The organism is Pseudomonas sp. IAC-BECa141 (genome assembly GCF_020544405.1).
Taxonomy (GTDB): Bacteria; Pseudomonadota; Gammaproteobacteria; order Pseudomonadales; family Pseudomonadaceae; genus Aquipseudomonas.
The window spans coordinates 113269-228611 of the sequence record NZ_CP065410.1; the positions used below are offsets into that span (position 1 = coordinate 113269).

Here is a 115343-nt window from a genome sequence, read left to right on the forward strand (position 1 = left end):
TCGAAGGCGTCTGCCAGAGGAGTCCAGCAGGCGGCGATCAGTACGGAGGGGATGAGCAGATTTGAAAGAAAACGCATGGGACTCGGCAACTGTTGGCGAGTCCCAAGGCTAGCGCAATGCCCGGACTGGAGCCAGCGCCGAAACATCGGGACATGACCGGCGTGTCCCGGAATGTTCCTGTCGCTTAGATCGTCAGAATGGCCTGGGCCAGCTGTGCGTCGGTCGCGTTCAGTTGCGGAGCCTGATGACGGATGTGATCCAGTGCGCTCTCCAGTTTCACGCCACGGATTTCGCCTTCGCTGGCCACGAAGCTGGCAGCGTCGTCACGGGCGGCGAGCACGATCTTGTCGTCACGGAAGGACGAAGTGACGTCGGACGTGGCATCGGAGGAGGACTTGAGCGCGCCAACCACGGCGTCGGTAGTAACGATGAAGCTGCTGGCACTGGCGTTGGCAGCTACGGCCAGCAGGGCGGCGGCGCTGAGCAGACGAAGGCGGGACATGGGAGAACTCCTGTGGGTAAACCGTATTGAGAGGTGGCTCGGTGTCTGAGGGTCAGACGCCATTCGCACAGCATTCGCCACGTTCTGCATGGATCTTAGGCTCACCTTGCGGATTCGCACAGTGGTCAGGGTGCTGGCCTGAACACATTTTTCGCAACTGTAATTATCGTTTGTTTGGTTTTTAAAACTGTACCTATCTGATGTTTCAGGCTTGGGTATCAGGTTTTTCAGGCCTGAAACGACAAGACCCGTCGCGGTTTCCCGCGACGGGTCTTGTGTATTCAATTCGGGTTGCTGGCGGTGGGTCTAGCGACCAGAGCCAGCGACGCTACTTAGCGCCAGAACGGCTTGCTCAGCTCTTCGTAGCGTTGTGCTTCGCTAATCCCGGCGTCAGCCAGCAGACGCGAATCCAGACGAGCCAGTTGGTGGCGGCTGGAGATGCGGCGCTGCCACAGCATCAGGTTGGCGATAACGCGCAGAGGCAGGGAAGCCTGGGTTTTTACAGCTTTGTCTTCGAAGAACAGTTCGGAACTGAGTGTACGTTCCATGATTGACATCCTTCCGCTTGTGGCGGGATTAGGTAGTGGTTTAACTGGTGCCCATGATCCTCTCGTTTGGCCAGACTCTCTAGATACAGTTCACCTGTATTGTGAGTCACCAGTTAACTGTTTATAGGGGGTGTACGGGTCAAAATTGCGCAAACTGTACCTGTCTGCGCCTATTTGGTGCATTTTTGCCCAGTTCGGTGGTTTAAGTAGGGAAAGACTGTAGGAAATGACCGGTACAGCAGTACAGTTTTTGTAGGGATTGGGGATTTTGAGAATCCCGCTGACGAAACTGTGTTTGCGCCAGCGGGAAATCTGTGCGGATTACACGGCCAGCATGCGTCCGGTTTCTTCCAGATTGATATGCCAGCTCAGGGCATCACGCAGGATGTGCGGCGTGTGGCCGCCAATGGCGCAGGCTTTTTCGAAGTAGTCGTTCAGCGCCTGGCGGAAATCCGGGTGTACACAGTTATCGATGATCACCCGGGCGCGTTCCCGGGGCGCCAGGCCTCGCAGGTCGGCCAGGCCAACCTCGGTCACCAGAATGTCGACGTCATGTTCGGTATGGTCGACGTGGCTGACCATCGGCACCACGCTGGAAATCGCGCCGCCCTTGGCGATCGACTTGGTCACGAACACCGCCAGATGCGCGTTGCGTGCGAAGTCGCCCGAACCGCCGATGCCGTTCATCATCCGCGTGCCGCAGACGTGGGTGGAGTTGACGTTGCCATAGATGTCGAACTCAAGGGCCGTATTGATGCCGATGATGCCGAGGCGCCGTACCACTTCCGGGTGGTTGGAGATTTCCTGCGGGCGCAGCACCAGCTTGTCCTTGTACTTCTCCAGGTTGCCGAACACGTCGCTGTTGCGCCGCTCCGACAGGGTGATCGAGCTGCCCGAGGCGAAGCTCAGCTTACCGGCGTCGATCAGGTCGAAGGTCGAGTCCTGCAGCACTTCGGAGTACATGGTCAGGTCTTCGAACGGCGAATCGATCAGCCCGCACATCACTGCGTTGGCAATGTTGCCGATCCCGGCCTGCAGCGGTCCGAGCTTGTTGGTCATGCGCCCGGCATCGACTTCCTGCTTGAGGAAGGCGATCAGATGATCGGCGATGGCCTTGGTGTCGACATCCGGCGACGACACAGTGGATGGCGAGTCCGACTGTTGAGTGATGACGATGGCGACAATCTTCTCCGGCGGGATCGGGATCGCAGTGCTGCCGATGCGGTCGTCGACCTTTACCAGTGGAATTGGCGTACGGGTCGGGCGATAGGTCGGAATATAGATGTCATGCAGGCCTTCGAGGTTGGCGTTGTGCGCCAGGTTGATCTCGACGATCACATGTTTGGCGAAGATCGCGAAGCTCGCCGAGTTGCCCACCGAGGTGGTCGGCACGATGTGGCCCTGTTCGGTGATGGCCACGGCTTCGATCACGGCGATGTCCGGCAGCTTCAGTTGCTGATTGCGCAGTTGTTCGACGGTTTCCGACAGGTGCTGGTCGATGAACATCACTTCGCCGGCGTTGATCGCCTTGCGCAAGGTGCTGTCGACCTGGAACGGCATGCGCCGCGACAGCACGCCGGCTTCGGTCAGTTGTTTGTCGAGGTCGTTGCCCAGGCTGGCACCGGTCATCAGGCTGATCTTCAGCGGCGTGACCTTGGCTCGCTCGGCCAGCGCATGGGGCACGGCCTTGGCTTCGCCGGCACGGGTAAAGCCGCTCATGCCGACGGTCATGCCGTCCTCAATCAGCGCAGCGGCGTCGGCGGCGCTCATCACTTTATCCAACAACGAAGGCAGGCGAATACGGTCACGGTACATGGATTATTTTCTCGGGCAGCGAGTAGCAGGATGCGCAGTCTAGTGAATTTCGCGAGCGCCTGTCCCGCTACCAAGGTCGCAAACGAGGCGTCTATTTAGCGGGTTTCAAGTAAAACACCGTTACTGGATCTGCAACAACGCGGCAAATTGTCCGACGGTTTGCGCTAACAAAAACGCCCCGACAAGTCGGGGCGTTCTGTATTGCCGGCGAGGTTTACTCGACCGCTTTGACCATGTCTTCGATGACTTTCTTCGCGTCGCCGAACACCATCATGGTCTTGTCCAGGTAGAACAGTTCGTTGTCCAGACCGGCATAGCCGCTGGCCATCGAGCGCTTGTTGACGATGATGGTCTTGGCCTTGAACGCTTCGAGGATCGGCATGCCGGCAATCGGCGATTTCGGATCGTTCTTGGCGGCCGGGTTGACCACGTCGTTGGCGCCGAGCACCAGCACCACGTCGGCCTGGCCGAACTCGGAGTTGATGTCTTCCATCTCGAACACCTGGTCGTACGGCACTTCGGCTTCGGCCAGCAGTACGTTCATGTGTCCGGGCATCCGACCGGCCACCGGGTGGATCGCATACTTCACGGTCACGCCATGATGGGTCAGTTTCTCGGTGAGCTCTTTCAGCGCATGCTGCGCACGGGCCACCGCCAGACCGTAGCCAGGCACGATGATCACGGTGTCGGCGTTGGTCAGCAGGAAGGTTGCGTCGTCAGCCGAACCGGATTTCACCGGACGGGCTTCCTTCTCACCGGCAGGACCGGCGTCCGCGGTGTTGCCGAAACCGCCGAGCAGTACATTAAAGAAGGAACGGTTCATCGCCTTGCACATGATGTACGAGAGGATCGCACCGCTCGAACCCACCAGCGAGCCGGCAATGATCAGCATCGAGTTGTTCAGCGAGAAGCCGATACCCGCTGCCGCCCAGCCGGAATAGCTGTTGAGCATCGACACCACCACCGGCATGTCGGCGCCGCCGATCGGGATGATGATCAGCACGCCCATGACGAACGCCAGGGCCAGCATCAGTGCGAACGCGGCGAGGTTGCCGGTCAGCATGAAGGTGACGCCGAGGATCAGCGTCGCCAGGCCCAATACTGCGTTCAGCTTGTGCTGACCGCTGAACTGTACCGGTGCGCCCTGGAACAGACGGAACTTGTACTTGCCCGAGAGCTTGCCGAACGCAATCACCGAACCGGAGAAGGTGATTGCACCGATGGCTGCGCCGAGGAACAGCTCCAGACGGTTACCCGCCGGGATCGAGTCGCCCAGTTGCTTGACGATGCCCAGGGACTGCGGCTCGACCACGGCAGCAATGGCGATGAACACCGCTGCCAGACCGATCATGCTGTGCATGAACGCAACCAGTTCCGGCATCTTGGTCATTTCAACGCGCTTGGCCATGATCGAACCGGCGGTGCCGCCGATCAGCAGACCGACGATCACATAGCCAATGCCGGCGGTGGCCCCGCCTTGTTCTAAAGAGAGCGCGCCGAGCTTATAGATGAGGCCGACAGTGGTCAGGATTGCCAACGCCATGCCGAGCATGCCGAACAGGTTGCCGCGGCGCGACGTGGTCGGGTGCGACAGGCCTTTGAGGGCCTGGATGAAGCAGATCGACGCGATCAGATAGAGCGTCGTGACGAGGTTCATGCTCATTACTTAGGCGCCTCTTCTTTTGCTTTCGGGGCTTTCTTCTTGAACATCTCGAGCATGCGGCGGGTGACCAGGAAGCCACCGAACACGTTGACCGCGGCCAGTGCCACCGCGAGGGTGCCCATGGTCTTGCCCAGCGGGGTGACGGTCAGTGCGGCGGCGAGCATGGCGCCGACGATCACGATCGCCGAAATGGCGTTGGTCACGGCCATCAAAGGCGTGTGCAGCGCGGGTGTAACGTTCCAGACCACGTGGTAACCGACATAAATCGCCAGCACGAAGATGATCAGGTTGTAGATACCGGGGGAGATAAGCTCTTCCATCGTCTGAATCCCTGCTTAGGCGTTTTTGCGGATGACTTGGCCGTCGCGGCACATCAGGCACGCGGCGACGATGTCGTCTTCGAGGTTCACTTCGAACTGGCCTTCTTTGGTGAAGACCAGCTTCAGGAAGTCCAGCAGGTTGCGTGCGTACAGCGCCGAGGCGTCTGCGGCGACTTCACCGGCGAGGTTAGTCGGGCCGACGATGGTCACGCCGTTCTCGATCACGACCTGATCGGCCACGGTCAGCGGGCAGTTGCCCCCCTGGGCTGCAGCGAGGTCGATGACCACCGAGCCGGGTTTCATCTGCGCCACGGTTTCCGCGCTGAGCAGCGTCGGTGCCTTGCGACCCGGAATCAGTGCGGTGGTGATGACGATGTCGGCCTGCTTGGCGCGCTCGTGCACGGCCTGGGCCTGACGCTGCATCCAGCTCGCCGGCATCGGGCGGGCGTAACCGCCGACGCCGACCGCGCATTCGCGTTCTTCATCGGTCTCGTAAGGCACGTCGACGAACTTGGCGCCGAGGGACTCGATCTGTTCCTTTACGGCCGGACGTACGTCGGACGCTTCGATGACGGCACCCAGACGTTTCGCCGTGGCAATCGCCTGCAACCCGGCCACGCCGGCCCCCAGAATCAGCACGCGCGCCGCTTTTACGGTGCCCGCGGCAGTCATCAGCATCGGCATGAAGCGTGGATAGTAGTGAGCAGCCAGAAGCACGGCCTTGTAGCCGGCAATGTTCGCCTGGGACGACAGCACGTCGAGGCTCTGAGCCCGGGAGGTACGTGGCGCCGCTTCCAGGGCGAACGCGGTAATCCCGCACTCGGCCATCTTCGCGATGGTGTCGTTGTTGAACGGGTTGAGCATGCCCACCAGCACTGTGCCGCGCTTGATCAGCGTGAGCTCGGCATCGCTTGGCGCGACCACTTTGAGAATCAGCTCGGCGCCAAACGCGTCATTGGCACTGCCAATGGTTGCGCCTGCCGCTTCATAGGCACTGTCGACAACGCTGGCTTTAACGCCGGCGCCGGATTGCACAGTGACCTTATGACCTTGGCTGATCAGCTTTTTAATGGTTTCCGGGGTTGCAGCAACCCGTGTTTCACCGGTCTGGGTTTCGAGAGGAACACCAATGTGCACGTCAAATCTCCTGCGTGATCTTATTGAGTAAACCCATGCACTACGGATGGTGCGACTGGGGCGGCCGATCAGCACGATCCCGCCAAATCAGGGCGGGGCGCGGCATTTTGCAGGCGAAGTTTATGCCCTTCAAGGGATTATGACGGGTGACGGAAAATTAACTACAAGTCATCCCGTGACCGAATGTCGCAGATGGCCAGTTGAATCCCTTGCAGGCCGTGCCTTTCAAGGAGTCTGGATGAATTTGAAGATTTTTCTCATCGGTGACGTGAATAGGCCGCAATGAGTCGCGAATGAGGGCGCAAAGCCACGTCGGCAGGCGCTTGTGGGACGTCTGTACGACTTTCGGATACAGTCTGTCTATTTGCGACAAATAGTTATATCTGTAGGGCTTTGATTTTCCTGACTACGGGGTTAGTAATCGCTGAAACCCTTTAGCCCTCTAGGTTGTAGCTGTGTGCCTGATTCACCAGCCAATCGCGAAAAGCCTTGAGGGAGGCCGATTCGACCTTTCGCTCCGGAATCATCAGGTAATACGCCTTGATGCTGGAGAGCGCGTTCGGGTTGGCAATCACCAGGCGTTTCTCGGCCAATTCGCGTTGAATCAGGAATGGCGGGATCAGCGCGATGCCCATGTCGTGCATGGCCGCCTGGGCCAGCATGGAGAATAGCTCGTAGCGCGGACCTGTCATGTCTCGGGGGATGTTCAGGTGCTGCGAGTTGAACCACTGTCGCCAGGCATAGGGGCGGGTGGTTTGCTGGAGGAGAGGGAGATCGGCGATTTCATCGGGTGTCAGGTGAGTTTTGTTGCCGAGCAGGGTGGGGCTGCACACCGGCATCGGACTCTCGCCCATCAGTCTGTGGGATTCGGTACCCGACCAATCGGCATCGCCGAAGTAGATGGCAGCATCGAACTCGGTGTCGGCAAACAGGAAAGGGCGGGTACGGTTGGTCAGGTTGACCGTTACTTCCGGATGCTTGATCTGGAAGTCCTTCAATCTTGGCAGCAGCCATTGCGTGCCGAAGGTGGGCACCACGGCGAGCTCGATCACGTTGGTGCCTTGCTGACCCATCACTGACAGCGTGTCGCGCTCGACGGCATCAAGCTGGGTCGCTACTCGACGGCTGTAGGAAAGCCCCGCTTCTGTCAGCTTTACTCCGCGACGGGAGCGTCGGAACAGTTCGACACTGAGGAAGTCCTCGAGACTGGCTATCTGTCGGCAAATGGCGCCTTGGGTGAGGGAAAGTTCTTCGGCGGCCTTGGTAAAGCTCTCGTGACGGGCGGCGGCTTCGAAGCTGATAAGGGCGGTGGTGCTGGGTATCTTGCGGCGCATGTACGTCAACCTCACTAATACATCGCTTAATCGGCATCTCGCGACGTTTCGGAGTGAGAAATTAGCACAACAGGATGCGAAATCCTCGTTTGCCGGGAGGGCGAAGCGGGCCTAGGATCAATGCCACGTTAATTCACCCGATTTGCGAGGACTCACTCATGGGCGGTAAAGCTAGCTTCAACTGGATCGATCCACTGCTACTGGATCAACAGCTCACTGAAGAAGAACGCATGATCCGCGACGCTGCCGAGCAATTCGCCCAGCAGAGCCTCGCGCCGCGCGTTCTGGAAGCCTTCCGACATGAGAAGACTGACCCGGCAATCTTTCGTGAAATGGGTGAAGTCGGCCTGTTGGGGGCGACCATTCCCGAGCAGTATGGTGGCAGCGGCCTCAACTATGTCAGTTACGGTCTGATTGCTCGTGAAGTCGAGCGTGTTGATTCCGGCTACCGTTCGATGATGAGCGTGCAGTCTTCGCTGGTGATGGTGCCGATCAACGAATTCGGTACCGAAGCACAGAAACAGAAGTATCTGCCGAAACTGGCTTCCGGTGAGTGGATCGGCTGTTTCGGTCTGACCGAGCCGAACCACGGTTCCGACCCGGGCGCGATGATTACGCGTGCACGCAAGGTCGAAGGCGGCTACAGCCTGACCGGCGCCAAGATGTGGATCACCAACAGCCCGATCGCCGACGTGTTCGTGGTCTGGGCCAAGGACGACGCCGGCGATATTCGCGGCTTTGTATTGGAGAAGGGCTGGAAAGGCCTGAGCGCCCCGGCGATTCACGGCAAGGTCGGCCTGCGGGCTTCGATCACTGGTGAGATCGTCATGGACAACGTGTTCGTGCCGGAAGAAAACATCTTCCCGGATGTGCGTGGTCTGAAAGGTCCGTTCACCTGCCTCAACTCTGCACGTTATGGCATCTCCTGGGGTGCGCTGGGCGCGGCCGAGTTCTGCTGGCACACCGCTCGCCAGTACACCCTGGATCGTCAACAGTTCGGCCGTCCGCTGGCTGCTACTCAGTTGATCCAGAAAAAACTGGCTGACATGCAGACCGAAATCACTCTGGCACTGCAAGGCTGCCTGCGTCTGGGTCGCATGAAGGACGAAGGCACTGCTGCGGTTGAGATCACTTCGATCATGAAGCGCAACTCTTGCGGCAAGTCTCTCGAAATCGCCCGCATGGCGCGTGACATGCTGGGTGGCAACGGGATCTCCGATGAATTCGGCGTGGCCCGTCACCTGGTTAACCTGGAAGTAGTGAATACCTATGAAGGTACTCACGACGTTCACGCGCTGATCCTCGGTCGTGCGCAGACCGGCCTGCAGGCGTTCTATTAACAGGAGAGCGACCATGGGCGCGCTGTCGCATCTGCGGGTATTGGATTTATCGCGAGTGCTGGCCGGCCCATGGGCTGGTCAGATTCTCGCCGATCTTGGGGCGGAAGTGATCAAGGTTGAGCGCCCGGGCAATGGTGACGATACCCGCGCCTGGGGTCCGCCCTTTCTGAAAGACGCTTATGGCGAGAACACCAGCGAGGCGGCGTATTACCTGTCGGCCAATCGCAACAAGCAATCGGTGACGATCGACTTCACGCGTCCCGAAGGTCAGAAGCTTGTGCGTGAGCTGGCTGCCAAGTCGGACATCCTGATCGAGAACTTCAAGGTTGGTGGTCTGGCGGTTTATGGCTTGGACTATGAGTCATTGAAGGCTGTCAATCCGGATCTGATTTATTGCTCGATCACTGGTTTCGGTCAGACCGGGCCGTATGCGAAGCGTGCGGGTTACGACTTCATGATCCAGGGACTTGGCGGGCTGATGAGCCTCACTGGACGTCCTGAAGGCGATGAAGGCGCCGGCCCGGTGAAGGTGGGTGTGGCGCTGACGGATATTCTGACCGGCCTGTATTCGACTGTGGCGATCCTGGCCGCGCTGGCTAACCGCGATCATGTTGGCGGTGGGCAACATATCGATATGGCGCTGCTGGATGTGCAGGTGGCGTGCCTGGCCAACCAGGCGATGAACTATCTGACGACCGGGACCGCGCCGAAACGGCTGGGGAATGCGCATCCGAATATCGTGCCGTATCAGGATTTTCCTACGGCAGACGGCGACTTCATTCTCACGGTAGGTAATGACGGACAGTTCCGAAAATTTGCCGAAGTGGCCGGGCAGCCGCAGTGGGCGGACGATCCGCGTTTCGCGACTAATAAGTTGCGGGTGGCGAACCGCGCTGTGCTGATTCCGTTGATCCGCCAGGCGACTGTCTTCAAGACGACTGCCGAGTGGGTGGCTCAGCTGGAGCAGGCAGGGGTGCCGTGTGGGCCGATCAATGATCTGTCGCAGGTGTTCGAGGATCCGCAGGTGAAGGCTCGCGGGTTGGCGATTGAGCTGCCTCATGCGCTGGCGGGGACGGTGCCGCAGGTGGCTAGCCCGATCCGGTTGTCGCGGACGCCTGTCGAGTATCGCCATGCGCCTCCTTTGCTGGGCGAGCATACATTCGACGTTTTGCAGCGGGTACTGGGTCTTGGGGCGGGAGCAGTCGCTGCGATGAAAGAGGATGGGGTGCTCTGATGGCTCTTTCTATATAGAAGGGGGGATGCTGAATCCTTCTTCTATATAGAGGGACTTGAAGAGGGACTTGAGTGTTTTTTGGCTTTTTCGCAAGTTATTGAAAGAAAAGCGAAATTAAGGGTTGACGGCAGATTCTGAGTCTCTATAATTCGCCCCACTTCCGGCGCAGTCGAAACGGAAAACTCATTGAGATTCAATGAGTTAAGCAGGTTTCGAAGGCGGGTCGCTTCAGTTCATCGAAGCCTGGAAGGCGTTGGAAATGCCGGTGTGTTGGGGCGCTTTCAACGGTTCGATCTTCTCGGTCGAAAGCGAAGAAAAAGAGGTGTTGACAGCAGCGTGTAACGCTGTAGAATTCGCCTCCCGCTAACGAGAGATCGGAAGCGCAAGTGGTTGAAGTTGTTGAAGAAATCTTCAAAAACTTCTGAAAATAATCACTTGACAGTAAATGAGGCTGCTGTAGAATGCGCGCCTCGGTTGAGACGAAAGATCTTAACCAACCGCTCTTTAACAACTGAATCAAGCAATTCGTGTGGGTGCTTGTGGAGTCAGACTGATAGTCAACAAGATTATCAGCATCACAAGTTACTCCGCGAGAAATCAAAGATGTAACCAACGATTGCTGAGCCAAGTTTAGGGTTTCTTAAAAACCCAAAGATGTTTGAACTGAAGAGTTTGATCATGGCTCAGATTGAACGCTGGCGGCAGGCCTAACACATGCAAGTCGAGCGGATGAAGGGAGCTTGCTCCTTGATTCAGCGGCGGACGGGTGAGTAATGCCTAGGAATCTGCCTGGTAGTGGGGGACAACGTTTCGAAAGGAACGCTAATACCGCATACGTCCTACGGGAGAAAGCAGGGGACCTTCGGGCCTTGCGCTATCAGATGAGCCTAGGTCGGATTAGCTAGTTGGTGAGGTAATGGCTCACCAAGGCGACGATCCGTAACTGGTCTGAGAGGATGATCAGTCACACTGGAACTGAGACACGGTCCAGACTCCTACGGGAGGCAGCAGTGGGGAATATTGGACAATGGGCGAAAGCCTGATCCAGCCATGCCGCGTGTGTGAAGAAGGTCTTCGGATTGTAAAGCACTTTAAGTTGGGAGGAAGGGTTGTAGATTAATACTCTGCAATTTTGACGTTACCGACAGAATAAGCACCGGCTAACTCTGTGCCAGCAGCCGCGGTAATACAGAGGGTGCAAGCGTTAATCGGAATTACTGGGCGTAAAGCGCGCGTAGGTGGTTCGTTAAGTTGGATGTGAAATCCCCGGGCTCAACCTGGGAACTGCATCCAAAACTGGCGAGCTAGAGTATGGTAGAGGGTGGTGGAATTTCCTGTGTAGCGGTGAAATGCGTAGATATAGGAAGGAACACCAGTGGCGAAGGCGACCACCTGGACTGATACTGACACTGAGGTGCGAAAGCGTGGGGAGCAAACAGGATTAGATACCCTGGTAGTCCACGCCGTAAACGATGTCAACTAGCCGTTGGGAGCCTTGAGCTCTTAGTGGCGCAGCTAACGCATTAAGTTGACCGCCTGGGGAGTACGGCCGCAAGGTTAAAACTCAAATGAATTGACGGGGGCCCGCACAAGCGGTGGAGCATGTGGTTTAATTCGAAGCAACGCGAAGAACCTTACCAGGCCTTGACATCCAATGAACTTTCCAGAGATGGATTGGTGCCTTCGGGAACATTGAGACAGGTGCTGCATGGCTGTCGTCAGCTCGTGTCGTGAGATGTTGGGTTAAGTCCCGTAACGAGCGCAACCCTTGTCCTTAGTTACCAGCACGTTATGGTGGGCACTCTAAGGAGACTGCCGGTGACAAACCGGAGGAAGGTGGGGATGACGTCAAGTCATCATGGCCCTTACGGCCTGGGCTACACACGTGCTACAATGGTCGGTACAAAGGGTTGCCAAGCCGCGAGGTGGAGCTAATCCCATAAAACCGATCGTAGTCCGGATCGCAGTCTGCAACTCGACTGCGTGAAGTCGGAATCGCTAGTAATCGCGAATCAGAATGTCGCGGTGAATACGTTCCCGGGCCTTGTACACACCGCCCGTCACACCATGGGAGTGGGTTGCACCAGAAGTAGCTAGTCTAACCTTCGGGAGGACGGTTACCACGGTGTGATTCATGACTGGGGTGAAGTCGTAACAAGGTAGCCGTAGGGGAACCTGCGGCTGGATCACCTCCTTAATCGACGACATCAGCTGCTTCATAAGCTCCCACACGAATTGCTTGATTCATTGAAGAAGACGAAAGAAGCAGCCCGAAATTGGGTCTGTAGCTCAGTTGGTTAGAGCGCACCCCTGATAAGGGTGAGGTCGGCAGTTCGAATCTGCCCAGACCCACCAATTTTGTGTGGGAAACGCCTGTAGAAATACGGGGCCATAGCTCAGCTGGGAGAGCGCCTGCCTTGCACGCAGGAGGTCAGCGGTTCGATCCCGCTTGGCTCCACCACTACTGCTTCTGAAGTAAGAGCTTAGAAATGAGCATTCCATCGGGCTGATGGTGAATGTTGATTTCTAGTCTTTGACTAGTTCGTTCTTTAAAAACTTGGGTATGTGATAGAAAGATAGACTGAAAGCCACTTTCACTGGTGGTGATCAGGCTAAGGTAAAATTTGTGAGTTCTCTTAGTTGAGAAATTCGAATTTTCGGCGAATGTCGTCTTCACAGTATAACCAGATTGCTTGGGGTTATATGGTCAAGTGAAGAAGCGCATACGGTGGATGCCTTGGCAGTCAGAGGCGATGAAAGACGTGGTAGCCTGCGAAAAGCTTCGGGGAGTCGGCAAACAGACTTTGATCCGGAGATGTCTGAATGGGGGAACCCAGCCATCATAAGATGGTTATCTTGTACTGAATACATAGGTGCAAGAGGCGAACCAGGGGAACTGAAACATCTAAGTACCCTGAGGAAAAGAAATCAACCGAGATTCCCTTAGTAGTGGCGAGCGAACGGGGACTAGCCCTTAAGTGGCTTTGAGATTAGCGGAACGCTCTGGAAAGTGCGGCCATAGTGGGTGATAGCCCTGTACGCGAAAGTCTCTTAGTCATGAAATCGAGTAGGACGGAGCACGAGAAACTTTGTCTGAATATGGGGGGACCATCCTCCAAGGCTAAATACTACTGACTGACCGATAGTGAACTAGTACCGTGAGGGAAAGGCGAAAAGAACCCCGGAGAGGGGAGTGAAATAGATCCTGAAACCGTATGCGTACAAGCAGTGGGAGCAGACATTGTTCTGTGACTGCGTACCTTTTGTATAATGGGTCAGCGACTTATTTTCAGTGGCGAGCTTAACCGAATAGGGGAGGCGTAGCGAAAGCGAGTCTTAATAGGGCGTCTAGTCGCTGGGAATAGACCCGAAACCGGGCGATCTATCCATGGGCAGGTTGAAGGTTAGGTAACACTGACTGGAGGACCGAACCGACTACCGTTGAAAAGTTAGCGGATGACCTGTGGATCGGAGTGAAAGGCTAATCAAGCTCGGAGATAGCTGGTTCTCCTCGAAAGCTATTTAGGTAGCGCCTCATGTATCACTGTAGGGGGTAGAGCACTGTTTCGGCTAGGGGGTCATCCCGACTTACCAAACCGATGCAAACTCCGAATACCTACAAGTGCCGAGCATGGGAGACACACGGCGGGTGCTAACGTCCGTCGTGAAAAGGGAAACAACCCAGACCGTCAGCTAAGGTCCCAAAGTTATGGTTAAGTGGGAAACGATGTGGGAAGGCTTAGACAGCTAGGAGGTTGGCTTAGAAGCAGCCACCCTTTAAAGAAAGCGTAATAGCTCACTAGTCGAGTCGGCCTGCGCGGAAGATGTAACGGGGCTCAAACCATACACCGAAGCTACGGGTATCACGCAAGTGATGCGGTAGAGGAGCGTTCTGTAAGCCTGTGAAGGTGAGTTGAGAAGCTTGCTGGAGGTATCAGAAGTGCGAATGCTGACATGAGTAACGACAATGGGTGTGAAAAACACCCACGCCGAAAGACCAAGGTTTCCTGCGCAACGTTAATCGACGCAGGGTTAGTCGGTCCCTAAGGCGAGGCTGAAAAGCGTAGTCGATGGAAAACAGGTTAATATTCCTGTACTTCTGGTTATTGCGATGGAGGGACGGAGAAGGCTAGGCCAGCTTGGCGTTGGTTGTCCAAGTTTAAGGTGGTAGGCTGAAATCTTAGGTAAATCCGGGGTTTCAAGGCCGAGAGCTGATGACGAGTTGCCTTTAGGCGACGAAGTGGTTGATGCCATGCTTCCAAGAAAAGCTTCTAAGCTTCAGATAACCAGGAACCGTACCCCAAACCGACACAGGTGGTTGGGTAGAGAATACCAAGGCGCTTGAGAGAACTCGGGTGAAGGAACTAGGCAAAATGGCACCGTAACTTCGGGAGAAGGTGCGCCGGTGAGGGTGAAGCACTTGCTGCGTAAGCCCACGCCGGTCGAAGATACCAGGCCGCTGCGACTGTTTATTAAAAACACAGCACTCTGCAAACACGAAAGTGGACGTATAGGGTGTGACGCCTGCCCGGTGCCGGAAGGTTAATTGATGGGGTTAGCTAACGCGAAGCTCTTGATCGAAGCCCCGGTAAACGGCGGCCGTAACTATAACGGTCCTAAGGTAGCGAAATTCCTTGTCGGGTAAGTTCCGACCTGCACGAATGGCGTAACGATGGCGGCGCTGTCTCCACCCGAGACTCAGTGAAATTGAAATCGCTGTGAAGATGCAGTGTATCCGCGGCTAGACGGAAAGACCCCGTGAACCTTTACTATAGCTTTGCACTGGACTTTGAATTTGCTTGTGTAGGATAGGTGGGAGGCTTTGAAGCGTGGACGCCAGTTCGCGTGGAGCCATCCTTGAAATACCACCCTGGCAACTTTGAGGTTCTAACTCAGGTCCGTTATCCGGATCGAGGACAGTGTATGGTGGGTAGTTTGACTGGGGCGGTCTCCTCCTAAAGAGTAACGGAGGAGTACGAAGGTGCGCTCAGACCGGTCGGAAATCGGTCGTAGAGTATAAAGGCAAAAGCGCGCTTGACTGCGAGACAGACACGTCGAGCAGGTACGAAAGTAGGTCTTAGTGATCCGGTGGTTCTGTATGGAAGGGCCATCGCTCAACGGATAAAAGGTACTCCGGGGATAACAGGCTGATACCGCCCAAGAGTTCATATCGACGGCGGTGTTTGGCACCTCGATGTCGGCTCATCACATCCTGGGGCTGAAGCCGGTCCCAAGGGTATGGCTGTTCGCCATTTAAAGTGGTACGCGAGCTGGGTTTAGAACGTCGTGAGACAGTTCGGTCCCTATCTGCCGTGGACGTTTGAGATTTGAGAGGGGCTGCTCCTAGTACGAGAGGACCGGAGTGGACGAACCTCTGGTGTTCCGGTTGTCACGCCAGTGGCATTGCCGGGTAGCTATGTTCGGGAAAGATAACCGCTGAAAGCATCTAAGCGGGAAACTTGCCTCAAGATGAGATCTCACTGGAACCTTGAGTTCCCTGAAGGGCCGTCGAAGACTACGACGTTGATAGGTTGGGTGTGTAAGCGCTGTGAGGCGTTGAGCTAACCAATACTAATTGCCCGTGAGGCTTGACCATATAACACCCAAGCAATCTGCAGACTCGAAAGAGACCAGATTGCGGTGTGTGAAGACGCAATGAACCGAAAGTTCGACGCTCACAAAACACCGAAAGCTGTCACATACCCAATTTGCTGAAGCGAGGCCATCTGGTCACGAGTCAGTACCCGAATTTCTTGACGACCATAGAGCGTTGGAACCACCTGATCCCATCCCGAACTCAGAAGTGAAACGATGCATCGCCGATGGTAGTGTGGGGTTTCCCCATGTGAGAGTAGGTCATCGTCAAGATTAAATTCCGAAACCCCAATTGCGAAAGCAGTTGGGGTTTTGTTTTAGTAGAAGTCACCGATTTTTGCCGGAACGTTACTGCGGTAACGGGCTGGTCACAGAATTTCTTGACGACCATAGAGCATTGGAACCACCTGATCCCATCCCGAACTCAGAAGTGAAACGATGCATCGCCGATGGTAGTGTGGGGTTTCCCCATGTGAGAGTAGGTCATCGTCAAGATTGAATTCCGAAACCCCTGTCTGCGAATGCAGACAGGGGTTTTGTCGTTTCAGAGTCCATAAAAGTCTGATCTTCAAACCGCTCTGCGTGCCTTGCCGCTCCGACGAGCCTGCCATTTGCGCCACCAGATATAGACGCCAGTTCCCGACAACCCCGCAATCAGAACACCCAATACCGCGATCATCACTTGTCCGCTGAAGCCTATTATCCGTCCCCCATGTATCGGCAACTGCAATCGATAAAACCGCTCTCCCAACGTCCCTTCTCCTGCGATCTCTTGTCCCAATAATCGTCCGTCAGTACCGTGGAAGAACAACCAGGATTTACCGTGGGCCTCAGTGTCATGCTGTCCGAACCCCGCACCGTAGAAGTTGTACTCAAAGCTGTAATACAACTCGCCGATCGCGGCTGTCAGCCCCAATCTTTTTCCCTCCTCCTGCGCCCGTTCGTATGCCTGTTGATAACTCAATCGGGTGATCCCCAACTCTTCGGCAGGCATTCGCCCTCGAGTCTCATAGACGCTCGGTTCAATCGGAGAAAACAACGACACCACCGGTTTGAAGGCCTGGCTCGGCAGGTTCATCGCCACGCTGCTGACGGCTATCGGCAGCAATAACAACCATAGCCACAAGCCCCCCGCCCGATGCAGATCGAAGTTGAGTCGATAAGCATGGCCGCCCTTGATCTTCCAGGCGCTCGACCATTTCTTCCAGAAAAGTTTACCCCTCGGTAATGTCAGCCAGAGGGCGACGAAGCAATCGATTACCCAAGCGATGGCCACCAACCCCATCAACAGCAAACCCCAGTTACCGGGCAGTGTCAGGTTGTAGTGAAACTCAAGAATGAACGGAACGAAGTTCTCGCGCTGGAAACAGCACTCGCCCCAATAACGCTGACCTTTCTGTTCGCCACTGACCGGGTCGAGGTAGAACACTTCATTGCGTTCTTTAAACGGTTTGCCCGTCGCCGGATCATTCCGCGGAACCGCCGCCAGCAATGCCGTGTGGCCTGTCTCATTCGGGTACTCCATGTACCAGACTTGCAACTTCGGATGTACCGATTGCACCGCATCAACCAGCTCACCTGGCGGTAGACGTTCCCCCTCGGCCGACGCTGCGTAAAACTCCGGATTCAACCACTCATCCAACTCATGGTTGAACGCCAGAAGGCTCCCCGTGATCCCGGCCAGCAGTAGAAAAACCGCCGTGGCCAACCCGATATACCGGTGCAATAAAACCAGAAACGAACGCATGAACATTCCCCCACAGATACGACAAAGCCAGCTCCTGAAATCAGGGGCTGGCTTCTTTATGCTCAAGACAAAGGCTCAGAACTGATAACTGACCGTCGCGGCGACGTTGCGCTCTTCGCCCATGTAGCAGAAGTCCAGACTGGCGCAGGAGGCTACGTAGGATTCGTTGGTCAGATTGTTTGCATTCAGGCGAACGTCGACACCCTTCAGACCTACCTTGCCGAGGTCATAGCCAATCGATGCGTCGAACAATGTGTAGGACGGCACCCTCATCGTGTTCTCTGCATCCGCCCAGCTATAGCCGACATAACGCACACCACCACCCAGGCGCAGCCCATCGAGTGCAGTGCTGTCAAACTTGTAGTCGGCCCACAGCGATGTCATGTGCCGCGGCGCCTGGGTCGGCGAGTTGCCTTTGTTCTCGATCACATTGGTCGGTGTGCTCAAAGTGCTGATCATCGATTTCGAGTATTCAATGTCGGTAAATGTGTAACTGCCGAGGACTTTCAAGTTGTCGGTCAACTGCATGTGCGCTTCCAGTTCCAGACCTTGAGAGCGGACAGCGCCTACAGCGCGATAGAAGTTTTCCTGCGGAAGTTTGGTCGCCAGGTTCTCCTGATCGATGCGGAACAGCGAAGCGGTGAACAGGTTGTCGGTGCCCGGCGGCTGATACTTCAGGCCCATTTCCCACTGAGTTCCATCGGTCGGTGCGAGCGGATTGCCGGCGCTGTCCGCGTAGGAATTCGGGTTGAACGATTCGGAATAGCTGACGTACGGCGCGAGGCCGTTATCGAACAGATACAGCGCGCCGGCACGGCCGGTGAGCTTGGTGCGTCGATCATTGATCTCGGTGCCGACCGGACGGCCCGCTTCGGCGATGCGGTTTTCGTCGGAGGTTTCCACCCAGTCCTGACGCAGTCCCAGCGAGAAGCGCCACTTGTCCATTTCGATCAGGTCTTGCAGGTAAACGCCGGTCTGCTCCAGGCGCCGCAGGTAGCTGGTATTGCCGTACGGCGTAATAGCGGAATTGCCGTACACCGGGTTGAACGCGTTGATCGGCGCCAGGCCGCCACTGGTCCAGTCGACCACGGTTTTGCGTCGCTGGTAATCCGCCCCCATCAGCACCGTGTGCTTGGTCGCACCGGTGAAAAATTCGGCCTGCAGCATGTTGTCGACGATGAACGCGTGCAGACGCTCGTCGCCGCCGGTGTAGTAGCGATTCAGTTCGTTGCTGGTCGGCGACGTCCAGCCATAGGCGTATACCTGATCCATGTTCACTTTGGAGTCGAGGTAGCGGAAATTCTGCCGCGCGGTGAAGACGTCGTTGAAGCGGTGTTCGAACTGGTAACCGAACGACTGCTGATCACGGGAGTAACTATCGATGCCTGGCTCGCCTTCGAAGAAATGCGGCGAGATGCGATGGCCGTTGCGCTGATGAATCGTGCCGTCAGCCGGCACACCGCCGTGGTAACCGCCATCCGGGTCATGTTGCAGATACGCTTGCAGCGTCAGCGACGTGTCTTCGCTGAAATCGATGCTGACCGTCGGCGCGAGGGCGAAGCGCTTTTCCTTGTTGTGGTCGAATTGCGTGTCGGACTGATCCGTCAATCCGGTCAGACGATAGGCGATACGCTTGTTGTCATCGACCGGTCCGCTGAAGTCAAAACCGACACCGCGCTGGCCCTGTGTGCCGATCGTGGCCTGTACCTGGTGATAGGCTTCGTACAGCGGCTTCTTGCTGGTCAGCGCGACCAGACCGCCTGGCGAGCTACGACCGTAGAGCACTGACGACGGGCCTTTCAGAATATCGACGCGCTCAAGGAAATACGGATCGACCTGCATCGTGCTGTAGGTGCCGCTGTCGCCCATCGACTTGAGGCCGTCGAGGTAAATGTTATCCACCGAACCGTCGTTGAAACCGCGCATTGCCACGTAGTCGTAACGGTGCGTGGCGCCGTAAGGGTTGGTCAGCACGCCGGGGGTGTAACGCATGGCCTGGGACACGGTTTGGGATCCCTGGTCATCCATTTGCTCGCGAGTGACGACGGACACGCTTTGCGAAGTTTCCAGCAGCGCAGTACTGGTTTTGGTGGCGATCTGGCTGTGCGTCGCGTTGTAGCCGTCCATGCTGCCCAACGCGTTGCCGAGGGCGAAGCCTTTGATGTCGGTGGTCGGCAGGGCCAGCGCTTCGGTTTCTGCGACGGAGCGCAATACATAACTGCTGCCGTCCTGGCTGATCGCTTCCAGACCCGAACCACCGAGCAGATGACTCAGCGCCTGATCGGTCGAATACTCGCCCTGCACGCCGGGTGATTGTCGGCCCTGGGTCTGCTGAGGCGTCATCGACAAAGTGATGTTTGCCTGACGCGCGAACTGATTGAGGGCATCGCCCAATAGTCCGGCGGCGATGTTATAGCGGTGGTTGCTGAGCTCGCTGGCATTGGCCGCCATGCTCAGGCTCGGCAACACGCCAACACCCAGTGCGGTAGAAAACAGCGCCGCCCGGACGGCATGACGCAACAGGCCGGATTCGGAAGAGAAATTCAGAGGGTTCTTACAGGTAACGCGCGCAGTCATTGTAGGTTTCCGTAGGCAGTCGCGAAGGCTGAGTTGAAGTGCTTACTGACTAAGCCGGACTTGCCACGAAAACCCGCCAAAATAATTTCAGGCCACAGACTCCAGTGTCACCCACCAGCGGGTGCGATAACGCAATTGCACCGGCAGGGTCTGCGGCAGGACCGCCAGCAGCTTGTCGGTGTCCGCAAGGCGGAATACGCCGGACAGGCGTAGATCCGCAATGTCCGACGCGCAGCTCAGAAACCCCTGACGATAACGGCCGACCTCGCTGACGAAGTCACCCAGCCGCATGTTGCGAGTCACGATCAACCCGTCGACCCAGGCACCAGCGTCCATGTCCGAGGGTGGCGCGGGGCGAATTTGATGGTGATCGATCAGATAGCTCTGACCGGCGATGACCTCTGCCGAATTGCCAGCGGAGTGAATCGCAACCCGGCCACTGGTGACGCTCAGGCGCGTGCAACCCTCTTCCTCGCGCAGAATGAATCGCGCCTTGAACGGCTCGTAAGTGCCATGACGGCTCTGCACCCGCAGCGGTCGGTCAAACGGCGCACCTTCATCGGCACCGCCGCAGGTGACGACGATTTCGCCTCGGGTCAGTTTGATCAGCCGTTGTTGCGCGGTGTAGTCGAGATCCACGCTGCTGGCAGTGTTGAGTTCGATCCGCGTGCCGTCCGGCAACTGGTAGCCACGGCGCTCGCCGGTGGCGGTGGCGTAGTCGGCGCTCCACTGTTGCCAGACGGAAGTGTCTCTGGCCAGCCATCCCGCCGAGCCCACCAGCAAAGCGCCGGACAATAGCTTCAACGCCTGACGTCGTCCCAACCCCTGCGCACTGTTTTCCAGCGTGTTGAACGCCACCTGCGCACCGGGCACGGCGCGCAAATTGTGGTTCAGTTCAGCTTGCAGAGACTGCACCCGTTGCCAGGCCAGTTCATGATCATGGTGTTCGGCGCGCCATTGTTCGCACTGGCGATTCAGGCGCAGGTTGCCATGGTTGTTGCGCAGGCGCAGGAGCCAGTGAATGGCCTGTCGGACCACCTGCTGCGGTGGCTCGGCACGACGGCCAAGCGAGGGGTTATCCACCGGCATCAGCTTTCATACCGCAGCACATAGCAGTGAAACAGGGCATCGGCGACGTAGCGTTCTACGGAGCGCAGGGACAGGCCCATCCGCTCGGCAATCTGCCTGTGGGTCAAACCTTCGCACTGCGCCAGCAGAAATGCCTGACGCACTTTCGGCTTCAAGCCTTCAAGCATGCGTGCGATGCCTTCGAGCAATTCGATCACCAAGGCGCGGGCTTCGGCACTCGGTGTTTCGGCTTCAGGCAAGTGGGTGATGGTTTCCAGATAGGCGCGTTCAATTTCTTCACGGCGCCAATGATCGATCACCAGACCCCGGGCAACCGTACGCAAAAATGCGCGGGGTGCCTTGAGCTCCAGACGCTCGGTGCGTTGCAGCAGGCGAACGAAGGTGTCCTGAGCCAGATCCGCCGCATCGGCGGCATTGCCCAGCCGCGCGCGCAACCAGCCGTTGAGCCAGCCGTGATGACTACTGTAAAGCGCCTGTACTGCAAACTCAGGTGAGGACATGAACGCGACAGCCCGAACGTCACAAATGATAATTAGTCGCATTGTCATCAAGGGTTACAGAATTTGCAACCGGCGCTGCAAAACCGTCATCAAAAAATGACAGGCGAACGCTCTGGCACGCCGTTCGGCGGGAACTGGCAGAAATGCCGTCCATTTCCTACAAAACGCTAAGTTTTCTCCGAATCGTGCCGACAGACTGGTGAGACATGCGTGCACCAAAGTAGAGCAGCCATCAGAACGCTGCCTGCGCTGTACATGGAATGTTGCATACGGAACGCATCCCCACTTTTCGCATAAGAAGTCCCATGAAATGAATCTCAAGTTCAGCCATAAAATCCTGCTGGCCGCCTCGGGCGTCGTGGTCCTGGCGTTCGCGCTGTTTACTTTGTACAACGACTATCTGCAGCGAAATACCATTCGCCAAAACCTCCAGTCCTCGGTCCAGCAGGCCGGTGACCTGACCGCCAGCAGTGTGCAGAACTGGATGAGCGGGCGGATTCTGGTACTGGAAAACCTCGCGCAGAACGTCGCTCATCAAGGCAAGAATGCCGACTTCCCTGGGCTGGTCGATCAACCGGCCTTCACCTCGAACTTTCAGTTCACCTACGTCGGTCAGGCCAACGGTGTGTTCACCCAGCGCCCTGACGCGAAGATGCCGGACGGCTACGATCCGCGTCAGCGTCCTTGGTACAAGCAGGCCGTGGCCGCTGACCAGACCATGCTGACCCCGCCATACATGGCTGCCGTTGGCGGTCTGGTGGTGACCATCGCCATGCCCGTGAAAAAGAACGGTGAACTGCTCGGCGTAGTGGGCGGTGACCTGAGCCTGGAAACCCTGGTGAAGATCATCAACTCGGTGGACTTCGGCGGCCTGGGCCACGCGTTCCTGGTCAGCGGTGACGGTCAGGTGATTGTCAGCCCGGACAAAGATCAGGTGATGAAGAACCTCAAGGACATCTACCCGAACGCCGGTGTGCGCATCGAGAAGGGCAATCAGAACGTGGTGCTCAACGGCCAGGAACGCATCCTGTCGTTCACCCCGGTGACCGGTCTGCCGAATGCCGAGTGGTACATCGGCCTGTCGATCGACCGCGACAAGGCCTACGCCGCACTCAGCCAGTTCCGTACCTCGGCGGTGATTGCGATGTTCGTCGCCGTGGGCGCGATTGCGGTGTTCCTGAGCCTGTTGATCACCGTCCTGATGCGTCCGCTGATCACCATGGGCCGCGCGATGCAGGACATCGCCCAGGGTGAAGGTGACCTGACCCGCCGTCTGGTGGTGGAAAGCAAGGACGAGTTCGGTGAGCTGGGCAGTTCGTTCAATCAGTTCGTGGAGCGGATTCACGCCTCCATTTCCGAAGTGTCTTCCGCGACCCGTCACGTACACGACCTGTCGCAACGGGTGATGGCATCGTCCAACGCCTCGATCATCGGTTCGGACGAGCAAAGCGCGCGCACCAACAGCGTCGCTGCTGCGATCAATCAGCTGGGTGCCGCCACCCAGGAAATCGCCCGCAACGCCGCCGATGCTTCGCAACACGCCAGCGGCGCGAGCGAACAGGCTGAGGATGGTCGTCAGGTGGTCGAGCAGACGATTCAGGCCATGACCGAGCTGTCGCAGAAGATCAGTCTGTCGTGCACCCAGATCGAAACCCTGAACGCGAGCACCGACAACATCGGCCACATTCTCGATGTGATCAAAGGCATCTCCCAACAGACCAACCTGCTGGCGCTCAATGCGGCTATCGAAGCGGCCCGTGCCGGTGAAGCCGGACGCGGGTTTGCGGTGGTGGCGGACGAAGTGCGCAACCTCGCTCACCGCACCCAGGAATCGGCGGAAGAAATCCACAAGATGATCACCTCGCTGCAGGTCGGCTCCCGTGAAGCGGTGAGCACCATGAACGCCAGTCAGGCGTCCAGCGAAGAGAGCGTTGAAGTGGCGAACCAGGCCGGTCTGCGGCTGGTCAGCGTGACCCAGCGCATCGGTGAAATCGACGGCATGAACCAGTCGGTGGCAGCGGCTACCGAAGAGCAGACCGCCGTGGTGGAAACCCTCAACGTCGACGTCAACCAGATCAACCTGCTGAACCAGCAGAGCGTGGCCAACCTCAATGAAACGTTGAAGGATTGCGATGCGTTGTCGCAGCAGGCCAATCGTTTGAAACAGCTGGTCGACAGCTTCAAGATCTGACATCACGTCAGACCGCGTTATCGTTCATCGCGGGCAAGCCCGCTCCCACAGGATTTCTGGCGCACGCAACATTTGTGACCGACCTGGAACCCGTGGGAGCTGGCTTGCCAGCGATAGCGGTGGCTCAATCACCGTAGAGCTGAAGCCTAAATAAACAGCTTCAGCACATTCCCCATCGCATCATCGGCAAACCCCTGCACGAAATCCTTGAACCCCGGCAGTGCCTCGGGGCCGCCGCTGGCCGGCTCGGCGATGATCGTCCAGGTCGCCCGCGACTTGCCCGCGCCCAGCGACTCCACATTCATCGCCGCCCACAGATTGGCCACGCCCAGCGTGTTGTAGATCGTGGTCCAGGTCATGCTCAACGCCTGGTCGTCCCGGGAGTTGAGTTGCTCGACCACCACGTTGCCATCCTTGAAGAACTTTTTGCGCAGCGAAGACACGCCTTCGCCGGTCATTTCGATGTGCGACAGCGCCGGAATGAAACGGTCGAAACCGTCGAATTTACCGACCACTGCCCACACTTGCCTGGCGTCCACCGGCACTTCCACCGAAGATACGACGTGGCAGCCGTGAGGGTTTTTGATCAGGGTGTCGGGTTGAAGATTGCTCATGGTGTTGCTCCTTGGTTGATGAGTCAGATGAAGTTGATTTCTTTCAGGTAGTCGCAGCCGCGACGCAGCAGCGCCGGGGATTTTTCCGGGTAATGCGCGCCCATCTGCTGCACGCCGGCCTGGGCGTTGGCGTGGCCGATCAGAGAGATGTCGCCGATGTCTTCCTCGAAGCCGTTGAGGTAGAAACCGAGTACGCCGAACAGCGCGTTGTCGGCATCGACCCGCTCCAGTTGCTGCTGCCAGTCGGCGACGCTGACCAGCGAAAACTCGCTGCCGGTTTCGCGGAACGACGCGACATAGGCATCCCAGCTCAGAGGCTCCGGGTTGTGCAGGTTGAACACCGCCCGTTCGGCCGAATAACGGCTGGCGTGGAAGGCGATGAAACGGGCGAGAAAATCCACTGGCATCAGGTCGAAATTCAGCGCGAAGGCGGGTACCTGACCGAGCTGGATCGAGCCCTTGAGCATCAGCATCAAACGGTTCTTGTGCGGCTGGCAGACACCGCTGAGGCTGTTGAAACTGATGTTGCCGGGCCGATACAGATTGACCCGAACCCCACGCTCCCGCGCCCGTTCCAGGATGCGTTCGCCGACCCATTTCGACAGGTTGTAGCCGTTGCGGATGTAGATCGGCGGCGTCGGTGCGGCGGGCAATTCCAGCACCCGGCCTGCGTCGTCGACGGTGCTGGAGGCGGACAGTGTCGAGACGAAATTGAACACCTTCTTGCTGCGCCCTTCGCACAGCCGCAGCAGTTCGAAAATCGGCTCGACGTTGTCCGCCGCCAACGACTCGTAATCGAGCACGTGATTGACGTTGGCCGCGTTGTGCACCAGCGCGCCGAACTCGCGATCCAGTCGCTCGAAATCCCCATCGGCCAGGCCCAGTTGCGGCCGGGTGATGTCCGCCGAATAGACCCGCACCCGACTCAGGTCCAGATGCTCCAGCCGGTTCTCTCGCAGGGCTTGGGCAAAGCGCTGCGCCGCCGTTTGCCCGCCGCCATCGCGCACCAGACACGCCACTTCGCTGGCGCCCCATCCCAGTAGCGCCTCGACGATGTGCACACCGACAAAACTGTTGGCGCCGGTGACAATCACCTTGTGAACATCGCCCATGCGACTGATCGGCAACGGCTCGATGTCCAGGGCTCGCTCGGCGTCGGCCATCGCCTGGGCGCTGAGCACCGCGCTGTCATCGGTGCCCTGCACCAGCGTGGCGAGCTTGGCAATGGTCGGCAATTCGATGAAGCGGTTGATCGAAATACTGCGACCGAACTCCTCCCGCAGACGCAGGAGCATGCGTGACAGCAGAATCGAGTGACCGCCGAGATTGAAGAAGCTTTCGTCGGTGGAAATGTCGCTGGTCGGCAGCTCCAGCAACTCGCCCCAGATTTCCAGCAGCAATGCTTCGTCGGCATTGGCCGGCAGGCATTTCGGGCCGCTGTCCTGCACGCTGACCGGCAGTTCCAGCAAGGCCTTGCGATCGACTTTGCCGTTGGCGGCGAACGGCATGTTCGCCAGTTCCGTCCACGCCACCGGCTGCATGTAGTCGGGCAAAAACTGCTGCGCATGTGCTTTCAACGCGTCGCGCGCGGCATCCGATTGCGGCTGGGCGAGGAATGCCAGAATCCGCCGCTGACTGTCGATCACCACCGCGATTTGCCGATACAACTGACTCTCGCGCAGGCAGCGCTCGATCTCCTCCGGCTCGACCCGGAAGCCGCGGATCTTCACCTGATTGTCGCGGCGCCCGCACAGCTCTATGCCGTCTTCGCCCCACTTGGCCATATCGCCGCTGCGGTAGGCACGCAGGCGCTGGCCGTCCGGCAATTCCAGGTCCAGATAGCGCTCCGCCGTCTGCTGCGGATTGTTCAGGTAACCCAGGCACACGCCGGGGCCGATGATGAACAGTTCGCCCACGGTTTGCTCCGACACCGGTTGCAGATCGTCATCGAGGATCAGCACCTGACTGTTGGCGATCGGCCCGCCGAGGATGCGATTGCTGTCGCCCGGTTGCAGTTGCCGCGCGGTGATCAACACTGTGGCTTCGGTAGGGCCGTAGAGGTTGTGCAGCTTGCCCTGGCGCGTCAGTTGCTCGATCACGAACGGCTCGCAGACATCGCCGCCGGTCATGATTTGCCCGATGCTTTGCAGTTGCTCCAGCGGCAGGATGCTCAGCAGTGCTGGCGGCAGGAACGCGTGGGTCAGCTGTCGGCGACGGATCAACGCCACCAGTTGCAGCGGATCGCGGCGCTGGTTGTCGTCGGGCACTACCAGTTCCGCGCCTTTGAGCAGGGTCGGGAAGATGTCGATCAGCGACGAGTCAAAACTCAGCGACGAGAACTGCAACACCCGGCTCTCTTCATGCAATTGCACATAGTCGGCGTACCACGCGGTGAAGTGCGCGAGGTTCGCCTGACTCAGCAGCACACCCTTCGGATGCCCGGTGGTGCCCGAGGTGTAGAGCGCCATGCATGGTGCATCGAGCTGGGGTCGACGACGCATCAGCGGTAGCGACAGATCGACGTCAGTGCGTTCGATGCGACAGACATCCAGCCCCGGCATCGAACCGCTCAGTGGATGTTCGCCGTCGTGCAGCAACAACACCGCCCCGGCGTTTTCCAGAATGTACTGCTGGCGCTGAAGTGGGTGGCTCGGTTCCAGCGGCAGATACACCGCGCCGCTGCCGAGAATCGCCAGAATCGAGGCAAACAGCGCATCGCATTTCGGCAGGCAAATCCCCACCACCCACGGCTGCGGCTGGGTCTCCAGGATTGCCAGCAACCGTTGCTGAATCGCCCGGCTGTGATCATGCAACTGGCGATAGCTGACCGACTGCTCGGCAAGGTGCAGCGCCGGGCGCTCCGCGTGCTCGATCAGGCTTTGTTGCAGCCGCTCGATCACCGGGATCTGCGCCTGTTGCAGCAAGGTCGGATGGTCCGTGGCATTGAAGCGATGGACGTAGGCCAGGCTATCGAGAAACAGCAGGTTTTCCACCTGCTCGAAGTCCGGCGCACGGGCTGTCGTCGCATGCTGGAAATACTCGGCATCACGGGAAAAGCGGCTGACCAGTAGCGCCACTTCGTCCACCACCTGCGCCAGTGTTCGCTGGCGCAGGGCCTGACCGTTGCCGGACGGTTCGTCGGCGATCGGCACGCGGCTCAGCAGTGTCGAGTGGCACAGGCACAGCAGATCAAGCACCGGCAAACCGCCGGCGCCCGTTGCACCGATACCCAGACATAAAGTCAGGAGAGGTGTCACGCCGTAATCCTGCGGCGCAAGACTGCCGTCATCGATCACCAGGTCCATCGACGGAGCGGTTTCTGTCAGCAATGAATGACCGTGTTGTTCGAGCTCATGCGCCAGGTCGGTCAAGGCCTGGCTGCGGCCCCTCAGCAAAATGTCGAGACGTCTCATGTCAGCCTCCTTGTCAAACCAGGTAGTCGCGCAGGGCGTGCTGCACGCACGGTGTGTCGAGCAGCGAGCTGTTGTGGAAGAACCGCACGATGTTGCCCACCAGCGGGTGGTGACGATTGATCGGGAAGGCCAACCCGGCCATCTCGTCTTTCAGTGCGCGACGGGTTGCCTCGCTGACTGGCAGGGCGTCGATCAGGCGCAGGTCGAAGGACTTCTGAATGTCGTTGGTCAGGTAATGGCCGATGAACACCGGCAGGATCTGCGCGATGCATTGACGATCCGCATCGCTCGCGGTGTGCCAGTAGATGCGCACCATCCGCGCCCAGAAACTCGAGTGTCGACCCTCGTCGAGCAAGTGATCGGCCATCAGACCCTTGATCGATGGCTTGACCGTGTCGTCCCGGGCGAACGCCGCGACATCGCCGGTCACGGTGTTCTCGGCGATGGCTACGCAAATCAGTTCCACGGCGCTGCGCAGGTGTTCCGGAGCCAGTTCGACGGCGGCGGGAATTGCCCGGCTCAGTTCGATTTCATTCGGTAGCTCGATCGGCTCGATGCCGGTCATGGCCACGGTCTGCTGCATGAAATCCATCGCCACCAGCGCGTGGTAATCCTCGTCCACCACCACGGTCATGGCGTCGTAGCGACAGGCGAACGGGAAGGGCACGGCGAAGCGGTTCTTGGCGATGCTGCGGGCGGTCTTGTCGACGATCTCGGTTTCGAAAATCACCACGTCGTTGATGAATTTGTACAGCGTCTGCACCAGAGCGAAATCACGCTGTTCGGGGCATTCGCGCAGGAAGGTTTCGCTGAGCACCAACGGCTGGCGGCTGAGCGGATAGATCAGCCGCGCGTCATCCTCCAGCACGCGGCGCGGCCGGGTGCGAATGGTCGCGCGGCTTTCCCAGGCATCGGCGAAAGACTGGTAGTCGGCGGCGTTCATTGGGCCACCTCCACCAGCGGTTCGCGCATGCTCAGGCGCAGGCCGTCCCAAAGGGCGATGCGGCTTTCCACGGCGGCGATGGCGCTGGCGTAAACCTCGGCTTCGCGCTGCGGATCGCCATCCACCAGTCGATCCAGCAGTTGTTCGGCGGCCGGGCCGTGGTCTTCCGAGTCGACCTCGATGTGCCGTTCGAGGTAGTAACGGAAGGTCGGCGCCTGTTCGACGCCGATGCCCCAGGCATCGAGCATGCGCTGGAACATGGTCGGGATCACGCTCTCGCGACCGTGCAGGAAGGCAGCGGCAACGCTGTGACCGGGTGCATGCAGCGCGGTGTGCAAGGTGTCACAGACGAACCGCGCCGCCGCCGGATCTACTTCGACGCTTTGCAGGGCGACGTCGTAACTGACGCCCTCCTGTTGCAGCGTCACGAAGCGCTCCACCGCTGTCGTGTCCGCACCGACTTCGCGCATGGCATCGAGGTACAGTTCGAAGTGACTGTAATGCCCGTGTGACAGCCGATCGTCAGATTCTTCCCCGAGCACGATTTCGTTGATCAGTCTTGCTGCGTGCGGATCGCGCGGCGGCAACCACGGCAGGCGAGTGCAAGTCAGTTCCTGCTGCAGACGCTTGGTCAGCGACATGAAGTCCCAGACGGCAAATACATGGGATTCCATGAACCGGCGTAATGTCTTCAAAGAATCTATTTCGGTGAAGATCGGATGAACGCTGAGTTCGGCTTTCTTTAGTGTAAGTTGCTCTTTTGTTGGCATGGTTGCGAGACTCTGGCTAATAGGGAATAGGGATTGCTCAATCAATTGCTAATGGCGTTGAACAAGTTTCTCCAGGCGAACGACAGCCTCATTCGGTTTCGATGAAAGCAGGCAATGTCTGAAGGGCCCAAGACAGCAGCGGACGGTCAAACCGTCGCAACCGAGGCCGTAGTGCAAGGTTGTGCCGGGTTTTTCATTTCGGATCCAAACTCGGCGAAGAAAAACTAATACATCGCAAAACAACTTAACAAGTTTATTTTCAATTATTTTTAGTTGGCTGTTTTTGAAGTATGAGTGGGTCTGATAAAACTTATAAGTTAAGTTTTATTTGGGCGTAGTTACTCCTTTCGGCGTTTAATGGCCAAAATTGAACGACAAGAGTGAATGCCTCACTCGAAGCAACTTTCCAATTGAGTAATTGAATGAATATGAGGGGATGAAGTCGGACTGTAACGGCGCCGTTCTTCCTGATCCCGTGACAAGGCTCCTTCCGTAGGTTCCTGGTGCGGGGACTGCTGCCGGGGCGGCGCGTCCCCGTTCTATATTGGGTTGGCGATTCAAGGGTGCGCGTAAATCGGCGCCGCGGCTATCGTCGAAAATGACTTCCTTTGCGGTGCAAATTCCGGGCTGTTCAAAGCAGGAGGGAGGTTAGAGCGCAGGCGCCGAAGTGCCACAGCAATTGAGCGTGACCGGCGTGGGGATTTGTAAGCGGGTTATACGCCGGGTAAGCGAGGGCTCACCCGGGCGGATTTTCAGCGTGCCGCCTGGCGACCATTGGAGGCGGTGCTCGCCAGGTATCGAGTGATCACCTCGACACCGCGATTGAGGTGCTGCTCCAGCAGTGTGACGGCACGCGGGGTGTCACGATCTATCACGGCCTGCAACAACGCACGGTGATCGTCCTGGGAGAGTTTGCCCAGGCCCATGGCCTCGAGGTTGAAACGCAGGAAGCGTTCCTCTTCATTCAAGCCGTCTTCCACCAGCCGCAACAGCCGGCCATTGGGCGCCTTGCTGTAGAGCGCCATGTGAAACAGACGGTTGAGCCGACCGATTTCGGTGTAGTCGTGTTCGACTTCCAACTCTTCGATGTAGCCGGCCGCGCGTTCGTGATCGGCCGGGGTCAACAAGGGGATCGACTGACGCAGCGCTTCAGACTCCAGCAGGATGCGCAGCTCGTAGGTTTGCGTTGCATCGCCCTGGATCAATGGCGCCACCACGGCGCCCTTGTGGGCAATCACGCTGAGCAGGCCCTGGGCCTCGAGTTGACGCAAGGCTTCGCGTACCGGCATGCGGCTGACGCCGAACAGGTCGGCCAGATCCTGCTGGCGCACGGCGGTGCCGCAGGGCAGGCGACCGTCGAGAATGGCGGCGCGCAGGGTTTCTTCGATGACCGAGCGCGCCAGATGCGCGGGAATCGGGCCGTCGACTTTGATGCTGTGGAGTGGCTTGGGCTTCTGGGTCACAACTGCACACCCTATGACTGCGATATTTGGATCCAAAGGACACTAGTGATTGCTCTACAGGTTGTCAAACCGCGTAGAGGAACCCTGTTACACCTGAAGTTTAGCGCGCCAGCGATGATCTCAGGGTGCCATTGTTTTTTGCTGGACTAACCTTCACCATCAAGCGCTTTCTTCTCTGCCCTGGATGCCTTGCATTGGCGGTACGTTTCGCAATCCCACGGATTGCGCGCTGGCTTGCCTGCGCGCTGCTGCTGGCCGGCATCATGCTGGGCGGCCTGCATGCCGATTGGGATTTTTCCGCGATCAGCCGCAAGGCCACGGCGCTGTACGGACCGCTGGGCGCCGGGCAACAGCGGATCGATGCCTGGCAGAATCTGCTGGCCACGCAGAAGCAGGTCAGCGAGATGGAAAAGCTCAAAGTGGTGAACCTGTTTTTCAACAAACAGATGCGCTACGTCGAAGACATCGATCTGTGGCACGAGGTCGATTATTGGGAAACTCCCATCGAAGCCTTGTGGAAAGGCGCCGGCGACTGCGAAGACTATGCGATCGCCAAGTATTTCAGCCTGCGCCACCTCGGTGTGGCCAGTGACAAGTTGCGCATCACCTACGTCAAGGCCCTGCGCCAGAACCGCGCGCACATGGTCCTGACTTACTATTCCAGCCCTGACGCCATGCCGCTGGTGCTCGACAGCCTGATCGACCCGATCAAGCCGGCCGCCGAGCGAACCGATTTGCTGCCGGTCTACTCTTTCAATGCCGAGGGTTTGTACCTGCCGGGAGCGAAGGGCAACAAGAAGGTCGGTGACACCAAACGCCTGTCACGCTGGCAGGATGTGTTGAAGAAAATGCAGGCCGAAGGATTCCCGGTCGAGACGACTAACTAGGAGCACGCGCTCAGATGTCTTTGTTCAAACAGCTGTTGATCGCAATCTGTCTGTTCCTGGTGGTCGCCTTCACCGGCAGCTTCATGGTCAGTCTGGAGAGCTCGCGCACCCAGTACGTCAACCAGTTGCGCTCCCACGCCCAGGATGCGGCCACGGCGCTGGCGCTGTCGTTGACGCCGAACATCGACGACCCGGCGATGGTCGAGCTGTTGGTCAGTTCGATCTTCGACAGCGGTTATTACTCGAGCATCCGCGTGGTCGACCTGAAGACCGACCAGACCATCGTCGAGCGCAATGGCATTCCGGCGGTCACCAACGTGCCGGACTGGTTCGTCAAACTGATTGGCCTTGAACCGGCCGGTGGCGATGCGCTGGTCAGCCGTGGCTGGGAGCAGGCGGCGCGGGTCGAGGTGGTCAGCCACCCGATGTTCGCCGTGGCCAAGCTTTGGCAGAGCGCACTCGGCAGCCTCGGCTGGTTGCTGGTCTGTGGTGCGGTGAGTGCGGTGCTGGGCGCGCTGTTGCTGCGTCGGCAACTCAAGCCGCTGGATTACATGGTCAAGCAATCCCACGCCATTGCCCGCCGCGAATTCCTCAGCCTGCCGGACCTGCCGCGCACGCCTGAATTGCGCCGCGTGGTGCTGGCGATGAACCAGATGGTCGAGAAGCTCAAGGCGCTGTTTCAGGAGCAGGCCGAGCGCAGTGAAAAACTGCGCACCGAGTCCTATCAGGACAACCTCACGGGGCTGGCCAACCGGCGTTATTTCGAGATGCAGCTGAATGCGCGGGTGAGCAACCCGGAGCAGGCCAGTTCCGGTTACCTGCTGCTGTTGCGGGTCAAGGATCTGGCCGGGCTGAACCAGCGCCTTGGCGGTCAGCGCACCGATGAATTGTTGAAAGCGGTCGGCGAGCAACTGTCCCGCGAGTGCGCCAAATACCCGGAAACCCAGAATCTCGTCACCCGGATTCGTGGTGGTGAATTCGCCGTGCTGGCGCCGGGGCTGACCCGCGAAGAAGCGCTGCAACTGGCGCAAAGCCTCGACAGCGCGCTGAGCAGCCTGCACGCAACGGGCGCCACCGACGTGGCCGCCGTGGCCTCTATCGGCCTGGCGCCGTTCGCTCATGGCGATTCACCGCAAGCGGTGCTCAGCCTCGGCGATCAGGCATTGGCCCAGGCCGAAGGGCAGGGCGAGCAGAACTGGGCGTGCCTCGATCAGAGCCTGGTGGCGGATGTCGGTGACGATCACCACGCCTGGCATCGCTTGCTCGATCAGGCGCTGAACCAGCGGCGCTTCGAGCTGTTCTTCCAACCGGTGGTGGCGGCACAGGACACGCAACTGGTGCTGCATTACAAAGTGCTGTCACGCTTGCTCGACGAGCAGGGCCAGACCATCCCCGCCGGGCGTTTCCTGCCCTGGCTCGAGCGCTTCGGCTGGACCGCGCGGCTGGACCGTCTGATGCTCGAGCGGGTGCTGGAGCAGATGGCCGACCATGAAGAATCCCTGGCCCTGAACCTGTCTTCGGCGACCCTGGCCGATCCGCAGGCGCTGAACAAAGTCTTCGAGATTCTGCGCTCGCATTCCAATCTGGGGCCGCGCCTGACCCTGGAAATCGGCGAGGAACAACTGCCGGAACAAGCGGTGCTCGAACAGCTGACCCGCCGCCTGCGCGAACTTGGTTTCTCCCTGAGCCTGCAGCGCTTCGGCGGGCGCTTCAGCATGATCGGTAACCTGGCGCGGCTGGGCCTGGCGTACCTGAAGATCGATGGCAGCTACATTCGGGCGATCGATCAGGAAAGCGACAAGCGCCTGTTCATCGAAGCGATCCAGCGTGCGGCGCACAGCATTGATCTGCCGCTGATTGCCGAGCGGGTCGAGACGGAAGGGGAATTGTCGGTGATTCGCGAGATGGGGTTGTATGGGGTTCAGGGGCAATTGTTCGGTGAGCCAAAACCCTGGCGTTAAGGCTGTAGAATTGCGTCGCCGCTAAGGCTGCCTTCGCGAGCAAGCTCACTCCCACATTGGGTATACATACCTCCTGTGGGAGCGAGCTTGCTCGCGAAGGGGCCCGTCCAGTCACCGAAGATCCTGGATCAGATCAACCCGCCCTCATCCTCATCGATCAACTGACTCAACCCACCCAGCGCTTCCCGCGCCTGAGTCCGGTCCATCAACTTGGCCTGGGCCGCCGGCGGCAGGTCGGTGACGCGGATCACGCCTTTCTGGGTCAGTACCTGAATCAGGTCGTCGAGTACCCGGATCATTTCCAGGTCGCTCTGCTTGAGCTGCTTGAGGCTGTTCTCCACGGCTTCGTTGGCGTACCAGGCCTGGATTTCGTGGTGGTCGGCCGGCAGCGTTTCCGTGGCCTCGGCGTAGGCCGCAGCTTCCACGCGAATCAACTGACCCTGCGCATCGCGTTGCACGTAAAACATTGAGCATCCCTCGGAAATGGACCAGCGTCATGCTGTCAGCAGCATAGCCAACTGCACGCGAGTATGCGGTGCGGCGACGCAATCGTCACCGGGAAGAAAGACGCAAACGTGACGGCCGCCCCATTGGGGCGGCCGTTTTGTTCACGCATCAGCTGTTGTTGTGGTCGACCTTGATGGTCGGATCACTACCGGCAATCAGGTTGTGAATGTTGGCAGTGGACCAGTTGTTGCCTTCCAGTTTGATCGTCACGTCCGGTGTGGCGGCAGCCGCATCGGCGGAGTTGAACTTGCCCGCCGAACTGACTTGCAGCGACGACACGCCGTCGACCGTGGTGATCTTCAGGAAGTTGTCGATGGTGCTGCCGGACTCGCCCTGCAGCAGGTCGCGCAGGTCGATACGGTCACCTTCGCTGGCGTTGAAGTCCTTGATCACATCGTTGCCGGTGTCACCTGCTTTCCAGACGAAGGTGTCGGCGCCCGAACCACCGATCAGGATGTCGTTGCCCTGACCACCGATCAGCGTGTCGTTGCCGGTACCGCCGAGCAGGATGTCGTTGCCCTTGCCACCGTCGAGCAGGTCGTTGCCGCCCGAGCCGAACAGGATGTCATTACCCGCGCCGCCCAGCAGCGTGTCGTTGCCGTCGTGGGCGCCCGATACATCGAACGCCTGATAGTGCTCGGTGATGTACTGGTGCACGTTACTGGTGGTGACTTTGCTGACGTCGACCCCGGTTTCCTTGGCCACGAAGGCCTGCATCGCCTGATAACCTTCGCCGGCAATGCCGTTGAAGCTCACCAGGTCGCCGAACAGGATGTCGTTGCCGTCGCCACCGCTGACGGTGTCGTTGCCCGGCATCGTCGCTTCGGTATGGCCGATGATCGAGTTGGCCAGGTCCTTCGGATCGATGTTGGTTTGCGGGTTGTGATCGGTGTCGTACGGTTTCAGGTCGTTGAGGCTTACACCGCTGTTGATCCCGATGGCTTCCACATTGGACAGGTTGCCCAGCAGTGCGAAGGCGCTGTTGGCGTTGTCGGTGGTGGCCTGGCTGGTGCTGCTGCCGGAGCCTGCCAGGCTCGACAGCTCGTAGGTGCCGTCGCCCTGGGCGTGGATGGTGCCCACGTTGCTCCAGTTCCAGCTGCCGTTCTTGTACGTCTGCAGGACCACGGCACCCGCCGTGCTGATGGTCAGGTAGTGCGTGCTGTCGATGTAGGTGCTGAAGCTGTCGCCCAGCTTGTAGTTGCTGGTCTTCACCACGTCGTCGAGCTTCACGTTGCCGTACAGCGTCGGGTTGGTCTGTTCGCCGCTCTGGTAGTAGGTCGGCTGACCGTCGGTGATGAAGTACGTGAGGTTCTTCGCCCCGGTGTTAGCCACGGCTTCGGCGCTCTGGAAGAAGTTGGCCGTAGCCTTGAACACGTCTTCGTAGTTGGTGCCGCCGCCGGAGGTCATCGAGTCCAGCACAGCCTTGAGCTTGGTCAGCGCGTTCGGGTCGTTGAGGTTCACCGACACCGACTTGTTGACCTGGGTATCGAAGTCCACCAGGAAGATGTTCACCGTACCCGAGTTGTTGCCCATGCTCTGCTTGAGGGTGTTGAACACCGACGTCAGCGAGTCCTTGGCCGCGTTGATCGACGAGGTGCTCATGCTGCCCGAGCTGTCGACCATGAACGCGATGTTGTAGTTGGTGCCCGGCACTACGGTCAGGCCGCCGATGTCGGCGACGATGATGTCGTTGCCGTCGGTGCCGGTGACGTTGTCGTCGGCCGAGGTGGCGACTACCGCGTTGTAGACTGCCGGCACCACGGTGACCGGAATGGTCGCGGTGGTGCTGGCCGAGCCGCCGACCTGTTCGGTGGAGGTCGAGGTCACGGTCAGGTTGAACTGGCCGTTGTAGTAGGTCGGCGGGGTCACGGTCAGGCTGCCGAGGTTCCAGCCGGTGACGTTGGCGTCGCCGCTGGTGGCGGTCACGGTGAAGCTGTGGCCTGCGCCGTCGCTGAGCACCGAGCCGACCGGTGCGCCGCTGATCTTGATGCTCAGGGTTTCCGAGCCGTCGGTGTCGGTCAGTGCGGTGCTGATCGTCGACAGTTTCACGGTGGTGCCTTCGGCGCCGGTGTTGAGCTTGTAGCCGTCGTAATAGCCTTCGCCGTTGCTGCCGTGCAGATCGGAGACGGTCACGCCGGCATTCACCAGATCCTGCACGCCGGTGTAGATCGGTACGCCGGCGCTGCTCAGGTCGATCGGCGTGCTGCCGTTGACCGACAGGTTGACGTCGTAGCTGCCCGGGCCGCTCTGGTTGTGGTGGTAGATGTCCAGGGTGTAGTAGCCGCTGGTGGTCGGGGTGAACGAACCGTTGAGGTTGCCACCCGCGCCCCACGTTGTGGACGCCACACTCTTGCCGCCGATGGTCACCAGCAGGCTGTCATCACCGGTGCCGCTGAAGGTGTAGGTCTTGCCGGCTTCCAGATAGATCAGGCCCGAGGTTTTCGACGCGGTGCCGGCGGTCACGCTGCCATCGGACTGCACGTTGTTCACGGTGCCGCTGGTGTTCGGTTTGCCGGCACCGTCGATCACGTTTTTCAGAGTGTTCGGGTTCGCGCCGCTGCCGTCGGTGCCCAGGCCCGACAGACCGGTCCAGACTTCCTTGATCAGGCCGGTGGACTTCACGCTGTTGTCGGCGACCGACAGGGTCGGTGCATCCGCCACTGGGGTGATGTCGATCTTCACGGTGCCGGTATTGCCCAGCAACTGGCCGTCGGTTGGCTGGAACTTGATCTGTGCGTAGTCAGCCTGGTTGTTGCCCAGGCCGGTGCCGCCGTAGCCGTTCACGCCCGACTCGTTGGCATCCGGCAGGAAACGCAGCTTGCCGGCATCGATGTCGGCCTTGCTGAAGGTCTGGTTGGTGGCGACGTCTTTCCAGGTCGAACCGTCCAGGTACTGCAGTTTGCCTTCGCCCGGCAGCTGGGTGATTTTCACGCCCAGGCTGCTGGCCGGGCTGTCGACGTCGCTGACGCCGAAGGTCGACCAGCCGAGGACCAGCGGGGTGTCTTCGGTGCCGGTGACGTTGACCGGTGCAGCGACCGGCGCATCGTTGACCGCCACCACATTGACCGTGGTGGTCGCGACGTTGGAGTAGTTGCCGCCATCGGTCACGGTCACGGTGATGATCCGTGGCACGGTGCTCGGGTCTTCACTGCTGTTGGTGAAGCTGATGTTCTTGATGGCCTGCATGTAGTCGGCCAGCGTCGCATTGCCCGACAGGGTCAGCGTGATCGTGCCATTGGTGCTGTTGGCATTGATGGTGATGCCGTTGACGCTGTTGCCCAGGTTCAGCGCATCGCCGTCCTGACGGTTGGTCAGCACGACGGTGGCGCCAGTCAGCATGGTGCTGTCCGGGTCGGTGATCTTGATATCGGTGTCGGCGATCGACACACCTGCGCCCGGGGTGTTCTCGGTGAAGGTCACCTTGTAGTCGGCACCCGTTGCACCGCTGGAGTTGTTGGCGTCGAGGTCGATGACCGGCGGTGCATCGTTGTCGATGATCGAGGTGCTGACGCTGCCATTGGTGCTGCTGACCGCCAGGTTTTCGAAGTTGCCACCGGTGGCCGAGTCGATCTTGACCACGAAGTTCTCGGTGCCTTCGGTGATCTTGTCATCGATGGTGGCGACGTTGAACTGCGCACTGCTGGCGCCTGCCGGGATCTTCACGGTGTACACGCCGGTGAAGTCCGAACCGTCGGCGGCGGTGCCGCTGTAGACGATTTTCAGGGTCACTTCGGTCTGCGCCGGGTGGGTCAGGCTGACGGTGTAGCTGGCGGTCTGGCCTTCGGTCACCGAAGTGCTGCCGGTGATGCTGACAGTGGTGGTGTCGATGGTGTCGGTGACATTGGTCACCGCTGGTGTATTGCTGGTCACCAGGTTTTCGAAGTTGCCACCGGTGGCATTGGTGATCGTTGCCTGCACGGTGCCGGCGTCTTTGTAAACGTCATCGGCTGGCGCCGGAACGGTCACGGTGCCGGTGGTTTTGCCGGCGTCGATGGTGATTACCGAGCCGTTGCTCAGGGTCACGGTCACCGGGGTGCCGGCGGCGTTGGTCAGGGTTGCGGTGTAGGTGATCGAACCACCTTCGGCCACGGTGCCGGTCGCGCTGAGCGACAGGTTGGTGGTGTCGATGGTGTCGGTCACCGTGGTGCTGACCGGCGTCTTGTCGGCGACGAGGTTTTCGTAGTTGCCGCCGCTGACGTTGGTGATCGAGTTGGTCAGCGGTGCATGACCATTCAACACGTCGTTCGGCGCGGTGGTGGTGACGGTCCCGGTGGTCTTGCCGATGTCGATGGTGATGGTCTGGCCGTTGGACAGGGTCACGGTCACTGGCGAACCGGTCACCGGCGCGCCGACAGTCGCGGTGTAGACAACATTGCCGCCCTCGGCCGCTGTTGCGGTCGCCGTCAGCTTCACGGTGGTGGTGTCGATGGTGTCGGTGACGCTGGTCACCGCTGGCGTGGTGCTGGTCACCAGGTTTTCGAAGTTGCCGCCGGTAGCCGATTTGATCGTGGCCTGAACGGTGCCGGCGTCTTTGTAAACGTCATCGGCTGGCGCAGGAACAGTCACGGTACCGGTGGTTTTGCCGGCGTCGATGGTGATCACTGCGCCGTTCGACAAGGTCACGGTGACTGGCGAGCCAGCGGCGTTGGTCAGGGTCGCGGTGTAGGTGATCTGGCCACCTTCAGCCACGGTGCCGGTCGCGGTCAGCGACAGGTTGGTGGTGTCGATGGTGTCAGTGACCGTGGTCGAAACCGGGGTTTTGTCGGCAACGAGGTTCTCGTAATTACCGCCGGTTACGCCGGTGATCGCATTGGTCAGCGGCGCGTGGCCAGTCAGCGCATCGTTCGGCGCGGTGGTGGTCACGGTGCCTGTGGTCTTGCCGACTTCGATGGTGATGGTCTGGCCGTTGGACAGGGTCACGGTCACTGGCGAACCGGTCACCGGCGCGCCGACAGTCGCGGTGTAGACAACATTGCCACCCTCGGCCGCTGTTGCGGTCGCCGTCAGCTTCACGGTGGTGGTGTCGATGGTGTCGGTGACGCTGGTCACCGCTGGTGTGGTGCTGGTCACCAGGTTTTCGAAGTTGCCACCAGTGGCGGACTTGATCGTGGCCTGTACGTTGCCGGCGTCCTTGTAGACGTCATCGGCCGGTGCAGGAACGGTCACGGTGCCGGTGGTTTTGCCCGCGTCGATGGTGATGACGGCACCGTTCGACAAGGTCACGGTGACTGGCGAGCCAGCGGCGTTGGTCAGGGTTGCGGTGTAGGTGATCTGGCCACCTTCAGCCACGGTGCCGGTCGCGGTCAGCGACAGGTTGGTGGTGTCGATGGTGTCAGTGACCGTGGTCGAAACCGGAGTCTTATCGGCGACCAGATTTTCGTAGTTGCCACCGCTCACGTTGGTGATGGCGTTGGTCAGCGGTGCATGGCCAGTCAGCACGTCGTTTGGCGCCGTCGTGGTTACGGTGCCGGTGGTCTTGCCGACTTCGATGGTGATCGACTGACCGTTCGACAGAGTCACGGTCACTGGCGAGCCGGTGACAGGTGCACCCACGGTCGCGGTGTACGTAACGTTCCCGCCTTCCGCCGCCGACTCGGTCGCGGTGAGTTTCACCGTGGTGGTGTCGATGGTGTCGGTCACGGTGGTGCTGACCGGAGTTTTATCAGCAACCAGATTCTCGTAGTTGCCACCGCTCACGTTGGTGATCGCGTTGGTCAATGGCGCGTGGCCGTTCAGCACATCGTTCGGTGCCGTGGTGGTCACGGTGCCGGTGGTTTTACCGACTTCGATGGTGATTTGCTGACCGTTCGACAGGGTCACGGTCACTGGCGAGCCGGTGACAGGTGCACCCACGGTCGCGGTGTACGTAACGTTCCCGCCTTCAGCCGCCGACTCGGTCGCGGTGAGTTTCACCGTGGTGGCGTCGATGGTGTCAGTGACCTGGGTCACCGCAGGAACCGTGCTGGTCACCAGATTTTCGAAGTTGCCACCGGTCGCGGACTTGATCGTCGCTTCCACGGTGCCGGCGTCCTTGTAGACGTCATCGGCAGGGGCCGGAACCGTCACGGTGCCAGTGGTTTTACCGGCCTCGATGGTGATCACGGCGCCGTTGCTCAGTGTCACAGTTACCGGAGTGCCGGCGGCGTTGGTCAACGTTGCGGTGTAGATGATCGAACCGCCCTCGGCGACCGAGTTGGTGGCGCTGAGGGTCAGGTTGGTGGTGTCGACGGTGTCGGTGACGGTGGTCGAAACCGGGGTCTTGTCGGCAACGAGGTTCTCGTAATTACCGCCGGTTACGCCGGTGATCGCATTGGTCAGCGGTGCATGGCCGTTCAGCGCATCGTTCGGTGCAGTGGTGGTCACGGTGCCGGTGGTCTTGCCGACTTCGATAGTGATTTGCTGACCGTTGGACAGGGTCACGGTCACAGGCGAACCGGTGACTGGAGCACCGACAGTCGCAGTGTAAGTAACGGTCCCGCCTTCAGCCGCCGACTCGGTCGCGGTCAGTTTGACCGTGGTGGTGTCGATGGTGTCGGTGACATTGGTCACGGCTGGCGTGTTGCTGGTCACCAGGTTCTCGAAGTTGCCACCGGTCGCGGACTTGATCGTCGCTTCCACGGTGCCGGCGTCCTTGTAGACGTCATCGGCTGGCGCAGGAACAGTGACGGTGCCAGTGGTTTTACCGGCTTCGATGGTGATCACCGCGCCGTTCGACAGGGTCACGGTCACCGGGGTACCAGCCGGGTTGGTCAGGGTCGCGGTGTAAACGATCGAGCCACCCTCGGCCACGGTACCGGTCGCACTGAGCGACAGGTTGGTGGTGTCGATGGTGTCGGTCACAGTGGTGCTGACCGGAGTTTTATCAGCAACCAGATTCTCGTAGTTGCCACCGCTCACGTTGGTGATCGCGTTGGTCAATGGCGCGTGGCCGTTCAGCACATCGTTCGGTGCAGTGGTGGTCACGGTGCCGGTGGTCTTGCCGACTTCGATGGTGATTTGCTGACCGTTGGACAGGGTCACGACCACCGGCGAGCCAGTTACCGGAGCGCCCACGGTCGCGGTGTAAGTAACGGTGCCACCTTCGGCGGCAGTTTCGGAAGCGGTCAGCTTCACGGTCGTCGTGTCGATGGTGTCGGTGACTTCGGTCACGGCCGGAACAGTGCTAGGCACCAGGTTCTCGAAGTTGCCACCGGTTGCATCCTTGATGGTGACTTCGACTTTGCCGGCGTCTTTGTAGACGTCATCGGCCGGGGCCGGAACGGTCACGGTTCCGGTGGTCTTGCCCGCTTCGATGGTGATCACGGCGCCGTTGCTCAACGTCACGGTCAGCGGCGTGCCGGCCGGGTTGGTCAGGGTCGCGGTGTAAACAATCGAGCCGCCCTCGGCCACGGTGCCGGTCGCGGTCAGCGACAGGTTGGTGGTGTCGACCGTGTCGGTCACGGTGGTGCTGACCGGCGTTTTGTCGGCCACCAGATTCTCGTAGTTGCCGCCGCTGACGTTGGTGATGGCGTTGGTCAGCGGTGCGTGACCGTTCAACGCATCGTTCGGTGCGGTGGTGGTCACGGTACCGGTGGTCTTGCCGAATTCGATGGTGATCGACTGACCATTGGCCAGGGTCACAGTCACAGGCGAGCCAGTCACAGGCGCACCCACGGTTGCGGTGTAGGTGACGGTGCCACCTTCGGCAGCTGTTTCGGAAGCGGTCAGCTTCACGGTCGTCGTGTCGATGGTGTCGGTGACTTCCGTTACGGCTGGCACGGTGCTCGGAACAAGGTTCTCGAAGTTGCCACCGGTTGCGTCCTTGATCGTGACTTCAACCTTGCCGGCGTCTTTGTAAACGTCATCGGCAGGTGCGGCAACAGTCACAGTGCCGGTGGTTTTGCCGGCTTCGATAGTGATGATTGCGCCGTTGCTCAACGTCACGGTCACCGGCGTGCCCGCCGGGTTGGTCAGAGTCGCGGTGTAAACAATCGAGCCGCCCTCGGCCACGGTGCCGGTCGCGGTCAGCGACAGGTTGGTGGTGTCGACCGTGTCGGTCACGGTGGTGCTGACCGGCGTTTTGTCGGCCACCAGATTCTCGTAGTTGCCGCCGCTGACGTTGGTGATGGCGTTGGTCAGCGGTGCGTGACCGTTCAACGCATCGTTCGGTGCGGTGGTGGTCACGGTACCGGTGGTCTTGCCGACTTCGATGGTGATCGACTGACCATTGGCCAGGGTCACAGTCACAGGCGAACCTGTGACAGGCGCGCCCACCGTGGCGGTATAGGTGACGGTGCCACCTTCAGCAGCGGTTTCGGTCGCGGTCAGTTTGACCGTAGTGGTATCGATGGTATCGGTGACGTTGGTCACGGCCGGAACGGTGCTCGGCACCAAGTTCTCGAAGTTGCCGCCGGTTGCGTCCTTGATCGTGACTTCGACTTTGCCGGCGTCTTTGTAGACGTCATCTTTCGGCGCATCGACGGTCACGGTGCCGGTGGTCTTGCCCGCTTCGATGGTGATCACGGCGCCGTTGCTCAACGTCACGGTCAGCGGCGTGCCGGCCGGGTTGGTCAGGGTCGCGGTGTAAACAATCGAGCCGCCCTCGGCCACGGTGCCGGTCGCGGTCAGCGACAGGTTGGTGGTGTCGACCGTGTCGGTCACGGTGGTGCTGACCGGGGTTTTGTCGGCCACGAGGTTTTCGTAGTTGCCGCCGCTCACGCCAGTGATTGAGTTGGTCAGCGGTTCGTGACCGTTCAGCACATCGTTCGGTGCCGTGGTGGTCACTGTGCCGGTGGTCTTGCCGACTTCGATGGTGATTTGCTGACCGTTGGACAGGGTCACGACCACCGGCGAGCCAGTTACCGGAGCGCCCACGGTCGCGGTGTAAGTAACGGTGCCACCTTCGGCGGCAGTTTCGGAAGCGGTCAGCTTCACGGTCGTCGTGTCGATGGTGTCGGTGACTTCGGTCACGGCCGGAACAGTGCTAGGCACCAGGTTCTCGAAGTTGCCACCGGTTGCATCCTTGATGGTGACTTCGACTTTGCCGGCGTCTTTGTAGACGTCATCGGCCGGGGCCGGAACGGTCACGGTTCCGGTGGTCTTGCCCGCTTCGATGGTGATCACGGCGCCGTTGCTCAACGTCACGGTCACCGGCGTGCCCGCCGGGTTGGTCAGTGTCGCGGTGTAGACGATCGAGCCGCCTTCAGCCACGGAGCCGGTCGCGCTCAGGGTCAGGTTGGTGGTGTCGACGGTGTCGGTGACAGTCGTCGAAACCGGGGTCTTGTCGGCCACGAGGTTTTCGTAGTTACCGCCGCTCACGTCAGTGATCGAGTTGGTCAGCGGCGCGTGGCCGTTGAGTACATCGTTCGGTGCGGTGGTGGTCACGCTGCCGGTGGTCTTGCCGACTTCGATGGTGATGGTCTGACCGTTGGCCAGGGTCACGGTGACCGGCGAACCGGTCACCGGTGCGCCAACGGTGGCGGTGTAAGTGACGGTGCCGCCTTCAGCGACCGAAGTGTCAGCGGTCAGTTTCACGGTCGAAGTGTCGATGGTGTCGGTCACTTCGGTAACCGCCGGGACAGTGCTCGGAACGAGGTTCTCGAAATTGCCGCCGGATGCATCCTTGATGGTGACTTCCACTTTGCCGGCGTCCTTGTAGACGTCGTCGGCAGGGGCCGGAACAGTCACGGTACCGGTGGTTTTGCCGGCCTCGATGGTAATCACCGCGCCGTTCGACAGGGTCACGGTGACTGGCGAGCCGGCGGCATTGGTCAGGGTCGCGGTGTAAACGATCGAACCACCCTCGGCCACGGAGCCAGTAGCGCTCAGGGTCAGGTTGGTGGTATCGACGGTGTCGGTGATCGTGGTCGAAACCGGCGTTTTATCGGCGACGAGGTTTTCGTAGTTGCCGCCTGTCACGCCAGTGATCGAGTTGGTCAGCGGCGGATTGCCAGTCAGCGCGTCATTCGGCGCGATGGTGGTCACGGTGCCGGTGGTTTTACCGACTTCGATGGTGATTTGCTGACCATTGGCCAGGGTCACAGTCACCGGCGAGCCAGTCACCGGTGCGCCCACGGTAGCGGTGTAAGTGACGGTGCCACCTTCAGCTGCCGATTCGGTCGCGGTGAGCTTCACTGTTGTGGTGTCGATGGTGTCGGTGACTTCAGTAACCGCCGGGACAGTGCTCGGCACCAGGTTCTCGAAGTTGCCGCCGGTGGTGCCGGTAATGCTGACTTCGACTTTGCCGGCGTCCTTGTAAACGTCATCGGCCGGCGCCGGAACGGTCACGGTTCCGGTGGTCTTGCCCGCTTCAATGGTGATGACGGAGCCGTTGCTCAACGTCACGGTCACCGGGGTGCCGGCAGGATTGGTCAGGGTTGCGGTGTATACGATCGAGCCACCTTCGGCCACGGAACCGGTCGCGGACAGCGACAGATTGGTGGTGTCGATGGAATCGGTAACGGTGGTGGTCGCCGGCGTGGTGTTCGGCACCAGATTCTCGAAGTTACCGCCGGTAGCACCGGTAATCGTGGTGCTGACGGTGCCGCCGTTGTTGTAGACGTCATTCGGTGCGGTCGGCACGTTGACGCTGCCGGTGGTCTGGCCGGCGCCGATGGTGATGGTCGAGCCGTTCGACAGGGTGACGGTCACCGGCGTCTGCGCCGGGTTGGTCAACGTCGCGGTGTAGGTGATCTGGCCACCTTCGACCACGGTGCCGGTAGCGGTCAGGGTCAGGCCGGTGGTGTCTTTCGAATCGACGATCGTGGTAACGGCCGGTGTCGGGTTCGGCACCAGGTTTTCGAAGTTGCCGCCCGTGGCACCGGTGATGGTGGTGGTGACGGTGCTGCCGTTGTTATAGACGTCATTCGGCGCGGTCGGCACGTTGACGGTGCCGGTGGTCTGGCCGGCGCCGATGGTGATGGTCGAGCCGTTCGACAACGTGACGGTGACCGGCGTCTGCGCCGGGTTGGTCAGCGTGGCGGTGTAGGTGATCTGGCCGCCTTCGGTCACGCTTGGCCCCGCCGTCAGGGTGACGGTGGTGGTGTCGATGGTGTCGGTGACCTGGGTCGTGGCCGGCGTGGTCGGCGGGGTCACGGTGATGCCGCTGCCGCCGGTAGTGCCGGTGACCGTCACGTCGATCTGGGTCGGGTCGTTATAGACAGTGTCGTTCGGTGCCAGTGGCACGTTAACGGTGCCGGTGGTGGAACCGGCCGGAATCACGATCACCGCGCCGTTGGACAGGGTGATGGTCAGGTCGGTCAGCGGCGCCTGGGTCAGGGTCGCGGTGTAGACCAGAACACCGCCGGCTTCGGTGATGGTCGGCGTGGCGCTGAGGCTCAGGGTCGATTCGCGCAGGGCGTTGGCGGTGGTGTCGGTGGTCTGGCCACCGGTGGTGTCCTGGGCAACCTGGCCGGCGGCGTTGATGCCTGCAGTCGGGAAGCCAATGGTCGGGTCGACGCGGCCCGCAGTCGCATCGAGCATCACGAAGCTGTGGCCGCCACCGGCGGCACCGCCAGTCCCCGCGGCGCTCGGGCCGGCCGCTGTGGCTTCAAGGGCGGTTGTCGGGTCGACACCGGCGGCGATGGCTTGTTGCAGCTCTTCAACCGACGGCGCGGCTTGCGCGGTGGCTTCGGCCAGGTCAGTGCTGGAGTCCGGGGTCTCGGCGCTCCACTGAGTGTCACGGCCCAGATCGATCGTGCGGCCATCGGCCAGTTCCAGGGACACGGCGCCGGAAACGCCGGTGTCGACCTGATCGCCGGCAAACAGCCGGTCGCCTTCAACGAGTACGCGACGGACGCCCTCTGGGGACACCACGAAAACCTGACCAACAATGCTTTTGACGATGGCAACAACACTGCTCATTGAAGACTCTCCGGGTGTCACGTTCAGTTGACTTCCATAGACCTGATGGCGATCTGTGCCGATTCAGTCTGGACGTACTTTTAAAAAAAATGAAACAAAGTTGACGCTGCTATTCGTCAATAAATTGGCTAGATTCTTTCGCTATTAACTTTATGCCAAACTATTGACCTTCTGGGAGCCATCCTAAACAATCGCCCCGGTAATGTCACATTGATATTTATGCGGCGACCTGCCCTTCAGCGTGTGATCCAGTTCCGGTTTTAAACTTTCCGACATACGGTCATTCCGGTTGCCATCTTCCGACGCAGCTCGACATTTTGCTGTGATTCAAGACAAGAAGTTCTGGGAAATCTTTACCATGCGTTCGCACCTGTTCAAGGCTCTACCCTTCGCTCTCGCCGCGTCTTTCGTACAAGCACAATCCTTACCAGAAGCCATGCAACAGGCGTTGGATGTCCATCCGGAAATCCAGGCAGGGGTCAACAGCCGACTGGCCGCGGATTATCAGTTAAAGGCTGCAAAAGGTGGATACCTGCCCAAAGTTGATCTGCTGGGCGGTTATGGCCGTGAAGGCACCGACAGTGTGACCACCCGCGCCAATGGTGGCGGCAATCACTGGGAAACCCTGAACCGCAGCGAGTCAAGTTTACGTCTCTCGCAAATGGTTTTTGACGGTTTTGCGACGTCCAGCGAAGTCGGGCGTCAACAAGCCACCGTCAACTCCCGCGCCTATTCATTGCTCGGCACTTCCGAGCGCACCGCGCTGACCGTGGCCCAGGTTTATCTGGACGTGCTCACCCGTCGCGAATTCGTGCGTCTGGCCGAAGAAAACCTCAAGAGCCACCAGCGCATCTACGACCAGATCCAGTTGCGCACCCAGCGCGGCGTCGGCAGCGGTGCCGACCTTGACCAGGCCGAAGCGCGGATGGCCCAGGCCCGCAACAACCTGATCACCGAGCAGACTAACCTCGCCGATTCGGAAACCAACTTCCTCAGCGCCGTCGGCCAGATGCCCGATCAGCTGGAGCGTCCGGCGCCGTTCATGGCGATGATGCCGGCCAACCTGAATGAAGCGCGCCAGCAGATGCTGGAAAACAGCCCGATCCTGCGCTCGGCCGAGTCCGATATCGCCGCTGCCGAAAAGCAGTACGAGACCGCCAAGTCGACCTTCTACCCGCGCTTCGACGCCGAGCTGGGCCGCACTGCCGACAACGATCTCGATGGCCAGAACGGTCACAACAATGAATGGCAGGCGATGCTGCGCATGCGCTTCAACCTGTATTCGGGCGGCAGCAACAAGGCGGATCTGGAGTCCAAGTCCTACCTGTCGAACCAGGCGCTGGACATCCGCAACAATGCCTTGCGTCAATTGAATGAAGAACTTGGCCTGGCCTGGAACGCCCTGAACAACGCCAATGCACAGGTGCCGATCGCTCAGCAATACGTTGATCACAGCACCGCGGTGCGCACCGCTTACCAGCGTCAGTTCAGCCTCGGCGAACGTACCCTGCTGGATTTGCTGGACAGCGAAAACGAGTTGTTCACCGCTTCGCGCCGTCTGGCTGAAATCAAAAACATTCAGTTATTTACTCAGTACCGAATCAAGGCGACCATGGGCGAATTGCTCAAGAGCCAGGGAGTGGTCGCACCTTTGGCATCCGTTGTGCAGAACGACGTGAAGCCCAAGGTCCAGCTGCCTGGGATGAATTGAGTTGTCCCTTTTCAACTGCTAAAGAGTGTCGAGCGTGGAATCAGAAGTCAGTCGAGTTCATCTCAGTCATGATCCACGCGCGTTGCACGACGATCCGTTACTGGATGGTCTGCTCGCTCTTTGCATGCTGCACCAGAAACCCGCCAGCGCGGCCATGCTGACCACCGGCCTGCCGCTACCCAAGCAACGCCTGAGTGTCGAGCTGCTGCCCCGTGCGGCGGCGCGCGCCGGGCTGCAGGGTCGGGTGCTGCAACGCAAGCTGGAAGAAATTCCGGCGATTGCCATGCCGGCGCTGTTGCTGCTCAAGGATGGCCGCAGCGCTGTCCTGCTCGGCTGGCAGGGCGAGAACGAAGCACGGGTGCTGCTCAGCGAAAGCGACGGCGGCGAGTCCCTGGTCAGCCGCGAACTGCTGGCCGACGACTACACCGGCAAAGTGTTTTTCGCCCAGCCCCAGCACAAATTCGACGTCAACCACGGCACGCTGATCCCGCGTGCGCGCTCTTGGTTTCGCGACACCCTCAAGCGTTCGCGCTGGCTGTACGCCGACGCCATCGCCGCCAGTTTCCTGATCAACATCATCGCCATGGCCGCGCCGCTGTTCGTGATGAACGTCTACGACCGCGTAGTACCGAACCAGGCCGAAGCGACCCTGTGGGTGCTCGCGCTGGGCATCACCGGCGCCTATCTGTTCGACCTGATCCTCAAGAGCCTGCGCAGCCTGTGTCTGGATCTGGCCGGCAAGAAAACCGACCTGATCATCTCCGCCACGCTGTTCGAACGCATCGTCGGCATGGCCATGAAATACCGGCCGGCGCGGGTCGGCAGCTTTGCCCAGAACATTCACGAGTTCCAGAGCCTGCGCGACTTCCTCGCCTCGCTGACCCTGACCAGCCTGATTGACCTGCCGTTCACCATTCTGATCTTCATCGTCATCGCCATTCTCGGTGGGCATCTGGTGTGGATTCCGGTGCTGGCCTTCCCGATTGCGCTGCTGATCGGCTACGCCTTGCAGAAGCCGCTGGTGGCAACCATGGAACGCACCATGGCGCTGGGCGCGGAGCGTCAGTCGAGCCTGATCGAAACCCTCGCCGGCCTCGACGCGGTGAAGGTCAACAACGCCGAAAGCGAGCGCCAGTACCAGTGGGAACAGACCATCGGCACCCTCAGCCGCCTCGAGCTGCGGGTGAAGATGCTCTCGGGTCTGGCGATGAACATCACCCTGCTGATCCAGCAACTGGCCGGGGTGATCATGATCGTCTTCGGCGTGTACCAGATCATCGCCGGCAACCTGAGCATGGGCGGCCTGATCGCCTGCTACATGCTCAGTGGCCGCGCCCTCAGCCCGCTGGCGTCGCTGTCCGGTCTGCTGACCCGCTACCAGCAGGCACGGGTGACCATGACTTCGGTCGATCAGATGATGGAGCTGCCGCAGGAGCGTAACTTCGAAGAGCGCCCGCTGAGCCGCAAGGTCCTGCAAGGTGCGATCGAATGCCGCCAGCTCAGCTTCACCTACCCGGAGCAACAGAACCCGGCGTTGAAGAACATCAACCTGGTGATTCGTCCCGGCGAGAAGATCGGCATCATCGGCCGCAGCGGTTCCGGCAAAAGCTCACTGGCGAAACTGCTGGTCGGCCTGTACCAGCCGGACGACGGCGCGTTACTGGTAGACGGCGTGGACATCCGCCAGATCGACGTCAGCGAGCTGCGCTACAACATCGGCTACGTGCCGCAGGACATCCAGCTGCTGGCCGGCACCCTGCGCGACAACCTGATTTCCGGCGCCCGTTACGTCGAGGATGAGTTGGTCCTGCAAGCGGCCGAACTGGCCGGCGTCCACGAATTCGCCCGCCTGCACCCGCAGGGCTATGAACTGCAGGTCGGCGAGCGCGGGCAGAACCTGTCCGGCGGTCAGCGCCAGAACGTCGCGCTGGCCCGGGCGTTGTTGCTCAATCCGCCGATTCTCTTGCTCGACGAACCGACCAGCGCCATGGACAACACCGGCGAAGAGCGCCTCAAGCAACGCCTCGCGGCGGTGGTGGAAAACAAGACCGTGGTGCTGGTGACGCACCGGGCATCGCTGCTGTCGCTGGTTGATCGCCTGTTGGTGGTCGACCGTGGACAGATTCTCGCCGACGGCCCGAAAGCGGCCGTCATGGAAGCGTTGAAGAAGGGGCAGATCAGTGTTGCTTAAGTCGGGTTTCAAGGATTCGATCCGCCGCTACTTCAAGGGCTCGGCATCGCTGCAGGGGCAGCCGCTGCCAGAGGTCAACAAGGCTTTGATCGAGGACGCGCCGCGTGTGGTGCGCCTGACGATCTGGGCGATCATCGGTTTCTTCGTGTTCCTGATGCTGTGGGCCAACTTTGCCGTCATCGACGAAGTGACCAAGGGCGACGGCAAGGCGATTCCCTCGTCGAAGATCCAGAAAATCCAGAACCTCGAGGGCGGGATCGTCTCCGAGCTGTTCGTCAAGGAAGGCCAGATCGTCGAGGCCGGCGCGCCACTGGTGCGGCTTGATGACACGCGATTCGTGTCCAACGTCGGCGAAACCGAAGCGGATCGCTTGTCGATGCTGCTACGGGTCGAGCGCCTGAGCGCCGAGGTCGATGACCGTCCGCTGAATTTCCCCGAGGACGTGCTCAAAGCCGTGCCGGGTCAGGCGAAGAGTGAAGAGTCGCTGTACATCAGCCGTCGTCAGCAATTGCACGACGAGGTCGGTGGTTTGCAGGAGCAGTTGATCCAGCGCCAGCAAGAGCTGCGCGAATTCACCTCGAAGCAGGCGCAATATCGCCAGCAACTGGGTCTGCAACGCCAGGAAATCAACATGTCCGAGCCGCTGGTGGCCCAGGGCGCGGTGTCGCCGGTGGAAGTGCTGCGACTCAAGCGTGCCGAAGTGGAAACCCGTGGTCAGCTCGACGCCACCACGCTGGCGATCCCGCGCGCCGAATCGGCGATCAAGGAAGTGCAGCGCAAGATCGACGAGACCCGTGGCAAATTCCGCAGCGAAGCCCTGACTCAGCTCAACGAAGCGCGCACCGACTTGAACAAGGCCCAGGCCACCGGCAAGGCGCTGGAAGACCGGGTCAGCCGTACGCTCGTTACTTCGCCGGTGCGGGGTATCGTCAACAAGATGCTGGTCAACACCATCGGCGGCGTGATCCAGCCGGGCAGCGACCTGCTGGAAATCGTACCGCTGGACGACACCCTGCTGGTCGAAGCGAAGATCCGCCTGCAGGACATCGCGTTCCTGCATCCGGGCCAGGAAGCCACGGTGAAATTCACCGCGTATGACTACACCATCTACGGCGGTTTGAAGGCCAGGCTGGAGCAGATCGGCGCCGACACCATCACCGATGAAGACAAGAAAACCACCTACTACGTCATCAAGCTGCGCACCGAGCGCAGCCATCTCGGCACTGACGAGAAGCCGTTGCTGATCATCCCGGGGATGGTGGCGTCGGTGGACATCATCACCGGCAAGAAGACGGTGCTGAGCTATTTGCTCAAGCCGATCATCCGGGCGCGGGCCGAGGCGTTGCACGAACGCTAGATTTTCATTTGCCCTTCACGCCTCATCGCTGGCAAGCCAGCTCCCACAGGAATCTCTGCTGGAACACGATCGTGTGCTCACCAAAGAATTCTGTGAGAGCGGGCTTGCCAGCGATGCGTCAGGTTGAACACCGCATACCTGTCAGTAAGTGACACAAATGGTCACTCACCATTCGGTCCATTCCTAAGCGATCGCCATATGGTTATTCGTTAACGGTATTTAAATTCCGCTTGTTATAGCTATAAAGTCAGCCTCCTGCGTACCTGCCGACCAATCGGCGCGCCGCACGACACTGGGGCGTGCAGCGCTGATTTTCTGATCTGCTAGCATTGCGTGCGAATCAATCCTGATCGGTCATGAGTGCTCAGCATGCAACTCCCGGACATGAACCTGTTGGTCGCCCTCGACGCCTTGCTCGACGAAGGCAGCGTGGTCGGTGCCGCACGGCGGATGAACCTCAGCCCGGCGGCCATGAGCCGTACGCTGACGCGGATTCGCGAAGCCATTGGCGATCCGGTTCTGGTGCGTGCCGGACGCGGTTTGGTGCCTACGCCCAAGGCTCTGGAGTTGCGCGAGCAGGTGCGCGATGTGGTCGAGCAGGCGGCGCTGCTGTTTCGCTCGGCGGATGCCGTTGAACTGGGCACGTTGCGCCGGCGCTTCAGCATTCGCGCCAACGATTTTTTCGTCGGCGTGTACGGCGGCAAACTGTTCGACACCCTCGATCAATTGGCGCCGCACTGCGAATTGCGCTTCGTTCCCGAAGGTGACGGCGACGATGAAGCCTTGCGCGAAGGGCGGATCGACCTGAGCGTGAGCAACACCCGCCCGGTGACCCCGGAAGTCAAAATACAGAACCTGTTTTCCACCCACTTCGTCGGGCTGGTGCGCGAGGACCATCCGCTGCTGGATGGCGAGATCACCGCCGAGCGGTACGCCGGGTTTTCCCACATCAGCATGTCCCGCCGGGGCATTGCCCGGGGGCCTATCGACACCGCGTTGAATGCCCTGGGCCTGGAGCGGCGAGTCGCAGTGATCGCGCCGAGTTTCCACGCGGCAATGTTCGCGCTGCCGGATTCCGACCTGATCCTGCCGGTGCCCAAGGAAGCGCTGCTCAGCGTGCGACGGCTGGGTTTGAAGCTGCGCTCGTTCGATCTGCCGATCCCGCTGCCGACGCTGATGCTGACCCAGGCCTGGCACCCGCGTTTCGACAAGGATCCGGCCCATCGCTGGCTGCGCGAAACCCTCAAGACCTGCTGCGATGAAACCTGGCTGGCGGCGCAGCCCTGAGAGTTGCGTCTGATGCACTTATAAACTGCCGAGAAGTCAATTTTCGTCAGCACTAAGCCCTACTACCATGCTCCGGTATTTTTCCCTCCGGAGTTTGCCTGCATGACATCCCTGACGGTTACGGCGCCGATTGCCGCTGCCGCTCCGATGGCCGCCGCGCCACCGGTGTTCGGGGCGCGGATCATCATTGGTCTGGTCGGCGTGCTGCTGGCGGTGCTGGTGTCGGGTCTCAACGAGATGGTGACCAAGGTCGCCCTGGCCGACATTCGCGGCGCCCTGAGCATCGGCTACGACGAAGGCACCTGGCTGGTCGCCGGCTACACCGCGATGTCGGTGGCGGCCATGGCGTTCGCGCCGTGGTGCTCGGTGACCTTTTCCCTGCGTCGCTTCACCCTGTGCGCCATTGGCGTGTTCACCCTGCTCGGGGTGCTCTGCCCGTTCGCCCCGAACTACGAAAGCCTGCTGCTGATGCGCATCCTGCAAGGTCTGGCTGGCGGCGCGTTGCCGCCAATGTTGATGACCGTTGCGCTGCGGTTTTTGCCGGCCAACATCAAGCTTTACGGTCTGGCCGGTTATGCCCTGACCGCCACCTTCGGCCCAGGCCTTGGTGCGCCGCTGGCGGGGTTGTGGACTGAATACGTCGGCTGGCAGTGGACTTTCTGGCAAATCATCGTGCCGTGCCTGATTGCCATGGCGATGGTCGCCTGGGGCATTCCACAGGATCCACTGCGCCTGGAGCGGCTCAAGTCGTTCAACTGGAAAGGCCTGCTGCTGGGCTTTCCGGCGATCTGCATGCTGGTGATCGGCCTGTTGCAGGGCAATCGTCTGGACTGGTTCGAGTCGAATCTGATCTGCGCTTTGCTCGGCGCCGGTTCGCTGTTGCTGGTGGCGTTTCTGATCAATGAATGGTCGCAGCCGATTCCGTTTTTCAAGTTGCAGATGCTCGGCATTCGCAATCTGTCGTTCGCGCTGATGACGCTGGCCGGCGTGCTGGTGGTGCTGTTGGCGGTGGTGCTGATTCCATCGAGTTATCTGGCGCAGGTGCAGGGTTACCGGCCGGTGCAGACCGCGCCGATCATGCTGCTGGCGGCGTTGCCGCAACTGATCGCGCTGCCGCTGGTGGCGGCGCTGTGCAACCTGCGTTGGGTCGATTGCCGCTGGGTGCTCGGCATCGGTTTGAGCATGTTGACGCTCTCCTGCCTGGGCGGCTCGCAGCTGACTTCGGTGTGGATTCGCGACGATTTCTACGTCCTGCAATGGCTGCAGATTTTCGGCCAGCCGATGGCGGTGCTGCCATTGCTGATGCTGTCGACCGGCAGCATCCAGCCGCAGGACGGGCCTTTCGCTTCGGCGTGGTTCAACACCGTGAAAGGCCTGGCGGCGGTGGTCGCCACCGGCGTGATCGAGGCGCTGACCACTTCGCGCCTGCATTTTCACTCGACGATGCTGGTCGATCGCCTCGGCAATTCGCCGCTGGCCGCCAGCAATGACCCCGGCCTCGCTCATCGCCTGCATGAACAGGCGGTGGTGCTGACTTCTTCGGATCTTTACCTGTGCATGGCTGGCGTCGCGGTGGCGCTGATCCTGCTGATTTTCTGGCTGCCGACGCGGATCTTCCCGCCGCGCGCGCCGACCTGACTGAAATAGAAGGTTCTTATGACGACTCAAGCAAAGCAAAAACTCGCGGTGGCTGTGGCCGCTGCGCTGGCGGTCGGTGTGCTGGTGTATCTGGCGATGCCCGGTCTGTTCGGCAAGCGCACTCAACAGAACACCAATGATGCCTTTGTCTCCGCCGACTTCACTCTGGTGGTGCCGCGTGTGGCGGGGTTCATCAAAGAAGTGCTGGTGGAAGACAACCAACAGGTCAAGGCCGGCCAGTTGCTGGCGCTGATCGATGACCGCGACCTGCGCGCCGCTGCAGAGGCCGCCGATGCGCAAACCCTGGTGGCTCGCGCTCAACTGCAGAACGCCAAGGCCACGCTGGAGCGCCAGACCTCGGTGATCGCTCAGGCGCAGGCGTCGGTGGTGTCGGCCAAGGCTGAAATGGCTTTCGCCCAGCAGGAATTGAACCGCTACAACCACCTCGCCGGCGTCGGTGCCGGCACCGTGCAGAACGCGCAACAGGCGCGCACCCGGATCGATCAGGCTTCTGCGCGTCTGGACACGGCCACGGCGAAACTGGCGGCGGAACGTAAGCAGGTCGAGATTCTGACGGCGCAGCGCGATGCCGCCGAAGGCAGTTTGAAACACGCTCAGGCCGCGCTGGAAATCGCCAGTTTCGAGCTGTCATACACGCGCATCACCGCGCCTCAGGACGGCATGATCGGCGAACGCGCGGTGCGGGTCGGCGCCTATGTGACGCCGGGCAGCAAACTGCTGGCGGTGGTGCCGCTGAAACAGGCCTATGTGGTCGCCAACTTCCAGGAAACTCAACTGACTGATGTGCAGCCGGGGCAGGACGTTGTCGTGCGGGTCGACAGCCTCGGCGGCGAAGCCCTCACCGGCCGCGTCGAGAGCATCGCTCCGGCCACCGGCGTGACCTTCGCGGCGGTCAAACCGGACAACGCCACCGGCAACTTCACCAAAGTCGTGCAGCGGATTCCGGTGAAAATCCTGCTGGAGCCTGGCCAGCCGCTGGCCGAACGCTTGCGGGTGGGAATGTCGGTGGAGGCGAGCATTGATACCAAAAGCCCGGCGACGTCGATGCGTGAGGTGACGCAGCGATGAAGCACCTTCAGTCCATGACCGTGGTCCTGAGTCTCTCGGCGTTGGCGGCCTGCACCGTCGGCCCGGATTTTCAGAAGCCCGAAGCCACGCGGATTGCCGAGTGGGCAAAACCGTCAAAAACCGCCGTCAGCAAGACTGTCAGCGAACCGTTGAACGAGCGCTGGTGGGAAGTCTTTCACGACGCGCAACTGTCGGCCCTGACCCAGCGCGCCTTGCGCAGCAACCTTGACCTGCAACTGGCCAGCAGCCGCCTGCAACAAAGCCGCGCGGCCCGTCAGGTGATCACCGCCGATCGTTATCCAACGACTGCCGCCACCGGCAGCTACGCTCGCAAACGAAACAGCGGCGAAGGCCTGAACGATCCGTCCGGGCACAATGGCGATTCTGCGTTCAACCTGTGGGATGCCGGATTCTCCGCCTCTTGGGAACTGGATTTCTGGGGCCGTGTGCGCCGGGAAACCGAAGCCGCCGATGCCAACCTCGAGGTCGCGGAAAACGACCGTCGCGGCGTGCTGCTGGCGGTACTCGCGGACACCGCGCAGAACTACATCCAGTTGCGCGGCGTGCAAAACACCCGCGCGGTCACCGAGCAGAATCTCGATTTGGCGCGGCACAGCCTGAAACTCTCGCAACTGCGCCTCAACGACGGCGTGGCCACCGATCTCGACGTCGCCGAAGCGGCCGCACAAGTGGCGGCCATCGAATCGCGGCTGCCGGCACTGGAGCAACGTCAGGCGCAACTGATCAACGCCATCAGTCTGTTGATGGGTGAACCGCCGCAGGCTCTGTCCAAAGCGTTATCCACAGATGCCCCAGTGCCACAGTCGCCACTGACTGTCGCCATCGGCTTGCCGTCGCAACTGGCCGAGCGCCGCCCGGACATCCGCCAGGCCGAAGCCCGGTTGCACGCCGCCACCGCCAATATCGGCGTGGCCAAGGGCGATTTCTATCCGCGCATCACCCTGTCCGGCAATCTCGGTTCGCAGGCCATGCAACTCAGCGACTTCGGTTCCTGGGGCTCACGCGCCTTCGGCATCGGCCCGCAATTCAGCCTGCCGCTGTTCGACGGCGGCCGCTTGCGCGGCGTGCTGCAACTGCGTGAGGCCCAGCAGCAGGAAGCGGCGATCGGTTATCAACAGACCGTCCTGCGTGCCTGGCACGAAATTGACGACCAATTGACCGCGTACAACGCCAGCCAGCGCCGGCGCGACAGCCTCGCCGAAGCCGTGCGCCAGAACCAGATCGCCCTGCGCACCGCGCAACAGCAATACGTCGAAGGCGTGGTCGACTTCGTCAACGTCCTCACCGTGCAAGGCGCACTGCTCGCCACCCAGGAACAATGGGTGGAAAGCTCCACCGGCGTTTCACTGGCGATGGTCGGCCTGTACCGGGCGTTGGGTGGGGGATGGGAGTCGGTGTATCCGGTGGGAGTTCTCGCTACCAGTAATCCGGTTTGATCGCTGGCTTCTTATGAGTGGGGACTCGGTGGGGAAATTGGTGCATCAGCAATTCTTCAGCGGTGATGACACGTCGTATCCAATGCGAGTGATCTTTCATCGAGCCAGGAGAGGGGCGATTGAGCCCGGCTCTATGGGGAAGTACGACACCCACTACTACTCCGGGAAAGTCTGAGCGTATAGCTCGTAACGCGGGGGTCATGTCGGTGTCGCTGGAGACCAGCACTATCTGGTCGAGACGCTCATCGGGATCGAGCAGCGACTGACGACATGCTGTGCGATACATGCTGATTGCGATGTGAACGTCAGTTTCCTTTTCTTCGAGCTTCCAGATGTCGACTTTGTCCTGGCGTGAAGCGCCAGTGTTTCTATCGATAAACCTGGGAGCCTTGGCCGGCTCAAGGTGATGGCGGCCAAAGTGCACTGAGACATTGGTTGATCTCAAGGCCCTGATGTAGGTGTCCTGGGCTTCCTTGGAAACGCGGCCGCGAGTTGCCAGTTCAGGTTTGATGGGGGAGGTGAAATAGTCGATCGAGATGACGGAGCTTTTTGGATTTTCTATGTGGGCCACATGAATCAACAAGCCTCTGAGATTGAGCCACTTGTAGGGTGTACCTGCCAGAAGCCCATAGAACATGTTGTAGCCATCTACAAAGAAAGCAGTTCGCACAAATCGATCCTCAGAAACGAAAAAACCGGCCTAAGCCGGTTTCTTCACCCCAACTGCCAGCGAACTGAATCGCTACGTACGGGGTTGAGTAAGGCAATCCTAGATTGAGTGCGTCATGCAGGTCAACCGTCGTTTTATCATTCCCTCACCCAGCTGTTTTATCTTCAGCGCCGGCTCATCAGATTTGTTGTCTCGTCTCGTCAGGGGTCAAGGTTTTCCAAAGCTTCTGTATGAGCAATTGTTGCCCGCTCGGAGGCAAAGCCTGCTGTTTGTCATGATTTTTCTTTTGGAGTGGAGGTTATTTCCTAAGCATTTGTAGGAAGAAGCAATCAGCCTACGCCTCTGCAACAACTCAACCGTAAAAACGAAAAATCGGCTATTTGTGAAACATTACATTTCCAAGGTGTGATGGCCTTTCGCTTGACGCTAATTGCCGCTGTCGTAGACTCCGAGCATCCGTCAGGGAGTAACGGTTATGCGGCGTTTTCGTGGTTGGGTTGTCGGGTTGTCCTTTGTTACGTGTGCAGTTCAGGCTCAAACGCCCGCGCCAGACGATCCGCTGCTGGATAACGGCGGGGCCGCGAATGCGTCGGCCAGCAGTGAAGCGCGCGGTGTGTTGCGAGCGAGGGATCAGGCGACCCTGGCCAGCGAGTTGTCGGGGCGGATTGTCGAGTTGCCGTTCAGCGAGGGCGAGTCGTTCAAGAAGGGCGATACTCTGGCGCGTTTCGACTGTTCGGCCTATCAGGCTCAGTTGAATGCTGCGCAGGCCGCCAGCCGTGGCGCCAGTGAAGAGTTGGCGCACAACCGGCAACTGGCGGCGCTCAATTCCGTCGGGCGTTTCGAAGTGGCCCGGGCCGAAGCCAAGGTCAGCGAAACTCAGGCGCAATCTCAGGTTTATCAAGTCCAGGTCAAACGCTGCAGCGTGGTCGCGCCCTTCGATGGGCAAGTGGTCGAGCGCAAGGTAAAGCGTTATGAAAGCGTGCCGGCCGGGGCGCCGCTGCTCGATGTGGTCGACAACCGCACCCTGGAAATCCATCTGCTGGTGCCGTCGCGCTGGATGGCCAGGCTCAAGCCCGGTCAGTCGTTCAGCTTCGTGCCCGACGAAACCGGTCAGCCGATCGACGCCACGGTCAAACGCCTCGGTGCGCGGATCGACGAAGGCAGTCAGACCCTGTTGCTGGTCGCAACACTCCCCGAAGCCAAAGGCTTGCTTGCCGGCATGAGCGGCACCGCGCGCTTCCCGGAGCTTAAGTGAACGCCCCGGTGAGCGGCGCCGCCGAGCAGGTGTTCGCGCGGTTTCTCGATCTTGAACGGCAGACCCGCGCCGCCCATGACATTTCGCAACTGGCCTACAGCCTGGTCAATGACGGCCAGTCGCTGTTCGGTTTTCGCCATGCGGCGCTGCTGATCGCCGGCAAGGTGCGGGCGGTGACCGGGGTCAGCGCAGTGGAGCCGAATGCGCCGTTCGTGGCGTTCGTCGAGCAGGCCGTGGCACAACTGTTCAAGCAGGATGTGCTGAAACAGGCGCGGGTGATCCCGCCGGAAATGGTCGGCGAATCGATTCAGGCCGACTGGCGCAGTCTGTCGGCCATGCAAGTGTTCTGGCTGCCGCTGATCGACCGACAGGGTCAGGTGTTTGGCGGTTTGTGGCTGGCCCGTGATCTGCCGTGGAATCCTTCTGAACAAGTGCTGCTGTCGCAGCTGGGCGACACCTACAGTCATGCCTGGCTGGCGTTGCAACCGCGCAAGCCGTGGCGGCTGCGCTGGACCCGCAAACGTCAGGTGGCGCTGGTCGCCGTGTTGCTGCTCGGGCTGTTGATCCCGGTGCGTCAGTCGGTGCTGGCACCCGCCGAAGTGGTACCTCAGGGCGGGCGCGTTGTCGCCGCGCCGCTGGACGGGGTGATCGCCGAGTTTCTGGTCAAACCCAACCAGAGCGTGAAAACCGGCGACCTGCTGCTGCGCTTTGAAAGCACGACGCTGAAGGCTCAGGCCGATGTCGCCGAGCGTGCGCTCGGGGTTGCCGAAGCGGAGCTCAAAGCCAATTCCCAGCGCTCGTTTGTTGATGCCGAATCCAGCTCCCGGGTCGATCTGCTGGCCGCCCGCGTCGAACAGAAACGCGCCGAACGCGACTACGCCCGCGAACTGCTCAACCGCAGCGAAGTGCGCGCCGAGCGCGATGGCATTGCGGTGTTCGCCGATGCCGAGCGCTGGACCGGCAAACCGGTGCAGACTGGCGAACGGCTGATGGAGATCGCCGACCCGAGCCAGGCCGAACTGCGTATCGAGCTGGCCGTGGGCGATGCGATCTCGCTGGAGCCGGGCGCCGAAGTCGCGCTGTTTCTCGACAGCGACCCGTTGCAGCGCCACCTCGCCACCCTCGAACGTTCGGCCTACGAGGCGCAGCCCACCGCCGGCGGCCAATTGGCCTATCGGCTGGACGCCGGTTTTGCCGACGCCCCGCCGCGTATCGGCCTGCGCGGCACCGCCAAAATATTCGGCGACCGCGCGCCGCTGGCCCTGTACCTGCTGCGGCGTCCGCTCGCCGGGCTGCGCCAGAGCGTGGGCCTGTAAATGACTCTGCCGAGCCTGCGTGCCGACCTGCAATTGTCGCCCGCGGCGCCGGCACTGGACGGTTCGCCGCGCTGGACCCTGGCCGACCCTGTGCGCGGGCGCTACTTCAAACTTGGTGCGGCGGCGATGCGCCTGTTGCGCCACTGGTCGCTGGGCGATCCCGAACAAGTGCTGCGCGCCGCCAACCGTGAACCTGGGCTGCCTCTCGACGCCAGCGAGCTGGCGCAACTGCTGGAGTTCCTGCGCGGACATGACCTGATCAGCGCACTCGACGAACAGCAGCGCGCCAGCTATCGGCTCAAGGCCCTCGTGCAACGCCAGAGCCTGTGGAAAATCCTGCTGCATCAATATCTGTTCTTCCGCATTCCACTGTGGCGCCCGGACGCTTTTCTCAACCGTGCCTGGCCGTGGCTGGAGCGCTTCGGTCCGAAGATGTTGCGTTATGGTCTGCCGGCGACGCTGGCGCTCGGGGTGTTTCTGGTGTCGCGGGACTGGCAGCGGTTCGTCGGCACTTTTCCGCACCTGTTCAGCCTCGGTGGCGCGATCGCGTTCGGCGTCGCGCTGTTTTTCGCCAAGCTGTGTCACGAGTTCGGTCATGCGTTCATGGCCAAGCGCGCCGGGTGTCGGGTGCAGAGCATGGGCGTGGCATTCATGGTCCTGCTGCCGATGTTCTACACCGATGTCAGCGATGCCTGGCGGGTCAATGACCGACGCGCGCGACTGCTGATCGGTGCCGGTGGCGTGCTGGCGGAATTGCTGCTGGCGAGCCTTGCGCTGCTGGTCTGGTCGTTCCTGCCGGACGGGCCCGGTCGCACGGCGGCGTTCATGCTCGCCAGCGCGACGTGGATCACCACGCTGGTGGTCAATCTCAACCCGTTCATGCGCTTCGATGGTTACTTTTTGCTCAGCGACTTGTGGGAAGTCGACAACCTCCAGGGCCGGGCCTTTGCCCTGTGTCGCTGGCGGCTGCGGGAATTTCTGTTCGGCTATGGCGCACCGGCGCCGGAGCCTTGGTCGCCGACGATGCAGCGGCGTTTGCTGATCTGGGGGTATGGCTCGTGGTTATGGCGTGCGGCGTTGTTTTTCGGGATCGCGCTGGCGGTCTATCACCTGTTCTTCAAGGTGTTGGGGATCTTCCTGATGCTGGTGGAACTGGTGTGGTTCATCTTTCTGCCGATCATGAGTGAGTGGCGCCAGTGGTGGAGCCGCCGCGAACAGGCTCACGGCCCCCGCGTGCTGCTCAGCAGCCTGGCGGTACTCGGTTTGTTGCTGGTGCTGATCGTGCCGTGGCGCAGCTCGGTCGAGTTGCCGACGATGCTCGAGGGCGGTCGCGCCAGTGCCTTGCACGCGCCGACAGCGGCGCGGGTCAAAGCCGTGAAGGTCGCGGATGGTCAGACCGTTGCTCAGGGCGACGTGCTGATCGAACTGGAATCGCCGGACCTCGATTCGCGGCAGGCCATCGTCCGCCGGGAAATCCGCATCCAGCAATTGCTGATGCGTCGGCAGGCCGGCCGCAGTGAAACCGCTGCCGATGCCGGCATCGTCGAGCAGCGTCTCGCCGAAGCGGTGGCGGAATATCGCGGCCTGACCGCCCAACGCGAACGTCTGCTGTTACGCGCGCCCCATGCCGGCACCGTGCGTGACCTGCTGCCGAACCTGACGCCGGGCCGCTGGCTGTCGAGCAAGGATGCGCTGGCGCGGGTGGTCGAGGACGGCACGCGACTGCGCGGTTATCTGGCCGAAGCCGAACTGTGGCGAGTCAAGCCCGGGGCTACCGGGCGGTTTATCGCCGACGACCCGATGCATGCCGCCATCGCGGTGCAACTCAATGAAATCGACACCAACGGTGTGGCTTATGTCGATCAGGAGGCGCTGACCTCCGATCACCACGGACCGATTGCCGTGCGCCGCGATCAGCAGCAACGGGCGGAACCGGTGCAGGCGCAATACGGCGTGCGTTTGACTACGCTGGATCAGGCACCGACCCCGGTGCAGCCGCTGCGCGGCGTGGTGGTGTTGCAGGGCAGCGGCGAATCGGTGCTCGGTGTGGCCTGGCGCCGAATGGCGGCGTTGGGGGTCAGGGAAAGCGGTTTCTAGGGAGCATGAAGATGACGGACAACCTGGCGGCGGACGGATTGGTGGTGCGGCCTTCGCGGGCGACTGACGGGCCGTTTCTGCAAAGCCTGTATCAGTCGGCGCGGCCGGATCTGCAATGGATCGACGGCGAGCAGGAACAGGTACAGCAAATCGTTGCCCAGCAGTTTCAGGTGCAGGAGCAGGGCATGGGTGAAAACCATCCCGACGCCATGCACTACATCGTAGAAAAACTCGGCACCGCCATCGGTGCACTCAGCACCGATTTCGGCGTCAATGAAATTCGCGTGTTGTACCTCGCCTTCATTCCCCAGGCCCGGGGCAAGGGTTACGGACGAACCGTGCTGCAAGGCGTGCAAAAAGCCGCGCAGCAAGTGCGCTGCCCGGTGGCGACGGTGGTCTGGGCCAACAACCCCCATGCGCGCCAGCATTACCTGGCGCTGGGGTTTGCCGTGGAAGAGCGCAATCCGGCGGCAGAGCGGTTGGTGTGGTACCCGCAGTGAGTCGGGGTTTCAGTTGAAGGAAATGCAGAAATAACCCAACTGCGGATCCCGCCCCATCGCCGGCACCCGCGACACGAAAATATCCTCCACCCGGCCGAGCTCCGGCAGTTCCAGCGTGCATAAACCGTCGACGAATTCGGTCGGCACCAGGCTGTTGAATTCGAGGCAGAAGGGCATCCGTTCGCTGTAGCGGGTTTTTGCCGCCGGAACCTCATCAAGGTGCTCGATCTGAATCGGCAATGCCGTGCCATCGGGCAGGTGCAGCGTGCGTTGCTGTCCGAGCAACGGCTGGACGTGTTGAATCTGAACCGTTTGCAGCATGGTCTGACTCCAGTGAAAAAAAGAACGGCCGGGGCTGTGAAGCCCCCGGCGTTTGCTCAGTTGCGCGACGGGAACAGGCCGTTGAGGGCAACGCTGAAGTTGAGGACCAGGGCCGGGTTCAGGATCGGCAGTGGCTGACTGCCGCCGGTGGAGGAAATGTCACCGGTGACGGTGGTGGTCACACCCTTGAGTGGCACCGGCGTGGCGCCTTGGGCGTCAGAGTAAATGTTCGCCGAGCCCGGACCGCCGCCGGACGCGCCGAGGTACGAGTTGGTGGCGGTCGGCACGGTCGCCGGATTGCTGGCAGGTACGGCCAGCGACAAGGCCGTGTTGGCGGTGAGGCCGGTCATGGCATGAGTGTGGTTGGGCATGTTGGCGATGGTGGCAGTGACGTTTTCGGTGCCGTACACCTGACCGATGACGCGCGGTGTCAGACCCAGGCCATTGCCTTGTGCGACAGGCACGCGACCTTGCAGGTTGGGCAGTTGAAAGTTGGTCGTGCCATTGCCGCCGTAGTAAGTGCCCAGCAAGGCGAACAGCGCCTGGTATTGCGAGATGCTCAGGATTTGCCCGTTGCACAAGGCCCAGCCACTGGGGGCAAAGTTGAAGGCGAACGGTTGAATCGTACCCATAAAGACTTCCATGGTTCCTCATCCTTCTGTTGTGTGGTCGGCGCGCCGCGCGTTCGCCCTTGTTGTCGGGCCGGTAGAAACGTTTTGCTGACTCCTTCCTTTTGCGCGGGCAGGTCACGCCAAGCCCTAGCGTAGACCCGGATCGACGGACTTGCCGGACGTCGTCGTATCCGCGCATCGACTTCGGCGCTGGCCTAAAGTGTTCGCAGTTGATGACGCAATTGTGTTCGCAAAAACGCTGAGGGGAGGTTGATGGAGTTCCTTCGCGAGACGCCGCTGGGGGATACCCAGGATCCGTTCGCCGCACCAAATGCCGGTGTCCGGCGTCTGTTGCGCTGGGCACGCCAGCACTGGTTGATACCGATCCTGCTGCTGGCAACCGTGGTGCGTTTTTATGACCTGACGGCTGCCGCGATCTGGGGCGATGAAGGTTCGAGCCTGCTGCTGGCGCGCTATTCGCTGGACGGGATCTGGACGCACGCCGCGTTCGACGTGCATCCGCCGCTGTACTTCATGCTGTTGCACGGCTGGATCGGGATGTTCGGCGACGGCATCCTGGCCATTCGCAGTTTCAGTGCACTGGCCGGCATCGCCACGGTCGGGCTCGGTGTGAGCCTGGTCGACCGGCTGGCTACCCGCCGCGCCGCGATCATCGCCGGGGTATTGCTGGCGCTGCTGCCGACGGCGGTGCGCTACAGCCAGGAAGTGCGCATGTACGCGTTGCTTGGCTTGCTGCTGGTCGGCGCGACGCTGGTGCTGGTCAAATGGATCCGGCGCCCGCAGCGTCACCGCTATCTGCTGATCTACGCGCTGTTGATGACCGCTGCGCTGTATACCCATTATTTCGCCGTGCTCGCGGCGCTGAGCCATTGGCTGTATCTGGGGCTGATCCGGCTGTTGCCGGGTTTTCGCCTGAAGCATCTCCAGCGCAAGGACTGGTGGCTGGCCAATCTGGCCATCGTCTTGCTCTATCTGCCGTGGCTGCCGAACCTGCTTGAACTGCTGCAACACATGGACGCCCTCAAGGCTGGCGGCGATGTGGGCTGGGAAGATCCGGTGACCCTGTCTTCGCTGCCGTCGATGATCTGGCTCTGGCTGATCCAGGATGAGGGCGAGCAGCTTCCGTTGTTGCTGTTCGGCGGTGTGCCGCTGGCCTTGCTGGTGCTGGCGGCTGTCGCCGTCGCCCGGGATCGCAGCGTGAGCCATGGCAGCGTCCTGCTGGCGCTCTACACCGGCGTGCCGATGTTGCTGGTGTTCGCCGTGTCTTTCGTCACGCCGGTGTTCGTCGAGCGTTATCTGACCGCCTACGCGCTGGGGCTGCCGATGCTGGCAGCGCTGGCCATCGACCGCCTCTACACCAGCGTGCTGGCGGTCGCGGTGCTGCTGTCGCTGGTCGGGGTCGAGATGATCGGGGTGAACGCCAACGCCACGGTCGACCGCAACGACCAGTTCGACGTCATGGTCGATTACGTCAATCGCCACTTCGCCAGCGGCGACCGGATCGTCACTAGCGACATGCTCTGGTACCTCAGTTACGTCTATTACAACCGCACTGACGCTCAAGTCCGGCTGTTTACGCCGCCCACCGCCGAGGGCCGCTCCACGCGTCCGAACCACTACGGTTTCGGCACGCTGGTATCCGATGGCGTTTACCTGGATCGACTGAGCGAATTGCCACAGGGCAGTGCCCGGGTCTGGTTGATCGGTGACCTGGATGCGGAGGTGCCGGATCCATTCCTGCCCTTGCCTGCGACCTGGCAGTTGCGGGATCAGGTCCAGGCGGGTGGCGCGAAAGCGCGACTTTTTTCGTTACCTCTGCCCAATGGACCGGAAGAAAACTGACTTAAACGCTTCACCATTTTATTCGCGATAAAAAATGAATTTTTAAGTCTGTTTTGCTCTGTTTTGATATCAAAACACTAGTAGTCGAAAGGGTATTGTTGGATTACGCTCGTCAGACAAAAGGACTTACAAATAAGGTGAAGGGATTGCAGCAGTTCCACTTTATCTCCGGCTTGCCGCGCTCAGGTTCGACCCTCCTTTCTGCGATCCTTCTGCAGAATCCGCGCTTCCATGCCGGCATGACCAGCCCGGTCGGCGCACTGTTTTCCGGTGTCCTTGAACAATGCAGCGCCGGCAGCGAATTCGGCGCGGTGATCGACACCGACATGCGCCGCCGCCTGTTGCGCGGCCTGTTCGATTCCTATTACGCCGACAAGGCCGACAAACCGGTGGTCTTCGACACCAACCGCCAGTGGAGCTCGCGCCTGCCGGCGATCAATGATCTGTTTCCCAAAGCCAAGGTCATCGCCTGTGTGCGCAACGTCGCCTGGGTGATGGACAGCCTGGAGCGGCTGTACCGCGCCAATCCTTTCGAAAACACCAAGCTGTTCGGCGATGCGGTCGAGCGCAACACCGTCTACAGCCGCTGCGAAACCCTGGCTCAGCGCAACCGTCTGGTGGGTTTTGCCTGGGCTGCGCTCAAGGAAGCCTATTACGGCGAGCACGCCGATTCGCTGCTGATCGTCGATTACGACCTGCTGACCCAGGCCCCGGAGCGCGTACTGCGGTTGGTCTACGATTTCATCGGCGAACCCTGGTTCGAGCACGATTTCGAGCATCTGGCCTATGACGCGCCGGAGTTCGACCAGGCCCTGGGCGTGGCCGGCCTGCACAAGGTCAAACCCAAGGTTGCCTTGCAGTCGCGGCGCACGATTCTGCCGCCGGACCTGTTCAAGCAATACGCCGATCTGTCCTTTTGGCTCGATGGCTCGGCCAGCGCTGCCAATGTGATTCGTATGAAGTCCGACGCCGCGATCAGCTGATCGCGGCGTTTTTCATTGATGCATCAACAACTGTGTTCGAGTCCGGGTGAGCAACATGTGGTGGAGCAAGCAAAAGTCGCGGGTTACCGAGGGCCAACGGACGCTGGCGGCGCCCATGATCATGTCGCTGGAACCGCGCATGCTGTTCGACGGCGCCGTTGCGGCCACCGTGGCCGACACCGCCGCCCAGGCTGACAGCCATGCCACCGCCGATGCCGCGAAAGCGCCGGCCGCCGACCACCCGAGCGCCAGCAAGGACACCCACGGCCAGGCCGATGCCACGCCTGCTGCCAGCCCGGTCGCGGTGCCGGGGCAGAGCGTGGTGTTCGTCGATTCCCGGGTCAAGGATGCCGACAGCCTGCTCAAGGGCGTGGCGCCCGGCACGCAAGTGGTCAAGCTCGATGCGGGCAAGGACGGCTTGCAGCAGATCGCCGATTATCTCGATCAGCATCAGGGCGTGAGCTCGGTGCAGATCATTGCCCACGGCAATGCCGGCGACCTGTGGCTGGGCAACAGTTATCTGTCGGCCGACAACGTCGCCCAGCGCAGCGCGATCCTGGCGGAGATCGGCAAGGACATGAACGTTGGCGGCGACATCCTGATCTACGGCTGCTACACCGCCGAGGGTGACCGTGGGCTGAGTTTCGTCGACTCGCTGGCGCAACTGACCGGGCGCGACGTGGCCGCCTCCAGCAACCGCACCGGCGTGGGCGGCGACTGGGACCTGGAGATCGCCACCGGCTCTATCGAAAGTGCCAACGTGCTGTCGACCAAAGCGATGAGCGAATACCAGTGGGGCCTCGCCACCTGGACCGCCACCAACAATGGCAACACCGGGGTCGGCTCGCTGCGCGCGGCCATCGCCTCGGCGCAGAACGGCGACATCGTGACCTTCAGCTCCGGCATGACGGTGCAGCTCACGTCCGAATTGCTGATCAACAAGAACATCACCGTCGATGGCGACCTGAACAACGACGGGGTTGCCGACGTCACGCTCGATGGCCAATACCGGACGCGGGTAGTGGAAATCACCTCCGGCAGCACGGTGACGCTGGATGGGCTGGTCATCACTCGGGGCCTGGTGTCCGGCAACGGCGGTAATGGTGGCAATAGCGCCACCGGCGCCATGGGCGGCGGGATCTTCAACGCCGGCATTCTCACGCTGAACAATGTTTCGGTTACCGGTAACGCGGCGGCCGGTGGTGGCGGCGGTGGCGGTGTTACCGGTGCGTACTCCGGCGGTGCTGGCGGTGGCGGTGGCGGCCTCGGTGGACAGGGTGGCGGTCACGGCGGTTCTACCGGACCGGGGATTGGTACTTATGGTGGTCAGGCCGGTAGTGGCGGGGTCGGTGGTTATGGCGGCGGCTTCGATGCAACGCACATGGGCGGGCGTGGAGGCTCCAGCACCGGCGGTGCTGGTGGGCTGGGTACTTACAACTACAGCAACGGCGGCAACGGCGGCACGGCCAGCAACGGCACGATTTCCATCGGTGGCGGCGGTGGCGGCTCGGGGTGGGACAAGGTCGGCGGCGCGGGCGGTAACGCCGCCGGCGGCATTTACAACGCTTCTACCGGGACCCTGAAAATCGTCGGCACGTCGGTCATCAGCAATAACATCGGTGCGGGCGGCGGTGGCGGCGGTGGCAGTGGCCTGGGCAGCAACAACCAGAACGGCGGCGACGGCGGACGCGGCGTCGGCGCGATCTGGAACCAGGGCGGCACGGTGCTGATCACCGCCGCCAACTTCGCCACCATCAGCGGCAACGCCGCCGGCAGCGGTGCCGGTGGTGTGGCATTAGGCGGCGGTACGAACGGTACGTCACCGACCGCCGTTGCGGCGATCTTCAACAACGGCGGTACGCTCAACACCGCCTACGTGGAACCGCCGACCGCGACCATCGTGATGTCGGACACCGCGCTGAAAATCGGCGAAACCTCGCTGGTGACCATCACTTTCAGTCGGGCGGTCACCGGTTTCTCCAACGCCGACCTGACCATTGCCAACGGCACGCTGACAGCGGTCAGCAGCAGCGACGGCGGCCTGACCTGGACGGCGACCTTCACCCCGACCAACAACATCACCGACGCCACCAACCTGATCACCCTCGACAACACCGGAGTGACCGCAATCAGCGACGGCGTGGCGGGCGTCGGCACAACCAACTCCACCAACTATGCGATCGATACCGTACGGCCGACCGTGACCATCGCGATGTCCGATACGGCGTTGAAGATCGGCGATACCTCGATGGTGACTTTTACCTTCAGCGAAGCGGTGACCGGTTTCACCAACGCCGACCTGACCATCGCCAACGGTACGCTGAGCGCCGTGAGCAGCAGCGACGGCGGCATCACCTGGACGGCGACGTTCACGCCGAGCGCCAGTATCACCGACACCACCAACGTCATCACTCTGGATAACACCGGTATTGCCGATCTGGCCGGCAACGCCGGCAGCGGCACCACCGATTCGACCAACTACGTGATCGATACGGCGCGCCCGACCGCGACCATTGTCGTCGCCGACAGCAATCTGGCGGCGGGCGAAACCTCGCAGGTGACCATCACCTTCAGTGAAGCGGTCAGCGGTTTCACCACCGCCGACCTGACGGTGGCCAACGGTACGCTGACCGGCCTGAGCAGCAGCGATGGCGGCATCACCTGGACCGCCACGCTCACGCCGACCACCAACATCACCGACACCACCAACCTGATCACCCTGGACAACACCGGGGTCGTCGATCTGGCCGGCAACGCCGGCAGCGGCACTACCAACTCCAACAACTACGCCATCGACACTGCGCGCCCGACCGCAACCATCGTGGTGGCCGACAGCAGCCTGCGGATCGGCGAAACCTCGGTGGTGACCATCACTTTCAGCGAAGCGGTGACCGGTTTCACCAACGCCGACCTGACCATTGCCAACGGCACATTGACGGCGGTCAGCAGCAGCGATGGCGGCATCACCTGGACGGCGACGTTCACACCGACCGCCAGCATCACCGACGCGACCAACCTGATCACGCTGAACAATACCGGCATTGCAGACCTGAACGGCAACACCGGCAGCGGAACCACCGACTCCAACAACTACGCCATCGATACCGTGCGCCCGACCGCGACCATCGTGGTGGCCGACAACAACCTGCGGATCGGTGAAACCTCGCTGGTGACCATCACCTTCAGCGAAGCGGTCAGCGGTTTCACCAACGCCGACCTGACTGTCGCCAACGGCACGTTGAGTGCGGTCAGCAGCAGCGACGGTGGCATCACCTGGACGGCGACGTTCACGCCGAGCGCCAGTATCAACGACACCACCAACCTCATCACCCTGGACAACACCGGCGTTGCCGACCTGGCGGGCAACGCCGGCAGCGGCACCACCGATTCCAACAATTATGCGATTGATACGGTGCGGCCAACCGCGACCATCGTGGTCGCCGACAGTAACCTCACTGCCGGCGAAACCTCGCTGGTGACCATCACCTTCAGCGAAGCGGTCAGCGGTTTCACCAACGCCGACCTGACGATTGCCAACGGCACGCTGACGGCGGTGAGCAGCAGCGACGGCGGCATCACCTGGACGGCGACCTTCACGCCGAACCTGGGCGTCAACGACGCGACCAACGTGATCACGCTGGCCAATACCGGCATCGCCGATCTGGCCGGCAATGCCGGCAGTGGCACGACCAATTCCAACAACTACACCATCGACACCCTGGTGCCGACCGCGACCATCATCGTGTCCGACTCCAGTCTGAAGATCGGCGAAACGTCGCTGGTGACCATCACCTTCAGCGAAGCGGTGACCGGTTTCACCAACGCCGACCTGACGATCGCCAACGGCACGTTGAGTGCGGTCAGCAGCAGCGACGGCGGCATTACCTGGACCGCGACCTTCACGCCGACCAGCAACATCACCGACACCACCAATGTGATCACCCTGGACAACAGCGGTGTCCAGAACCTGTCCGGCAACGCCGGTGTCGGCACCACGAATTCCAACAACTACGCCATCGATACCCAGCGCCCGACCGCAACCATCGTGGTTGCCGATACCGCACTTGGCGTCGGCCAGACCTCGCTGGTGACCATCACCTTCAGCGAAGCGGTGACCGGTTTCACCAACGCGGACCTGACCATCGCCAACGGTACATTGAGTGCAGTCAGCAGCAGTGACGGCGGTATCACCTGGACGGCGACCTTCACGCCAGCGGCGGGGATCACCGACACCACCAACCTGATCACCCTGGACAACACCGGCATCACCGACCTGGCGGGCAACGCCGGCAGCGGCACGACCGACTCCAACAACTACGCGGTCGACAGTCAGCGCCCGACAGCCACGATTGTGATGAGCGACAGCGATTTGCGCCCCGGTGAAACAGCGTTGGTGACCATCACCTTCAGCGAGGCCGTGACCGGTTTCGACAACGCCGATCTGAGTGTCGCCAACGGCACCCTGAGCAATGTTTCGTCAAGCGACGGCGGTATCACCTGGACGGCCACCTTCACGCCGAACATCGGAGTCACCGATCTCACCAACCTGATTGTCCTGAACAATACCGGCATCGCCGACCTGGCCGGCAACACCGGCACCGGCACCACCAGTTCGGCCAACTATCAGGTGCAGACCCAGGTGCCGACCGCCACCATCGTCGTGGCCGACACTTCGCTCAAGGCCGGGGAAACCTCGCTGGTGACCATCACCTTCAACGAAGCGGTGAGCGGCTTCGACAACAGCGACCTGACCATCGCCAACGGCACATTGAGCAACGTCAGCAGCAGCGACGGCGGTATCACCTGGACCGCGACATTCACCCCGACGGCCAATGTCACTGACGCCACCAACCTGATCAGCCTGAACAATGCCGGCGTGACCAACGTCTCAGGCAACAGCGGTATCGGCAGCACGGACTCCAACAACTTTGCCATCGACACCGCGCTGCCAACCGCCACCATTGTGGTTGCCGACAACCGCCTCGGTATCGGTGAAACCACCACCGTCACCATCACCTTCAGCGAAGCGGTGATCGGGTTCGATCTGGGCGACATCAGTGTCGCCAACGGTTCGTTGTCGAACCTGGCCAGCAGCGACGGCGGCGTGACCTGGACCGCGACCTTCACGCCGACAGCCAACGTCAACGATCCGACCAACCTGATCCTGATCGACACCGGCGGCGTCCAGGACCTGGCCGGCAACCTCGGCGCGAGCATCGCCATTTCCAACAACTACATCCTCGACGCCACCCGGCCGACGGTGAGCATTGTGGTCGCCAACCCACATTTGGGCATCGGCCAGACCACCACGGTGACCTTCACCTTCAGCGAGGCAGTGAGCAATTTCGACCTGTCCGACCTGAGCGTGACCAACGGGGATCTGAGCAATCTGAGCAGCAGCGACGGCGGCAAGACCTGGACCGCGACCTTCACGCCGACCGCGAATGTCACTGACCCGAGCAACTTCATCGCGCTGGACACCAGCAATGTCACCGACCTTGCAGGCAACGCCGGCAGCACGGTGGCGGTATCGAACAACTACGCCCTCGACAGCGAACGGCCGACCGCCACGGTGGTGATCGCCAATCCAAACCTGGGCGTCGGCCAGACCTCGCAAGTGACCATCACCTTCAACGAAGCGGTGAGCGGTTTCGACCTGTCGGACCTCAGCGTGGCCAACGGCACCTTGTCCAACCTGAGCAGCAGCGACGGCGGCAAGACCTGGACCGCGACCCTGACGCCAAACGCCAACGTCAACAGCACCAGTAACGCGATCAGCCTCAACACGGCCGGGGTCAGCGACCTTTCCGGCAACAGCGGCAGTGGCGTCAGCAGTTCCGGCAATTACGTGATCAACACGGTGCCTCCTGTGACACCCACTTCTGCGCTGATCGTGGTGACGCCGGATCCGGAGTTCCGCAGCAGCGATCCGGTCGTACCGCCGCCACCGCCGAACGTACCGCTGCAACCGATCGTTTTCACGCCGCCCACCGGCGATCTCGGTTCACCGCTGACTTTCGCGCCGTTGTTCGAGCAACGGGTGATCGGCAACGGCATCCGTCCGCTGGGGGATATCTTCATCAACCGCGGTGCGCTGAGCCCAAGCTTCATTGCCCAGGTCTTCACCAGCAGTGACAACGGCGGTGACGGTTCCGGCCATGGCTTCCTCGGATTCGGCGGCGGCGATGGCGGGGTGTTCGGCAGCAGCACGCTGTCGAGCCTGTTCAATCAGGACAGCAGCGCCGAGCGCGATTCGCTGAACGCCTTCGGCAGCCAGTCGATCAAGGGCGGCGATATTTCCCAGGGCCTGCGCGGCGTATTCGGCGCGCCGACCCTGGGCCAGCAACTGCAACAGATCAAGGACAGCGAGCAGCACCGGGTCGACAACCTGGCAGCGGCGCTGCAACAGGTCGGCATCAGCGAAATGCCGGCCTGACAACACACAACAATTCACATATGTGCGGGACCTAGGGGCGATCCAGGGATGAAGAAAAGTCAGAAGTTGTTCGGCGCCAGCCTGCTGGCGCTGGCGATCAGCGGATGTGCAGTAACCAGTGAACCGATCGAACGCAGTGTCAGTGAACAACGGGCCCGGGCCGACCTGCAAAGCATGTACAAGGGCCAGGAACCGCTGAGCGGTCCGCTGACCCTGCACCAGGCCATGGCTCGTGCGGTGAAGTACAACCTCGAAGGCCGCTTGAAAATCATGGAGGAAGCGCTGGCCAAGCGGCAGCTCGACCTCGCCAGTTTCGACATGCTGCCGCGCATGGCGCTGGACGCCGGTTACGTCGGGCGCAACAACGTCAGCGCCTCCAGCAGCCAGAGCGTGCGTACCGGCACCCAATCCCTGGAACCGTCGACCTCTCAGGATCGCGACCGCGAAGTCGCCGACCTGACCATGGTCTGGAACGTCCTCGATTTCGGCGTCAGTTATATCAGCGCCAAGCAGCAAGGCGACCAGCGGCTGATTGTTCAGGAGCGCCGACGCAAGGTGATCAACACCATCGTCCAGGACGTGCGCTCGGCCTATTGGCGGGCGATGGCCGCCGAACGTCTGCTCAAACAGATCGACAGCCTGATGGCGCGGGTCGACACCGCCCGCCGCAACAGCGAAAGCATGAGCGAGCAACGCATCGGCGATCCGGTGCAGTCGCTCGGCTACCAGCGTTCGCTGATCGAGGCGACCCGACAACTGGAAGAACAACGCCGCGCGCTGTCGCTGGCGAAAACCGAACTGGCGACCCTGATCAACCTGCCGCTGGGCACCAACCTGACCCTGGCCACCGATGACGGTTATCAGATCCCGGAACTCAAGGTCGACCTGACCAAACTCGAGCAGGAAGCCCTGACCAGTCGTCCGGAACTGCGCGAGCAGGATTACCAGACCCGGATCAGCGCCGCCGAAACCCGCAAGGCCATGCTGCGACTGCTGCCGGGCCTGGAGTTTTCCGCCGGCGGGCATTACGACAGCAACTCGTTCCTGGTCGAACAGGGCTGGGCCGACTACGGCGTGAAGGTCACCTGGAACCTGTTCAACGTGATCTCCGCCCCGGCGGCCATCGACGTGGCCAAGGCCGGTGAAGAAGTCGCCACCGCACGGCGTCAGGCGATGTCGATTGCAGTGCTGGCGCAGCTCTACGTGGCCAACGCCAACTATCAGGAGGCGCTGCGCCAGTTCAAGACCAACCAGCAACTGTCGGACATCGACGGGCAAATCGTCGGTCAGTTGCGTAACCGTCGTCAGGCCGACGGTATTGGTGAGCTGGACCTGATTCAGGGCGAGCTCAATACCTTGCAGGCCGATCTGCGTCGTGACCTGTCCTACGCCGATCTGCGCAATGCCTACGGCCAGATCTTCGCCAGCGCCGGCCTCGATCCGCTGCCGGATCAGGTGCAATCGACCGAAGTCCAGTCGATCGCCACGGCGCTGGCCAACCGCGAAGCGGCGTGGGCCTCGGGGATATTTCGCTGCCGGTGGCCCATGCCTCCGCGCAGTGACGTGCTGGCGCCGACCGCCAGCATCAGCCGTACCCAACGCGAGGCCCGCAACGGCCATCGCGGCACGGCGATGCTGCTGACCGGCTTGCCGGCGGCGGGCAAATCGACCCTTGCCCAGGCGTTACACGCCGAGTTGTTCAGTCGTGGTCTGCAAAGCGTGGTGCTCGATGGCGACGGCTTGCGCGTCGGGCTCAACCGCGACCTGGGTTTTACCGATGCCGATCGCCTGGAAAACATTCGCCGCGCCAGTGAACTGGCGGCGTTGCTGGTGGAGAACGGGCAGATCGTGATTCTGGCGATGATCGCCCCGCTGGCGGAACTGCGCGAAGTGTTTGCCCGCCGTTTGGGTGAGGACTATCGCGAGGTCTGGTGCAGCGCTGCGCTGGCGGTGTGCGAGCAGCGCGATCCGAAAGGGCATTACGCCCGGGCCCGACGCGGCGAGCTGGCCGGGTTCACGGGGGTGTCGGCGCCTTACGAGGCGCCGGCCCAGGCTTCGCTGGTGCTCGACACCGGCACGCTGACGGTCGACGCCTGTCTGGACCGGTTGCTGACCTGGCTCGGCGAAACAGCGGTGTTGCCCAAGGTATGAGCCGACCGGCGTTCTCGCGGTTGCCGGTGACGGTGGACCTGCCGTTGCTGTTGCAGGCGCTGTCGGCGATTGACGACGCTGCCTGGCGCGGCCATTTCAACACCGCTTATTTCGCCGGCGACTGGAGCGGCGTGGCGCTGATTTCCGCCGCCGATGCGCTGACCGAACTGTCCCCCGGCAGTGCCGAGCCCGTACAACGCGCCCCTTGGCTGAATGATGGTCGCTGGCAGCAGGCCCTGCGGGATCTGCCGCTGGAGATCGTCAGCGCGCGGCTTTTACGACTGGGGCCGGGCGGGCAGATCCATGAGCATCGCGACTACGATCTTGAGGGTGCGGACGCCGATTTGCGCCTGCACATTCCGCTGCTCAGCCCGCCCTCCGTGGATTTCTGGCTCGACGGTCAGCGGATGCCGATGACGGCGGGGGAATGCTGGTTTCTCGATCTCGCCCGACCGCATCGGGTCGACAATCGCGACTGCACGGCACGGGTTCATCTGGTGCTCGATTGCCGCCCCGCGCCATGGCTTGCGCAGATGATCGTTGACGGGTTGCCGAGTACTCCGCTGCCTGATGGCGTGGAGACGGCGTTGCAGCGTTTTCAACGGTTGCTGGTCACGGATCCGATGTTGTCCGCGACGTTGCAGGCATTGCACGACCCCGAAGCCTTTACTGTCCATACGCTGGCGTTGGCCGCTGAACGCGGCCTGCACTTTTCCCGTGAAGAACTGCTGGCGGCGATGCGTAACGGTCGTCGGTCATGGAACGAGCAATGGCGCCTGTGAATTTCGACGGCTGGTTGCCGATTCGCGTCTGGAAAACCGCCGGGCAATGGCAGGTCGACTGGTGCTGGTTCGGCGACACCCCGCTGCATCAGCCGTTCTTTCGTGAAGCTGTCGAAGACGCGTTGCGTCTGCCGTTCAATCAGGCGTTCCGCCGGCAAACACCCTTGTCGGCGCTTATGGACTGGCAAGCGCTCAGTCCGGGTCTGCCGCCGAGCGCCTTGATCCTGCACGCCTCGCGGTGCGGTTCGACGCTGATCAGTCAGATGCTTGCCCGGCTCGACGATCACATCGTGGTCTCGGAGCCGCCGCCCCTTGATGCCTTGCTGCGCAGTGATCTGCCGGACGAAGAACGCCGCGCGGCCATCGCCGGATTGCTCTCGGCGTACGGTCAGCGGCGGCGCGGCCAGGAGCAGCGGCTGGTGATCAAACTCGACGCCTGGAACATCGGCGAATGGCCTCTTCTGCGCGAGTGTTTTCCCGATACGCCGTGGCTGTTTGTCTATCGCGATCCGCTGGAAATCGCCGTGTCGCACCTGCGCCGTCCCGGCCTGCACATGGTGCCGGGAGCGCTCGGCGATTGTGTGCTGGACGATGATTTGCCGTTCGAGGGGCGCGAGGATTTCATCGCCCGGCGGCTGGGGCGCTTGCTGGAGGCCGGTTGGGTGCATTGCCGTGAGTCTGCCGGGCTGGTGCTGAATTACAGCGAATTGCCCGAGGCGATGAGCGGACGGCTGGCGAGGTTTTTCGGGCTGAGTGCCGCGCAGTGTGAACAGGCGCTGGCGGCGACGGCGCAGCACGCGAAGCAGCCGTCACAACCCTTTGTCGTCGATGGCGAACACAAGCGCCGTGAAGCATCGGCGTTGTTGCAGGCGCGGGTCGAACATTGCGCCCGTGCGCCCTATGCCGCGCTGGAACGCTTGCGCGCGCTCACGATTTCGCCGACAGATCCGCCATCCCCTTGAGCAGTTCGATCGGCAACGGAAAGACGATGGTCGAGCTCTTGTCGCCGGCAATCGAACTCAAGGTCTGCATGTAGCGCAACTGCATGGCGCCGGGCTGGCGGCCGAGCATTTCGGCGGCCTGCATGAGTTTTTCCGAGGCCTGCAATTCGCCTTCGGCGTGGATCACCTTGGCGCGCCGTTCCCGCTCGGCTTCGGCCTGCCTGGCGATGGCGCGCACCATCGACTCGTTGAGGTCGACGTGCTTGATCTCGACGTTGGCGACCTTGATCCCCCAGGTGTCGGTCTGGGCGTCGAGCACTTGCTGGATGTCGATGTTCAGGCGTTCGCGCTCGGCCAGCAGTTCATCCAGTTCATGTTTGCCGAGCACCGCGCGCAGAGTGGTCTGGGCCAGTTGGCTGGTGGCCATGAGGAAATCCTCGACCTGGATGATCGCTTTCTGCGGATCGAGCACGCGGAAGTACAGCACCGCGTTGACCTTCACCGACACGTTGTCGCGGGTGATCACATCTTGCGGCGGCACATCGAGGACGATGGTGCGCAGATCGACCCGGACCATTTGCTGCACCACCGGAATCAGCAGGATCAGCCCCGGCCCCTTGACCTGCCAGAAGCGTCCGAGCTGGAACACCACGCCGCGTTCGTATTCGCGCAGGATGCGGAACGTCGAGCCGGCCAGGGCGATCAGCAACAGCAGCAGCGCGACAAAACCGATTTGCAGACCCATGATCACTCTCCGAGCGGTGCCGCGTCAGTCGCGGCCACTTGCAGCAACAGGCCCTTGCGCCCGACCACCCGTACCGGTTGCCCGGTGTGCAGCGGCGTGGCGCTCAGCACCTGCCAGCGTTCTCCCTGTAATTGCACCCAGCCATTGCGGCTGTCTTGCGGTTGCACCACCGTCACCGCCGTGACACTGCCAAGCAGGCCGGCATCGCCGCTGACCGGATGACGCGGTCGGGTTTTCAGGGCGCGGATCAGCAGCGCGATCAGCAACAGGGCGCTGACCAGACCGAGGCCGATCATCATCGGCACCGGCAGTTCGGCGTTGCTCAGGAACAATGCACCGATCACAAACATCACGATGCCACCCAGACCGATCACCCCGTAGTTGGGCAGAACGGCTTCGGCGATCAGAAACGCGATGCCCAGGGTGATCAGCCACAGACCGACCGGGCTGGCGGCGGTTAACGGGTTATCTGCCGCAACCACCGATCCACTCAGCAGCAACAGGGCAAGCGCACAGCAACGGATGTTCACGTGACCCTCCGCGAGAGTCAGGGCTTGTACTTACAGTCTAGTTGACGCTGCGGGTGGATGATTTTTAACCAGTTTGCCTGCCTCGCCAGTGGGCGGATTTCCCGGTGTTTGCAGTTCACCGGACTAGACTTTCAAGGACAGCCACAGCGTTTCATTTGCGTCCGCCGCGCAGCGTCGGCGGGCACCGAGGTGCGTCATCGACCCGCTGCTGGCCCGGCAGAAAGACATCTGCCTGGAAGCCGGCAATCACAACAACCTGCTGCACATGAGCTTGCTCGCGAAATTCTTGAATCCCCCGAGTCTTCGAAGGAGCAGAACAATGGAAAACCCGACGCACAGCCTGCCATCCCTGTTCAAGCAACTCGGTCTGGACAACGACCCGGTCAGCATCGACCAATTCATCGCCACCCATTCCCCCTCAAACCCGAACTGCACCTGTGCGACGCGTTCTTCTGGACAAAGAGCCAGGCGGATTTCCTGCGGGATGAGATTCTCGATGATGCGGATTGGGCGGAGGTGGTGGATCAGTTGGATGTGATGTTGAGGAAGGGGCGGGGAATGTAAAAAAAAATGATCGAAAAGACCGAAATGTAAAAAAAACTTGTGGGTTGTAAAAAAAACAGCGCAAAAGTCAGGGTGAGATAAATTTTCTGAATTCACCTTCGGACATGAATTTGTTTCAAAACTTGACTGAATTTCCCCGCCAATGCGATATTGATAGTTAGCAAACTAACAGTGTATGCATTCCCTCGTGCCGAATAACCTCGACGCTCTTCAGATGAACATCAGCAGTGCCATGGTGGTGGCCGCCAGGCATTGGCGGAAGATCTGCCAGACCACGCTGGTCAATTATGGAATTTCCGAAGCCTGCGCCGTCCCGTTGTTGATGATCGGGCGCTTGGGCGAGGGTGTGCGCCAGGTGCAGGTGGCGCAGGCGGCGGGGATGGAGTCGCCGTCGCTGGTGCGCCTGCTCGATCAGTTGTGTCACGCCGGTTTTGTCTGCCGCACCGAAGATGCCCATGACCGACGCGCCAAATGCCTGAGCCTGACCGACGCCGGCCGTGAGCTGGTGCAAGCGGTGGAGGCGCAACTGGTGCGGCTGCGTCATGAAGTGCTCGAAGGCATCGACCAGCGCGATCTGGAAGCTACGCTTCGGGTACTGAGAGCTTTTGAGGCGGCCACTCCGCCAACGGTGATCAATCCGTGAACGGGTTCTTTTCCGGCATGCCCCCGCGCGGGACTGGTTCTACGGGATCCGCACGTTCGCGGCCTCGATGACCGCGCTGTACATCGCCTTGCTCATGCAGATGCCGCGTCCCTATTGGGCGATGGCCACGGTGTACATCGTTTCCAGCCCGTTCCTCGGCCCGACCAGTTCCAAGGCGCTGTATCGCGCAATCGGTACGTTTCTCGGTGCGGCGGCAGCAGTGCTGTTCGTGCCGATGTTCGTCCAGAGCCCGTATGTGCTGGTGGTGGTCATTGCCTTGTGGACGGGGATTTTGTTGTTCCTGTCCCTGCACCTGCGCACCGCCAACAACTACGCGCTGATGCTCGCCGGCTACACCTTGCCGCTGATCGCCCTGCCGGTGGTCGACAACCCGCTGGCGGTGTGGGACGTGGCCGAGTCGCGGACTGAAGAAATCTTTCTCGGCATCGCCGTGGCGGCGGTGGTCGGCGCGATGTTCTGGCCACGGCGCCTGGCACCGGTGTTCAACGATGCCGTGGGCAAATGGTTCGCCGACGCCACAACCTACAGCCTCAAATTCCTCAGCCGCGACGTGCAGCCCGAAGAAGTTGCCGCCCTGCGCATGGCCATGGTCGGCAGTTTCAACAGCCTGGAATTGATGATCGGCCAGTTGCCGCACGAAGGTGCGCGGCCGCAAACCGTACGCAACACCAAGGAGTTGCGCGGGCGGATGATCCACCTGCTGCCGGTGATCGATGCCCTCGAAGATTCGCTGTACGCCCTCGAACGGCGCACGCCGGAACTGGTGCAGAAATTCGCGCCGCTGCTCACCGCGACCCGCGAATGGCTAGGCCACAAAGACGCCAATCTGGAGCGCTGGCAAGCCCTGCGAAATCAGCTCGAAGCGCTGCAGCCGAGTGCCGAAGCCTTGGAGGATCGCAAGCAATTGCTGTTTTCCAATGCGTTGTATCGCCTCAGCGAATTCATCGATCTGTGGCAGGACTGCCGCAGCCTGCAGGACGCGATCCTGTGTGAGCGCCAGGACAGTTGGCGCGCAGTTTATCGTCACTGGCGCCTTGGTCGCCTGACGCCATTTCTCGACCGTGGGCTGATGCTGTATTCGGTGGCTTCGACCATTCTGGCGATCATCGTTGCCTCGGTGTTGTGGATCCTGCTGGGCTGGACCGACGGCGGCAGCGCGGTGATTCTGGCGGCGGTGTCGTGCAGCTTCTTCGCCTCAATGGACGACCCGGCGCCACAGATTTACCGGTTCTTTTTCTGGACCGGAATGTCGGTGCTGTTTGCCAGCCTTTACCTGTTTCTGGTGTTGCCGAACCTGCATGACTTTCCGATGCTGGTGCTGGCGTTCGCGGTGCCGTTCATCTGTGTCGGTACCCTGACGGTGCAGCCGCGTTTCTACCTCGGCATGCTGCTGACGCTGGTCAATACCTCGTCGTTCATCAGCATTTCCGGTGCGTACGATGCGGACTTCTTTGCCTTCGTCAATTCCAACCTCGCGGGCCCGATGGGGCTGCTGTTCGCGTTCATCTGGACGCTGATCGCCCGGCCGTTCGGCGCCGAACTGGCGGCCAAGCGCCTGACCCGTTTCAGCTGGAAAGACATCGTCAGCATGACCGAGCCGGCCAACCTCGCCGAACACCGGCAACTGGGCGTGCAGTTGCTCGACCGCCTGATGCAGCACCTGCCGCGTCTGGCGCTGACCGGCCAGGACACCGGCATCGCCATGCGCGAAGTGCGCGTCGGGCTGAACCTGCTCGACCTGCTTGCCTATACGCCGCGAGTGACGGGCGCGCCGAACGCGTTGCTCAAGCAAGTGGTGGCCGAGGTTGGCGAGTATTTCCGGGCCTGTCTCAAGGCCGGCGAACGCCTGCCGGCGCCGAGTGCCTTATTGATGACCATGGATCGCACCCGCCGCGCGCTCAACGGTCAAGGTGATGAAGAAACCCGACTGAACCTGTTGCATGCCTTGAGCGGTTTGCGCCTGGCGCTGTTGCCCGGCGTGGAATTCGTTTCCAACGCAGAGCCCGAAGAACCGCTGCCCGAAGGAGCGCCCCTATGATCGGTGATCTGGACATCAGCGGCATTTTCCTGCCGACCCTGCTGGTGTTGATGGGTATCACTTATGTGCTGTTTGTTTTGGTACACGGCGTGCTCACACGCCTGCATTTCTACCGTCTGGTCTGGCACCGGGCATTGTTCAACGTGGCTCTCTACGCCGTGATGCTGTACGGCGTGGATTCACTCAGTCGATACCTGATGACATGAAAAAACCGTTTCTGACCCTCGGTCGCGTCGTCCTGACGCTGCTGATCGTGACTTTCGCCGTCGTCGTGGTCTGGCGCATGGTGATGTATTACATGTTTGCGCCCTGGACCCGCGACGGCCACATTCGCGCCGACATCGTGCAGATCGCCCCGGACGTGTCCGGGCTGATCCAGCAGGTCGAAGTGAAGGACAACCAGTTGGTGAAACGCGGCCAGGTGCTGTTCAGCATCGACCAGGACCGTTTCAAACTGGCGTTGCGCCAGGCCAAGGCAGCGGTCGCTGATCGCGAAGAAACCCTGGCTCAGGCACAACGGGAAGCCAAACGTAATCGCGGTCTGGGCAATCTGGTGCCGGCCGAACAGCTGGAAGAAAGCCAGTCGAAAGTGGCCCGCGCGCAATCGGCCCTGGCCGAAGCGCTGGTGGCGGTGGACAGCGCTCAGCTCAACCTTGATCGCTCGGTGATCCGCAGCCCGGTGGACGGCTACGTCAACGACCGTGCGCCGCGCTCGCAGGAGTTCGTCACCGCCGGGCGTCCGGTGTTGTCGGTGGTCGACAGCAATTCGTTCCACATCGACGGCTATTTCGAAGAAACCAAACTCGACGGCATCCACATCGGCCAGTCGGTGGATATCCGCGTGATCGGTGACCGCGCCCGCTTGCGCGGGCATGTCGAAAGCATCGTTGCCGGTATCGAAGACCGCGACCGTTCGAGCGGCAGCAACTTGCTGCCCAATGTCAATCCGGCATTCAGCTGGGTGCGACTGGCGCAACGGATACCGGTGCGCATTGCTTTCGACGACGTGCCGGATGACTTCCGCATGATCGCCGGACGTACTGCCACCGTGTCGATCATCGACGATCAACCGCAGGAGCCCGCGAAATGAGCAGGGCTCTGATGATCGCCGGTTTGGGCATGATGCTGTCGGCCTGCTCGATGGTCGGACCGGACTATCACGTGCCCGAAGACGCGGCGATCCAGCGCAAGGATTTCCAGGGCGAACTGGCGGTGGCCGGCAAACCGGTGGTGTCGGCCCCGGTGCCGGCGGACTGGTGGCGCCTGTATCAGGATCCGCGCCTGGATCAACTGGTGCAGCAGGCCATGGCGTCCAACACCGATCTGCGGGTGGCGGCGGCGAATCTGTCGCGGGCCCGTGCGCAGGTCGATGAAGCCGAGGCGGCCGGTGGCTGGAGCGGCGGCGTGAAGATGGGCGCGCAACGCTTGCAGGAATCCGGCGAGGCATTCCTGCTGCCGGAGAAAGTGCCGGTGGCCAACATTGGCGATATCGGTATCAGCGCGTCCTACCAGTTCGACCTGTGGGGCACGTTGCAACGCGGGATCGAAGCGGCAAAGGCCAACGCCGACGCGACCCAGGCCGCTGCCGACACCGCACGCATCACCCTGGTCGCCGACGTGGTGCGGGCCTACACCCAGGTCTGCGCGGCGAACGAAGAACGGGAAATCGCCCAGCATTCCCTCGACCTGCAATCCCAGAGCACCACCCTGATTCAGCGTCTGCGCGACGCCGGGCGCGGTGACGAGACCCAGGTCACCCGCTCGCAGACCCAATTCAAATCCTTGCGCGCCGACATGCCGCGTTATGAGGCGGCGCGTCAGGCCGGATTGTTCCGTCTGTCGATGCTGCTGGCCAAACCTGTCGATCAACTACCGGCCGGCACCGCAAGCTGCGCCGAACTGCCGAAAATCGCTCAACTGGTGCCGGTCGGCGATGGTGCGGCGCTGCTCAAGCGCCGGCCGGACATCCGTCAGGCCGAGCGACGTCTGGCAGCCGCAACGGCCGGGATCGGTATCGCCACCGGCGAGTTGTACCCGGACATCAGTTTCGGCGCGACGATCGGCACCGTCGGCATTCTGGACAACCTTGGCAAACCCTCCACCAACCGCTGGGGCTTCGGCCCGTCGTTGAGCTGGAAGGTGCCGACCAACGGCGCCCGGGCCCGGATCCGCGAAGCCGAAGCCACCACCCAGGGCGCGCTGGCACATTTCGACGGCGTGGTGCTCAACGCCATCCGCGAAACCCAGACCGGTCTGGCCCAGTACACCGCGCTGCTGCAACGCCGTGATGCGCTGGCCGATGCCGAGCAGTCGGCGAAACTGGCGGCTGACCAGACGCACCGCTTCTTCCAGGCCGGCCGCGAGTCGTTCCTCGCCGACCTGCAAGCCACCCGCACCTACACCGATGTCACTGCGCAACTGGCCGCCGCCAACACTCAGGTTGCCATGAGCCAGATCGATTTGTTCCTCGCCCTGGGCGGCGGTTGGGAAAGCGGACGAACGCAAGCCTCGAGCGCCAGCAAACCCTGAGGCCGTTGCTATGCTTTGAAGTATTGAAAGGGCGCCCCGAACCAGGCGCCTTTTCAGTGCACATCGCTAGCGCAGGTCTAGGGGAAACCAATAATGAAAAACCCTTACGCTCTCGGCTTCTGGTGCGCCCTGGTAGCCCTGGTGCTGCTCTCGGCCACCTATTTCTACGGCATCATGCTGGCCCACCAGATCGACAAGGCAATGGTCTTCCTCGACAGCACCGTGGCGCTGATCGCGGTCATGGCGATCGTGGTCGTGGCGTCGGCCCTGGTGCAGAGCCAGCGCCTCAAGAAACGCCAGCTTGAGCAAAGCAAGACGCTGCTGCTGATCTGGGACACCAAAGTCGCGCTGCGCAAAGTCGAAACCGTGTTCGACCGCTACTTCTGGGGCAGTTACTGGCAACCGGGGCGCACCTTCGCCGAAGTCATGGGCGAACTTACCGGCACGCCGCTGGAAAAAAGCCTCGAAGCCCTGAAAAAACAATGTCTGGCCCTCGACCGGCAAGTCGCTGACGACGGCTGGCACTGGCTCAACAATGCCCGCGAACTGTCGGACGTCGCCACCGCCATGGCCCGCGAGCGTTATCAACTGGACTTCTGCGACCCGCGCAGCGACGGGCCGGGCGGGGCGGTGATCGACCGGGATTTCGAAGTGCTGGTGTACACCTGGACCGCACGGCTGAAAAGCTTCGACCATCAGCTTGATGAGATCGAGGTGCAATATTCCTGACCCCTGAAAGATCGCCGAACCCGGCGATCTTTTTGTTTGTCCATGACTTGTCGACACTCTTTAACCTTTAATCGTTGGGCCGCGTCGCACTGCCAGTGCTAATCTCCACCGCTAAATTCAGCGGAGTCGCGCCACGGCCCGGTCACGGGTTCAGGGAAGACGACCACACTTTCAGCCACGGAAATCGATCAGGTCATTCATGAATAAATCAGCAGGCGTGCTTCTCGGAATTGTTGTGGCCATCGGCGCCATCAGCGTAGGCGGGGCCTGGTACACCGGCACCAAAATCGAAGGCGTCCTGAACAACGCCGTCGCCAACGCCAACAGCGAATTGCAGACCGCCATGGCCGGTTCCAACGGCAGTGCGTCGCTGGAACTGGTATCGCTTGAGCGCAACACCTTCAGCAGCACCGCGCACTACCGCCTCAGGGGCGAGGGTGAAATGTTCGGCGAGGCGCCGGTCGAGCTGCTGTTCGTCGACCACATCGAACACGGCCCGCTGCCGTTCTCGCGGCTGGTGTCGCTGAAATGGCTGCCGGTCATGGCCACCAGTCACTACGAACTGGAAAAGACCCCGACCACCGAAAAATGGTTTGCCGCCACCAAGGGCGCCGCGCCGCTCAAGGGTGTGGTCAACATCGGTTACGACCAGTCCACCACCGGCAACCTCGAACTGCTGCCGCTGGAAGCCGCGCTGGATGACAAGTCGAGCCTGAAATTTTCCGGCCTGAACATGGACATCTCCGCCAGCGCCCAGGCGCAGAAGGTCAAGGCCAACGGCTACATGGACAGCCTGCACCTGACCACGGTCGCCGAAGATCAGGCGCCGGTGCAGATCGAACTCAATGGCCTGACCCTGGCCAGCAACCTCGCCAAGAGCACTTACGGCTACTACACCGGCGAGAACACCCTGGATCTGACCAGCAGCAAGACCACCTTCGGTGCCAAACAGTCGGTGCTGGGCGTGAAGAACTTCGAGATGAAGAACCGCACCGAAGAGAACGGCAGCAACGCCTCCGGCCGTGCCGACTACAAGGTCGCTGAAGTGACCCTCAACGACAAGAAGATCGGTTCGGCCAACCTGGCGATGAGCCTGAAGAACCTCGACATTCCGTCGGCCATGTCGCTGATGCAGATCTACCAGACCAAACTGCAGCCCTACGAGAAAGCCGCTGCCGAAGCCACCGCCGCCGGCCTGCCGGCGCCGGAGCTGGACCTCACCGAGGCCGAGTCCGCCCAGGTCAAGGCTGACCTGCAGAAACTGCTGGCAGCCGGGCCGCAACTGGCGCTGGAAGACCTGTCGCTGAAAACCGCCAACGGCGAAAGCCGCGCGAGTCTGGTGCTCGACCTGGCCAAGCCACAGTCGATGGATTTGCCGCCGGATCAGTTGGGCAAACAGCTGATCGCGCTGCTTGACGTCAATGTGCTGGTGTCCAAGCCGATGCTGGTCGATCTGCTCAGCGTGCAGGCGCAAATCGACGGTCAGACCGATGCCAAAGCCATTGTTGACCAGGCCAGCGCTGGCGCCGACATGTTCGCCGGCATGGCCGTGGGTTCGCAGTTGGCAACCCTGGACGGCACCAACGTTGTCACCAAACTGCATTACGCCGCCAATCAGGTGGAATTCAACGGCCAGAAGATGACTGTCGAGCAGTTTGTCGGCTTCTTGATGAGCAAGTTCGGCAGTATCGAGCAGCCTCAGTAAACGACGCCCCGCGCTAAAACGAAACGCCCGGCCTCTGCACCCGCAGACGCCGGGCGTTTTGCTGTCTGGCGTCCGGGTTTGCGGCCTTTCGGGAAATTCATCGTCACGAATCTGAATAATTATTGTGTTCTGAATCTTGGTCTACGCTTGCGTGCAAGACTGCCTGGATAAGCTTGGCTGAGCGTTTTTTGCTTGGCCTCCGTCACGAAATGGGCAAGGGGGAGCACTGCTACCCGGCTGGCCATGTAAGGATGCTGACGAATGCCGCGTATTGATGTTCCCGTATTACATCGTGGTTTACGCCCTTTGTTTCGAGTCGCGCTGTGCAGCCAGTTGCTCTGGCCGGCGCTCGCGTTCGCCGATACGGCCTACGATCAAATGGTGCTCGACGCCCGGGCCGGGCATTACACGCCCGCGCTGACCGTTTTGCGGCAGGTGCCGCCGGCCCAGGCCACCACCGGCCAGGTCAGCGATCACCTGCAAATCGCCGGCTGGGCCGGGCTCGACGCTGAAGTGGTGCAGGTCTACGAGACCCAGGGCCTTGGCCGGGCATTGCCGGTTCAGGCGCTGACCGCCACCGCCCGGGCCTATCGCAACCTCAAGCGTTGGGATCAGGCGATCCAGGTCTACAACAAGGCCCTGATGCTGGAGCCGGACAACGCCGACCTGCAACTCGGTCTGGCGCTGACCCAGGCCGACTCCAGCAAACCTGATGAAGGGGTGATCCGCGCCCGCTCGCTGGTCGCCGCCAAACTCGATGATCCTTCCCGCCGACTGGCGCTGGGCTACGCCCTGAATCGCGCCGGCAAGCCCTACGACGCGCTGTTCGAATACGACCAGGCCTTTGTTCGCGCCGGCAACAAACCGGAGGTCGCCCGCGAATACGTGGTCGCCCTGCAAAAGGCCCGTCTACCGGAGCCGGCGCTGCGTCTGGCGAAGCAACGTCCGGGGTTGATCGATCCCGTCACCTTGCGCCGTCTGGAAGGCGATCTGGCCGCCGAGCGCGTGCGCCTTGCCGAGCTGGCCACCCGCAGCGAAAAAGAACGCTACGTGATCGCCGACCGCGCCCTGGCCGACTACGACCAGTTGCTCGCCACCTGGACCCCGGACGCCAGCGCCCACGACGACGTGACCCGCTGGCGCATCGACCGCATGGGCGCGCTCAAGGCCCGGGCGCGCACCGCCGAAGTCATCAGCGAATACCAGAAGCTGCAAGCCGAAGGCGTGAAGATTCCGACCTACGCCCTGCGCTGGGTGGCGGCGTCCTATCTGGATCAGCGCCAGCCGGAAATCGCCACCGATCTTTACCGGCAGGTGCTGGCGGCGCCGGACGCCGATGTCGGCGACCGACTCGAAGACACCACGGCGCTGTATTACTCGCTGCTGGAAAGCGACCGCGCCGAAGAGGCACGCAAGGTCGCCGAAGATCAGGCCAGGACACAGAAACCGCGCATCGAACTCAAGGGCCTGCCGATCGGCAACCCCAACGACGAATGGATGGACGCCCAGCAACTGGCGGCGCAGGCCGGCACCTACGGCTCCGACCTGCCTCACGGCGAAGAGCGCTTGCAGACCCTGGTGGATCAGGCGCCGGGCAACATCGGCCTGCGCCTGGCCCAGGCCGATCTGTACCTGGCCCGCAACTGGCCGCGCCGTGCGGAAAACCAGCTCAAGGAAACCGAGAGCATCGCGCCGCGCGACATGGGTCTTGAAGTCGCGCAGGCCCGCACCGCCATGGACCTGCAGGAATGGCGGCAAATGGACGCGCTGACCGACGACGTGGTGGCGCGCTTCCCCGACAACCGTCAGGTCCAGCGTCTGGCCCGCGAGCGTGAAGTGCATGACATGTCCGAACTGCGCGTCGAAGCTTACGGCGGCAAGGCCAATGGTGGCAGCGGTGGCAATGCCGGCGCGGTCAGCGGCAGCCGCGACTTCGGTATTCAGACCACCCTTTACAGCCCGCCGATCGATGAAGACTGGCGGGTGTTCGCCGGGGCCGGATACGCCACAGGCGATTTCACCGAAGGGACCGGCCACCACCGCTTCCAGCGTGTCGGCCTGGAGCGTCGCACCCGCGACATGACCCTCGAAGCCGAAGTGTCGAATCATTCCTATGGGTTTGGTGACAAGCAGGGCGCGCGCCTGGCGATTGCCCGCGACATCGACGATCACTGGCAATACGGCGGCAGCCTCGAATATCTGTCGTCCGAGACGCCGCTGCGGGCATTGAACAGCGACATCAAGGCCAACGGCGGCAGCGGTTTCATTCGCTGGCGCGCCAACGAGAGTCGCGAATGGCGGCTGGCGGTCAGCCCGTCGCACTTCAGCGACGGCAACAACCGTGTCGAAGCCTTGCTGACCGGAAAAGAGGGCGTCTACAGCGCGCCGAACCTGCAAGTCGACGCGGGCCTGGAAGTGAGCACCAGCCACAACTCCAAGTCCGATGACGTGCCGTACTTCAACCCGAAGTCGGACTTCAGCGTCATGCCGCTGCTGAACGTCAATCACGTGCTGTACCACCGTTACGAAACCGTCTGGAGCCAGCAGTTCCAGGCCGGTGCGGGTACTTACAGCCAGCGTGATCACGGCACCGGCGGCATGGCATTGCTCGGTTACGGCCAGCGGTACGCCTGGAACGACGTGTTCGAGGTGGGCGGTTTGTTCAGCGTGATCAACCGGCCCTACGACGGTGACCGGGAAACCGATCTGCGTCTGCTCGTCGACCTCACTTTCCGCTTCTAGAAGAGTTTGAAGATGCCTTTGATTTCGCGTTTCATCCTTCTGCTGGGAGTGCTGCTGGTCAGCGCCTGCGCCCAGCAAGCCCCGGCCTTCGTGCCGCCGTCCGAGCGACCGGTGGCAGCCAGTGAAAAGCCCTGGCCGAAAAACCACGTGCTGGGCATCGCCTACCACGACGTCGAAGATCGTGACCCCGATCAGGCGGTGGTGGCGGTGCGCACCGAGCGCCTGCTCGAACAGCTCGCCTGGCTGCGGGAGAACAACTACAAACCGGTGACGGTCGATCAGATCATGGCCGCACGCAAGGGCGGGCCGGAACTGCCGCCCAAGGCGATCCTGCTCAGCTTCGACGACGGTTACTCAAGCTTCTACACCCGCGTGTTGCCGGTGTTGCGCGCCTATAACTGGCATGCGCTGCTGGCGCCGGTCGGCACCTGGATCGATACGCCGCTGAACCAACCGGTGGACTTCGCCGGCACGCCGCGTGCGCGCTCGGACTTCCTGACCTGGGCTCAGGTGCGGGAAATCTCCCAATCGGGGCTGGTGGAAATCGCTGCTCACACCGACGCCAGCCACAAAGGCATCCTCGCCAACCCGCAGGGCAACATGCAGCCGGCGGCCGCGACCCGACGCTACGATCCGGTGAGCAAACGCTATGAATCCGAAGCGGACTTCCAGTCGCGCATGCGTACCGATGTGGCGGCCATCTCGGAAAAAATCCGCAAGGTCACCGGTAAGAAACCAAGGGTCTGGGTCTGGCCCTACGGTACAGCGGACGGCACTTCGCTGACGGTGGTCAGTGAGCAGGGCTACGAAATGGCCCTGACCCTCGATGACGGTCTCGATGCTCTCGACAACCTGATGAGCGGTCCGCGCTTCCTGGTCGCCTCCGATCCTGACGGCGAGCATTTCGCCAACAGCATCGTCGCGGTGCAATCGGACTTCACCATGCGTGTGGTGCACGTGGATCTGGACAACGTCTACGACCCGGATCCGGCGCAGCAGGAAATCAACCTTGGCAAACTTATCCAGCGCATGGCGGACATGGGCGCCAACACCGTGTTCCTGCAAGCCTTCGCCGATCCGAAGGGCGACGGCCTGGTGCATTCGCTGTACTTCCCCAACCGTCATCTGCCGATGCGTGCCGACCTGTTCGATCGTGTCGCCTGGCAATTCCGCACCCGGGCTCATGTGAAGGTCTTTGCGTGGATGCCGGTGCTGAGTTTCGAACTGGATTCGAGGCTGCCACGGGTGACGCGCTGGGATCCGAAGACCGGCACGACGGCTGTCGACCCGGATCAATATAAACGCCTGTCGCCGTTCGATCCCGAGGTGCGGCGGATCATCGGCGAGATCTACGAAGACGTGGCACGCCTGACTTCGGTCGACGGCATTCTCTACCACGACGACGCGGTGCTCTCGGACTTCGAAGACGCCGGCCCTCAGGCGCTCAAGGCCTATGCCGCCAACGGCTTGCCGGGCTCGATCGCCGCCCTGCGTGACGATCCGGCGGCGATGCAGCGCTGGACGCGGTTCAAGAGCCGCTACCTGATCGACTTCACCAATGAGCTGACCAACAGGGTGCGCGCGATTCGTGGCCCGCAAGTGCTCACCGCACGCAACATCTTCGCCGAGCCGATTCTCAACCCCGAGAGCGAAGCGTGGTTCGCGCAGAACCTCGACGACTTCCTTGTGAGTTACGACTGGACGGCGCCGATGGCCATGCCGCTCATGGAAAAACAGACCCATGCGCAATCCGGCCCGTGGCTCGAACAGCTGGTGGCGAAGATCAAACAGCGCCCCGGTGCGCTGGATCGCACGGTATTCGAACTGCAGGCCCGGGACTGGACGAAAAAGGAACAGGCCGACATCGACGGTGCACGACTGGCCGACTGGATGGGCCGCCTCAAGCGTCAGGGCGCCACAAGTTTCGGCTACTACCCGGACAACTTCCTCGAGAACCTGCCGGACCTGAAAACCGTGCGGCCTGCGCTCTCCAACAAATGGAACCCATGACATGCTGGATAGACTGCTGGCCCTGCTTGTTCTGGCGATCGTTCTCGGCGTTCCGCTGGGGCTGATCTTCCTGGTCACCGGGCAATTCCTGATGGACTTCGTGTTCTTCTACCCGCTGTTCATGTCCGGGTTGTGGATTTCCGGTGGCTTGTATTTCTGGCTGCACTGGGAGCGGCACTGGCCGTGGAAGGACGACACGCTGCCACCACCGCTGGCAGGCGAACCGCTGATTTCGATCCTGATCCCTTGCTATAACGAGGGCGACAACGCCGCCGATACCATCCACGCGGCGCTGGCGCAGCATTACCCGAACATCGAAGTCATCGCGATCAACGACGGCTCCAAGGACAACACCGCACAAGTGCTGGATGCGTTGGCCAAGGAAGACCCTCGGCTGCGGGTGCTGCACCTGGCGGAAAACCAGGGCAAGGCCGTGGCTCTGCGCATGGGCGCCATTGCTGCGCGCAGTGAATATCTGGTGTGCATCGACGGTGACGCGCTGCTGGCGCCGAACACCGCGGCTTATCTCGTCGCGCCGATGCTCGACAACGCGCGGCTGGGCGCGGTGACCGGCAACCCACGAATCCGCACGCGTTCGACGCTGGTCGGGCGGGTTCAGGTCGGCGAGTTCTCGTCGATCATCGGGCTGATCAAGCGCACCCAGCGGGTGTTCGGGCGGATTTTCACCGTCTCGGGTGTGATCGTCGCGTTCCGCCGTACCGCGCTGAACCGGGTCGGCTACTGGAGCCCGGACATGATCACCGAAGACATCGACATCAGCTGGAAGCTGCAACTGGACCACTGGAGCATCTTCTACGAGCCCCGTGCCCTGTGCTGGATCCTGATGCCGGAAACCCTGCGCGGTCTGTGGAAACAGCGTCTGCGCTGGGCCCAGGGCGGCGCCGAAGTGCTGTTCAAGAACATTCGCGGGATCTGGCAGTACCGTCACCGTTACCTTTGGCCGCTGCTGTTCGAATACTGCCTGTCCACCGGTTGGGCGTTCACCTTCCTGTTGTCGGTGATCTTCTGGGCCGTCGGCAAGTTCGTGGTCATGCCCGAGGCGATTGCGGTGCATCACCTGATGCCTCCGGCGTTTACCGGTTTGCTGCTGGCGTTTGTCTGCCTGGTGCAGTTCGCGGTCAGCATCATCATTGACCGTCGCTACGAGCCGGGCCTGGGCAAGACGATGTTCTGGGTGGTGTGGTACCCGATCGCGTTCTGGTTCGTCAGCCTGCTGACCACGCTGGTCAGTTTCCCCAAGGTATTGTTCGGTCAACACCAGAAGCGTGCGCGCTGGGTCAGTCCCGACCGGGGTATCAAACCGATCGGGGACGATGAAGAGGAGGTTATCAAATGAAAATCATCCGGACCCGCCAACGGCCGTTTCTGGTGGTGGTCGATGCGTTCTTCACGGTGCTGGCCTGGGTCGGCCTGCTGTATCTGCTGGTGCGCGGCCTGTGGCCGTTGATCGAGACCCACGAAGGCGGGCCGCGCATCGACCATTCGGCGTTCGAAGCCCTCGGCACTTTGCAGATTTACCTGTGGGTGGCGTTGGTCAACGCGGTGATCCTGATCGGCTGGGCGCGTTATCAACAACGCAAGAGCCGAAGCTTCGCCCAGCGTCGCCTGCCGCCCCCGGTGGTCGACGATGAGGCGCTGAGCCGCAGCTTCAAACTGTGCGACGACCGCTTTCAGAAACTGCGCGGGCCGGGCGTCATGACCATCCACAACGATCAGGACGGCGACGTCAGCCATGTCGTGCCGCATTTGTGGCCGGTCCAACCTGAAGAATTGCCGCCGCCGCTGGCGCCACTGGAGCACCCTCGGGTGATCTTTCTGCACGCCGAGGACGATGACAACCGCGAGCCGTTGAACCGGATCACCTGACGGCGCGAATCAGCCGCCAGGCCTCCTCCATCGACAGCGGTTGCTTCATGCGTTCGGCCAGCAGCGCCATCGACCTTTCCTCTTCGCAGGCCACCGCTGCCACCACGACACCCTTGCACCCGAACAGTCCGATAAACGGCGGCTGTTCGGGTTCGCCGATAAATTCGACCGCATCCCACGCCTCGGCGTGACCGAGATAGTCGTAGTTGCGGCCGAAATGCCAGGTCCAGAAATACGGCACGTCGAGGTAATGTTCATCGCCACCGAGCAGATTGGCAGCGGCGATCCGCGCGTGCTGCTGGGCCAGGCGCCAGTGCTCGATGCGTTGTGGCTGGCCGTTCAGCGGGAAGGTGGCGATATCGCCAATGGCCCACAGACCTTCGGTGACGCGCAGGCTGCCATCGACCAACAGCGATTGATCGTCCTCGCGCGGCAGGTCGCCGAATGCTTCGGTGGCCGGATGTACGCCGATTCCCGCTAACACCAGATCCGCCGACAGGCGCAGGCCATTGTCGAGCAACACTGCCTCGACCTTACCGTCGCCGGTGATTTCCATGGCTTCGTGATCGGTGATGAATTTCACGCCGTTTTCTTCATGCAGCGCACGGATCGCCTTGCCGACGGCTTCACCGAACTGCGCCGCGAAGGGAATCGCGTGCCGCGCGAGTACCGTCACCTCGAGCCCGTGCTGGCGCAGGGCCGAGGCGCATTCGAGTGCAATGAAGCTGTCACCGATGATGACGGCACGCTGGCCGGGTTGGGCGGCGTCCATGATGGATTGCGCCTGGGCTTTGGAGCGCAGGACAAACACCTGGGGCAGGTCGGCGCCGGGCAGTTTCAGCGCGTTGGGCGTTGCGCCGGTGGCCAGCACCGCCGCGCTGTAATTCATTGTGCGGCCATCGCTCAGGTGAAGGGTCCGGGTATCGGCATCGAGCCCGCTGACCTCGCCCGAAACCCGATTGATGTGTTGCTCGCGGTAAAAGTCGTCATCGCGCAGGGGCGGGGTTTCCGGCGCCGGCATTTCCCCGGACAGCACGAATTTGCTCAACACCGTTCGGTCGTAGCCGGCGTCCGGCTCGCAGTCGATCAGCACGATCCGCCCGCCGAAGCCTTTCTCGCGCAGCGCGGCGGCGCAGGCCGTTCCGCCGGCACCGGCGCCGACAATGACAAAGGTGCGTGGATCGTCCTGCGGCGGAGTGTGCGGATCCGGCAACGGCTGGTCATCGACCCACACCTCGTCGCCGCGCAGTTCCAGCGGATAGCGCTTGAGGCTGTCCAGCGCCGGAGGTTCGCACAAGGCGCCGTCTTCGGCGCGAAAGGCTGCCTTGTGCCACGGGCAGATCAGCCGGCCGTGACACAACGCACCTTCCGCCAGCGGCGCGCCGGCATGCGGGCATTCCCCCTGAAAGGCGCGCAACTGGCCGGCGGCGCGCAGCAGGACGATCTTGCAGTCGCCGATCTGCACCTCCAGCCCACGGTCTTCAGGCACATCGGCGAATCGGGCGACACGGTGCAGGGTCATGTTCGTGCTCCTCACAGGCATTTCTCTTACGAGTTTGGGCCGCATTGCGAGGTTCAGCCATTTCCTACTGCCACGGCACGAACGGTACGGCTATAGTTTGCAGGCCGACGAAGGCCCAACTGCACAAGGTGCTCCCGGAATGACCCGATTGACCTCTCTCAACCCTTGGCTGGCGGCCGTTGCCGTCGCCCTTTGCGTGCAGTTTCCGGCGCAGGCCCAGGAGCGTTTCACCCTCAGCATTCCCGGTGTGTCGGATAACCGTCTGTTCACCTCGGCGGCGGCCAGCGATGCGGCCGGCTGCGGCGGCAAGAACCAGTCACCGGCCCTGAGCTGGAACGCAGGCCCCAGCGGAACCCTGAGCTACGCGATCGTCATGCACGATCCGGACGGCCAGAAAGGCGCGGGCGTCGATCACTGGATTCACTACGGGATCAAGGCCACGACCCGGCAGATTCCGGCCGGTGTCGGCGCAAAATCGGCCCTTGAAGGCTTCGGTGGCACCAACAGCAAAGGCACCACCAGCTACATCGGCCCATGCCCACCGGTTGGCGACAGCGCGCACCACTACATCATTCAGATCTACGCCCTCGATCTGGCCCCGGACGCCTTGCCCGCCGGTCTGACCCGTGCCCAGCTGATGGAAAAAATCAAAGGCCACGTGCTGCGCAACAGCAGTGTGGTGCGGCGTTATCACCGCTGAAAATTTTTCGGTGAGGTTTAACCCGTACTGAAAGGGCTGCCCGTCTCAGGGGATGAATGGATCAATTCTTCCCCGAGGTCAGCCCCCATGTCCCTTCCTTCCACGCTTCTGCGCCCTCTTGCTGCCAGTGTGTTGCTGGTGGTTGCCGGTTGCGGCGTTTCCTCCAGCCCGGAAACCACCGTTGTGCCACCTCCGGCGCAGACCGAACTGAAATCTTCCGCGCAGCCCGAAGCGATCATGGCCGACAGCTCGATGGCCAAGCGCAGTGTCCTGGCGGCGCCGATCGCCCGTTTTGCACCAATGCCGGCCGGTGAAAGTTATCCACAGGGTTATCGCGACGAACAGCGCGAGCAGTACGCCAATCTGGCCGACAACCCGATCCACAGCGTCGCCGAAACCCCGGTCTCGACCTTCAGTGCCGACGTCGACACCGGCGCCTACGCCAACGTGCGGCGGTTGCTCAATCAGGGTCGACTGCCGCCGGAGGGCGCGGTGCGGCTGGAAGAGATGGTCAATTACTTTCCCTACGACTATGCGCTGCCGAGCGATGGCTCGCCCTTTGGCGTGACCACCGAACTGGCTGCTTCACCGTGGAATCCGCACACCCGCTTGCTGCGCATCGGCATCAAGGCGTCCGACCGCGCCGTGGCGGAACTGGCGCCAGCGAACCTGGTGTTTCTGGTGGATGTGTCCGGCTCGATGGACCGCCGCGAAGGCTTGCCGCTGGTCAAAAGCACCCTGAAATTGCTGGTCGATCAATTGCGCGAGCAGGATCGGGTGTCGCTGGTGGTGTATGCCGGCGAATCCAGAGTGGTGCTGGAGCCGACTTCCGGACGGGAAAAGGCGAAAATTCGCGCAGCCATCGAGCAATTGACTGCCGGCGGCTCGACCGCCGGCGCTTCAGGCATTGAGCGGGCTTATCAGATGGCGCAGCAGGCGTTCATCCCCAAAGGCATCAACCGCATCCTGTTGGCCACCGACGGTGACTTCAATGTCGGCATCAGCGACTTCGACAGCCTGAAACAAATGGCTGTGGATAAACGCAAGACCGGAATTTCCCTGACCACCCTGGGTTTCGGTGTGGATAACTACAATGAGCACCTGATGGAACAACTGGCCGATGCCGGTGACGGCAACTACGCCTACATCGACAACCTGCGTGAAGCGCGCAAGGTGCTGGTGGATCAACTCGGTTCGACCCTCGCCGTGGTGGCGAAAAACGTCAAGTTGCAGGTCGAGTTCAACCCGGCGCAGGTCAGCGAATACCGGCTGCTCGGCTACGAAAACCGCGCGCTGAAGCGTGAGGATTTCAGCAACGACAAGGTCGATGCCGGCGAAGTCGGTGCAGGCCATACGGTGACGGCGTTGTATGAAATTGTCCCGACAGGCGAGAAGGGCTGGCTGGAGCCGCTGCGCTACGGAAAAACCGATGCAGTGGTTTCCGAGAAGAAAGGAGAATTGGCAATGCTGCGTGTGCGATATCAAAAGCCTGAGGGTGGGAAAAGTCTGCTGATCGAGCGGCCGATTGCCAGTCAGGTTGCGCCGGCCAGTGAGGACCTGCGTTTCGCCGCCGCCGTCGCCGCGTTTTCCCAGCAACTCAAGGACGGCCGCTACACCGGTGATTTCAGCCTCAAGGACACCGAAGCCCTGGCCCGAGGTGCCCGTGGCGATGACCGCTTCGGTCTGCGCAACGAGTTCGTGCAACTGGTGGAACTGGCGCAGAGCCTGCGTACGTCCACCGCCTCCATCGGAATGTCCACTGAGCGACGGATTGAATAGTGAGCCGCCTCAAAGGCTTCATCACACAGCTGTTTGCTTCTGCAGACAGCCTTGAGACCAGCAGCGACGAATCGCTGCTGGCCCGTTATCGCGAGGGTGACAATAAGGCGTTCGAGATCCTGTACGCCCGTCATCGCCAGAGCCTTTACCGGTTTCTGCTCGGGTTGAGCGGCAAACCGGAACTGGCTGACGAGGTGTTCCAGGAGACCTGGCTGAGCCTGATCCGCAGCACCAGTCAGCTACAAGGCCGGGCGACCTTTCGTACGTGGTTGTTCCAGATTGCCCGCAATCGCCTGATCGATCACTGGCGCAAACACGGGGCCCGGCAACCGCTGCATGACAGTTACGACGAGCAAACCCACGCCATCAGCGACGACGACTCCGATCCCGAACAGCTGCTCAATCTCAGCCGCGACAGCAAGCGCCTGGAAAGCGCCCTGCAAACCTTGCCCGCCGACCAGCGCGAAGTGTTCCTGCTGCGCGCCCACGGCGACCTCGACCTGGCGCAAATCGCCAGCCTCACCGAAACACCGCTGGAAACCGTCAAGAGCCGTTTGCGCTACGCCCAGCAAAAACTGCGTCGGCTGCTGGCCGAGGAGGTACTGACATGACGGACGCCCGCCCGACCCCCGAAGAGCAAGTGCTCAAGCACGTGCGTGAACAGCACAACGCCGAGCCGCCGGCGCATCTCGATGCGCTGATCCTCAACGCCGCCCGCCGTGAAACCCCGATGCCACGGCAGAGCCTGTGGCAACGCTGGCTCAAGGCCTGCCAGACACCGCGCTATCAGGTGGCTTTTGCCAGTCTGGTCGGCATCGCGCTGATGCTGTCGCTGGTGCAACGCACGCCGGAGCCCGTGGCTCAATACGATTTCGCCCCCGCCGCGAAACCGGCTGCGCCTGTGGCCCGCCAGGAGGCCCGATCATTGTCGGCGCCCGCCGGCGCGCTTTCTGCGCCAGCTCCCGCGCCAATGGCGGAAATGGCTGCACCGATGCAGAGCGAATCGATCAGCGCCGACACGGCGGACGAAGCCAAGGTCGGCAAGCGCGCCGCTGCCCCGGTCAACGGTCTCGACGAGCAGCTGCGTGAAGTCTTGCGCCTGCGCGAGTCCGGCCAGTCGCAAGCGGCCGACACCCTGTTCAACCACCTGCACAAGCGCTACCCGAACGTGAATCTCGACCTGCGACTGGAAAAAATCCGCAAGAACTGACCGTATCAGTCATCCGCCATTTGGCATTGACCCGCAAAAACGCGCACTATCGGGTCATTGCCGATGCGCTGGAGGATGCCGTGGCCCAAAAAATCGACCGCATCGCCCAAATGCTCAACTGCCCGGTGAAGGGTGAGGAACTGCGGCGGGCAGTGACGGAGAGTCGCAAGGAGTTTCTTCTGGCCAAACAGGCCGAAGAGAATCTGGAGGAAGACGTTCTCGATGATGACTTGATCGAGGACGAAGAAGACGATGATGAATATGACGAGTTTGACTGGACGACGGAGTGAGTCGCCGGTCGGCAGGCACAAAAAAGCCCCGGACCATCACAGTCCGGGGCTTTCTCGTTTAAATCAATGGCGCACCAGGCGGGATTCGAACCCACGACCCCTGCCTTCGGAGGGCAGTACTCTATCCAGCTGAGCTACTGGTGCAGCGGGCGACATCATACCTAGGTCGGCTCGGGGCGTCCATGCCGGTTTTTGCCGGGTCATTGTCAGTGTTTGTGTCGGTGCAGGGCGCATTCCAAAAGGCTGTAACGTCCTGCAAAACGCTCTCGTGGCAGTTTGGCGCAGCTGTTCTATTGTTTTCCTGCGGCGGGTTCCTCGATCGCCTTATTCAGGGAGAAAAGCATGAGCGTCGTCAATCCTCAAATCACCGACTCTGTCACCCAATCGACCGTGCAGGTCGTCGGTTCTGCACCGGCCACGGCCATTGCTACGCTGACTCAGGTCAGCAGTCATGCGGTCAGTCTGGCGTTGCAGAACGCGGTCAGTCATCAGCAGGCGCTGAACATCATCGGCAACGCCACCGTGGCGGCGGCCGTGCAGCAGATTCTGGCGGTGGGAGGGCGATCCTGATGGCCAGGGAAAAGGCGCAGACCGACGGCGCTGAGCAGCCGGCCGTCGATCCGGCCGCCGCTGCGGCTTCATTGCTCGAATCACTCAACGAGCATCTGCTCCAGCAATCGTCTGAGGGAGTGGGTGCCGACGCCTTGAACCGACAGATCGTCGAAGCGGTGAACCTGCTCAACACTCAGTTGGCGGCCAATGCGCCCGCACTGGCGTCGCTGGGTTCGGAGCTGCTGATTCGTCAGGCCAGCGGATTGGTGGCGCAGTCGGCGGCGAGCTACTTCGATGGTGTCACCAAGCTCGCTCTGGCTTCTCAAGGTGTGCTGTTGCGCAAGATGACCGAGAGCATCATCAAGGATGACCTCGACGCCGCCACCGAAAGTGCGCTCGGCGCGTTGAATACCCATCTGCTGGTGGGCGGGGCCGCAGCGGTGGCCGCGGCGAGCGGGGTGCTGGACGCCGACGGAGTGGACCAGGCACTTGAGCGAATCAATCAGAGCATTGCCCAGTTCAGCGCCAGCCAGCCTGAGCGGTCGTCCGGCGCCTGAGCAATATTTGCAACACCCACTGTCCCTTGAAAGGAGTCGGAACATGGCAACTGTGAATGATCAGATTACCGATGCAGTCACCCAGACCAGCGTCAAGGTTGTGGCCGAAGCGCCGGCCATGGCGATGGGCAGTATTTACCAGAGCCTGGCGCACTCGACCGGCATCCTGTTCGAGAACGCCGTCAGTGCCCAGCAGCAACAGAACACCCTGGCGCAAGCGGCGACCAATCAGGGCGTGATGCAGATTTACAGCGTCGATACCACAGCCGGCGCCGCGGCCACGGAGAAAGTCGCGCAGACGGGGGTGGCTGACAACCTGACCAGTCTGTTGACGGTGCTCAAATCGTTTCAGGATAAGTAGTCACCATCCTCTGTTCCCTGCCGTTCGACGGCGGCAGGGAACACGGGCGCTTGTACGTTGATCTGAAATGTTCAGCAATTGCGGCGTTTTTGTTCTTTTTTTCGAACGCCCTATTGTCCTCCAACCCCTTTGAACCTAGGATTCGTTTGAGATTTCAAACGCTCCTTATCCAGGTGCTGAGTCGCACGTCTTTTGAGTCGTGCGCTGTTCATGTGCCAGCCCGGTAAATGATTTCCCTGACGGCAGCCTTGCGAGGCGCCTTTCTACAATCATAATTTTGCTCCGCGCTTTGCGCGGTGCTGTTAAGGAAAGCCGACATGCAGCTTAAAGACACCCAGTTGTTCCGCCAGCAAGCCTTCATCGATGGCGCATGGGTCGACGCGGACAACGGTCAGACGATCAAGGTCAACAACCCGGCCACCGGCGAAATTCTGGGCACCGTGCCGAAAATGGGCGCTGCCGAAACCCGCCGTGCCATCGAAGCCGCCGACAAGGCGCTGCCGGCCTGGCGTGCACTGACCGCCAAGGAGCGCGCAGGCAAACTGCGTCGCTGGTTCGAACTGATGATCGAGAACCAGGACGACCTCGCTCGCCTGATGACCCTCGAACAAGGCAAACCACTGGCCGAAGCCAAGGGCGAAATCGTTTACGCCGCTTCGTTCATCGAGTGGTTCGCCGAAGAAGCCAAACGCATCTACGGTGACGTGATTCCGGGCCACCAGCCGGACAAGCGCCTGATCGTGATCAAGCAGCCGATCGGCGTGACCGCCGCCATCACCCCGTGGAACTTCCCGGCGGCGATGATCACCCGTAAAGCCGGTCCTGCGCTGGCCGCCGGTTGCACCATGGTGCTCAAGCCTGCTTCGCAAACGCCGTTCTCCGCCTTCGCCCTGGCTGAACTGGCCCAGCGCGCCGGCATCCCTAAAGGTGTGTTCAGCGTGGTGTCCGGCAGTGCCGGCGACATCGGCAGCGAGCTGACCAGCAACCCGATCGTGCGCAAACTGTCCTTCACCGGCTCGACCGAAATCGGCCGTCAGCTGATGTCGGAATGCGCCAAGGACATCAAGAAAGTCTCCCTGGAACTGGGCGGCAACGCGCCATTCATCGTGTTCGACGACGCGGACCTGGATAAGGCCGTCGAAGGCGCGATCATTTCCAAGTACCGCAACAACGGCCAGACCTGTGTTTGCGCCAACCGTCTGTACATTCAGGATTCGGTCTACGACGCATTCGCCGAGAAGCTGAAAGTGGCAGTCGCCAAGCTGAAGATCGGCAACGGTCTGGAAGAAGGCACTACCACTGGCCCGCTGATTGACGAGAAAGCCGTGGCCAAGGTGCAAGAGCACATCGCTGACGCCGTGGGCAAAGGCGCAACTGTGCTGGCCGGTGGCAAACCGATGGAAGGCAACTTCTTCGAGCCGACCATCCTGACCAACGTGCCGAAAGACGCAGCTGTCGCCAAGGAAGAAACCTTCGGTCCGCTGGCGCCGCTGTTCCGCTTCAAAGACGAAGCCGACGTGATTGCGATGTCGAACGATACCGAGTTCGGTCTGGCCTCGTACTTCTACGCTCGCGACCTGGGCCGTGTGTTCCGTGTGGCTGAAGCCCTGGAGTACGGCATGGTCGGCGTCAACACCGGGCTGATCTCCAACGAAGTCGCGCCGTTCGGCGGCATCAAGGCCTCGGGCCTGGGCCGTGAAGGCTCCAAGTACGGCATCGAAGATTACCTGGAAATCAAATACCTCTGCCTGGGCATCTAAGCCTCGGTAGAAGATCGCTGTAAACGCAAAGGGCACGAGAGCGCTGTCCCTTTGCGTCGTTTCAAACCGGAATTTTCTCTGCGGCCGGGAACGCCGTGGCAGTCGATCATCGCATGCTGCCACCGCCGATTCCTCCCGCTTAATCCTTGAACCACGCCGCCCGATGAGCGGCGAATGAGGACTGTAATGAGCAAGACTAACGCTGATTTGATGGCCCGCCGTACCGCTGCTGTTCCACGTGGTGTTGGCCAGATTCACCCGATCTTCGCCGAGTCCGCGAAGAACGCGACCGTGACCGACGTTGAGGGTCGTGAATTCATCGACTTCGCCGGTGGTATCGCCGTACTGAACACCGGCCACGTGCACCCGAAAATCATCGCCGCCGTGACCGAGCAGCTGAACAAGCTGACCCACACCTGCTTCCAGGTGTTGGCCTACGAGCCGTACGTCGAGCTGTGCGAGAAAATCAACGCTCGCGTACCAGGCGACTTCGCCAAGAAAACCCTGCTGGTGACCACCGGTTCCGAAGCCGTTGAAAACGCCGTGAAGATCGCCCGTGCCGCCACTGGCCGCGCTGGCGTGATCGCCTTCACCGGCGCTTACCACGGTCGCACCATGATGACCCTGGGCCTGACCGGTAAAGTCGTGCCTTACTCGGCCGGCATGGGCCTGATGCCAGGCGGCATCTTCCGCGCGCTGTACCCGAACGAACTGCACGGCGTGAGCATCGACGACTCGATCGCTTCCATCGAGCGCATCTTCAAGAACGACGCCGAGCCGAAAGACATCGCCGCGATCATCATCGAGCCTGTGCAGGGTGAAGGTGGTTTCTACGTCGCACCGAAAGAATTCATGAAGCGTCTGCGTGCCCTGTGCGACCAGCACGGCATCCTGCTGATCGCTGACGAAGTGCAGACCGGCGCTGGCCGTACCGGCACTTTCTTCGCCATGGAACAGATGGGCGTTGCTGCCGACCTGACCACTTTCGCCAAATCCATCGCTGGCGGCTTCCCGCTGGCCGGTGTGTGCGGCAAGGCCGAATACATGGACGCCATCGCTCCAGGCGGCCTGGGCGGCACCTACGCCGGTAGCCCGATCGCTTGCGCCGCGGCCCTGGCCGTGATGGAAGTGTTCGAAGAAGAAAAACTGCTGGACCGCTGCAAGGCTGTCGGCGAGCGTCTGGTCACCGGCCTGAAGGCCATCCAGGCCAAGTACCCGGTGATCGGCGAAGTCCGTGCCCTGGGTGCCATGATCGCAGTCGAGCTGTTCGAAAACGGCGACAGCCACAAGCCAAACCCGACCGCTGTCGCGGCTGTCGTGGCCAAGGCGCGTGAAAAGGGCCTGATCCTGCTGTCCTGCGGCACCTACGGCAACGTTCTGCGCGTCCTGGTACCGCTGACTTCGCCGGACGAGCAACTGGACAAAGGCCTGGCGATCATCGAAGAGTGCTTCTCGGAGCTGTAATCCGTAGCACCGTGTGATCGGATCGACAAAAAACCCGCTTCGGCGGGTTTTTTCATGCCCGGAGAAACACTTGCGCGGTTTTCAGGTTGTACCGAAACGCCAGCATTGGCTAAGGTTCAAGCATTGCAAGGGAGGGCGAGCATGACTGCCGTCGATTTACCCGCTGTACCCCGGGTGCTGATTGCCGAGGCCGATCCCTGGTCGCGTGATCTGCTCAAACAAGTGCTGCTGAATGTGCGCTGCGATGCGCGGCTGGACCTGTGCGCCGATGGCCAGGAGGCGATGTCGCTGCTCAGCGAAGTCCCGTATGACCTGGCGATCGTCGACTGGGAATTGCCCGGCGTCGATGGCTTGAGCGTGTTGCGCAGTGTCCGCCAGCGCAAACGCAACCCGCCGCTGCCGTTCATTTTGATGAGCAGCCGCAACGACAGCGCCAGCGTGCGCGAAGCCCTGCCGATGGCGCCGACCGCCTACCTGGCCAAACCTCTGAACATGGAAAGCCTGACCGAGCGTTTGCAGGGACTGCTGCTGAACGCCGGCGAGGAAGTGTTCTGTGAAGTACCTGCACTGGCGCCGGGCATGACCCTCTCGGTATTCCTCGAACGTCGCCGCGAACAGGCCGATGGCGCACCGCTGATGACCGATGTGCAGGTGGCAGTCAAACGCAGCCTCAATCCCAATGGGCTGGACCTGAAGCTGCTGGAGGAGGAAATCCGCACCGATCCGCAGATCACCGCCGTGTTGATTGCCGCCGCCAACAGCGCCGCCCAGCACCATGGCGCGCCGGTGCAGACCTTGGCGCAGGCGCTGCATCGCCTGGGCACCGGGCAGAGCATGAACCTGATCCTTGGCCTTGCACTCAAGCGCAGCGCCCGACTCAGCGATCCGTGCCTAGCCGATTACGCCGAGCGCTATTGGGGCCTGTCGCTGCACACCGCCGAGTACGCGCGCACGCTGGCGCGGCTGCTCGATCTGGATCAGGAACGCTGCTATTGCGCCGGGATGCTCCATCGCCTCGGCGACCTGGCACTGCTGCGTTGTCTGCAGGAATGGAAGCAGGCCGGCGGCGAGCTGGATGAACTGGAGGAAGTCGGCGATGCGCTGGCGGAATTCGGCGCAGCGTATGGCTCGGCGTTACGCACCCGCTGGCGCTTGCCGCTGGAGTTGCGCGAGCTGATTGCCGCGGTTTACCAGCTCGGTGGCGGGGTGTACTCCCGCGAGGCGCTGGTGATGAACATGGCGGCGCAGATGGCGCGGCTGACCGAGCATGAAGGCGTTGAGGAGTTGGCGAAGAGCCGCACGGCGCGCTTGCTCAAGATCGGCTTGCCGGAGCTGATGCGGATGCGTAAATAACCGCGCGCACTACGAATCCCTGTGGGAGCGAGCTTGCTCGCGAAAGCGGTATGCCAGTCAGCGCTATGTTGACTGACAAGACGCCTTCGCGAGCAAGCTCGCTCCCACAGTAGTCTTGTGTTGGGCTGAGGTCTTGAATCAGGCGGAAATGATCCGGTTCTTGCCCTGCCGTTTGGCTTCGTACATCGCTGCGTCCGCGCGGGCGAACAGGGTGTCGAGGCTTTCGTCATCCGGGGTGAGGCTGGTCAGGCCCTGGCTGACGGTGATGCCGAACGTCTGATCACCGTGGTTGAAACTCAGCCGCTGAATTTCCCGTTGCAGCCGTTCGGCCACCTGCATCGCCATGTCTGGCGCACAGCCCGGGAACACCGCAGCAAATTCCTCACCGCCAATCCGCCCGAACAGGTCGCCCCGGCGTAACGATGCTCGCCCGCATTCGGCGATCCGTTGCAATACGTTGTCGCCTTCAGGGTGGCCGTAGGTGTCGTTGATCACCTTGAAGTCATCAATGTCCAGCAGCAGAAACGCCAGTGGTGCGCCTTGCAGGCGGGCGTCTTCGAACTCGCGGTGGGCGCATTCGAAGAAGTGCCGGCGATTGCTGCTCTGGGTCAGCACGTCGGTGGTGGCCAGGCGTTGCAGCTCGGTTTCCATCTGCTTCTTGTCGGTGATGTCTTCGGCGATGCCGACGATGATTACCGGTTGCCCCGGTTCGTCCTGACGGTTGATAAAGCACTTGTCGCTGATCCAGCGCACCTGGCCGTCGGCGGCGATGATCCGGTATTCGCGGTCTTCCACGGCGCCTTTGTGCAGCACTTCGGCGAGGCTGCGTTCGGCGTATTCCAGATCGTCCGGGTAGATGCTGTCGCGCCACTGGTTGTAGTCGGCCAACAGCAGGGCGGCGGAGCGGCCGAATATCCGTTCATAGGCGGGGCTGACATACAGCACCTGACGGGTTTCCCAGTTGAAGGCCCAAAGCACGGCGTTGACGCTGACCAGCAGCGAGCTGAACAGTTGCTCGCGTTCGCTCAGCCGGGCGACTTCGCCCTGAGCGTGCATCAATGCCATCAGGGTTTGCGCGGCCTCGGGCCACTGGGGAGGGGATGAGTCTTTCTGATTGTTGTTGACCATCGACACGAATCTCAAAGGGCGTGCCGGGAAGTCGACAACGGCCACGGGAAAGCCCGCCGGGGGTGGCGAAGTGTCTTTGAGATAGGGGATCGGGGGTGAAGTTCCGAAGGGTGCGCCCGGGAATCGGGCGCACCGATCAACGGCATCAGGCGGTGGCAGGGCGCAGCGAGTAGGTTTTCAGCTGGTCGGCGAATTCACGCAGGGACTGGATGCCACTGGCCTCCGCCTCGTGTACCCATTCCTTGATGGCAGCGAGCATGTCGTGGCCATTTGCGCTGGTCTTGACCCAGATCTGCTGCAGGGCCAGGCGTTTCTCGTAGATTACCTTCAGCGCCTGGCTGTGCTCGAACATGTTCTGGATGCGCACGTGGTGGCGATCTTCCAGCAGGCTGGTTTCCCGCGACAACAGGCGTTTGGCCCGGTGGAACTGGTGGCGTACCGAATGATCGACCTTGGCCAGCTCCTGCTTCACCAGCGGCCCGATCACCAGCTTGCGGTACTGGGCCATGATCTGGAAGCGGTTGTTGAGGATCGCCATGGCGGTGTCCATGTCCAGGCTGCCCTTGCCTTCGACGCGGTGGGCGATCGGGGCAACGCGCTGGACCTTGGCCAGACGCAGGAAGCTGAAGACCTGGATCCAGGCCCAGCCGAGGTCGAACTCCCACTTCCTGACCGACAGCTTGGCCGAGTTGGGATAGGTGTGATGGTTGTTGTGCAGTTCTTCGCCGCCGATCAGGATGCCCCATGGCACCAGATTGGTCGCCGCGTCGCGGCATTCGAAGTTGCGGTAGCCGACGGCATGGCCCAGACCGTTGACCACACCGGCCGCCCAGACCGGGATCCACATCATCTGGATCGCCCAGATGGTGATGCCGATGGTACCGAACAGCAGCAGGTCGACGACGGCCATGATCGCCACGCCCAGCAGCCGGTAGCGGCTGTAGAGGTTGCGCTCGATCCAGTCTTCGGGGCAGTTCTTGCCGTATATGCGCAGGGTTTCCGGGTTCTGCGCTTCTTCGCGGTACAGCTCGGCACCTTTGCGCAGGACGGTGGACAGACCCTTGACGACCGGACTGTGCGGGTCGTCTTCGGTTTCGCATTTGGCGTGGTGTTTGCGGTGGATGGCGGTCCACTCGCGGGTGTTCTGCGCGGTGGTCAGCCACAGCCAGAAACGGAAGAAATGCTTCAGGCCGGCATTCAGCTCCAGGGAGCGATGGGCCGAGTAGCGGTGCAAGTAGACCGTGACGGCAACGATCGTCACGTGGGTCATCACCAGGGTGACGGCGACCAGTGACCAGGCCGACAAGCCAAGAAAACCTTCGTACCACATAGGCTATAGGGCCCTCGATAAAGAAAAAACAGCCGTTGCATTATCACCAAGCACACAGATAAAACCAGTCGCCCTTTCAGATAAGAGATGGCTGGATGTTTCTTGACTTATAATCCCGACAATTTTGTAGGGACATGGACGGCCGAATGTCTGCCACTTACCGCGATGCCTTGCGTGCAGCGCTGCTTTATCTGGTCCTTGCGGTTGTGTGGCTGCAAGGCACTGGCTATTTATTGAACAGTTTCTTCGATAACTCAGACGAACTGCTGCGCTGGCAACTGATCAACGGCTACGTGTTCGTAGCGCTCAGCGCCGGGTTGATCTTCCTGGCCCGGGCGCGGCTGTTCGAATGCCTGGGCATCGGTGCCCGACTGCGTGAACGCCAGGCGGATCGCGAACGCCTGCGTCAGGCTGCTGCGGTATTCGACTGCACCCGCGAAGGCGTGCTGGTCACGGACCGACAGGGGCTGATCGTCCACGTCAATCGCGCCTTCATGGAAATCACCGGCTATCAACGCGAGGAAGTCATTGGCCAGCAGCCCAGCCTGTTCAAGTCCGGGCACCATCCTCCGGGGTTCTATCAGGCGATGTTCGCCACCTTGCAGACGAAGGACGAGTGGAGCGGCGAAATCTGGAACCGGCGCAAGAGCGGCGAGATTTATCCACAGTGGCAAACCATTCGGGTGATCCGCGACGAGGACGATCGGCTCAGCCATTACGTCGCGGTGTTTTCCGACATCAGCGCCATCAAGGATTCCGAGCACGAGCTCAAGCACCTGGCCCATCACGATCCGCTGACCGACCTGCCCAACCGCCTGCTGTTCAGCGACCGCGCCGAACAGGCGCTGGCATCGGCGCAGACCCACAAGCGCGGTTGCGCGTTGCTGATGATCGACCTGGACCATTTCAAACTGATCAACGACAGCCTCGGCCACACCATCGGTGACCGTTTGCTCAAGGCGGTCGCCGTGCGTTTGCAGGCGTTGTTCGGGACGGGCATCACCCTGGCGCGGCTGGGTGGTGACGAGTTCGCAGTCCTGCTGGAAAGTTGTCCACAGCCGGCGCAGGCGGCGGCGCTGGCCCAACGCATTCTCGATGCGCTCAAGGAGCCGTTCTGCCTCGATGGCCATGAGCTGTTCATCAATGCCAGCCTCGGCATCAGTCTGTTTCCCAGCGATGCATTGAGCGCCGAGCAGCTGTTGCGCAACGCCGATGCGGCGCTGTTCAAGGCCAAGAGCAGTGGCCGCAATGGCTACGCACTGTACACCGAAGAGCTCACGGCTCACGCCCAGCAACGGGTCGAAATCGCCTTTGAACTGCGCCGCGCGCTGGAGCAGCAGGAGCTGCGGGTCTATTACCAACCGGTACACGACCTGAAAACCAGTCGCCTGATCGGCGTCGAAGCCTTGGTGCGCTGGGAACATCCGCAACGGGGCCTGGTGTCGCCGGCGGAGTTCATCCCGATTGCCGAGCGCACCGGGCTGATCTCGGAAATCGACGCCTGGGTCATGCAGCAGGCCTGCCGGCAGATGTGCCAATGGCAGCAGGCGGGAGTCGTGCTGTCGTTTGTCGCGGTAAACGTGTCATCACGCTTGTTTGCCCGCCGCGAGTTGTACGAGCAGGTTGCACAGGTGCTGCACGACACGGGCCTGGATCCGGCCTACCTGGAACTGGAAGTTACCGAAAGCGCGGTGATGGACGATCCGGAAGTCGCGCTGGAACAGATGCATCGTCTGCGCGAGCTGGGCATTCGTCTGGCCATCGATGACTTCGGCACCGGTTATTCGTCGTTGCTGCGGCTCAAGCGCCTGCCGGTGCAGAAGCTCAAGATCGATCAGGGTTTTGTCGCCGGCCTGCCGTGGGACGAGGACGACGCAGCGATCGTCCGCGTGATCATTGCCCTGGCCCGCAGCATGGGCATGCAGGTGCATGCCGAGGGCATCGAGCAGGCGGAACAGGCGGCGTTCCTGTTGGGCCAGGCTTGTGATCTGGGGCAAGGCTATTGGTTCGGGCGGCCGGTCCCGGAAGCGCAAATCGACTGGAACCGGGCGCCTTTGATCGGTTGATGACGGCGTACGGCAGGTTTGCCGGCGGGCGAATCCGCCGCAAACCCTTGCTGCATCACATAATGTTTTCCAGTTATATAAACATTCTTAAATAGTCTTTTTAAGAATATCTGCGCCTCTCTTATATTGCTCCCACGCCGAACGCAGTACCGCCCACTGCCAGGCATATCCCATCCAAAGGAGCAGCACCATGAGCGCATCCCTGCGTAGCGTTGACGGTCAGGACGAAGCCACCATCCTTCGCGAAATCCAGAGCGCCCTGCGCGACCTGCGATTCGGCGCGGTGGAAATCACTGTGCACAACGCCCAGGTGGTCCAGATCGAACGCAAAGAAAAATTCCGCTTGCAGCAACCGGGCAACAAGCCGAGCTGAATCGAAAAAAGATTCCAGCCTGCGCCCGCTCTTGCCGGGGATCAACGCAAGAGTGGGCGCAGGCGGTGATCTTTACAGGCAACCCGATTTTCGAAATTCATAAGAAAAAGCCACCACCAGGAATTCCAGGAGCTTTCACCATGTCGTCGATTCGCCGTTACGCTTTGGCCGCCCTGGCCAGTGCTGTGTTTGCCGGTTCCGCGGTTGCCAAGGATTACGAACTGCTCAACGTGTCGTATGACCCGACGCGCGAGCTTTATCAGGATTACAACGCCGAATTCGTGAAGTACTGGCAGTCGGAACACGCTGGCGACACCGTGAAAATCCAGCAATCCCATGGCGGTTCGGGCAAGCAGGGCCGTGCGGTGATCGACGGTCTGCGCGCCGACGTCGTGACTCTGGCCCTGGCCGGCGACATCGACGAAATCGCCAAGCTCGGCAAGACCCTGCCGGCCGACTGGCAGAAGCGTCTGCCGGAAGCCAGCACTCCGTACACCTCGACCATCGTGTTCCTGGTGCGCAAGGGCAACCCGAAAGGCATCAAGGACTGGGGTGATCTGATCAAGAACGACGTCTCGGTGATAACCCCGAACCCGAAAACCTCCGGCGGTGCACGCTGGAACTTCCTCGCGGCATGGGCCTACGGCCTGAAAGCCAACGGCGGCGACGAAGCGAAAGCCAAGGAATACGTACAGACCCTGTTCAAGCATGTGCCGGTTCTGGACACCGGCGCCCGTGGCTCGACCATTACCTTCGTCAACAACGGTCAGGGTGATGTGTTGCTGGCCTGGGAAAACGAAGCCTTCCTGGCGCTCAAAGAAGATGGCGGCAAGGACAAGTTCGACATCGTCGTGCCTTCGCTGTCGATCCTCGCCGAACCTCCGGTGGCCGTGGTCGACAAGAACGCCGAGAAGAAGGGTAACGAGCAGATCGCCGAAGCCTATCTCAAGCATCTGTACAGCCCGGCCGGTCAGGAAATCGCGGCGAAGAACTTCTACCGTCCGCGTGACAAGGACGTGGCTGCCAAGTACGCCCAGCAGTTCCCGAAACTGGAACTGGTGACCATCGACAAGGACTTCGGCGGCTGGAAAACCGCACAGCCGAAATTCTTCAACGACGGTGGCGTGTTCGACCAGATCTATCAGGCGCAGTAATCTGAAATAAGCTGCAACCGAGCTTTAGTGCCGGACACCCCATGTGGGAGCGAGCTTGCTCGCGAAGGCGGTGTGTCAGACAACGTAAGTGTTGAATGATGCTCCCTCTTCGCAAGCAAGCTCGCTCCCACATTAGTGCGTTCAGCGGAACGTTTTTTAACCAAGGACTTTTATGTCGCGTCGTATCTCCCCCGTCATACCCGGCTTCGGGCTGACGCTGGGCTACACCTTGGTGTACCTCAGCCTGATTGTGCTAATCCCGCTGGCGGCGATGTTCGTCCACGCCGCCCAACTCACCTGGGATCAGTTCTGGACGATCATCTCCGCGCCCCGGGTTCTGGCCGCACTGAAGCTGAGCTTCGGCACTGCGCTGTGCGCCGCGATCATCAACGGCATCATCGGCACGTTGCTGGCCTGGGTTCTGGTGCGCTACACGTTCCCGGGACGCAAGGTGATCGACGCGATGATCGATCTGCCGTTCGCCCTGCCGACCGCGGTGGCCGGTATCGCGCTGACGGCGCTGTACACGCCGACCGGGCTGGTCGGGCAGTTCGCTGCAGACCTCGGTTTCAAGATCGCCTACACCCCGCTCGGGATTACCTTGGCGCTGACCTTCGTGACCCTGCCGTTCGTGGTGCGCACGGTGCAGCCGGTGCTGGCGGACATCCCGCGGGAAGTCGAAGAAGCCGCGGCGTGCCTCGGTGCCAAACCGCTGCAGGTGTTCCGTCACATCCTGCTGCCGGCGCTGTTGCCAGCCTGGCTGACCGGTTTTGCCCTGGCGTTCGCCCGGGGCGTTGGCGAATACGGTTCGGTGATTTTCATCGCCGGCAACATGCCGATGAAAACCGAGATCCTGCCGCTGCTGATCATGGTCAAGCTCGACCAATACGATTACACCGGCGCTACCTCCATCGGCGTGTTGATGCTGGTGGTTTCCTTCGTCCTGTTGCTGCTGATCAACTTGCTGCAGCGGCGCATCGAAACCCCATAAGGAGGCGCGAACCATGTCCCAATCGTCTATTGCGGCCGCTTCCTCGGCCAATGCCGCCCGCCGTGGCAGTGCCACTTCGCGGCGGATTCTGATCGGCCTCGGCTGGCTGATTTTCTTCCTGTTCCTGGTGCTGCCGCTGTTCATCGTGGTGTCGCAGGGATTGAAGAACGGCCTCGGTGCCTTCTTCACTGCGATCTTTGAACCGGATGCCTTGTCGGCGCTGAAACTCACCGTGATCGCGGTGCTGATTTCGGTCCCGTTGAACCTGGTGTTCGGTGTCAGCGCCGCGTGGTGCGTGAGCAAATACTCGTTCCGTGGCAAGAGCATGCTGGTGACGCTGATCGACCTGCCGTTCTCGGTGTCGCCGGTGATCGCCGGTCTGGTCTACGTGTTGATGTTCGGCGCCCAGGGCCTGTTCGGGCCGTGGCTGCAGGATCACGACATCCAGATCGTCTTCGCCCTGCCGGGCATCGTGCTGGCGACGATCTTCGTCACCGTGCCGTTCGTGGCCCGCGAGCTGATCCCGCTGATGCAGGAACAAGGCACTCAGGAAGAGGAAGCCGCGCGTCTGCTCGGCGCCAACGGCTGGCAGATGTTCTGGCACGTGACCGTCCCCAACATCAAGTGGGGCCTGATCTACGGCGTGGTGTTGTGTACTGCGCGGGCCATGGGTGAGTTCGGCGCGGTGTCGGTGGTTTCCGGGCACATTCGCGGGGTGACCAACACCTTGCCGCTGCATGTCGAGATCCTCTACAACGAATACAACCACGTGGCCGCGTTCGCCGTGGCGAGTCTGTTGCTGATCCTGGCGCTCTTCATCCTGCTGCTCAAGCAGTGGAGCGAAAACCGTATCAACCGCCTGCGCGCCAGCGCCGCGGAGGAATAATTCATGTCGATCGAAGTGCGTAACGTCAGCAAGAATTTCAATGCGTTCAAGGCGCTGGACAACATCAGCCTGGACATCCAAAGCGGTGAGCTGGTGGCGCTGCTCGGCCCGTCCGGCTGCGGCAAGACCACCTTGCTGCGCATCATTGCCGGTCTGGAAACCCCGGATAACGGCAACATCGTGTTCCACGGTGAAGACGTTTCCGGCCACGACGTGCGGGATCGCAACGTCGGGTTCGTGTTCCAGCACTACGCCCTGTTCCGCCACATGACCGTGTTCGACAACGTCGCGTTCGGCCTGCGCATGAAGCCGAAAAACCAGCGCCCGAGCGAAAGCCAGATTGCGACCAAGGTTCACGAGCTGCTGAACATGGTGCAACTGGACTGGCTGTCGGATCGTTATCCGGAGCAACTGTCCGGCGGTCAGCGTCAACGTATCGCCCTGGCCCGTGCCCTGGCGGTAGAGCCGAAAGTGCTGCTGCTCGACGAGCCGTTCGGCGCCCTCGACGCCAAGGTGCGTAAAGAGCTGCGCCGCTGGCTGGCGCGCCTGCACGAAGACATCAACCTGACCTCGGTATTCGTGACCCACGACCAGGAAGAGGCAATGGAAGTGGCCGACCGAATCGTGGTGATGAACAAGGGTGTGATCGAGCAGATCGGCTCACCGGGCGACGTCTACGAAAACCCGGCCAGTGATTTCGTCTACCACTTCCTTGGCGACTCGAACCGTCTGCATCTGGGCGATGACAATCACGTGCTGTTCCGCCCCCACGAAGTGTCGCTGTCGCGGCATGAGCTGGAGGATCACCACGCCGCTGAAGTCCGCGATATCCGGCCGCTGGGCGCGACCACGCGGGTGACGTTGAAGGTTGAGGGGCAAACCGATCTGATCGAGGCGGAAGTGGTGAAGGATCACGACAGCCTGACCGGGTTGGCGAAGGGTGAGACGTTGTTCTTCAAGCCGAAGGTCTGGCAGAAAGTCGCCAACGTTTGACCTCGCGCGTTCCCACGCTCCGCGTGGGAACGCCGCTATGGACGCTCCGCGTCCACTGCGACGCGGAGCGTCACGGGATTCATTCCCACGCAGAGCGTGGGAACGAGCGACAGTTTTTCAGCGAACACGACATTTGTGAACGACTGGATCCCTGTGGGAGCGAGCTTGCTCTCGAAAGCGGCCTACACAGCGGCCCTGTTCGGATTGACCCGCACCACACCCGCCCGCGCTTCGATCTGTTCTTTCAGCTCATGCCGCATCCCGAGCATGAACGCCAGTTCAGCCACCACAAACAGCGGCCCGACAATCAACCCGCTCAAGTCATCGACAAACGCCGGTTTGCGCCCCTCGTAGTGGTGACCGACAAACTGGATCACCCAGCCGATCACAAACATCGCCAGACCGCTGCTGAGCCAGACCATGGTGCTCTGCTGCGCCAGGACGTGCCCGGCCCAGACCGATAGCCCCATGAGTGCGGTCATCAACACCCCGAGCATTAGTTCCAGGCGCAGGTAAAACCACGCCGACGCAAGGGCGGCAGCCACCGCCGGGGAAATCCACAATCCGCCCACCGACCATTCCGGCCGCGACAACAGCACAGCCACCGCCACTACGATCAGCGGGATCCCGATAAAGTGGCTGGCGATGTTGCGCGGGTCACGGTGGTAAGCGGCGTATTGACTCAAATGATCGACGAGGCTTTTCATTGTTGTTCCTCCTGTAGGGTGATCGAATCATGCCCCGGGTTCACGGCTCGCTCTGTCAGGCAGGCGACAATCTTTAGGAGAACGCATGGAAAAGGTCTGGCGCGAGCGCCTGTTGACCGGGCAATGGTTCAGTCATCTGCCTTCGTCCTTTCAGAATAGTCTGCTGGCGGCGGCAAAGGAGCGGCGGCTGGCGGCGGGGCAGCGGCTGTTCCAGCGCGGTGATGCGCCGTGCGGGCTGTACGCGGTGCTCGATGGCGCGGTACGCATCGGCGCGGTCAGCGAGCAGGGCAAAGAGGCGTTGCTGAGCCTGGTGGAAGCGCCGCACTGGTTCGGCGAAATATGCCTGTTCGACGGCCAGCCCCGCACCCATGATGCTTATGCGGTCGGCCCGTGTCTGTTGCTGAATATCCCGCAAGCCACACTGCTGAAATTGCTCGACGAGCAACCCGTCTACTGGCGGCATCTCGCATTGTTGATGAGCCACAAACTGCGCCTGACCTTCATCAACCTCGAACAGCTGAGCCTGCTGCCGGCCCCGGCGCGTCTGGCTCATCGCTTGCTGATGATCGCTGAAGGCTACGGCGAACTCGACCCGCCGCGCCGCGTGCTGCAACTGCCTCAGGAACAGCTGGCGTCGATGCTGTCGCTGTCGCGGCAGACCACCAACCAGATTCTCAAGGAGTTGCAGGGGCAGGGGATTATCGGCTTGAGTTATGGCGAAATCGAAATCCTCGACACTGATCGCCTGCGGGCACTTGCCACACTTTAGTGTTCACTACTATCCCTGTGGGAGCGGGCTTGCCCGCGATTGGGGGCTGTCAGTTGTCCTCTATGTCGATTGACACGACGCCATCGCGGGCAAGCCCGCTCCCACAGGGGAATTGTATGTGGCTTACGAGCCGCGATAGGTCGAGAAGCCATAAGGGCTCAGCAGCAGTGGGATGTGATAGTGCTGATCCGTCTGCTTCACTTGAAAAATCACCGGAATCTCCGGGAAAAACGTTTCGTGCTTCGCCTTCTCGAAGTACTCGCCGGTCTTGAACACCACCCGATATTCACCCGCCTCGAACGGTTTGTTCGCCGGGAACAATTCGGCGATCCGTCCCTGTTCATTGGTGGTGCCCTGCGCCAGCGGCTGCCAGTTCTGGCCGACGTGACGCTCCAGCGTCACGTTGATGCCCGGCGACGGCAGGCCGTTTTCCAGATTGAGCACGTGCACGCTCAGCGGGTTGCCGGCGGCCAGTGTCAGGCTCGAAAAAGCACTCAGGCCGAGCGCGGCGAAAGTGATGCGCAGTGGGGTCATGGTGATGCTCCTGGGTTCAAGTACGGTTGATGGACAGGCCGACGATGTCGGCAGCCTTGATTGCGCAGGTTTCG

Annotated in this window: 82 protein-coding genes, 3 tRNA genes, 4 rRNA genes and 3 pseudogenes (2 of these 92 only partly in view); 60 read left to right on the plus strand and 32 right to left on the minus strand. The window is 61.2% G+C overall.

Annotated elements, in window-relative coordinates; all coding sequences use genetic code 11:
• The 8 genes from I5961_RS00555 to I5961_RS00590 all read right to left on the minus strand — a co-directional run.
• Window positions 1-77: the 5' end (the start) of a DUF2388 domain-containing protein gene (locus I5961_RS00555; RefSeq protein ID WP_085702204.1), read on the minus strand. 232 nt of this gene lie to the left of the window's left edge; 77 of the gene's 309 nt are visible here — the first part of the coding sequence; it begins with the start codon at window positions 75-77; its stop codon lies off the left edge, out of view.
• 107 nt (window positions 78-184) lie between these two features.
• Window positions 185-502, minus strand: coding sequence for a DUF2388 domain-containing protein (locus tag I5961_RS00560; protein ID WP_064592550.1), 318 nt, complete (start codon window positions 500-502; stop codon window positions 185-187).
• 332 nt (window positions 503-834) lie between these two features.
• Window positions 835-1050, minus strand: coding sequence for a DUF1127 domain-containing protein (locus tag I5961_RS00565; protein WP_011331828.1), 216 nt, complete (start codon window positions 1048-1050; stop codon window positions 835-837).
• 321 nt (window positions 1051-1371) lie between these two features.
• The gene (locus I5961_RS00570) at window positions 1372-2865 is read right to left on the minus strand and encodes an acetyl-CoA hydrolase/transferase family protein (RefSeq protein ID WP_085696485.1); all 1494 of its coding nucleotides are present in this window, start codon (window positions 2863-2865) and stop codon (window positions 1372-1374) included.
• A gap of 214 nt (window positions 2866-3079) precedes the next feature.
• On the minus strand, window positions 3080-4528 hold the full coding sequence (locus I5961_RS00575; protein WP_085696483.1) for an NAD(P)(+) transhydrogenase (Re/Si-specific) subunit beta: 1449 nt from the start codon (window positions 4526-4528) through the stop codon (window positions 3080-3082).
• Entirely contained in the window at window positions 4528-4848 is a 321-nt protein-coding gene (locus I5961_RS00580; RefSeq protein WP_003220416.1) for an NAD(P) transhydrogenase subunit alpha, read from the minus strand. Before I5961_RS00580 ends, I5961_RS00575 begins: the two co-directional genes overlap by 1 nt.
• A 15-nt stretch (window positions 4849-4863) precedes the next feature.
• Entirely contained in the window at window positions 4864-5985 is a 1122-nt protein-coding gene (locus I5961_RS00585; protein ID WP_085690454.1) for a Re/Si-specific NAD(P)(+) transhydrogenase subunit alpha, read from the minus strand.
• Between the two features lie 434 nt (window positions 5986-6419).
• Window positions 6420-7319, minus strand: coding sequence for a LysR family transcriptional regulator (locus tag I5961_RS00590; protein WP_085702202.1), 900 nt, complete (start codon window positions 7317-7319; stop codon window positions 6420-6422).
• Window positions 7320-7477: 158 nt separating this feature from the next.
• Between I5961_RS00590 and I5961_RS00595 the strand changes: the two genes are divergently transcribed.
• The 8 genes from I5961_RS00595 to rrf (I5961_RS00630) all read left to right on the plus strand — a co-directional run bounded on the left by I5961_RS00595 (window position 7478) and on the right by rrf (I5961_RS00630) (window position 15983).
• Window positions 7478-8659 (plus strand): acyl-CoA dehydrogenase, encoded by a 1182-nt coding sequence (locus I5961_RS00595; RefSeq protein WP_085702201.1) that lies wholly within the window; start codon window positions 7478-7480, stop codon window positions 8657-8659.
• Window positions 8660-8672: 13 nt separating this feature from the next.
• Window positions 8673-9893, plus strand: a complete 1221-nt coding sequence (locus tag I5961_RS00600) for a CaiB/BaiF CoA transferase family protein (RefSeq protein WP_085702200.1) — start codon at window positions 8673-8675, stop codon at window positions 9891-9893.
• A gap of 660 nt (window positions 9894-10553) precedes the next feature.
• Window positions 10554-12090 (plus strand): 16S ribosomal RNA (locus I5961_RS00605).
• Between the two features lie 81 nt (window positions 12091-12171).
• Window positions 12172-12248: transfer RNA gene (locus tag I5961_RS00610), tRNA-Ile, on the plus strand.
• A gap of 30 nt (window positions 12249-12278) precedes the next feature.
• Window positions 12279-12354 (plus strand) — tRNA-Ala (locus tag I5961_RS00615).
• A 244-nt stretch (window positions 12355-12598) separates the two neighbouring features.
• Window positions 12599-15489: ribosomal RNA gene (locus I5961_RS00620) — 23S ribosomal RNA — on the plus strand.
• A gap of 156 nt (window positions 15490-15645) precedes the next feature.
• A 5S ribosomal RNA gene (gene rrf / locus I5961_RS00625) occupies window positions 15646-15761 on the plus strand.
• Window positions 15762-15867: 106 nt separating this feature from the next.
• Window positions 15868-15983: ribosomal RNA gene (rrf, locus tag I5961_RS00630) — 5S ribosomal RNA — on the plus strand.
• The 16S, 23S and 5S rRNA genes sit together here with 2 tRNA genes alongside, the layout of an rRNA operon.
• Before the next feature lie 73 nt (window positions 15984-16056).
• Here the strand turns inward: rrf (I5961_RS00630) and I5961_RS00635 are convergent.
• The 4 genes from I5961_RS00635 to I5961_RS00650 form a co-directional block, all read right to left on the minus strand.
• Window positions 16057-17235: a PepSY-associated TM helix domain-containing protein gene (locus I5961_RS00635; RefSeq protein WP_227234047.1), complete on the minus strand. Its 1179-nt coding sequence runs from the start codon at window positions 17233-17235 to the stop codon at window positions 16057-16059.
• Window positions 17236-17310: 75 nt separating this feature from the next.
• Entirely contained in the window at window positions 17311-19812 is a 2502-nt protein-coding gene (locus I5961_RS00640; RefSeq protein ID WP_227234048.1) for a TonB-dependent siderophore receptor, read from the minus strand.
• A gap of 87 nt (window positions 19813-19899) precedes the next feature.
• Window positions 19900-20901: a FecR domain-containing protein gene (locus tag I5961_RS00645; RefSeq protein WP_227234050.1), complete on the minus strand. Its 1002-nt coding sequence runs from the start codon at window positions 20899-20901 to the stop codon at window positions 19900-19902.
• Entirely contained in the window at window positions 20901-21401 is a 501-nt protein-coding gene (locus tag I5961_RS00650) for a sigma-70 family RNA polymerase sigma factor (protein WP_085702818.1), read from the minus strand. The genes I5961_RS00645 and I5961_RS00650 overlap by 1 nt, the downstream gene beginning before the upstream one ends.
• A gap of 310 nt (window positions 21402-21711) precedes the next feature.
• Between I5961_RS00650 and I5961_RS28715 the strand changes: the two are divergent.
• Window positions 21712-22737: pseudogene (locus I5961_RS28715) on the plus strand (cache domain-containing protein); the annotation flags it as partial.
• A 69-nt stretch (window positions 22738-22806) separates the two neighbouring features.
• On the plus strand, window positions 22807-23592 hold the full coding sequence (locus I5961_RS28720; RefSeq protein ID WP_371807395.1) for a methyl-accepting chemotaxis protein: 786 nt from the start codon (window positions 22807-22809) through the stop codon (window positions 23590-23592).
• A gap of 146 nt (window positions 23593-23738) precedes the next feature.
• On the opposite strand, the gene I5961_RS00660 is transcribed toward I5961_RS28720, so the two are convergent.
• The 5 genes from I5961_RS00660 to I5961_RS00680 form a co-directional block, all read right to left on the minus strand.
• The gene (locus I5961_RS00660; protein ID WP_227234051.1) at window positions 23739-24206 is read right to left on the minus strand and encodes an SRPBCC family protein; all 468 of its coding nucleotides are present in this window, start codon (window positions 24204-24206) and stop codon (window positions 23739-23741) included.
• Window positions 24207-24229: 23 nt separating this feature from the next.
• Window positions 24230-27619: a non-ribosomal peptide synthetase gene (locus I5961_RS00665; protein ID WP_227234053.1), complete on the minus strand. Its 3390-nt coding sequence runs from the start codon at window positions 27617-27619 to the stop codon at window positions 24230-24232.
• Between the two features lie 13 nt (window positions 27620-27632).
• A complete protein-coding gene (locus I5961_RS00670; protein ID WP_085697918.1) occupies window positions 27633-28562 on the minus strand; it encodes a diiron oxygenase in 930 nt (309 codons plus the stop codon).
• Window positions 28559-29332, minus strand: coding sequence for a DUF3050 domain-containing protein (locus I5961_RS00675; protein WP_085697919.1), 774 nt, complete (start codon window positions 29330-29332; stop codon window positions 28559-28561). The genes I5961_RS00670 and I5961_RS00675 overlap by 4 nt, the downstream gene beginning before the upstream one ends.
• A 752-nt stretch (window positions 29333-30084) precedes the next feature.
• Window positions 30085-30795, minus strand: a complete 711-nt coding sequence (locus tag I5961_RS00680) for a GntR family transcriptional regulator (protein ID WP_227234054.1) — start codon at window positions 30793-30795, stop codon at window positions 30085-30087.
• Window positions 30796-30989: 194 nt separating this feature from the next.
• Here I5961_RS00680 and lapG point away from each other — a divergent pair, with 194 nt between their 5' ends.
• Window positions 30990-31682: a cysteine protease LapG gene (gene lapG / locus I5961_RS00685; protein WP_007960234.1), complete on the plus strand. Its 693-nt coding sequence runs from the start codon at window positions 30990-30992 to the stop codon at window positions 31680-31682.
• A 14-nt stretch (window positions 31683-31696) separates the two neighbouring features.
• On the plus strand, window positions 31697-33643 hold the full coding sequence (gene lapD / locus I5961_RS00690) for a cyclic di-GMP receptor LapD (protein ID WP_085702814.1): 1947 nt from the start codon (window positions 31697-31699) through the stop codon (window positions 33641-33643).
• Window positions 33644-33771: 128 nt separating this feature from the next.
• Here lapD and I5961_RS00695 read toward each other — a convergent pair whose 3' ends face one another.
• Complete coding sequence (locus I5961_RS00695; protein WP_039773037.1) at window positions 33772-34110, minus strand: hypothetical protein; 339 nt, start codon at window positions 34108-34110, stop codon at window positions 33772-33774.
• A gap of 148 nt (window positions 34111-34258) precedes the next feature.
• Window positions 34259-45991, minus strand: coding sequence for a retention module-containing protein (locus I5961_RS00700; protein ID WP_227234056.1), 11733 nt, complete (start codon window positions 45989-45991; stop codon window positions 34259-34261).
• A 358-nt stretch (window positions 45992-46349) separates the two neighbouring features.
• Here I5961_RS00700 and I5961_RS00705 point away from each other — a divergent pair, with 358 nt between their 5' ends.
• The 7 genes from I5961_RS00705 (at window position 46350) to I5961_RS00735 (ending at window position 56721) form a co-directional block, all read left to right on the plus strand.
• Window positions 46350-47702 (plus strand): TolC family outer membrane protein, encoded by a 1353-nt coding sequence (locus I5961_RS00705; RefSeq protein ID WP_085698122.1) that lies wholly within the window; start codon window positions 46350-46352, stop codon window positions 47700-47702.
• A 34-nt stretch (window positions 47703-47736) separates the two neighbouring features.
• Window positions 47737-49893: a type I secretion system permease/ATPase gene (locus I5961_RS00710; RefSeq protein ID WP_039773034.1), complete on the plus strand. Its 2157-nt coding sequence runs from the start codon at window positions 47737-47739 to the stop codon at window positions 49891-49893.
• Window positions 49883-51250, plus strand: coding sequence for an HlyD family type I secretion periplasmic adaptor subunit (locus I5961_RS00715; RefSeq protein WP_227234057.1), 1368 nt, complete (start codon window positions 49883-49885; stop codon window positions 51248-51250). Before I5961_RS00710 ends, I5961_RS00715 begins: the two co-directional genes overlap by 11 nt.
• Window positions 51251-51619: 369 nt before the next feature.
• Window positions 51620-52537: a LysR family transcriptional regulator gene (locus tag I5961_RS00720; RefSeq protein ID WP_085697925.1), complete on the plus strand. Its 918-nt coding sequence runs from the start codon at window positions 51620-51622 to the stop codon at window positions 52535-52537.
• A gap of 102 nt (window positions 52538-52639) precedes the next feature.
• Window positions 52640-54175 (plus strand): MFS transporter, encoded by a 1536-nt coding sequence (locus I5961_RS00725; protein WP_227234059.1) that lies wholly within the window; start codon window positions 52640-52642, stop codon window positions 54173-54175.
• A gap of 18 nt (window positions 54176-54193) precedes the next feature.
• A complete protein-coding gene (locus I5961_RS00730) occupies window positions 54194-55264 on the plus strand; it encodes an HlyD family secretion protein (RefSeq protein WP_227234060.1) in 1071 nt (356 codons plus the stop codon).
• On the plus strand, window positions 55261-56721 hold the full coding sequence (locus tag I5961_RS00735; protein ID WP_227234062.1) for an efflux transporter outer membrane subunit: 1461 nt from the start codon (window positions 55261-55263) through the stop codon (window positions 56719-56721). Before I5961_RS00730 ends, I5961_RS00735 begins: the two co-directional genes overlap by 4 nt.
• On the opposite strand, the gene I5961_RS00740 is transcribed toward I5961_RS00735, so the two are convergent.
• Window positions 56702-57391, minus strand: coding sequence for an NYN domain-containing protein (locus tag I5961_RS00740; RefSeq protein ID WP_085684355.1), 690 nt, complete (start codon window positions 57389-57391; stop codon window positions 56702-56704). The two genes, I5961_RS00735 and I5961_RS00740, sit on opposite strands and share 20 nt — an antisense overlap.
• 475 nt (window positions 57392-57866) lie before the next feature.
• Between I5961_RS00740 and I5961_RS00745 the strand changes: the two genes are divergently transcribed.
• From I5961_RS00745 to I5961_RS00760, 4 genes are read left to right on the plus strand one after another with little or no spacing between them, the layout of a single operon-like run.
• A complete protein-coding gene (locus tag I5961_RS00745) occupies window positions 57867-58646 on the plus strand; it encodes an efflux RND transporter periplasmic adaptor subunit (protein WP_085702808.1) in 780 nt (259 codons plus the stop codon).
• Entirely contained in the window at window positions 58643-59962 is a 1320-nt protein-coding gene (locus I5961_RS00750) for an efflux RND transporter periplasmic adaptor subunit (RefSeq protein WP_085697930.1), read from the plus strand. Before I5961_RS00745 ends, I5961_RS00750 begins: the two co-directional genes overlap by 4 nt.
• Window positions 59963-62059 carry an efflux RND transporter periplasmic adaptor subunit gene (locus I5961_RS00755; RefSeq protein ID WP_227234064.1) on the plus strand — a complete coding sequence of 699 codons (2097 nt, stop codon included), beginning with the start codon at window positions 59963-59965 and terminating at the stop codon, window positions 62057-62059. It begins immediately after the preceding gene.
• An 11-nt stretch (window positions 62060-62070) separates the two neighbouring features.
• Entirely contained in the window at window positions 62071-62559 is a 489-nt protein-coding gene (locus tag I5961_RS00760; protein WP_371918966.1) for a GNAT family N-acetyltransferase, read from the plus strand.
• A 9-nt stretch (window positions 62560-62568) separates the two neighbouring features.
• On the opposite strand, the gene I5961_RS00765 is transcribed toward I5961_RS00760, so the two are convergent.
• Both I5961_RS00765 and I5961_RS00770 read right to left on the minus strand, forming a co-directional pair.
• A complete protein-coding gene (locus I5961_RS00765) occupies window positions 62569-62880 on the minus strand; it encodes a DUF6916 family protein (RefSeq protein WP_085702805.1) in 312 nt (103 codons plus the stop codon).
• A gap of 56 nt (window positions 62881-62936) precedes the next feature.
• The gene (locus I5961_RS00770; protein WP_085702804.1) at window positions 62937-63524 is read right to left on the minus strand and encodes a phage tail protein; all 588 of its coding nucleotides are present in this window, start codon (window positions 63522-63524) and stop codon (window positions 62937-62939) included.
• A 240-nt stretch (window positions 63525-63764) separates the two neighbouring features.
• Between I5961_RS00770 and I5961_RS00775 the strand changes: the two genes are divergently transcribed.
• From I5961_RS00775 to I5961_RS00805, 7 genes and pseudogenes are all read left to right on the plus strand, one after another.
• Window positions 63765-65354, plus strand: a complete 1590-nt coding sequence (locus tag I5961_RS00775; protein WP_227234065.1) for a glycosyltransferase family 39 protein — start codon at window positions 63765-63767, stop codon at window positions 65352-65354.
• 137 nt (window positions 65355-65491) lie between these two features.
• Window positions 65492-66337: a sulfotransferase family protein gene (locus tag I5961_RS00780; RefSeq protein WP_085702802.1), complete on the plus strand. Its 846-nt coding sequence runs from the start codon at window positions 65492-65494 to the stop codon at window positions 66335-66337.
• Between the two features lie 115 nt (window positions 66338-66452).
• The gene (locus I5961_RS00785) at window positions 66453-72773 is read left to right on the plus strand and encodes an Ig-like domain-containing protein (protein ID WP_227234066.1); all 6321 of its coding nucleotides are present in this window, start codon (window positions 66453-66455) and stop codon (window positions 72771-72773) included.
• 48 nt (window positions 72774-72821) lie between these two features.
• Window positions 72822-74335 (plus strand): annotated as a pseudogene (locus I5961_RS00790) (TolC family protein).
• Window positions 74319-74924: an adenylyl-sulfate kinase gene (cysC, locus tag I5961_RS00795; RefSeq protein WP_085697939.1), complete on the plus strand. Its 606-nt coding sequence runs from the start codon at window positions 74319-74321 to the stop codon at window positions 74922-74924. Before I5961_RS00790 ends, cysC begins: the two are co-directional and overlap by 17 nt.
• Window positions 74921-75706 carry an aspartyl/asparaginyl beta-hydroxylase domain-containing protein gene (locus I5961_RS00800; RefSeq protein WP_227234067.1) on the plus strand — a complete coding sequence of 262 codons (786 nt, stop codon included), beginning with the start codon at window positions 74921-74923 and terminating at the stop codon, window positions 75704-75706. The genes cysC and I5961_RS00800 overlap by 4 nt, the downstream gene beginning before the upstream one ends.
• The gene (locus I5961_RS00805; RefSeq protein ID WP_085697941.1) at window positions 75694-76668 is read left to right on the plus strand and encodes a sulfotransferase family protein; all 975 of its coding nucleotides are present in this window, start codon (window positions 75694-75696) and stop codon (window positions 76666-76668) included. Before I5961_RS00800 ends, I5961_RS00805 begins: the two co-directional genes overlap by 13 nt.
• Here I5961_RS00805 and I5961_RS00810 read toward each other — a convergent pair.
• From I5961_RS00810 to I5961_RS00820, 3 genes are all read right to left on the minus strand, one after another.
• Complete coding sequence (locus tag I5961_RS00810) at window positions 76634-77392, minus strand: slipin family protein (protein WP_085684328.1); 759 nt, start codon at window positions 77390-77392, stop codon at window positions 76634-76636. The two genes, I5961_RS00805 and I5961_RS00810, sit on opposite strands and share 35 nt — an antisense overlap.
• Before the next feature lie 2 nt (window positions 77393-77394).
• A complete protein-coding gene (locus I5961_RS00815; protein WP_227234068.1) occupies window positions 77395-77922 on the minus strand; it encodes an NfeD family protein in 528 nt (175 codons plus the stop codon).
• A 151-nt stretch (window positions 77923-78073) separates the two neighbouring features.
• Window positions 78074-78334: a hypothetical protein gene (locus I5961_RS00820; protein ID WP_227235642.1), complete on the minus strand. Its 261-nt coding sequence runs from the start codon at window positions 78332-78334 to the stop codon at window positions 78074-78076.
• Here I5961_RS00820 and I5961_RS00825 point away from each other — a divergent pair.
• From I5961_RS00825 to pgaD, 12 genes and pseudogenes are all read left to right on the plus strand, one after another.
• Window positions 78242-78486: pseudogene (locus I5961_RS00825) on the plus strand (DUF2789 domain-containing protein). The gene I5961_RS00820 and the pseudogene I5961_RS00825 overlap by 93 nt on opposite strands.
• A 214-nt stretch (window positions 78487-78700) precedes the next feature.
• Window positions 78701-79129 (plus strand): MarR family winged helix-turn-helix transcriptional regulator, encoded by a 429-nt coding sequence (locus tag I5961_RS00830; RefSeq protein ID WP_085697945.1) that lies wholly within the window; start codon window positions 78701-78703, stop codon window positions 79127-79129.
• 67 nt (window positions 79130-79196) lie between these two features.
• A complete protein-coding gene (locus I5961_RS00835; protein WP_319633917.1) occupies window positions 79197-81188 on the plus strand; it encodes an FUSC family protein in 1992 nt (663 codons plus the stop codon).
• A complete protein-coding gene (locus I5961_RS00840; RefSeq protein WP_007957657.1) occupies window positions 81185-81394 on the plus strand; it encodes a DUF1656 domain-containing protein in 210 nt (69 codons plus the stop codon). Before I5961_RS00835 ends, I5961_RS00840 begins: the two co-directional genes overlap by 4 nt.
• Complete coding sequence (locus tag I5961_RS00845; RefSeq protein ID WP_007957655.1) at window positions 81391-82278, plus strand: HlyD family secretion protein; 888 nt, start codon at window positions 81391-81393, stop codon at window positions 82276-82278. Before I5961_RS00840 ends, I5961_RS00845 begins: the two co-directional genes overlap by 4 nt.
• Window positions 82275-83717, plus strand: a complete 1443-nt coding sequence (locus tag I5961_RS00850; protein WP_227234069.1) for an efflux transporter outer membrane subunit — start codon at window positions 82275-82277, stop codon at window positions 83715-83717. Before I5961_RS00845 ends, I5961_RS00850 begins: the two co-directional genes overlap by 4 nt.
• A 93-nt stretch (window positions 83718-83810) precedes the next feature.
• Complete coding sequence (locus I5961_RS00855; RefSeq protein WP_007957651.1) at window positions 83811-84446, plus strand: hypothetical protein; 636 nt, start codon at window positions 83811-83813, stop codon at window positions 84444-84446.
• Window positions 84447-84645: 199 nt separating this feature from the next.
• Window positions 84646-86151, plus strand: coding sequence for a YdgA family protein (locus I5961_RS00860; RefSeq protein ID WP_227234070.1), 1506 nt, complete (start codon window positions 84646-84648; stop codon window positions 86149-86151).
• A gap of 261 nt (window positions 86152-86412) precedes the next feature.
• Window positions 86413-88893 carry a poly-beta-1,6 N-acetyl-D-glucosamine export porin PgaA gene (gene pgaA / locus I5961_RS00865; protein WP_227234071.1) on the plus strand — a complete coding sequence of 827 codons (2481 nt, stop codon included), beginning with the start codon at window positions 86413-86415 and terminating at the stop codon, window positions 88891-88893.
• A 12-nt stretch (window positions 88894-88905) separates the two neighbouring features.
• Entirely contained in the window at window positions 88906-90903 is a 1998-nt protein-coding gene (pgaB, locus tag I5961_RS00870) for a poly-beta-1,6-N-acetyl-D-glucosamine N-deacetylase PgaB (protein ID WP_227234072.1), read from the plus strand.
• A 1-nt stretch (window position 90904) separates the two neighbouring features.
• Window positions 90905-92260, plus strand: a complete 1356-nt coding sequence (gene pgaC, locus I5961_RS00875) for a poly-beta-1,6-N-acetyl-D-glucosamine synthase (RefSeq protein WP_085697952.1) — start codon at window positions 90905-90907, stop codon at window positions 92258-92260.
• Window positions 92257-92790, plus strand: a complete 534-nt coding sequence (pgaD, locus tag I5961_RS00880) for a poly-beta-1,6-N-acetyl-D-glucosamine biosynthesis protein PgaD (RefSeq protein WP_227234073.1) — start codon at window positions 92257-92259, stop codon at window positions 92788-92790. The genes pgaC and pgaD overlap by 4 nt, the downstream gene beginning before the upstream one ends.
• Here the strand turns inward: pgaD and I5961_RS00885 are convergent.
• Window positions 92783-94312, minus strand: a complete 1530-nt coding sequence (locus I5961_RS00885) for an FAD-dependent oxidoreductase (protein WP_227234075.1) — start codon at window positions 94310-94312, stop codon at window positions 92783-92785. The two genes, pgaD and I5961_RS00885, sit on opposite strands and share 8 nt — an antisense overlap.
• A 139-nt stretch (window positions 94313-94451) precedes the next feature.
• Between I5961_RS00885 and I5961_RS00890 the strand changes: the two genes are divergently transcribed.
• The 5 genes from I5961_RS00890 (at window position 94452) to I5961_RS00910 (ending at window position 98291) form a co-directional block, all read left to right on the plus strand.
• Window positions 94452-95012 (plus strand): YbhB/YbcL family Raf kinase inhibitor-like protein, encoded by a 561-nt coding sequence (locus I5961_RS00890; protein WP_085697955.1) that lies wholly within the window; start codon window positions 94452-94454, stop codon window positions 95010-95012.
• Between the two features lie 87 nt (window positions 95013-95099).
• On the plus strand, window positions 95100-96791 hold the full coding sequence (locus tag I5961_RS00895; RefSeq protein WP_227234076.1) for a vWA domain-containing protein: 1692 nt from the start codon (window positions 95100-95102) through the stop codon (window positions 96789-96791).
• A 29-nt stretch (window positions 96792-96820) separates the two neighbouring features.
• Window positions 96821-97402, plus strand: a complete 582-nt coding sequence (locus I5961_RS00900) for an RNA polymerase sigma factor (RefSeq protein ID WP_227235556.1) — start codon at window positions 96821-96823, stop codon at window positions 97400-97402.
• Window positions 97399-98001 carry a hypothetical protein gene (locus tag I5961_RS00905; protein WP_227234077.1) on the plus strand — a complete coding sequence of 201 codons (603 nt, stop codon included), beginning with the start codon at window positions 97399-97401 and terminating at the stop codon, window positions 97999-98001. The genes I5961_RS00900 and I5961_RS00905 overlap by 4 nt, the downstream gene beginning before the upstream one ends.
• Window positions 98002-98021: 20 nt before the next feature.
• Window positions 98022-98291 (plus strand): hypothetical protein, encoded by a 270-nt coding sequence (locus tag I5961_RS00910; protein WP_227234078.1) that lies wholly within the window; start codon window positions 98022-98024, stop codon window positions 98289-98291.
• Window positions 98292-98358: 67 nt separating this feature from the next.
• On the opposite strand, the gene I5961_RS00915 is transcribed toward I5961_RS00910, so the two are convergent.
• Window positions 98359-98435 (minus strand) — tRNA-Arg (locus tag I5961_RS00915).
• A 198-nt stretch (window positions 98436-98633) separates the two neighbouring features.
• Between I5961_RS00915 and I5961_RS00920 the strand changes: the two genes are divergently transcribed.
• The 6 genes from I5961_RS00920 (at window position 98634) to I5961_RS00945 (ending at window position 104338) form a co-directional block, all read left to right on the plus strand.
• On the plus strand, window positions 98634-98861 hold the full coding sequence (locus tag I5961_RS00920) for a RebB family R body protein (RefSeq protein WP_085684289.1): 228 nt from the start codon (window positions 98634-98636) through the stop codon (window positions 98859-98861).
• Window positions 98861-99400, plus strand: coding sequence for a hypothetical protein (locus I5961_RS00925; RefSeq protein WP_085697959.1), 540 nt, complete (start codon window positions 98861-98863; stop codon window positions 99398-99400). The genes I5961_RS00920 and I5961_RS00925 overlap by 1 nt, the downstream gene beginning before the upstream one ends.
• Window positions 99401-99443: 43 nt before the next feature.
• Window positions 99444-99761 carry a RebB family R body protein gene (locus I5961_RS00930; RefSeq protein WP_085697960.1) on the plus strand — a complete coding sequence of 106 codons (318 nt, stop codon included), beginning with the start codon at window positions 99444-99446 and terminating at the stop codon, window positions 99759-99761.
• Between the two features lie 317 nt (window positions 99762-100078).
• The gene (gene gabD, locus I5961_RS00935; RefSeq protein ID WP_085697961.1) at window positions 100079-101521 is read left to right on the plus strand and encodes an NADP-dependent succinate-semialdehyde dehydrogenase; all 1443 of its coding nucleotides are present in this window, start codon (window positions 100079-100081) and stop codon (window positions 101519-101521) included.
• Between the two features lie 186 nt (window positions 101522-101707).
• Window positions 101708-102985, plus strand: coding sequence for a 4-aminobutyrate--2-oxoglutarate transaminase (gene gabT / locus I5961_RS00940; protein WP_085697962.1), 1278 nt, complete (start codon window positions 101708-101710; stop codon window positions 102983-102985).
• A 141-nt stretch (window positions 102986-103126) separates the two neighbouring features.
• Window positions 103127-104338, plus strand: coding sequence for a response regulator (locus I5961_RS00945; RefSeq protein WP_085702783.1), 1212 nt, complete (start codon window positions 103127-103129; stop codon window positions 104336-104338).
• A 138-nt stretch (window positions 104339-104476) separates the two neighbouring features.
• Here the strand turns inward: I5961_RS00945 and I5961_RS00950 are convergent, their stop codons facing one another.
• The gene (locus I5961_RS00950) at window positions 104477-105466 is read right to left on the minus strand and encodes a GGDEF domain-containing protein (protein ID WP_085702782.1); all 990 of its coding nucleotides are present in this window, start codon (window positions 105464-105466) and stop codon (window positions 104477-104479) included.
• A gap of 145 nt (window positions 105467-105611) precedes the next feature.
• Window positions 105612-106796: a delta-9 fatty acid desaturase DesA gene (gene desA, locus I5961_RS00955; RefSeq protein ID WP_085697965.1), complete on the minus strand. Its 1185-nt coding sequence runs from the start codon at window positions 106794-106796 to the stop codon at window positions 105612-105614.
• 146 nt (window positions 106797-106942) lie between these two features.
• On the opposite strand from desA, the gene dibA reads away from it, so the two are divergent.
• The 6 genes from dibA to I5961_RS00985 all read left to right on the plus strand — a co-directional run bounded on the left by dibA (window position 106943) and on the right by I5961_RS00985 (window position 113259).
• A complete protein-coding gene (gene dibA, locus I5961_RS00960) occupies window positions 106943-108862 on the plus strand; it encodes a phosphodiesterase DibA (protein ID WP_085697966.1) in 1920 nt (639 codons plus the stop codon).
• A 190-nt stretch (window positions 108863-109052) separates the two neighbouring features.
• Complete coding sequence (oscA, locus tag I5961_RS00965; protein WP_022643503.1) at window positions 109053-109235, plus strand: sulfur starvation response protein OscA; 183 nt, start codon at window positions 109053-109055, stop codon at window positions 109233-109235.
• Window positions 109236-109375: 140 nt separating this feature from the next.
• Window positions 109376-110389 (plus strand): sulfate ABC transporter substrate-binding protein, encoded by a 1014-nt coding sequence (locus I5961_RS00970; RefSeq protein ID WP_085702780.1) that lies wholly within the window; start codon window positions 109376-109378, stop codon window positions 110387-110389.
• A gap of 172 nt (window positions 110390-110561) precedes the next feature.
• Window positions 110562-111380: a sulfate ABC transporter permease subunit CysT gene (cysT, locus tag I5961_RS00975; protein WP_007952818.1), complete on the plus strand. Its 819-nt coding sequence runs from the start codon at window positions 110562-110564 to the stop codon at window positions 111378-111380.
• Between the two features lie 13 nt (window positions 111381-111393).
• Window positions 111394-112266, plus strand: coding sequence for a sulfate ABC transporter permease subunit CysW (gene cysW / locus I5961_RS00980; RefSeq protein ID WP_007952817.1), 873 nt, complete (start codon window positions 111394-111396; stop codon window positions 112264-112266).
• Window positions 112267-112269: 3 nt separating this feature from the next.
• Window positions 112270-113259 carry a sulfate/molybdate ABC transporter ATP-binding protein gene (locus tag I5961_RS00985; protein ID WP_085697968.1) on the plus strand — a complete coding sequence of 330 codons (990 nt, stop codon included), beginning with the start codon at window positions 112270-112272 and terminating at the stop codon, window positions 113257-113259.
• 182 nt (window positions 113260-113441) lie between these two features.
• Here I5961_RS00985 and I5961_RS00990 read toward each other — a convergent pair whose 3' ends face one another.
• The gene (locus tag I5961_RS00990; protein ID WP_227234079.1) at window positions 113442-113966 is read right to left on the minus strand and encodes a DUF962 domain-containing protein; all 525 of its coding nucleotides are present in this window, start codon (window positions 113964-113966) and stop codon (window positions 113442-113444) included.
• Between the two features lie 85 nt (window positions 113967-114051).
• Between I5961_RS00990 and I5961_RS00995 the strand changes: the two genes are divergently transcribed.
• Window positions 114052-114735, plus strand: coding sequence for a Crp/Fnr family transcriptional regulator (locus I5961_RS00995; RefSeq protein ID WP_227234080.1), 684 nt, complete (start codon window positions 114052-114054; stop codon window positions 114733-114735).
• Between the two features lie 123 nt (window positions 114736-114858).
• Here the strand turns inward: I5961_RS00995 and uraH are convergent, their stop codons facing one another.
• Window positions 114859-115269, minus strand: coding sequence for a hydroxyisourate hydrolase (gene uraH, locus I5961_RS01000; protein ID WP_085697971.1), 411 nt, complete (start codon window positions 115267-115269; stop codon window positions 114859-114861).
• Between the two features lie 16 nt (window positions 115270-115285).
• Window positions 115286-115343 carry the end of a GlcG/HbpS family heme-binding protein gene (locus tag I5961_RS01005; protein ID WP_227234082.1) on the minus strand. Its footprint extends 425 nt past the window's final position, so only the last 58 of its 483 coding nucleotides appear in the window; its start codon lies beyond the right edge, outside the window; it ends in the stop codon at window positions 115286-115288.

Coding starts and splice junctions, on each gene's coding strand:
- pgaB (WP_227234072.1), top strand. CDS start 88,906: ATGCCTTTGATTTCGCGTTTCATCCTTCTGCTGGGAGTGCTGCTGGTC.
- I5961_RS00755 (WP_227234064.1), top strand. CDS start 59,963: ATGACTCTGCCGAGCCTGCGTGCCGACCTGCAATTGTCGCCCGCGGCG.
- I5961_RS00560 (WP_064592550.1), bottom strand. CDS start 502: ATGTCCCGCCTTCGTCTGCTCAGCGCCGCCGCCCTGCTGGCCGTAGCT.
- I5961_RS00695 (WP_039773037.1), bottom strand. CDS start 34,110: ATGTTTTACGTGCAACGCGATGCGCAGGGTCAGTTGATTCGCGTGGAA.
- I5961_RS00775 (WP_227234065.1), top strand. CDS start 63,765: ATGGAGTTCCTTCGCGAGACGCCGCTGGGGGATACCCAGGATCCGTTC.
- pgaC (WP_085697952.1), top strand. CDS start 90,905: ATGCTGGATAGACTGCTGGCCCTGCTTGTTCTGGCGATCGTTCTCGGC.
- I5961_RS00635 (WP_227234047.1), bottom strand. CDS start 17,235: ATGCGTTCGTTTCTGGTTTTATTGCACCGGTATATCGGGTTGGCCACG.
- I5961_RS00850 (WP_227234069.1), top strand. CDS start 82,275: ATGAGCAGGGCTCTGATGATCGCCGGTTTGGGCATGATGCTGTCGGCC.
- I5961_RS00570 (WP_085696485.1), bottom strand. CDS start 2,865: ATGTACCGTGACCGTATTCGCCTGCCTTCGTTGTTGGATAAAGTGATG.
- I5961_RS00785 (WP_227234066.1), top strand. CDS start 66,453: ATGATCATGTCGCTGGAACCGCGCATGCTGTTCGACGGCGCCGTTGCG.
- I5961_RS00855 (WP_007957651.1), top strand. CDS start 83,811: ATGAAAAACCCTTACGCTCTCGGCTTCTGGTGCGCCCTGGTAGCCCTG.
- dibA (WP_085697966.1), top strand. CDS start 106,943: ATGTCTGCCACTTACCGCGATGCCTTGCGTGCAGCGCTGCTTTATCTG.
- I5961_RS00970 (WP_085702780.1), top strand. CDS start 109,376: ATGTCGTCGATTCGCCGTTACGCTTTGGCCGCCCTGGCCAGTGCTGTG.
- I5961_RS00835 (WP_319633917.1), top strand. CDS start 79,197: ATGACCGCGCTGTACATCGCCTTGCTCATGCAGATGCCGCGTCCCTAT.
- I5961_RS00920 (WP_085684289.1), top strand. CDS start 98,634: ATGAGCGTCGTCAATCCTCAAATCACCGACTCTGTCACCCAATCGACC.
- I5961_RS00575 (WP_085696483.1), bottom strand. CDS start 4,528: ATGAGCATGAACCTCGTCACGACGCTCTATCTGATCGCGTCGATCTGC.
- I5961_RS00730 (WP_227234060.1), top strand. CDS start 54,194: ATGACGACTCAAGCAAAGCAAAAACTCGCGGTGGCTGTGGCCGCTGCG.
- I5961_RS00810 (WP_085684328.1), bottom strand. CDS start 77,392: ATGGGTCTGCAAATCGGTTTTGTCGCGCTGCTGCTGTTGCTGATCGCC.
- I5961_RS00720 (WP_085697925.1), top strand. CDS start 51,620: ATGCAACTCCCGGACATGAACCTGTTGGTCGCCCTCGACGCCTTGCTC.
- I5961_RS00660 (WP_227234051.1), bottom strand. CDS start 24,206: ATGAGCAATCTTCAACCCGACACCCTGATCAAAAACCCTCACGGCTGC.
- I5961_RS00650 (WP_085702818.1), bottom strand. CDS start 21,401: ATGTCCTCACCTGAGTTTGCAGTACAGGCGCTTTACAGTAGTCATCAC.
- I5961_RS00820 (WP_227235642.1), bottom strand. CDS start 78,334: ATGGGTGGCGATGAATTGGTCGATGCTGACCGGGTCGTTGTCCAGACC.
- I5961_RS00830 (WP_085697945.1), top strand. CDS start 78,701: ATGAACATCAGCAGTGCCATGGTGGTGGCCGCCAGGCATTGGCGGAAG.
- I5961_RS00600 (WP_085702200.1), top strand. CDS start 8,673: ATGGGCGCGCTGTCGCATCTGCGGGTATTGGATTTATCGCGAGTGCTG.
- I5961_RS00860 (WP_227234070.1), top strand. CDS start 84,646: ATGAATAAATCAGCAGGCGTGCTTCTCGGAATTGTTGTGGCCATCGGC.
- I5961_RS00990 (WP_227234079.1), bottom strand. CDS start 113,966: ATGAAAAGCCTCGTCGATCATTTGAGTCAATACGCCGCTTACCACCGT.
- I5961_RS00760 (WP_371918966.1), top strand. CDS start 62,071: ATGACGGACAACCTGGCGGCGGACGGATTGGTGGTGCGGCCTTCGCGG.
- I5961_RS00945 (WP_085702783.1), top strand. CDS start 103,127: ATGACTGCCGTCGATTTACCCGCTGTACCCCGGGTGCTGATTGCCGAG.
- I5961_RS00925 (WP_085697959.1), top strand. CDS start 98,861: ATGGCCAGGGAAAAGGCGCAGACCGACGGCGCTGAGCAGCCGGCCGTC.
- I5961_RS00840 (WP_007957657.1), top strand. CDS start 81,185: ATGATCGGTGATCTGGACATCAGCGGCATTTTCCTGCCGACCCTGCTG.
- I5961_RS00885 (WP_227234075.1), bottom strand. CDS start 94,312: ATGACCCTGCACCGTGTCGCCCGATTCGCCGATGTGCCTGAAGACCGT.
- cysW (WP_007952817.1), top strand. CDS start 111,394: ATGTCCCAATCGTCTATTGCGGCCGCTTCCTCGGCCAATGCCGCCCGC.
- gabT (WP_085697962.1), top strand. CDS start 101,708: ATGAGCAAGACTAACGCTGATTTGATGGCCCGCCGTACCGCTGCTGTT.
- lapD (WP_085702814.1), top strand. CDS start 31,697: ATGTCTTTGTTCAAACAGCTGTTGATCGCAATCTGTCTGTTCCTGGTG.
- I5961_RS00705 (WP_085698122.1), top strand. CDS start 46,350: ATGCGTTCGCACCTGTTCAAGGCTCTACCCTTCGCTCTCGCCGCGTCT.
- I5961_RS00950 (WP_085702782.1), bottom strand. CDS start 105,466: ATGGTCAACAACAATCAGAAAGACTCATCCCCTCCCCAGTGGCCCGAG.
- I5961_RS00895 (WP_227234076.1), top strand. CDS start 95,100: ATGTCCCTTCCTTCCACGCTTCTGCGCCCTCTTGCTGCCAGTGTGTTG.
- gabD (WP_085697961.1), top strand. CDS start 100,079: ATGCAGCTTAAAGACACCCAGTTGTTCCGCCAGCAAGCCTTCATCGAT.
- I5961_RS00675 (WP_085697919.1), bottom strand. CDS start 29,332: ATGCCAACAAAAGAGCAACTTACACTAAAGAAAGCCGAACTCAGCGTT.
- I5961_RS00800 (WP_227234067.1), top strand. CDS start 74,921: ATGAGCCGACCGGCGTTCTCGCGGTTGCCGGTGACGGTGGACCTGCCG.
- pgaA (WP_227234071.1), top strand. CDS start 86,413: ATGCCGCGTATTGATGTTCCCGTATTACATCGTGGTTTACGCCCTTTG.
- I5961_RS00665 (WP_227234053.1), bottom strand. CDS start 27,619: ATGAGACGTCTCGACATTTTGCTGAGGGGCCGCAGCCAGGCCTTGACC.
- uraH (WP_085697971.1), bottom strand. CDS start 115,269: ATGACCCCACTGCGCATCACTTTCGCCGCGCTCGGCCTGAGTGCTTTT.
- I5961_RS28720 (WP_371807395.1), top strand. CDS start 22,807: ATGGCATCGTCCAACGCCTCGATCATCGGTTCGGACGAGCAAAGCGCG.
- desA (WP_085697965.1), bottom strand. CDS start 106,796: ATGTGGTACGAAGGTTTTCTTGGCTTGTCGGCCTGGTCACTGGTCGCC.
- cysC (WP_085697939.1), top strand. CDS start 74,319: ATGCCTCCGCGCAGTGACGTGCTGGCGCCGACCGCCAGCATCAGCCGT.
- I5961_RS00765 (WP_085702805.1), bottom strand. CDS start 62,880: ATGCTGCAAACGGTTCAGATTCAACACGTCCAGCCGTTGCTCGGACAG.
- I5961_RS00725 (WP_227234059.1), top strand. CDS start 52,640: ATGACATCCCTGACGGTTACGGCGCCGATTGCCGCTGCCGCTCCGATG.
- I5961_RS00805 (WP_085697941.1), top strand. CDS start 75,694: ATGGCGCCTGTGAATTTCGACGGCTGGTTGCCGATTCGCGTCTGGAAA.
- I5961_RS00995 (WP_227234080.1), top strand. CDS start 114,052: ATGGAAAAGGTCTGGCGCGAGCGCCTGTTGACCGGGCAATGGTTCAGT.
- I5961_RS00930 (WP_085697960.1), top strand. CDS start 99,444: ATGGCAACTGTGAATGATCAGATTACCGATGCAGTCACCCAGACCAGC.
- cysT (WP_007952818.1), top strand. CDS start 110,562: ATGTCGCGTCGTATCTCCCCCGTCATACCCGGCTTCGGGCTGACGCTG.
- I5961_RS00735 (WP_227234062.1), top strand. CDS start 55,261: ATGAAGCACCTTCAGTCCATGACCGTGGTCCTGAGTCTCTCGGCGTTG.
- I5961_RS00590 (WP_085702202.1), bottom strand. CDS start 7,319: ATGCGCCGCAAGATACCCAGCACCACCGCCCTTATCAGCTTCGAAGCC.
- I5961_RS00745 (WP_085702808.1), top strand. CDS start 57,867: ATGCGGCGTTTTCGTGGTTGGGTTGTCGGGTTGTCCTTTGTTACGTGT.
- I5961_RS00905 (WP_227234077.1), top strand. CDS start 97,399: ATGACGGACGCCCGCCCGACCCCCGAAGAGCAAGTGCTCAAGCACGTG.
- I5961_RS00770 (WP_085702804.1), bottom strand. CDS start 63,524: ATGGAAGTCTTTATGGGTACGATTCAACCGTTCGCCTTCAACTTTGCC.
- I5961_RS00580 (WP_003220416.1), bottom strand. CDS start 4,848: ATGGAAGAGCTTATCTCCCCCGGTATCTACAACCTGATCATCTTCGTG.
- I5961_RS00985 (WP_085697968.1), top strand. CDS start 112,270: ATGTCGATCGAAGTGCGTAACGTCAGCAAGAATTTCAATGCGTTCAAG.
- I5961_RS00640 (WP_227234048.1), bottom strand. CDS start 19,812: ATGACTGCGCGCGTTACCTGTAAGAACCCTCTGAATTTCTCTTCCGAA.
- I5961_RS00595 (WP_085702201.1), top strand. CDS start 7,478: ATGGGCGGTAAAGCTAGCTTCAACTGGATCGATCCACTGCTACTGGAT.
- I5961_RS00565 (WP_011331828.1), bottom strand. CDS start 1,050: ATGGAACGTACACTCAGTTCCGAACTGTTCTTCGAAGACAAAGCTGTA.
- I5961_RS00845 (WP_007957655.1), top strand. CDS start 81,391: ATGAAAAAACCGTTTCTGACCCTCGGTCGCGTCGTCCTGACGCTGCTG.
- I5961_RS00700 (WP_227234056.1), bottom strand. CDS start 45,991: ATGAGCAGTGTTGTTGCCATCGTCAAAAGCATTGTTGGTCAGGTTTTC.
- I5961_RS00890 (WP_085697955.1), top strand. CDS start 94,452: ATGACCCGATTGACCTCTCTCAACCCTTGGCTGGCGGCCGTTGCCGTC.
- oscA (WP_022643503.1), top strand. CDS start 109,053: ATGAGCGCATCCCTGCGTAGCGTTGACGGTCAGGACGAAGCCACCATC.
- I5961_RS00670 (WP_085697918.1), bottom strand. CDS start 28,562: ATGAACGCCGCCGACTACCAGTCTTTCGCCGATGCCTGGGAAAGCCGC.
- pgaD (WP_227234073.1), top strand. CDS start 92,257: ATGAAAATCATCCGGACCCGCCAACGGCCGTTTCTGGTGGTGGTCGAT.
- I5961_RS00645 (WP_227234050.1), bottom strand. CDS start 20,901: ATGCCGGTGGATAACCCCTCGCTTGGCCGTCGTGCCGAGCCACCGCAG.